Genomic DNA, 110994 nt, shown 5'->3' with positions numbered 1-110994 from the left:
CTCGACGCGAAACGCGCCATCGATCAGGGCACCCGGCTCGCCGCAGCTCTCTGATCACCTTTTCGGCTTGGAAGAAATATCCCGGGGGGCTCGCATCGCGAGCGGGGGCAGAGCCCCCTCCTCGCCCTCAGCTGGAACGCCACGCCCCGCCATCCGCGCCGAAGCGCATCGCCAGATCGGCGACCAGCGCCATGTCGACCGCATCGAGCGGCCCCTCATGGCGCGGGCGAAAGCGCAGGCGGAAGGCGGGTAGGATCGTCGCAAGCGGCGCTTCGGGGTAGCCGAGGCTGGAGGCCAGCGCGAGGAAGCTCTCGGCGTCCACCGCGGGCGCAGCTGCACTCCGCTCAGGCCAGATCGCCAAGCCCTGCCGCGCGAGCCTTTGCCAATCGAAGCGCGGCCCCGGGTCGATCTTGCGCTCGGGCGCGAAATCCGAATGGCCGATGACGTTTTCCGGCGCGATTACCCAGCGGCGCATGATCTGCGGCAGCAGCTCTTCCAGCGCGGCCATCAGCGGCTCGGGAAACGGACGGTCGCCCTCGTTATCCAACTCGATCCCGATGGAGCGCGAATTCACATCGCCCAGACCCTGCCAGCTTCCCAAGCCCGCATGCCAGGCGCGCATCTCCTCGGGGACGAGCTGCTCGACCGAACCGTCACGCCCGATCAGCCAATGCGCGGAGACCTCCGCCTCGGGCAGGCACAGGCGCGTGCGCGCGGCCTTGCAGGACCACATCGCGGTGTAATGGATGATGATAAGCTCCGGCACCGCCCCATCGCGGCGCGGGCCGTAATTGGGCGAGGGCCAGTCGGCGCTCACTGACGCGCTTGCTGGAACGGCGTCGGATCCCAACCGCAGGCGAACCCATCACCATCGGGATCGAGGTTCAGCCGGTCTTTCTGCGGACCGCCTGCCGAGAGGAAGGCGCGCTGCGCCTGATCGGCAGAGACGTATTTCGCGCACGCCTTGCTCGTCGAGGTCAACTTGATGCCCGAGCGCTTATAGACCGACTCGCCGGGCCGGTTCGACACCGACAGCGCATAGGCGGCAAGGTTCGGACCCGAGCTGTCCTGATTGCTGATCGTGTTCTGCGTGACCGGCGCGGTGGCAAGGCTGCTCGACGCGGTGGTGTCGAAGCCCGGCGAGCTGGCCGTGGTGCTCGATCCGGCGGTGCTGTTCGACGCATCGGTCTCCTGCAGCGCGGCCATCGCATCGGCCCCGATCGCAGCGCCGCTATTGTCGCCGCCATTCGAGCTGGAGGCAGAGGTCGACGGGTCGTCGCCGATGGTGCCGCCTGCGTCGATCGTCGGCGCAGATAGCGCATTGGTCGTGCCGGGCATCGCGGTACCGGTCGCGTTCAGCGGTGCGCCGGGCGCGTCGGGGTTCGTCGAGCCATCATTGGTCGGCAGAACGCTCTGCGCCGAGGGCGGCACGATGGGCTGGCCGCGTAGTTCGGCCTCGCGACGGGCCTCGGGGCCACTGTCGGGGATCGAAGAGATACAGCCCGAGAGGGCCAGAACGCCGCCGAGGATCGCGAGTGCCTGTTTCATGTTACCACCATTTCTCCGGTTTGGCCGAGAAGCCTGCGGCCTGTTCGAGGACATGGGCGTGATTCAGCAGATCGCCCTCTTCCCAGGGCCGCCCGATGAGTTGCAGCCCCAGCGGAAGGCCCTTGCTGTCCAGCCCGCACGGCACCGAAACGCCGGGAAGGCCCGCAAGGTTCACCGTCACGGTGAACACATCCTGCATATACATCTCGACCGGATCGGCGCCGTCCATCTCGCCCAGCCCGAAAGCGGCCGACGGGGTGGCGGGCGTCAGGATCGAGTCGATGCCCTGTGCGAAGACCTGCTCGAAGTCGCGCTTGATCAACGCGCGGACCTTGCGGGCGCGGTTGTAATAGGCGTCGTAGAAACCTGCCGAGAGCACATAGGTGCCGATCATCACGCGACGCTGGACCTCGGGGCCGAAGCCTTCGGCGCGGGTCTTCTCGTACATGTCGACGATGCCCTCGCCCGCCGCCAGCTTCGCGCGGTGGCCATAACGCACGCCATCATAGCGCGCGAGGTTGGAGGACGCCTCGGCCGGGGCCACGACGTAATAGGCGGGCAGCGCGTATTTCGTGTGCGGCAGCGAGATATCGACGATCTCGGCGCCCGCGTCTTTCATCATCGCGATGCCGTCGTCCCAGAGCTTCTGGATCTCGGCGGGCATGCCCTCGATGCGGTATTCCTTCGGGATACCGATCTTCTTGCCGCGAATGTCACCGGTCAGCGCCGCCTCGAAATCCGGGACCGGAATATCGGCGGAGGTCGAATCCTTCGGATCGTGCGAGCACATCGTGCCCAGCATGATCGCCGCGTCGCGCACCGATTTGGTCATCGGGCCCGCCTGGTCGAGCGAGGAGGCGAAGGCCACCACGCCCCAGCGCGAGACCCGGCCATAGGTCGGCTTGATGCCGACGATGCCGGTGAAGGCGGCGGGCTGGCGGATCGAGCCGCCGGTATCGGTGCCGGTCGCGGCAAGGCACAGATCGGCGGCGACAGCCGCGGCCGACCCGCCCGAGGAGCCGCCCGGCGTCAGTTGCCGATCGTCGATCTTCCACGGGTTCACGGCGGGACCATAGCAGGCGGTCTCGTTCGACGAGCCCATCGCGAATTCGTCCATCGACAGCTTGCCGAGCATGACCGCGCCCGCATCCCAGAGGTTCTGCGTGACGGTGGATTCGTATTCCGGCTTGAACCCGTCGAGAATGTTCGACGCGGCCTGCGTCGCCACACCCTTGGTCGCGAAAAGATCCTTGATGCCCAGCGGGATACCGCACATCGCGGGCGCGTCGCCCGACTTGATGCGCGCATCGGCGGCCTTGGCCTGCTCCAGCGCGATCTCGGGGGTCTTGTGCACGTAAGCGTTCAGCGCGCCTGCGCCCTCGATCTCGCTCAGGCAGGACTCGGTCAGTTCGACCGCGGTCACATCGCCCTTCTTCAGCGCGTCGCGCGCGTCGGCAATCGTCAGTTTGTTCAGGCTCATTCGACCACCTTCGGCACGGCAAAGAAGCCCTCACGGGCATCGGGGGCGTTCTTGAGGATTTTCTCGGGATAACCGCCATCGGTCACCTCGTCGACGCGGCGCTTGAGGCGCATCGGCGTCACGGAGGTCATCGGCTCGACGCCCTCGACGTCGACCTCGCCCAGCTGCTCCATAAAGGTCAGGATGCTCGACAGCTCCTGTGCGAGCTCGGGCAGATGGTCTTCGGGCACCCGGATCCGGGCCAGATGCGCCACTTTGCGGGCGGTGTCGATATCAATGGACATGTGCTTCTCCGCTTGTCTTGGAAGGCGGTTTAGCCCGAGCCACTGGGGCTTTCAAGCGCCGCGCCCCGCATCAGCGGGCCCCTGCCCTGTCACACGCGAATTTGCGCGCTAATCTTGGAACCTGCACAGTGCTGATACGTCACCCTGTCACAATCGAAGTGCCTAACGGAGGAAACCCATATGAAAGTCATTTGGCTCGGCCATTCCGGCTTCCGCATCGAAACCGGCGATGCCGTGATCCTGCTCGACCCGTTCCTGACCGGCTCGCCGGTCTTTCCGGACGACAAGCGCAGCGAAGCGATCGAAGGCGCGACGCATCTGCTGCTGACCCATGGCCATGGCGATCACGCCTCCGATGCGGTGCCGATCGCGAAGGAACTGGGCATTCCGATCTACTGCATTCACGAATTGTCGATCATCCTTGGCGCCGACGGTGCCGAAACCGTCGGCTTCGGCAAGGGCGGCACAGTCGATCTGGGCGGCGCGAAGGTCACGATGGTGAACGCGACCCATTCGGCCTCGATCGACTACAAGGGCGGCGACCCGGTCTATGCAGGCCAGCCCGCGGGCTTCATGATCGAAGCCGAGGGTCACACGATCTATGTCACCGGCGACACCGACATCATGGCCGACATGGAATGGATGGGCGAACTGCACAATCCCGATATCGGCATCCTCGCCGCGGGCGGCCATTTCACGATGGACATGAAGCGCGCGGCCTGGGCGTCGAAGAAGTATTTCAACTTCAAGACCGTCATCCCCTGCCACTACAAGACTTTCGATGCGCTGGAGCAATCGGCCCAACCGCTCATCGACGGCTTGCCCGGCGTGGATGTGATCGAACCCGAGATACTCAAAGCGATCGAAATCTGAGCTGCTGCCCGCCGGGCCGGGGGCGGCATAGCTTGCAGCCCGCAGCCCGGCGCGCTAGCTTCTCGCCCGGATCGGGAGGCCGAATAGATGTCAGACTTATTGTCCTTCAAGGAGATGTGCGAGCGGTTCGACGTGACCCCGCGCACGCTGCGCTATTACGAGTATATCGAGCTTCTCAATCCCCAGAAGGAAGGCCGCTCACGCTATTACGGCCCGCGCGAAGTTGCGCGGATGACCCTGATCCTGCGCGGGCGTCGATTTGGCTTCTCGCTCGAGGAACTGCGCCAGTGGCTGATGATCTACGATCAGCAAGGCACGGAAGAGCAGAACCGCGTCTGGGTCGAACTGGCCGACCGGCAGCTTGACGTCCTCACGCGACAACGTGAAGAACTGGACGCGGCGATCGACGACCTACGACAATTGCGTGATCAGGTTCAGGACACTCTTGATTCTTGAGCCTGAAATGCATTCCTTAACGTCAGCGGGGACGTAAGAGCGCCTTGTAAGCTTGACGATTATGGCGGGTTTCGAGGAAAGAAACTTGCTTTACCGTACGGTAAAAATTCCCTGACATTACGTCATTGGATTCGTGACGCCACGTTACGGTGACGCGAACGTAAAGAAGTCTTGTAATGTGGCTGCGGGCAGACGATTTGCCGCGTCGCATTACGCAAAGGAAACGCGAGGCAGAGAGTATGACCGACACAGTAATGACGATCCGCGAGATGTGCGACGCCTTCGAGGTGACCCCGCGCACCCTGCGGTTCTACGAAAGCAAGGAGTTGCTGTTTCCCATTCGCGAGGGACAGAAGCGGCTGTTTACGCGACGCGATCGCGCCCGGCTGAAACTGATCCTGCGCGGCAAGCGTTTCGGGTTCTCGCTGGAGGATATCCGCCAGCTGCTGGACCTCTACGAGATGGGCGACAAGCAGAAGACGCAGCTGAACGAGACGATCAAGCTCGCGCAGCAACGTCTGGAGGAAATGACGCGCCAACGCGAGGAACTGGGTCAGGCGATCGACGAACTGGCCGGTCAGATCGAGTGGGCGGAGAAGGAACTGGAGAAGGCGCGCCACGACGACGCGGCCTGATCCGCGAAGACGACTAAAGGGAGCGAACCATGTCGAGCTTTATCGCCAACACCAAGGACATGCAGTTTGTGCTGCATGAGCTGCTCAAGGTCTCGAATTCGGATGTGCCGGGTTACGAGGAAATGGACCCCGACTTCACCGAGGCCGTTCTGGATGCCGCAGGCAAGGTCTCGTCCGAGGTGCTGGCCCCGCTGAACGAGGTGGGCGACAAGGAAGGCTGCGTGCTCGAAAACGGCGTGGTCCGCACGCCCAAAGGGTTCGACAAGGCGTTCGAGGCGATGAAAGAGGGCGGCTGGACCGCGCTCGATTGCGATCCCGAGTTCGGCGGTCAGGGTATGCCCTATCTGCTCAACTGCGCGGTGGGCGAGATGTTCGTCTCGGCCAACATGGCCTTCAACATGTATCAGGGCCTGACCCACGGCGCCTATTCGGCGATCCACACCCATGGCACGGACGAGCAGAAGCAGACCTATCTGCCGAAGATGGTCACCTGCGACTGGACCGGCACGATGAACCTGACGGAGCCCCATTGCGGCACCGATCTGGGTCTGATGCGCACCAAGGCCGAGCCGCAGGACGATGGTTCCTACGCGATCACCGGCACGAAGATCTTCATCTCGGCGGGCGATCACGACCTGTCGGATAACGTGATTCACCTCGTGCTGGCGAAAGCGCCGGGCGGTGGCGAAGGCACCAAGGGCGTGTCGCTCTTCATCGTGCCGAAATTCCTCGTCAACGAGGACGGTAGCCTCGGCGAGCGCAACTCGCTCTCGGTCGGCAAGCTCGAAGAGAAGATGGGCATCCACGGCAACGCGACCTGCGTCATGAACTATGACGGCGCGAAGGGCTGGCTGCTGGGCGATCTCCACAAGGGGATGCGCGCGATGTTCACGATGATGAACGAAGCGCGTCTCGGCGTGGGCCTGCAAGGCTATGCCGTGGCCGAGGCCGCCTATCAGGAAGCCGTGGCTTACGCGAAGGACCGCACGCAGGGTCGCGACGTGACCGGTGTCAAAGCACCCGAGAAAGCCGCCGATCCGATCATCGTGCACCCGGACGTGCGCCGGATGCTGATGGATCAGAAGAGCTTCGTCGAGGGCGCGCGCGCCTTCACCTTCTGGGGCGCGCATCTGATCGACCGCTCCCATGCACTCGACGACGCCGAGGCCGAAGGTCTGATCTCGCTGATGACCCCGGTCATCAAGGGCTTCCTGACCGACAAGGGCTTCGAGACCGCCGTCTCCGCGCAGCAGGTCTTCGGTGGCCACGGCTATACCGAGGACTGGCCGATGTCGCAGCATGTGCGCGACGCGCGCATCGCGATGATCTACGAAGGCGCGAACGGCATTCAGGCGCTCGACCTGGTGGGCCGCAAGCTCGCTCAGGACGGCGGCAAGCACGTCATGGCCTTCTTCGAGATGGTCAAAGCCGAGTGCAAATCGCATGACGATGACGAGCGGATGAAGCCCTTCACCGACGCGCTGAAGAATGCCTCCAAGCAGCTTCAGACGGCGGGCATGTTCTTCATGCAAAACGGCATGAAGAACCCGAACGCAGCGCTCTCGGGCAGCTATGACTTCATGCATCTGATGGGTCATGTCTGCCTCGGCCTGATGTGGACGCGGATGGCGAAAGCCGCCTTCACCGCGCTCGACAACGGGGCGTCGGACACCACCTTCTACGAGGGCAAGATCGCCACGGGCCGCTACTACATGGCGCGCCAGCTTCCGGCCTGCGCGATGCACCTCGCGCGGATCGAGACCGGCGCGGACCCGGTCATGGCGCTCGCCGACGATCAGTTCTAAGGCGACTGGTTCCAACGAAAAAATGAACGGCGGGCCCCGGCCCGCCGTTTCAATTTTCAATCACCGCCATGTCAGGCGAAGTGTAGGGCCGGGCAATTGTTTTGCGGCCGCGCGGGTCTACCCTCGGAGTCTCCAACCAGAGACGATTCCCACCGAGTCCCGCCGTCATGTATCTCGACAATGCAGAAACCAACCGCCGTTACGACGCCGCTCTCGCAGAGCTGCGGGCGCGGGGCGTGTTCCGCTCGACCCGGCCGCCAATGGGTGCGCGGGTGCTGCATTGGCTGGGCTTCGAGCCGCGCCCGATTCCCTATCTCGACTGGAAGCAGAACCTGCTGATCTTCGCAGCCGGGTTCGCGGTGGCGCAGCTTCTGGTGGACCACCTGCTGAGCGCGACCGAAGGCATGTCCTTCGCGCCTCATCTGGTGACGCTGGTGATCTCGGCGCTCGCCTTCGGTGCGCTGATGGCGCTGTGGCAGATCCACCGCAAGAACAAGCTCGGGCTGAGCGATTGGGACGACCTCTAGGGGCGGCCTTGAGGCTCGGAGCCAAAGCACCGGCGGTCTGGCCAGCGCGCAGGTTTCTTCCTAAGCTGCACGCAACCTGACGCGCCTTCCCGCGCTACATTGCCCCGGAGCCTGAATGCCCAAACGCCTGCGCCTGACCCGTCGCTTTCCCGTCGCCATGACCAATGACGCCTATCGCAGACTCAACCGGTTCGCGCAGGAGGCGGAGATCACGCCCGACGAGGCGCTGACCTTCCTGTTCGAGCATTTCAACTCCGTCACCCACGAGGAAAATCTCAACCACCGCCTGCGGCTGTTCAAAGCCGAGCTTGGCGAGCGCAAAGCCTGATTTCGAAAGGACATCCATGACCCGCCTGTCTCTCGTTTTCGCTGTCGCGTCCCTTGCCCTCTCGGCCCTGCCTGCGCTCGCGTTCGACTCCGCCGACCGCAACGCGGTCACGCAGGAGGTTGCGGGCTTCACCAAGGCGGTGGACGAGAAGGATTACTCGGTCTTCTTCGACACGGTGCCGCCGAAGATGATGCAGGCGATCGCGGATCAGACGGGCGTCCCGAAAGAGCAGCTCGAAGACATCATGCGCAAGCAGATCAACGACGCGATGGCCTCGGTGACGATCGACGATTTCGAGATGAACATCGCCGCGATGAAGACCGGAGAGACCTCTTCGGGCCGGGCCTATGCGCAGATCCCGACCTCGACGGTGATGGAGGTGCCCGATATGGGCAAGGTGCGCACGACCAATACCACGTTGGCGCTGCAAGACGGCGAGGAATGGTATCTCGTGCGCATCGACAGCCCCGCGCAGATCGCGGTTCTGCGCAAGGTCTATCCCGATTTCGAAGGCATCGAGTTTCCCAAAGGCACGATGGAAGCCCTGCGCTAACCGCACCGCGCCGCTCGCTTTTTCCGCGCTTTCCGTTCACGTCCGTTCACCTCTCGCGACGGAACGCCGCCCTCTCCCTCGCGTTGAACGCAACGTCGTGCTGGAATGACGTTGCGGCGAAACGCTCATGAGGGGCTTACGTTCGCGTCACTTAGGGGTCAGATTGGCCCCGTGATCAGGGAGGACCGCAGCGAATGGCGGCACAACTTTATTGCTTCGGTGAGTCTGGCAACGCCTATAAGGCGGCGCTGACGATGGAACTGGCGGGCTACGACTGGGAGCCTGTCTATGTCGATTTCTTCAACGGCGAGGCGCGCAGCGCCGAATATCAGGCGCTGAACGAAATGGCCGAGGCGCCCGTCTTCAAAGAGGGCGACCTGACGCTGTCGCAGTCCTGCGTCATCCAGCTTCATATCGCGGAGCAGACCGGCAAATTCCTCGCCGAGGATCGCAACGAAATGATGCGCTGGCTGTTCTGGGACGCGCAAAAAGGGTCGGGCCAGCAGGGCTCGCTGCGCTTCCTGATGAACTTCCTGCCCGAAGAGAAGCGCCCGCAAGAGGCGATCGCCTGGCTCAAGGGCCGCGTGCTGACCGCGATCAAGACGCTCGAGCGGCATATGGACGGCCGCGACTGGGTCGTCGGCGACCAGCCCAGCTTGGCCGATTTCGCCTGCTGCGGCTACCTCTACTACCCCGAGCCCTTCGGGTTCGACCGCAAGGAATTCCCCAATATCGACCGTTGGCTGGACGGCATCGCCGCCCTGCCCGGTTGGAAACACCCCTATGATTTGATGCCCGGCAATCCTTCCGACCGGGCGTGAGGAGGAACCATGACGGAAGCCTATATCTATGACGCAGCCCGCACCCCGCGGGGCAAGGGCCGCAAGGACGGCTCGTTGCACGAGGTCAGCTCGGTCGCGCTGTCGGCGCGGCTGCTGAACGCGGTGGCCGAGCGTAACAACCTCGAAGGCCACGCGGTCGAGGACGTGATCTGGGGCAACGCGACCCAGGTGATGGAGCAGGGCGGCTGCCTTGCACGCTCGGCGGTGCTTCTGTCGGATCTCGACGAGCGCATCCCCGGCCTGTCGATCAACCGCTTCTGCGCGTCCGGCATGGAAGCGGTGAACCTCGCCGCGAACCAGGTGCGCGGCGGCGCGGGCATGGGCTATATCGCAGGCGGCGTCGAAATGATGGGCCGCGTCGCGATGGGCTCGGACGGCGCGGCGATCGCCGTGGACCCGTCGCTAGCGATGAAGACCTATTTCGTCCCGCAGGGCATCTCGGCCGATATCATCGCCACCGAATACGGCTTTAGCCGCGAAGACGTCGACGCGCTCGGCGTGGAATCGCAGCGCCGCGCGGCCGAGGCGATCAAGGAAAACCGTTTCGCGAAATCCATCGTGCCGGTGAAGGACCAGAACGGTCTGACCATCCTCGACCACGACGAATTCCCGCGGGCGGGCACCACGATGGAAAGCCTCGGCGGCCTCAAGCCTTCCTTCAAGGATATGGGTGAGGTGATGCCGGGCTTCGACAAGGTCGCGATGCTGAAATACCCGCATCTCGATCACATCAACCACGTCCACCACGCGGGCAACTCCTCGGGTATCGTTGACGGTGCCGCCGCCGTGCTGATCGGCAACAAGGAATTCGGTGAGGCGCATGGCCTGAAGCCGCGCGCGCGCATCCGCGCCACCGCGAAGATCGGCACCGATCCGACGATCATGCTGACCGGCCCGGTTCCGGTGACCGAGAAGATCCTTGCGGATTCGGGCATGTCGATCTCCGACATCGACCTCTTCGAGGTGAACGAGGCGTTTGCCGCGGTCGTGCTGCGCTTCATGCAGGCCTTCCAGGTCGATGCCGACAAGGTCAACGTCAATGGCGGCGCGATCGCGCTTGGCCACCCGCTCGGCGCCACCGGCGCGATCATCATCGGCACGCTGCTGGACGAGCTGGAACGCCGCGACCTGAATACCGGTCTGGCCACGCTTTGCGTCGCGTCCGGCATGGGCGCCGCGACCATCATCGAGCGCGTGTGAGGGAGGAACAAATGGCTGATTTCAAATACGAACTTGGCAGCGACGGCGTTGCCGTCATCACTTGGGACGTGCCCGAGAAGTCGATGAACGTGATGAGCATGGAGGGCTTCGCGCTTCTCGACAGCTTCATCGACAAGGCGCTGGCGGATGACGCCGTGAAGGGGGTCGTCATCACCTCCGGCAAGCCCGATTTCGCGGGCGGCATGGACCTCAACGTCATTGCGCAGATGCGCGAAGGCGGTGCTCAGGCGATCTTCGACGGCGTGATGCAGATGCACCATGTCCTGCGCAAGATCGAGCGCGCGGGCATGGACCCGAAGACCAACAAGGGCGGCAAGCCGATCGCGACCGCGATCCCGGGCACCGCGCTCGGCATCGGTCTGGAGCTGCCTCTGTCGACGCATCGCACCTTCGTCGCGGACAATCCGAAGGCCAAGATCGGCCTGCCCGAGATCATGGTCGGCATCTTCCCCGGCGGCGGCGGCACTACCCGTGTCTCGCGCAAGCTCGGCGCGATGGCGGCGGCGCCCTTCCTGCTGGAAGGCAAGCTCTCGGACCCCAAGAAGGCGAAAGCCGCGGGCCTGATCGACGAGGTCGTCGAGGATCCGCTGGCCGCCGCGAAGGAATGGGTACTGAACGCCAAAGACGCCGATCTGGTGAAACCGTGGGACGCGAAGGGCTTCAAGATGCCCGGCGGCGCGCCCTATCACCCGGCGGGCTTCATGACTTTCGTCGGGGCTTCCGCGATGGTGCATGGCAAGACCGCGGGCGTCTATCCGGCGGCCAAGGCGCTTCTGTCGGCGGTCTATGAAGGCGCGCTCGTGCCCTTCGATCAAGCAATCAAGATCGAGGCGCGCTGGTTCACCAACGTTCTGCTGAACCCGTCGTCGACCTCGATGATCCGCTCGCTCTTCATCAACAAGGGCGCGCTGGAGAAAGGCGCGAACCGCCCGGACGTGCCGGACCAGAAGGTGAAGAAGGTTGGCATCCTCGGCGCGGGCATGATGGGCGCAGGCATTGCCTATGTCTCGGCCAAAGCCGGTATCGAGGTCGTGCTGATCGACAACAGCCAGGAGGCCGCCGATCGCGGCAAGTCCTATTCCGAGGGCATCCTCGACAAGGGCATCTCGCGCAAGAAGGTCACCGAGGAAGGCAAGGCGAAGACGCTGGGCCTGATCAACGCGACCACGGATTACGCCGCGCTGGAAGGCTGCGACCTGATCGTGGAAGCGGTGTTCGAAGATCCGGGCGTCAAAGCCGAGGTCACCAAGAAGGCCGAAGCCGTGATCCCGCAGGACGCGATCTTCGCGACCAACACCTCGACCCTGCCGATCACCGAACTGGCCAAGGCCAGCGCGCGCCCCGAGCAGTTCATCGGCATCCACTTCTTCTCGCCCGTCGACAAGATGATGCTGGTGGAGATCATCAAGGGGGCCGGGACCGGCCCGGTGGCCGTGGCGAAAGCGCTCGATTTCGTGCGCCAGATCCGCAAGACGCCGATCGTGGTCAACGATGCGCGCTTCTTCTACGCCAACCGTTGCATCATCCCTTACATCAACGAAGGCATCCGCATGGTGGCCGAGGGGGTGAACCCGACGCTGGTCGAACATGCCGCGACGATGGTCGGTATGCCGCTGGGGCCGCTGCAGCTGGTGGACGAGACCTCTATCGACCTCGGCGTGAAGATCGCGAAGGCCACCAAGGCGGCGATGGGCGATGCCTATCCCGATGAGGCGGTCGACGACGTGCTGTTCTGGATGGCCGACGAAGGCCGGATGGGCCGCAAGTCGAACGCGGGCTTCTACGACTATGACGGGAAGGGCAAACGTCAGGGCCTCTGGGAAGGTCTCGACGCCAAGTTCCCGCGCGCCGACGAGCAGCCCGACGTGCATCACGTCCAGCATCGCCTGCTGATGGCGCAGGTGCTGGAAGCGGTCCGTGCCTTCGAGCAGGGCGTGCTGGAAGACATCCGCGAGGGTGACGTGGGCGCGATCCTCGGCTGGGGCTTCGCCCCGTGGTCGGGTGGCCCGTTCTCGTGGCTCGACATCCTCGGCGCAGGCAAGGCCGTCACGATCTGCGAGGCGCTCACCGCGCAATACGGTCCGCGGTTCGAGGCCCCGGCCCTGCTGCGCGACATCGCGGCCAAGGGCGAGACCTTCTACGGTCGCTACGGCGAGGGTCAGGCCGCGAAAGCCGCCTGATCCGACAGCGCCAGAGAAACCAGAACGCCGGGACCGAAAGGCCCCGGCGTTTTTCTATGCCCCGGACGCGCTGCAACGTCCGAGACGCTCACCTTCCTCCAAGGCAAAGGAAAACGCCGCACCTTGGTAAAGGTGCGGCGTTCGGCCTGTCAGTTGATCAGGAGGGAATCAGGCCGGGCTATCACTCTGCCGCGTAAGCGTGCGCGGTCAGATCTTCGTCGATGAGCCCTGCAACGATCGAGCGTGCCATTTCAAGCGACAGCGTCTCGTAGTTCGGGCCTGCATCATCGTCGAAGAGTGCTTCGAGCCGGTGGCTGTTGATCGAACCGCAATGGACCATGCCAGAACCATTCGCGTAGACGATCTCCTCCTCCTCAAACTCCAGCACGATCACGTCGATCGGACGGTGGGGTGTAATCCGATCGATCCCACGATAGCCTTCAAGAGCAGAGGCGGGGATTACGGCGAAGGGGTCACCGTAAATTGCCTCAGCCATGTCGCTTTCCACCATCATGTTCTGTTCAGGCAAAAGCAGCATCGGGGTTTTGTTGCCCAACGCGCCGACCGGCACGGCGAGCGGCTTGCGATGGTCCGGGCAACGCCCGTGACCGAGCCAGAGTTGAGTTCGCTTGACGTCCACGACGGGACGCAGGCCACTGTCGAAGGTCATGACCATGTCGCCAACCGCAATCGCTTCCACCGGGCGCCAGCCCATAGCGGTCGCGATTCGCGTTCCGGCAACGATACCCGAAGCAGCCCCATTATCGAGCACTCGCCCGGAGGTTGCACCCGCCAGAGCGGAATCAAAGGCGCAATCGTCGTTCCAAGTCGTCGTTGCACTGCGGGTCATGTCGGTCTTCCTTCTGAAAGTCGGCGAGGCCATTTCTTCGTCCTACCTAGATCAATTGATTCCTAGGGAGTTTCCGGGGCCGAAAGGTGTCCGAAATGTGGCAAACCTATACTTTCGGACAGTAAGTTGCTCACGGACCCGTGATTGACCTATCTTTTTGGATAGGGGTTCGCTCGTTTGACCTATCTTTTCGGATAGGGGGGCGCTCACAGACCCGTGAGAATCGCCCAAATTGCGTCGCAAATTGCAATTGCGCGAAAATTTAGAATCGGTAACCGAACCGCGCGATGTCCTCGGAACAGAGTTTCGAAACCACTTCAGCGTCGAAATCTGAAAAATACCCGCGCCAGTTGCGCTTCCGCTGGGAAATGTTGGATCGCGCGAGGGGAGTCACGGAAAACCCGAGATGTGACGCGAGGGGGGCGGCATCGGCCTCGACATCTTCGAGGCGAATATAAAGGTCGCAAATCTCCTCCCCGTCCGGCATCCGCATGTAGCTGCCATAGGGGGCCGCCGCGAGCGATGCCTGCGTGTGCGGATGGTTAAGGAAGTCCGAAAAGCTGAGCGACTTTGCTAACGCCACGGCGGGATGCGCCATCCGCTGCTCGCGCAACCAATGGTAGTAGCTCACGACCCGGTCCCACGGGTTCCGCACCAGGGTGAAGGTGAAATAGGCGCGCGCCTCGTCTTCGGTATAGAGGCCCAGCCCGTCGCTCAGCGTGGAATGCTTCCAAAGCCGCCCCCGGGTCTCGCGCCCTTCCAGCCTGCGTTTGCGCCGCCGCGCCTTGGGCGTATCGCCGATCAGCAGGTCATCCGCCATCGCGCGGTTCTCCAGCGCGAGCGTCAGCGCCGTGCCGCCCGTCTTCGGGATATGAACGAAGATGTAGCGGCGGCCATGCGAAACGATCATGCGCGCGACACTAGCCGTGACGAAAGATGATGCAAATCCTCTTTCCTTTCTCGCGATGCCGCCTGAAGATGCTCGGACAATTTACGTGGAGGATTTCATGGGCTGGCTTGCCGACGAGACGGGTCTGGAGAAATGCGCGGCGAATTACGCACCGCTTACACCTTTGTCGCATCTCAACCGCGCGCTGGAGGTCTTCCCCGAGCGACCTGCGGTCATCTATGGCAGCCGCTCTTATAATTACGTTGATTACCACGCGCGCGTGAGTCAGCTGGCCTCCGCCCTCAAGGCGCGCGGCGTGACCCCCGGCGACGTGGTGGCGACGATCCTGCCCAACACCCTGCCCCAGATCGAGGCGCATTTCGGCGTGCCCGCCTGTGGCGCGGTCCTCAACGCGATCAACACCCGGCTCGATGTCGATACCGTCGCCTATATCTTCGAACATGGCGGCGCGAAGATCGTGCTCTGCGACGTGGCCTTCCTGCCGGTGGCCGAAGAGGCCGTGAAGAAGATGAAGGGCCCCGCGCCGCAGATCGTCGAAGTGGCCGACCCCGAGCACGGGTTCGAGCCGACCGGGCATTACCTCGAATACGAGGCGCTGGTGGCCGAGGGCGATCCGATGTTCACCTGGATCATGCCCGAGGACGAATGGGAGAGCATCGCGCTCAACTACACCTCCGGCACGACCGGGAAGCCCAAGGGCGTCGTCTATCACCACCGGGGTGCCTATCTCTCGACTCAGGCCAATGCGATCTCGTGGCGGATGCAGCTCTATCCGGTTCTGCTGACCATCGTGCCGCTGTTCCATTGCAACTCGTGGACCCATAGCTGGATGATCCCGATGATGGGCGGCACGGTCGTCGGCTGCCGCGATGTGACCGCGAAGAATATCTATGACGCGATTGCCGATCATGGTGTGACGCATTTCGGCGGCGCGCCGATCGTGCTGAACACGATCATCAACGCCAAGGACGAGCATCGCCGCGCCTTCGATCACGTGGTCGAGGTCTTCACCGCTGGTGCCCCGCCGCCCGCCTCGACGCTGGCCGCGATCGAGCCTCTGGGTTTCAACGTCACGCAGGTCTACGGGCTGACCGAAACCTATGGCCCGGCCGTGGAATGCACATGGAAGCCCAGCTGGGACGAAACCAAGGGCGAGGCCCGCGCCGATCTGAAAGCGCGCACCGGGGTCTCGATGCCGATGCTCGAGAAGGTCACCGTCTACGATCAGGGCAAGGAGGTCGCGCGCGACGCGCAGCATCTGGGCGAGATCGTCTTCCGCGGCAACATGGTGATGAAGGGCTATTTCAAGAACCCGCAGGCGACGCGCGAGGCCTTCGAGGGCGGCGTGTTCCATTCCGGCGACATCGCCTTCATGCATCCCGACGGCTACATCAAGATCACCGACCGCGCGAAGGACATCATCATCTCGGGCGGCGAGAACGTCTCCTCGGTCGAGGTGGAGGGCGTGATCTGCGCCCATCCGGCGGTATCGCTCGCCTCGGTCGTGGCCAAGCCGGACGAGACCTGGGGCGAGGTGCCTTGCGCCTTTGTCGAGCTGAAGGAGGGCAAGGAGGCGACGGAGGAGGAACTGATCAAGTTCTGCCGCGAGCGGCTCGCAGGCTTCAAGACGCCCAAGCGCGTGGTGTTCTCGGAACTGCCGAAAACCTCGACCGGCAAGATCCAGAAATTCGAGCTGCGGGCGGTCGCCAAGCTGCTCGACGAATAGGTCTACTTACTACGCGCGCGCGCCCGCGCGCGAGGGGCGCGCGTGAAATGCTCAGCTTTCGCTCTCGGCGCAATGCTGGCGGAAGGCGCGCGACAGCATGTCCAGCTCGGCGCGCAGAAGGTCGATCTCGGCGCGCAGATCACCCGCGAGCGGCGCGCCTGCGACCAGCGAGAAGCGGTCGATAACCTCGCCATCCGCCTTGCGGCAGACGAGGAAGGTCAGCACCCCCTCGCTCAGCAACTCCGCCGGGATCGGCTGCGCGATGCGCCAGTCGCCGGGCGCACCGCTGACCGACAGCCCTTCGAGCACCTCGCCCTGATGGCGCACTTCCAGATCGGGCGCCTCTTTCTCATGGCTCACCGCTTCCCAGCGCCCTGCCTTGATCCGCGTGCTGTCCAGCATCCTCGCCTCCGTCACAGTTCGGCGCGCGGGTAGCGCGCGAAGGTGAGATCGCGGATCACCACCTCGTTCATCCGTGGGTTCTCAAAAATCAGATCGACCCACGCCTTTTCCAGTCTCCGCTCGTTCATCCGGGTATAGGCCAGATCGAATTCGACATAGCGCGCGCCGTCGCCATGCGGCAGTTCGCGCACCAGCTGCTCCGAATTGGGGCCGTGCTTGATGTTGAGGCGGCAGAACACTTCCAGCTCCCGCTCGCACTCCAGCTGCATCTCCAGCCGGATGAGATGGTTGAGCTGCAGCCCGCCAAGCGCCGCGTCGGGCAGGTCGAGCACCAGCGACAGGAACGACCCTTCGAACCGCAGCACATCGAGCCGCAGCCCGAACGGGGCGAGCGTCTCGCCCTTCGTATTGCGGATCTGGCGCAGCGTGATCTCGGAGCGCGGGCAGTCATGGAACAGGGTGAGGTCATCGCCGAGCTTGTCGCGGCTTTGCGCCCCCGCGATGCCATGCGGATGCGCCTTCACACGCCACAGCGGCGGACGCCACGCCCAATCGCTACCCGATGGTTTGCGCAGGGAGCTATCGCTGGGAAAGGCCGTCAGCCGCTGTTCGGTCGCACGCAGCACCGTATCGACTTCGTTGCGCAGAGCCCGCGCCCGGGCGCGCAGACCGCGCAGCCCGTCGGGGTCCAATGCAGGGACCTTGGACGCCGCATCGCGCCAGCGCCGCAAGCTGCGTCGCTCGGCAATCCGTTGCAACAGCGATCCGCCGTTCCGTCCTGCCATGTACTGCCCTTCTTTCACGCCTGCCGGTGCCGTCTGCGGCATCACAGCAGTTATTCCTTATCATCGGGTTGCGAGAAAGGGGGAATTTCCGCACGAACTCATTGCGTTCCGGGTTTCGACCGGGAAGGTGACGATGCGTCGGCTTGAGACGTCAATTCGCGGCGCGGATCGCGGCGATGAACCGCTCCAGCAAACGGCGCTGCTGGGCATAGCTCATTTCGCCTTCCTTGAGCGGCATCACCGACAGCGCCGTGATCCGCCCGCCAAGGGCCGTGACGCCTCGCAGATAGGTCTTCGCGATCGGCGGCCCGCCCGTGCCGGAGCGATCCTCGACCCGCAACAGCAAAGCGCCATCCGCGATATCCGTACTCTTGATCGCGACGTCTTCCGCCTCGCCCGAGCGCGACAGCGCCGCGCGCCCGATCTCGGAATGGAAGAACTCGCCGATCTTCGTGAGCCGGTCCTTCGACAGCTTGCCGGAGCCGTCCTCCAAGGCGGGCGGCCCGACCGTGACGCTCAGCAGCGCGGGCTCGGGCGCGTGGGCGTCGTCGGCATTGCCAGAGATCGCCGCACAATTGCCAAAGAGCGCGAAGCCCCCCGCGCCGGAATTGCGCAGACTTTTCGGATCGACGCACCAGCCTTTCGGCGCCGCCACCGTCAACGCGCCATTGGCGAGCGTCGTGCGGGCCTTCGCGACCTGCGCCGTGCCGAAGGCGGTCGGCTGGCAGGCGGCCAGCAAACCGGTCATCCCCAGCGCGAGGGCGAGGGGCTTCAAAAGACGCGACGAGCGGTGTCCGACAGCAGAAATCATGCGCTTGGAGATAGCCTCAGGGCCTTCATCGCGCAAGCCTGCCGGGCCTCGAAGCAAATCGACTGCGCGGGGTTCAGCCCAACGCGATCCGGCGTGCAGCCGCCGCGCCATCTTCCGGATCGTGGCTGACCATCAGGCAGGGGATACGCTCAGCCTCAAGATGCTGCAGCGTGAAGCTGCGAATCTCAGCCCGCAACTCCGCATCCAGCGCGGCGAAGGGTTCGTCGATCAGAACCGCACGCGGCCGCGCCAGCAGCGTACGCATCAGCGCCGCGCGGGTGCGCTGCCCGCCCGATAGCGTCGCCGGATCGCGATCCGCCATGCCTGCAAGCCCGGCCTGTTCCAGCGCGGCCTCCACCGCCGCGCGCCGGGCCACCTTGCCCTTCACCTGCACCGACAGCCCGAAGGCCAGATTGTCGCCGACCGAGAGATGCGGGAAAAGCTGCGCCTGCTGGAACAGCATCCCGATGCCGCGTTTCTCAGCGGGCAGATGCGTGACGCTTTCACCATCGAGCCGCACATCGCCCGAAGCCGTGAACCCCCGCGGCAGATGGCCCCCGATATGGGCGAGCAGGCTCGACTTGCCGATCCCGGACGGCCCCATCAGGCAAACCGTCTCTCCGGGCGCCACGACCAGCGACAGCGGCACGAAGAGCGGGGCGGAGGCGCCGGGCGCGGTCAGGCTCAGATCGATCAACTCAAGGCTCATGCCACTCCTCCGCGCAAGCCGCGCCGGTTGCGATGCCACCATGCCGGCACGGCAAGCGCCAGCGCGAAACCCACCCATGGCAGCGCCGCCTGCATCAGCGCAAGGATCGCGGCCAGCCGCCGATCCGCCCCCGAGGCCAGCGCCACGGCCTCCGTCGCCAGCGCCTGCACGCGCCCCGCCCCGGGCAGCAGAACGGCGAGATATTGCGCGACCGACACCGCGACCCCGATCGCCGCCGCCGCACAGATCGGGCCGAGCAGCATCGGCAGCTTGATCCGCAGCAGGCGGCGCGTCGGCCCGGCCCCGAGGCTCGCCGCACTGGCCAAATGCGCCGGGTCGAGCGCGCGCCACGGTCCGGCCAGCGCGATCATCACATAGGGAAAGACGAAGAGCAGCTCGGCCCATGTCACGGCAACCACTCCCGGCGGTAGGCCGAGCCAGAGAAACCCGGTGGTCAGCCCCTGCAGAAACCCGATCTGCGGCAGCAGAAGCGGCAGGACGATCAGCGCACCGAGCGGCAGGCGCTTGCCGGAGCGGTCCTCGCTTTCCAGCCAGAGCATCGCGAGGATCAGCGCCAGCGCGGTCGAGACAAGCGCAAGGGTCAGGCTGGTCAGTGCAGGCCCCGCCCAGTCGGCGCTCGCCCAGCGTTTGAGGGTGAGGTCTGCGGGCAGCGCATCTGGAAAACGCCAGAAGCTCGCGAGGCTCCACAGGATCAGCGCGCCGAGCGATCCGAGCGCGAGCGTACCGCCCGCCCCGATCAGGCCAGCACCGCTCCAGTTCCGCCGCGATGCGCCGCGCTGTCCGATGCGGATCAGCGCCTTGCCGAGCCGTGCCACCGCGCGCTCGCCGACCATCCAAAGCGCCGCACTCGCCCCCATCACGACCAGCAGGATCACCGCCAGCGCCGAGGCGGGCACCGCCTGCGCCGGATCCGGCGCGCCGTAGAGCCGCAGGATGCGCACCGCCAGCGTCGGCGGGTTCGACGGCCCGAGAATCAGCGCCATGTCGACGACCGACAGCGAGAAGGCCAGCACGATCAGCACCGGCAGCCGCAGCGCTGGGTAAAGCTGCGGCCAGACGATCCGCACCCAGACGCGGCCCGGCGCATAGCCAAGCGCCCGGCCCGCCGCCATCTGCGCCGCCACCGGGCGCTGCGCGGCGGCGACCAGCGTCATCAGCGTCAGGAACGGCACCTCTTTCAGCATCAGCCCGAGGATCAGCGACAGCCCCCACGGATCGCCCACAGTGACGATCTGCGGCGGCAGCTCCCAGCCGGTTGCCCAGGGAGAGATCAACCGCGCCGCCCAACCCGAGGGCGCGATCAGGAAGGCCAGCCCGATCGCCAGCGCCGCATGGGGCACCGCCAGCAGCGGCGTCAGCCAGCGCGACGCCGATTGCCGCGTCACCAGCCAGCGCGCCAGCGGGATCGAGGCCGCGAGCGACATCAGCGCAGCCCCCAGACCGGTCACCAGCGTCAGCCGCAGCGAAGTGAGGATACCGGGCGCGGCCAGCGCCTCGGTGAAGCCCTCCCAGCCCAGCGCGACGCGCCCCAGCCCCGGCTGCCACCCGAAACCGGTGGCCAGCGTCAGCGCCGCGCCGAGCAGCACCGGCGCGCCGATCACCAGCGTCAGGATCGCCCCGGCGAGCCGCATCAAACCCTCACTTCGTGTAGCGCTGCGCCCAGTCCTCGGTGAGCTTCGTCATCCAGCTCGGATGCGGCTCGGGGAGCGTCGGCCCGAGATCATCCAGCGTCGGCAGCGCAGGCGCCGTGGGCAGGTCCGCGAAAGCCTGTTTCGCATCGGCATCCAGCTTTGCCGGATCAAGCACCGAGAAACTGCCCAGCACGCGGATATCCTGCATATGCGCCTGCGTGGCCGGATCGAGCAGGAAATTCGCGACCAGCTCCGCCCCGGCCTGATGCGCCGCGTTATAGGGGATCGCGACGTAAGAGATATTCCCGATCGTGCCGCCTTCGGGCACCCAGACGCGGACCGAGGGCGGCAGCACGCCCTGCTCGATCATCGCAGCCGGTGCCGCCGGATCGAAGAACATCGCGAAATCGACCTCGCCATCGGCCAACAATTGCGCCTGCACGCTCTCATTCTCGGGGAAGGATTTGCCTTCACGCCGCATCAGCGGGCGCAGCGCGTCATACCACGCCCAGAGCGGCGCAGTTTCCTTGGCATAGGCCTCATCCGTCACGGGCTGCGCCAGTGCCGCCGGATCGGGCGCCAGCTCGACCAAAGCCTGCTTGAGGAAGCTCGCCCCCATGAAATTCGACGGGTTGGGATGGGTGAAGCGACCCGGATGCGCCTTCGCCCAGTCCAGAAGCCCCGCCATATCCTTCGGCGGATCGCTCACCCGCTCCGCATCATAGGCGAAGGCGAATTTCGCAAGCCGCCACGGGCTCTCATAGCCCTCGGTCGGCACCGTGAAATCGGTCGTGGCCGCCGAGCCTTCCGACAGGTCGAGATATTTCGCATTGGGCAGATCGGAAACGAACGGCCCATGCAGCAAGCCCGCCTCTTTCATCGCCAGAAAGTTCGGCCCGTTGATCCAGATGAGGTCCACCGCACCGCCCTCATCCTTGCCTGCCGCCTTCTCGGCCTGCACGCGCGAGACCGCCTCGGCGGTGTCGGACAGCTTCACCTGCTCGACCGTGACGCCGTATTTCTCCTGCATCTGGTCGGACACCCAATCGATGAACGCATTGGTGCGCGGATCGCCGCCCCAGGCGTTGAAATAGACCGTCTGGCCCTTCGCCTCGGCCTCGGTCTGCGCCCAATCGGCGAAGGCGGGGGATGCGAGCGGCAGCGCGAAACTCGCGGCAAGAACCGGGGCGGCAAGGAGGTTTCTCATACTCTCTCCGTTCAGGAAAACGCCCGCCAGCCCATCAGCCAGCGGGTCACGGTGGTCACGAAACAGGCGGCGGCGAAGAGGTCTGCGAGGATCGGGAAGGCCTGCGGAAACAGGCAGATCGCCGAGAAGAACAGGATCGTCTCGGCCCCTTCGGTCAGCCCGCCGAGGTAGTAGATGCCCTTGGTCGGATAGGCATCGGTGCTCATCCCGCGCTTGGCGGCGATGGAGGCGAAGGCGAGGAAGCTCGACCCGGTGCCGACGAAGGCCGCGATCAGGATGGTCGCGGCCAGCGCGTTGCGCGCGGGATCGGCAAGCGCGAAGCCCACCGGGATCAGCGCGTAGAACAGAAAATCCAGCGCAATATCGAGGAACGCCCCGCGATCGGTCGGTCCCTTGATCCGCGCGATGGCCCCGTCGAGCCCGTCCGCGATCCGGTTGATAAGGATCAGCGCCAGCGCCAGCCAATAGGCGTGGAACGCCAGCGCCGGGATCGCCAGAAGGCCCAGCGCGAAGCCCGCCACCGTCACCTGATCGGCGCGGATACCGCGCGCGGCCAGCGCCTCGGCGGGGGGCTGCATCATGGCACGTTGCAGCGGCAGGAGAGCAGCGTCGATCATCCGCGCCTCCAGGTCATGAAGCGCTCGGCGATCCGCAGCGTGCGCGGGTTCACATGGGCCTGACGCCAACGCCCGGCGGCGTTCTTCGCGGCTTCGGACCAGCTGGGATAGATATGCGGCGTCGAGAGGATCTTGCCCAAGCCCAACCCGTGCCGCATCGCCAGCGCGAATTCCGCCAGCACCTCGGCCGCATGCGCCCCGCAGACCGTCGCGCCAAGAATCTTGTCGGAGCCTTTCGCGGTGACGATGCGCACGAAGCCTTGCCCCGCCCCTTCGGCCAGCGCGCGGTCGAGATCGCCCAGCGGATAGGTCGTGACCTCGTGATGCACGCCCTCGGCCTCGGCTTCCGCAGCTGTCATCCCCACCCGCGCCAGTTCGGGCGAGGTGAAGACCGCATGCGGGATCGGCGCGGCATGGGCCTTGAACCGCCAGAATGGGGAGGCCAGCGCATTGGCCGCCGCGATCCAGCCCTGATGCCCCGCCGCATTGGTCAGTTGCAACGGCCCCGCCGCATCGCCTGCGGCGTAGATATTGGGCATGAGGGTTTCGAGGTAGTCGTTCGTCTCGATCACCTTGTTCGCCGGAATGCCCAGCTCCTCCAGCCCGAAACCTTCGAGCCGCGCCTTGCGCCCGACCGCCACCAGAAGCGTGTCGAATTCGATCTTCGAGCCGTCCTCCAGCTCCAGCCATTTGCTGTCATCGTGTCCGAAACGGATCGCCTTCGCGCCGAGCTTCAGGTCGACCCCATCGGCGCGCAACGCCTCAGCGATGGCGTCCGAGGCTTCGACATCCTCACGGATCAACAGCCGCTCCGCCGCCTCGACCACGGTGACGCCCGCGCCCAGCCGCGCCAGCGCCTGCGCGATTTCGCAGCCGATCGGACCGCCGCCGAGGATCACCATCCTCTCGGGCGGCGCAGGCATCGCGGCGAGCGTCTCCCACAACGTGTCCGAGGTCAGGGGCTCGACCGATCCGATCCCCTCGATCGGCGGGATCACGGGCGCCGCGCCGGTCGCAAGCACCACTCCGCGCGCGGTCAGGCGCTCATCGCCTACACGCACCGTCCACGGGTCTTCCAGCCGCGCATGGCCCTCGATCACCTCGACGCCGAGACCCTCATAGCGCTCCACGGAATCATTCGGCGCGATCTGCGCGATCACCTCGGAGATCCGCTGCGTGACCACGGGCCAATCGACCGAGACATCCGCGCGCACGCCCAGCGCCTCGGAGCCGCGCGCCACGCCCGCAGCCCGAGCCGAGGCGATCAGCGCCTTCGACGGCACGCAGCCGAAATTCAGGCAATCGCCGCCCATCGGGCCTTCCTGCACCAGCGTCACCTTCGCCTTCGCCTGCGCCGCGACATAGGAGGCCACCAGCCCCGCAGCCCCGGCCCCGATCACGATGAGGTTGCGGTCGAACTTGGCCGGGCGTTCATAGCCGCGATAGGCACGCTTGCGTGCCCAGACCCGCAGCGCCGCGCGCGCCACCCAGGGAAACACCGCCAGCGCCGCGAAGGCTCCGAGCAGCCCCGGCGAGACGATCCCCGACAGGCTGTTCAGATCGCCCAGTTGCGCGCCCGCCGCGACATAGACGGCCGTGCCGGGCAGCATGCCGAGCTGCGAGACCGCGTAGAATTTCCAGGCCTTCATCCGGGTCAGCCCAAAGGCGAGGTTGATGACGAAGAACGGCACGACCGGGATCAGCCGCAGCGAGAAAAGATAGAACTCGCCGTCGCGCGCCGCCCCTTTCTCGATCTTCGCCAGCCGCGGGCCAAGCCGTCCGCGCACCCAGTCGCGCATCAGGTAGCGCGCGACGAGAAAGGCCAGCAGCGCCCCGATGGAGGACGCGAACGAGATAAGCACCAGCCCCTGCCAGAACCCCAAAAGCGCCGCACCCAGCAGCGTCAGCCAGACCGCGAAGGGCAGCGACAGCGCCGTCACCACGACGTAAGTGACGAAGAACCCGATGGGCAGCGCCAGCGGATGCGCCTCGCGCCACGCGGCGAGGCTGTCGCGCAGCGCGCGCAGCCGCTCGGGGTCGGGATCGGCCACCAGAAAGGCCGCGATCACCGCCAAAGCGGTCAGGCCAAGGAATATCAGAGGTTTGCGCATAGCTCTCCCGTGGGTCACGCCCCAGTGATAGAGGCGATGCGATCTTTCCCCAAGTCGTTTCGCGCGCGGATTTCGTTACGCGCTTTCTCTCGGGGCCGCTATTTGGCACTGTTACGCACAAAACGGAGGCGGGGATGCATTTCATTGCGGTCGATGGCGGAGGCAGCGGGTGCCGGGCGGTTTTTGCCGACGGTTCTGGCCGTGTCATCGGGCGTGGCGACTCCGGCCCTGCGAACATCGCCTCGGACTATGACGAGGCGCGTCATCACATCTTCACCGCCATCGAAACCGCGATGGGCACTATCGACGCGCGCGAGATTCGCGCGGTGCTCGGGCTGGCGGGGGCGAACCATGCGCCGGCCGCAGAGGCCTTGGCCGCCGAGCTGCCGTTTCCGGCCCGCGTGGTGCAGGACGTAACGACCTCGGTGCGCGGTGCACTGGGGCCCGAGGACGGGATCGTCGCGGCCATCGGCACTGGTTCGTTTTTCGCGCGGCAGCTGGACGGTCAGCAGCACGCGATCGGTGGCTGGGGTTTGCGGCTGGGCGATGAGGGCTCGGGCGCGTGGATAGGTCGGGCGCTCGGGATGCGGGCCGGACGTGCGCTCGACGGGTTCTGCGCGGTGACGCCGCTCCTGCGCGAGCTGCTCGAAGAGATGGATGGGCGCAACGGGCTGATCGCTTTCAGCCTCGACGCGACCCCTGCCGATTGGGCGCGGTTTGCGCCGCGCATCCTTCAATCGACCGACCCCGCCGCCGTCGCCGTGCGCGATGCGGCGCAGGCCGAGATTCGCGCGGCGATCGCGCTGTTGCAGCCCGAAGAACCGCTTCCGGTGACCTGGCTCGGCGGGCTAGGAGAGGGTCTTGCGCTCGACGACTGGCCGCAACGGGCCGCGAAAGGCAACGCGCTGGACGGCGCCCTGGCATTGGCGATGGAGGATGCGTTTTGGACAAGCTGATCCTGACGGGCGCGCGTGTTTTCGACGGCACAGCCTTCCATGAAAACCATGCGATTGTGCTGGAACAGGGTCGAATTTCGGTGCTCTGCCCGATCGCGGAGATGCCTGAGGGCGAGGTGGTCGAGTTTCCGGGCGGCACGCTCGCGCCCGGTCTCGTCGATCTGCAGGTGAATGGCGGGGGCGGCGTGATGCTCGACGGGCACGCGACGCTCGAGACGATCTCCACCATCTGCGCCGCGCATACCGCTCTCGGCGCGACCACGATCCTGCCGACGCTGATCACCGATACACGCGCCGCGACCCAGACGGTGCTGGCCGCGGGCATCGCCGCCGTCACGCGCGTTCCGGGATTCGGCGGGTTGCATCTGGAGGGCCCGCATCTCGACCCCAAGCGCCCCGGCTGCCATCCGCCCGGCTGCATCCGCCCGCTGGACGAGGAAGACATCGAGACGCTGCTCGAGGCGAAGACCGGGTTGCCCGCGCTGCTCCTGACGCTCTCGCCTGCCAATGCGACGCCCGAGCAGATCGCGCGGCTGTCCGAGGCCGGGATCGTCGTCAGCCTCGGCCATTCGGAGTGCAGCTTCTCGGAGGCTCAGGAGGCCATCGCGGCGGGCGCGCGGATGGTCACGCATCTCTTCAACGCGATGAGCCAGCTGGGCTCGCGCGAGCCGGGCCTTGTCGGCGCGGCGCTGTCGCAACCGGTCTCCGCGGGTCTGATCGCGGATGGCATCCATGTGCATCCCGAGACGATCCGGCTGGCGCTGGCGGCGAAACGGCAGGGCGAGGTCTTCCTCGTCTCCGACGCGATGGCCTGCGCCGGGTCCGATCTGATGGAATTCGATCTCGCCGGTCGCCGCATCCAGCGGCGCGACGGGGCTCTGCGGCTGGAGGATGGCACGCTTGCCGGGGCCGATCTGTCGCTGCCGCAGGCCGTGCGCTTCATGATCGAGACGGTCGGCGTGTCACCGGAACAGGCGCTCGCGATGGCCAGCCGTATCCCGGCAGAGGCAATCGGTGCGCCGGTGGGCCGGATCGCGCCGGGCTTCGCCGGGGATCTGGTGCATTTCGATGATGACTGGCGCCTGACTGAGGTCTGGCAGGGCGGTCAGGCGAAGTCTTCCACCGCGTAGCCCTGAATGTAGAGCAGAGCGCTCAGATCGCCGAAGTTGATCCGGATGTCGCATTCCGCCGCGACCGAGGGTTTGGCATGCAGCGCCACGCCCGCACCGGCGAGCTTCAGCATCCCCAGATCGTTCGCCCCGTCACCCACGGCCATAACCTGCGCATGGTCCAGCTTCAGCTTTTCCGAAATTTCCAGCAAAGCCTGAACTTTGGCTTCACGCCCAAGGATCGGCTGCGAGGGCACGCCCGTCAGCTTGCCTTCCTCGACCAGCAGCAGGTTCGCGCGGTTCTCGTCAAACCCAAGCGTCTCCGCCACATAACCAGTGAACGCCGTGAACCCGCCCGAGACCAGCGCACAGTAAGCGCCGTTGGCCTTCATCGTCGCCACCAGATCGTGCCCGCCCGGCATGAAGCTGATGCGCTTTTCGATGACCTCGGAAATCACGCTCTCGGGCAGCCCCTTCAGCAGCCCCACCCGCTCGGTCAGCGCGCCTTCGAAGTCCAGCTCGCCATTCATCGCCCGCGCGGTGATCTCTTTCACCCGCTCGCCGACGCCCGCGACATCGGCCAGCTCGTCGATGCATTCCTGCTGGATCATCGTCGAGTCCATATCCGCCAGCAGCATCTGCTTGCGTCGCCCCTCGGTGGGCTGCACGACCAGATCGACGCCCAGCCCCTGCAGGCCCTCCCAGGCCTCCCAGCGATTCGACGGCACGCGGTCCACCATGAACTCGGCCGCGACATTCGGGTTGAGCCAACGCGCCGCGCCGCCGCCCCATGCACCGCAAAGCGCATCCAGCGTGCCTTGATCCAGATTGGCCTCTGTCGGGTCAGCGATCAGCGTGGCGGTAAACATGCGCGCTCCTTGGGGAATGTCGGTTCAAATGTCGTATCCGTGACCTGATGCGGCGCATTAGACCAAAAATTCTCCTTGCGCCAGAGCGGGCGCAAGCGTATCTGCGGCGGCGGGACACCCTTCCCCAACGAAGGGCATATATCTGGAAGGATACCAGCAATGGCTATTCAAGCTCCGGCTACGCGGCCGGCTAACCCGCGTTTTTCTTCGGGCCCCTGCACGAAGATTCCCGGTTTCTCCCTCGACATGCTCAATGACGCGCCCCTGGGCCGTTCGCACCGTGCCGCTATCGGCAAGGCGAAGCTGAAAGAGGCGATCGACACCACCCGCGAAATTCTGGGCGTGCCTGCCGATTACCGCATCGGCATCGTGCCCGCCTCCGACACCGGCGCCGTCGAAATGGCGATGTGGTCGCTGTTGGGCGAGCGCAAGGCGACGATGGTCGCTTGGGAAAGCTTCGGCGCGGGCTGGGTGACCGACGTGGTCAAGCAGCTCAAGATCGAGGCCGAGACGAAGACCGCCGACTATGGCGATATCGTCGACTTCTCCACCATCGACTTCAACACCGACGTGGTTTTCACGTGGAACGGCACCACCTCGGGCGTGCGCGTTCCCAATGGCGATGCGATCCCGGCGGACCGCGAAGGCCTGACCATCTGCGACGCCACCTCGGCCGCTTTCGCGATGGACCTGCCCTGGGACAAGCTCGATGTCACCACCTTCTCCTGGCAGAAAGTGCTGGGCGGTGAAGGCGGTCACGGCGTGCTGATCCTGTCGCCCCGCGCGGTCGAGCGTCTGGAAAACTACACCCCCGCCTGGCCGCTGCCGAAGATCTTCCGCATGACCAAGGGCGGCAAGCTGAATGAGGGCATCTTCAAGGGTGAGACGATCAACACCCCCTCGATGCTCTGCGTCGAAGATTACCTCGTGTCGCTCACTTGGGCGAAATCGGTGGGTGGGCTGAAAGGCCTGATCGACCGCGCCGATGCCAACGCGAAAGTCGTGTGGGATTTCTGCGCTGAAAAGCCGTGGATCGCGAACCTCGCCAATGATCCGGCGACCGCGTCGACCACCTCCGTTTGCGTGAAGTTCACCGACGATCGCATCAAGGACGGCGCGGCCTTCGCCAAATCCGTCGCGAAGCGGCTCGAAGCCGAAGGCGTGGGCCTCGATCTCGGCGCCTATCGCGACGCCCCGGCCGGTCTGCGCATCTGGTGCGGCTCCACCGTCGAGACGGCGGATGTCGAGGCGCTGATGCCTTGGGTCGAATACGCCTTCGAGGCCGAGATCGCCGCGCAAGCGTGATCCGTGACAGATTGGCGGGCCTCCGGGCCCGTCCTTTCCCAATATTCTGAAAATTCAAGGAGCCCAGAAAATGGCCCCCAAGGTTCTCGTCTCCGACAAGCTCTCGGAAACCGCCGTCCAGATCTTCCGCGACCGTGGCATCGAGGTCGATTTCGAACCCTCGCTCGGCAAGGACAAGGAAAAGCTCGCTGAGGTGATCGGCAAGTATGACGGTCTCGCCATCCGCTCGGCCACCAAGGTCACGGCGAAACTGCTCGAAAGCGCGACCAACCTGAAAGTCGTCGGCCGCGCCGGTATCGGCACCGACAATGTCGACAAGGAAGCCTCGAGCAAGAAAGGCGTGATCGTGATGAACACGCCCTTCGGCAACATGATCACCACCGCCGAGCACGCCATCGCGATGATGTTCGCCGTTGCGCGCCAGATCCCCGAAGCCGATGCCTCGACGCAGGCCGGCAAATGGGAAAAGTCGAAATTCATGGGGGTCGAACTGACCGCCAAGACGCTCGGCGTGATCGGTGCGGGCAATATCGGTGGTATCGTCTGCGACCGTGCGCGTGGCCTGAAGATGAAGGTCGTGGCCTATGACCCCTTCCTGAGCGAAGAGAAGGCGGCCAACATGGGCGTCGAGAAGGTCGAGCTGGACGAGCTGCTGCGTCGCGCCGATTTCATCACGCTGCACGTGCCGCTGACGGATTCGACCCGCAACATCCTCTCGAAGGAGAACCTGCAGAAAACCAAGCCCGGTGTGCGCATCATCAACTGTGCGCGTGGCGGTCTGGTCGACGAGCAGGCGCTGGCCGATCTCATCAAGTCCGGCCATGTCGCGGGCGCGGCCTTCGACGTCTTCGCCGAGGAACCGGCGACCGATAACGTCCTGTTCGGCCTGCCGAACGTGGTCTGCACGCCGCACCTCGGCGCCTCGACCACCGAAGCGCAGGAAAACGTCGCCCTGCAAGTCGCAGAGCAGATGTCGAACTACCTGCTGGACGGCGCTGTCGAGAACGCGCTCAACATGCCCTCGATGACCGCCGAAGAGGCGAAAGTCATGGGCCCGTGGGTCCGTCTCGCGCAGCACCTCGGCGGCTTCATCGGTCAGATGACCGAAGATGCGATCAAGGCGATCAACATCACCTTCGACGGTGTGGCGTCCGAGATGAACCTCAAGGCGCTCGACGCCGCCGTGGTTTCGGGCATCCTGAAAGCCAGCCAGCCGGACGTGAACATGGTCTCCGCCCCGGTCATCGCAAAAGAGCGCGGCATCCAGATCTCGACCACCTCGCAGGACCAGACCGGTATCTTCGAAGGCTACATCAAGGTCACCGTCGTCTCGGAGAGCAAGGAACGCTCGATCGCGGGCACCGTGTTCTCGGATGGCAAGCCGCGCTTCATCCAGATCAAAGGCATCAACATAGACGCCGAAGTGGGCGAGCACATGCTCTACACCACCAACGACGACGTGCCCGGCATCATCGGCAAACTCGGCACGATCCTCGGCCAGAAGGGCGTGAACCTCGCGAACTTCACCTTGGGTCGTTCGAAGCAGGGCGGCGAGGCGATCGCCATCGCCTATGTCGACGAGGCCGTCGGTCAGGACGTGGTCGACGCGCTGAAAACCTCGGGTGGCTTCAAGCAGGTCAAACCGCTGGAATTCGTTCTCGGCTGATCTAGCTGAACGGTTGAATCCGGGCCCTCCGCCGCGCGCGGGGGGCCTTTTCATTGGAAGGGACAGGCATGCGCACCTATGCGATCGGCGACATTCACGGACATCTCGACAAGCTCAAGCGCGCGCATGAGCTGATCGCAGCGGATCGCGCGGCATGCGGCGAGACCGAGGCCCCGATCGTGCATGTCGGCGATCTGGTCGATCGCGGACCGGACTCTGCCGGGGTGATCGATTACCTGATGAAAGGCCAGCAAAGCGGCGAGAACTGGATCGTGCTGCGTGGCAATCACGACCGGATGTTCCTCGGCTTTCTCGACGATCCCTATACCGAAGACCCGATCCTGAGCGCGGAGGTCTCCTATCTCAATCCACGCGTGGGCGGCGAGGCGACGCTGGAAAGCTACGGCATCGAGAACGCTTTCTCCCGCCCGCTCGACGAGGTCGCGAAGGAACTATCCGCGATCCCGCAGGCCCATCGCGACTGGCTCGCGGGACAGCCCGCCTATTTCCCGCGCGGCGAGGCGATCTTCGTCCATGCGGGTATCCGGCCCGGCGTGGCGATGGAGGATCAGGTGGAGGATGACCTCCTGTGGATTCGCAAACCCTTCCTGACCGACAGCCGCGACCACGGGGCGCTGATCGTGCACGGCCATACAAATATCAAGGCGGCCACCCATTACGGTAACCGCCTCAATCTCGATTCCGGTGCGGGCTATGGCCACCCGCTCTCGACCGCAGTCATAGAAGGCCGCGACGCGTGGCTTCTGACGCCCGAGGGCCGGGCCGAACTGCCGCGCGGCTGAGCGTTACCGCGGCTCGAAATAGTCGAGCGGGATTTTCAGGTAAGACCGCCCGTCCGCCTCGGCCTCGGGCTTGCGCCCGCCGCGGATATTCACCTGCAACGCGGCCAGCATCAGCTTGGGCAGCGGCAGGGTCGCATCACGCGCTTCGCGGGTCTTGATGTACTCCTCGCGGGTGATGCCGTCCTTGACGTGCTTGTTGTGCTTGCGGTGATCGGCGACGGTCGCGCCGGTCTGCGGCTCCTTGCCCTCGCCCGGATAGTCGTGCCCGATGAACAGCCGCGTCTCGGCGGGCAGATCGAGGATCGCCCGGATCGAATCCCACAGCTCGGCCGCAGATCCGCCTGGGAAATCCGCCCGGCTCGTACCGCTTTCGGGCTGCATCAGCGTATCATGCACGAAGGCCGCATCGCCCACGACATAGGTGATCGAGGCCAGCGTATGCCCGGTCGACAGCATCACCTTCACGTCGAGATTACCGATCCTGAACGTCTCGCCCTCGGCGAACAGGTGATCCCATTGCCGCCCGTCCTGCGGCAGCTCGGGCGTGTTGTAGATCTCGGCCCAGAGGCTTTGCACCTTGCGCACGCGCTCGCCGATGCCGCGCTTGGCGCCCAGTTTCTCAGCCAGCCACACGGCGGAGGAAAAGTGGTCGGCATGGGGATGCGTATCGAGCACCCACTCCACGTCGATCCCCTCGGCCTTGACGTAATCAAGAATTTTCTCGGCGTTGCCCAGCGTCGTGGCGCCCGCCTGATGGTCGTAATCCCAGACCGGATCGACCACGGCCCCCTTCATCGTATCGGGGTCGTGAAAGACGTATTGCCAGCTTCCGGTGGGTTTATCCCAGAACCCTTTGACGATCGGGTTGGCAGTCATGTCGGCCTCCTAGTCATATTCGTTTTCTAGAATGTGTCCCCTTGGCCGAGAGTTTCAACCCACCGCCCGGCCAAATGACGTCTCGTCATAACCGCTTGGCCCTGCTGGCGCGGGGTCAGCCCATTCGCTACCCTCTCGCCGACCCAAACATTGGAGGCTACCCATGACCGGTATCGTCATTCTCTCCGGCACCCGCACGCCTATCGGCACGTTCGGCGGCACGCTGTCCGGCTTCGCGCCGATCGACCTCGCCACCCATGTCTCGAAAGAGGCGATCTCGCGGGCGGGCGTGTCGGCGGACAAGATCGGTCAGGTGGTCTTCGGCCATATCATCAACACCGAACCGCGCGACATGTATCTCAGCCGCGTGGCGGCGGTGAATGCAGGCGTCCCGGTCGGCACGCCCGCGATGAACGTGAACCGTCTTTGCGGCTCCGGCGTGCAGGCGGTCATCTCGGCAGCGCAGATGCTGATGATGGGCGATGCCGATTTCGCGCTGGCCGGCGGCGCCGAGGTGATGAGCAAATCGCCCTATATCCTGCCCGCTGCCCGCTTCGGTCAGAAGATGGGCGACGCGAAGATGCTCGACATGATGACCGGCGCGCTGTCGTGCCCCTTCGGCACCGGCCATATGGGCGTGACCGCCGAGAACGTGGCCGCCGAGTGTTCGATCTCGCGCGAAGAGCAGGACGCCTTCGCGATGGAAAGCCAGGAGCGCGCGGCCAAGGCCATCTCCGAGGGGCACTTCAAGGAAGAGATCGCCCCCGTCGAGATCACCACGCGCAAGGGCACGACCGTCTTCGACACCGACGAGCACCCGAAACAGACGAGCCTCGAGAAGCTTGGCTCGCTCAAGCCGGTCTTCCAGAAGGACGGCTCGGTCACGGCGGGCAACGCCTCGGGCATCAATGACGGTGCGGCGGCGCTGGTTCTGGCCCGCGAAGAGGCCGCGAAAGAAGCAGGCCTGACCCCGCGCGCCAAGATCACCGGCTACGCCATCGCGGGCGTGCGCCCCGAAGTGATGGGCCTCGGCCCGATCCCCGCCGTGCGCGCGCTGCTGGAAAAGACCGGCATGCAGGCCTCCGATTTCGACTGGATCGAGAGCAACGAAGCCTTCGCCTCGCAGGCGCTGGCCGTCTCGCGCGAGCTGGGTCTGGATGCGTCGAAGGTGAACCCCGATGGCGGCGCGATCGCGCTCGGCCACCCGGTCGGCGCCACCGGCGCGATCCTGATCGTGAAGGCGCTGCACGCGCTGGAGCGCACCGGCGGCAAGCACGGCCTCGTCACCATGTGCATCGGTGGCGGCCAAGGCATCGCGCTGTCGATCGAGCGTCTCTGAGACTCGACCTTTGAAGGTCAAGCGGGCGGGCAATCCATAGCAATTTAAGGATTTTCCCGCCCGCCCCTCATCGCGGTTAACCCGCCTTTCACGCAGCACTGCAACTCTGCCTCCCGGACCATACGGGGGGCATTGCCGCGTCCATGCACAAGGCGATCGCAGAGAAACTGGCACAGGAACGCCGCGGGCGACTCGCGGCGGAAAAGCTGTTGGAGCAGAAGCGCCAGGAGCTGTTCGCCGCCAACCAGAAGCTGGCCCAGCACGCGCGCATGCTCTCCGATCAGGTGGTGGAGCAGCGCGAGGGCCTCGCCCGTGCGCTGAGCGAACGCGAAACCTTGCTGGGCGAAAACAGCCGCGTGCGCAACGATCTCGAACGGGCCAATTCGCTCGCCCAGATCGCGCAGGCGCGGCTCTGGCATGCGGTCAATTCGATCTCGGACGGCTTCGCGGTCTTCGACAGCGACCTGCGCCTCGTCGCCGCCAACCAACTGTTTCTGGGCTTTTTCGAAGGGGAAATCGCGATCGGCCTCGGCGTTTCCTATGACGAGGTGACGCGCATCGCGGCAGAAAGCGGCTTCTTCGACCTGCAGGGGCGCGATCCGCTCGATTGGCATTTCAAGATGTGCGAACGCATCCGCCGCACCGAAATCCCCCCAATGGAGCTACGCACGCAGGATGGCCGCTGGTTCCGGCTCAACGACACATGGGGCGCGCAGGGCGATCTGGTCACCTTCGCGCAGGATATCACCAGCGCCGTCGCGCGCGAGGTCGAACTGCGAGAGGCCCGCGACCGGGCGGAGGCGGCGAACCGCGCGAAATCCGCCTTCCTCGCCAATATGAGCCACGAGATCCGCACCCCGATGAACGGCGTCGTGGGCATGGCCGACCTGCTGGCCGAGACCGATCTGACCGAGGAACAGCGCCTGTTCGCCGAGACCATCCGGTCTTCGGGCGAGGCGCTTCTGACCATCATCAACGACGTGCTGGATTACTCGAAGATCGAGGCGGAGCGGATGCGGCTTTACCCCGAACCCTTCGATCTCGAACGCTGCCTGCACGAGGTCATGGTGCTGTTGCAGCCCTCCGCCAAGGACCGCGAGGTGAAGCTGCTGGTGGATTACGACCTGTTTCTGCCCACCCGGTTCGAGGCCGATCCCGGGCGGATGCGGCAGATTCTGACCAACCTTCTGGGCAATGCGGTGAAGTTCACCGATGCCGGTCACGTCCTTGCCCGCGTCGTGGGGGTCGAACGCGAGGCCGGTCATTACGAGCTGCATATCACGGTCGAAGACACCGGCATCGGCATCGCGCCCGAACTGCTCGATCACGTCTTCGGCGAGTTCAATCAGGTCGAGGCCGAGAGTAATCGCAAATTCGAAGGCACCGGGCTTGGCCTCGCGATCACCCGCCAACTGGTGGAGCTGATGGGCGGCGAGGTCTGGGTGGACAGCGCGCCCGGCGAAGGCTCGTGTTTCGGCCTCAAACTGGTGCTGCCCCGCGCCGAACCAGTCGAACCGATCGACGCCCCCTCCCCGCCAATCACGCTGCGCGCGGCGCTGGTGGTCGACGATCTTCTGGTCAATCGCGTCATTCTGGAACGGCAATTGCAGACCTACGGGCTGGAGGTGACGCTTTGCCGCTCCGGCGAGGAGGCGTTGCAGGTGATCGAGGATGGCAGCGCCTTCGACGTGATCCTGACCGATCACCAAATGCCCGCACTCGACGGGGTGGCGCTCGCGCAGAGGCTGCGGGCGGATGGCGGTGACGTGCCGATCCTGCTTCTCAGTTCCGACCCGGAGGCGGCGAAGGCCGCGATGGGCGACGGTATCACCGGCTGTCTGCAAAAACCGGTGCTGCGCTCGGAATTGTTCCGCGCATTGCAGGACCTGTCGCGGGCGGCCGATGCCACGCCTGATCCGCCGCCGCCCGGCCCGCCACCAGACCTGACCGAGCGGCGCGCGATGCGCGTCCTCGCCGCCGAGGATAACCGCACCAATCAGCTGGTCTTTTCCAAGATGGTGAAGGATCTCGATATCGATCTGCGCTTCGCCAATAACGGCCACGAGGCGGTCGCGCTGTGGCGTAGTTTCCAGCCCGATCTGATCTTCATGGACATCTCGATGCCCGGCATGGACGGGCGCGAGGCAGCGCGCGAAATCCGGGCCGCGGAAGGCTCCGCGCATGTGCCGATCTGCGCGCTCACCGCCCATGCGATGGAGGGCGACAGCGAGGGCATCCTCGCCGCCGGGATCGACCACTACCTGACCAAGCCTCTGAAAAAGCGTGAGATTACCGAACGCATCCTGTCGGACCGCCCCGCAGATGCGCGCCCACCCGCGATCGACCAGCCCGCTTAGCGGTAGTCGGCCAGCACCGCGAGGAACGCCTCGGCAAAGCGGTCGAGCTTCGCCTCGGGCAGGTTCGAAATCCGGGCGAGGTCATCGCGCGAGCGTGGCTTCGTCTCGGCGATCTTGCGGATCGTCGAGGCCGAACAGGAGAGCGGGCGATCATAGCCATCCGCGCCGCGTTCGAGATTTCGTTGCGCATCGGCCAGACGGTCGTAGATCTCCCCCTCGGTCGAGCCTGCCAGCTTGCGGCGCAGCGGGTGCATCTCTTCCACCGCGCCCGCGATCACCTCCAGAAACTCCGTGCCGTAGCTTTCCAGCTTCTTCGCACCGACACCGCTGATCCCGGCCATCTCGTCGAGCGTTCCGGGACGTTTCTCGGCCATCTCGATCAGGGTGCGGTCGGTGAAGACGACATAGGCGGGCACGCCCTGCGCCTCGGCCAGCGCACGCCGCTTCGCCTTCAGCGCCGAGAGAAGCGGCGCGTCGTCGTCGCTCACCAGCGTCTTGACCACATGCTTGGTCTTCGCCTTCGCCACCAGATCGCGACGCAGGGTGATCGACTGCTCGCCGCGCAGGATCGGATGCGCGGTCTGGGTCATCACCAGCGCGCCGTGCCGCGACGCGTCGGGCCGGATCAGGTCATGCCCCATCATCTGCCGGAACACCGCCTGCCATTGCGGGCGGCTCAGATCGCGCCCGACCCCGTAGGTCGGCAGCTTGTCATGGCCCCATTGCTTGATCTTGTCGGTCTGCGAGCCCAGCAGGATCTCGATCAGATGCCCCGCGCCGAACCGCTCTTCCGAGCGCAGCGCGGCGGACAGAGCCTTGCGCACGGCCTCTGTCCCGTCGAACAGCTCGGGCGGCGTATCGCACAGGTCGCAATGCCCGCAGGGCGCGGCCTCTTCGCCGAAATAGCGCAGCAGCTTCACCCGGCGGCATTCGGTTGCCTCGGCCAGACCCAGCAGCGCGTTCAGACGTCCGTGATCGGCCTCCTTGCGCTCGGGCGGGGCCAGCCCCTCGTCGATCTGGGACCGGCGCAGCTTGATGTCGTCGGGTCCGTAAAGCGTCAGCGTCTCGGCGGCGGCGCCATCGCGTCCCGCGCGACCGATCTCCTGATAGTAAGCCTCGATGCTTTTGGGCAGATCGGCATGGGCGACCCAGCGGATATCGGGCTTGTCGACGCCCATCCCGAAGGCGACCGTCGCCACCACGATCAGCCCGTCTTCGCGCTGAAAGCGGGTCTCCACGGCGCGGCGGTCATCGGCCTCCATCCCGCCGTGATAGTGACAGGCCAGATGCCCGGCCTCGGACAGCGCTTTGGCCAAACTCTCGGTTTTCGCCCGCGTGCCGCAATAGACGATGCCCGACTGCCCTTTACGCGCGGCGGCGAAGCGCAGAATCTGTTGGCGCGGCTGATCCTTGGGCGAAAACGCCAGATGAATATTCGGACGGTCGAAGCCACGCAGGAAGCTTTCCGGCGCCTGCCCGTCGAACAGGCGCGTGACGATTTCGGTCCGGGTTTCCTCATCCGCAGTCGCGGTGAAAGCCGCGAGCGGCACGCCGAGGCTGCGGCGCAGCTCGCCGATGCGCAGGTAATCGGGCCGGAAATCATGGCCCCATTGGCTGACGCAATGCGCCTCGTCCACCGCGATCAGGCTGACGCCCGCGCGTTTGAGCAGATGCTGCGCCCCGCCCGAGGCCAGACGTTCGGGCGCCATGTAGAGAAGCTTCAGCCGCCCCTCATCGATCGCGGTGAAGACCTCCTCGGTCTCCTCCTCGGTATTGCCCGAGGTCAGCGCGCCCGCCTCGACGCCCGCCTGCCGTAGCGCGCGGACCTGATCGCGCATCAGCGCGATCAGCGGCGAGATCACCACCGTCACGCCCTCGCGCGCCAGCGCAGGCAATTGATAACACAGCGATTTACCGCCACCCGTCGGCATGATCGCGAGCACGTTCCGGCCCTCGATCACCGCTCGCACGATCTCTTCCTGACCGGGCCGGAAGGCGTCGAACCCCCAGACCCGCGCCAGTAGCTCTGCGGGGGCTTCGGCTGCCGCAGCCGCTGGCATCAGAAGCTGTTGCCGTAGAAGAAGGCCGCGTTGTTGAACAGCGCCTGACGGATGATGATCAGGATGATGAAGGCCACCAGCGGCGCCAGATCGAGCCCGCCCGTGTCGGGCAGGAAGCGCCGGATGCGCCCGTAGATCGGCTCCAGCAGGTTATTCAGACCGAACCAGATTTGCGCCACCAAGGGTTGGCGCAGGTTCAGCACCTGAAAATTGATCAGCCAGCTCATGATGATATGGGCGATCATGACGAACCAGATGACGTTCAGGATCAGCACCAGGGCCTGAAAGAGCGTGACCATCGAAACCTCCGCTTTGGATCGCAAAGACAGGTAAGCGAGGCGCAGCCCCATTGCAACCGCAGGCTGGCGCGCATTTTCCGTAACGTCTCTCTTGACCGCCCCGCTGCGGCGCAGCACCTCTGGGCGCATGTATCCCGTTATCCGCATGGCCAAAGAGATCGTGAAGTTCCGCAACGCCCCGGCGTTGCCGATCACGGGCACCCATGTCAGCCAGCATATCTGCTGGCCGTGGGACATCGACCTGTGGATGGAGCTCAACAACGGGCGCACGCTGACGCTCTTTGATCTGGGGCGGATTCCGCTCGCGATCCGCACCGGGCTCTGGGATGCGCTCAAGCGCAACAAATGGGGCATCGTGGTCGCCGGGAACACCACGCGCTATCGCCGCCGGGTGCAGGCGTTCCAGAAAATCGAGATGCGCTCGCGTTGCCTCGGCTGGGACGATCGCTGGATCTGGCTCGAACATGCGATGTTCACGAAGGACGGAGACTGCACATCGCATGTGCTGATCCGCGGCGCCGTGACCTCCAAGAAAGGCATGATCCCGCCCGCGCAGGTTCTGGCCGAGATGGGGCAGGATGCGACCTCGCCGCCACTTCCCGAATTTGTGACCGCGTGGGCCGAGGCTGACCACATGCGCCCGTGGCCGCCGCAGATGTAACACTGCCGCCAGCGCGGCATGTCTAAACCGTCGAAACCCTTGCCAGACCGTCGCTTTTCGGGCTTGATCGCCGCAATTACTAGCGCGGCGGGGAGAGGGCGACATGATCACGGCGAAGAAACGCATCTGGGGCTGGTGGTTCTTCGACTGGGCGAGCCAACCCTATAACACGCTGCTGGTCACCTTCATCTTCGCCCCCTTCGTGAAAGACCTGATGGGCTCGGGCACGGCGGCGCAGACCGTCTGGGGCTACGGCGTCGGCATCGCCGGGATCCTGATCGCGCTCGGCTCGCCCTTCCTCGGCGCGGTCGCGGACCGCTCGGGACGGCGAATGCCGTTCATCTGGGTCTTCTCGGTGATGTATGTGCTGGGCGCCTGGGGCCTGTGGTATGCGGTGCCGGGCGATTTCAAGCTGATGGCGATCATGATCAGCTTCGCCATCGGCATGATCGGCATGGAATTCGCGACCACCTTCACCAATGCGATCCTGCCTGACCTCGGTCCTCGCGAAGAGATCGGGCGCATCTCCGGCTCTGGCTGGGCATTCGGCTATATCGGCGGGATGATCACGCTGTTCATCATGCTTCTGCTGCTGCAGGCGAGCCCGACGACCGGCAAGACGATGCTGGGGATCGACCCGCTCTTCGGCCTCGACGTCGCCACGCGCGAGGATACCCGCGCGGTCGGGCCGCTCACCGCGATCTGGTATGCGGTCTTCATGATCCCCTTCTTCCTCTGGGTGCGCGAGCCGCGCAAACCCGACGCGCTGCCCATCGGCACGGCGCTGCGCGGCGCTTGGCCCGAACTGCGCGCGACGCTGAAGGCGCTGCCGCGCCGGCGCTCGCTGACCTCGTTCCTGCTCAGCTCGATGTTCTACCGCGACGCGCTCAACGGCATCTACACTTTCGGCGGGCTCTATGCGGCGGGCGTGTTGAACTGGTCGATCACGCTGATCGGTCTGTTCGGCATCCTCGGCACGATCACCGGGGCGACCTTCGCATGGCTCGGCGGCAAGGCCGATGACCGCTGGGGGCCGCGCACGGTGATCATCACCTCGCTGGTCGTGCTGACGCTTGTGGTGATCGGCATCGTGATGATCTCGCGCGAAAGCGTCTTCGGCATGGCCGTCACCCCCGACAGCAAACTGCCCGACATCGCTTTCATGGTGCTGGGCGGGATGATCGGGGCCTGCGGCGGCGCGCTGCAATCGGCCTCGCGCACGATGATGGTGCGTCAGGCCGACCCCGAAAAGATCACCGAGCATTTTGGCCTCTACGCGCTTTCGGGCAAGGCCACGGCCTTCATCGCCCCGCTCGCGATCGGGATCACGACGCAGATAAGCGGAAATCAGTCGACGGGCATCACGCCGATCATCGTTCTTTTGCTTTTGGGCCTGGTCCTGCTAGGATTCGTGAGAAGTCACGGAGACCCTGCGCCCGAAGGACCCCCCTCATCATGATCGCGAAATTCCTCGTCGCCGCTCTTTCTTTCAGCCTTTTCGCCACACCCGGATTTTCCGAACCGCTCGCCCGCCAACTTTTCGGCTCCAAGGCGAACGCTTCGGCGCAGGCGCCTTCGGCCATCGGGTTTTACTCGCGCGGCTGCGCCGCGGGCCTCCAGCGCATGCCCGAGACCGGGCCGACCTGGCAGGCGATGCGGCTGTCGCGCAATCGCAACTGGGGCCAGCCCGCGATGCTGACCTACCTGCAGGACCTGTCGCGCTACGCGGCCTCGCTGCCGGGCTGGAACGGTCTCTATATCGGCGACATTTCCCAGCCGCGCGGCGGTCCGATGACCGGCGGCCATGCCAGCCACCAGATCGGGCTCGACGCCGATATCTGGATGCTGCCCGCGACGAACCTGCATCTCAGCCGCGCCCAGCGGGAGAAAATCTCCTCGATCTCGGTGCGCACCCGCGACCAGCGCCACACCAATTCCAACTGGACGCCGCAGCATCTCGCGCTGATGCGCCACGCCGCCGCCGATCCGCGCGTCGACCGCATCTTCGTGGCCGCCGCCGTGAAAATCGCGATGTGCAACACGGTGCCGCGCAACGATCGCGCATGGCTACAGAAGATCCGTCCGATGTATGGTCACAACACCCATTTCCACGTCCGCCTGAAATGCCCGCCCGGGGCGCGCTATTGCGAGACGCAGAAGCCGACTGTGGCGCAGCTGTCGAAGGGAGGCGATGGCTGTGACGAGACGCTGAACTGGTGGGTGACCGATTATCTCAACCCGCCGAAGACCGCGGCCAAGCCCAAGCCGAAAGGGCCGCCGAAGAAAAACGCGAAAACCTATGTGATGTCGGACCTCCCCTCCCAATGCCGCGCCGTTCTTACCTCGCGCTGATTGCAGGTGCGGGACTGGCCATTCTCGGAGGGCTCGCGCCCGCCGGGCCGCATCCCCGCGCGCAATTCCTGCAAAGCTTTCACTGGACCATGCCGGGCGTGAGCGTCTTCGGCGGGTTCTCAGGGCTTGAGCTGGGGCCGGACGGGCGCGATTTCGTCACCCAGTCGGACCGCACGACGATCTGGCGCGGGCAGCTGGATCGTGACGCGCAGGGTCGGATCAGCGACGTCGAGATCACCGACGGGCCGAACTGGCTGCACAGTTCCAAGGGGCGCGTGCTGAACCGGCATCAAGGCGACAGCGAGGGGCTGGCGCTGGCGCCGGACGGCTCGGTCTATATCTCCTTCGAGGGTCTGGCGCGGGTGTCGCATTTCCCGACCGACGGCGGTCCGGCCGAATTGCTGCCGCGTCCGGATGCTTTCTCGAAGATGCAGAACAATTCCTCGCTCGAGACGCTGGCGATCGACGATCAGGGCACGCTCTACACGATGCCCGAACGCTCGGGTGCGAAAGACAGGCCCTACCCGGTCTGGCGCTATCGCGACGGCAAATGGGATCAGCCCTTCGCCATCCCGCGCTCCGATAACTGGCTGCCGGTCGGCGCGGATTTCGGCCCCGATGGCCGCTTCTACCTGCTGGAGCGCGACTTCTGGGGGCTTCTGGGCTTCCGCTCGCGCGTTCAGGTCTTCGACATCAACGGCGACTCGATCTCGGGCGGCGAGGTTCTTCTGGAAACCGGCGCCGGGCGTCACGACAATCTCGAAGGCCTCGCGGTCTGGCGCGACGACAGCGGCGCGATCCGCCTGACGATGATTTCCGACGACAATTTCCGGTTTCTGCAGCGCACCGAAATCGTCGAATACGTCCTGCCCGGCACACGCCGCACCGCCAAAAAGGATTGACGCAACGCGTTCGAGCGCGTATCGCGCGCCCTTGCCCGGAGGGTTCCGGGCCATGTCTCCGCTACCATGTAAAAACGGTTGAACATCATGACCCGCTATATTCCTGGCATCATTGCCATGGCCATCATCGTCGTGGCCTCGAACATCCTGGTGCAGTTCCTCGTCGGCGACTGGCTGACCTGGGGCGCCTTCACCTACCCCTTCGCCTTCCTCGTCAATGACGTGATGAACCGCGTCTACGGCCCGGGTGCCGCGCGCCGCGTGGTCGCCGCCGGTTTCGTCGTGGGCGTGATCTGCTCGCTCATCGGCAGCCAGATCATGCTGCAGGGCGACGGCTACACCTATCCGGCCGTCACGCTGCGCATCGCGCTCGGCTCCGGCGCGGCCTTCCTCGTGGCGCAGATGACCGACATCTTCGTCTTCGACAAGCTGCGCAATGGCGTCTGGTGGCGCGCGCCTGCGGTCTCGACCCTGATCGGTGCATCGCTCGATACGCTGATCTTCTTCTCGATCGCCTTCTCGGCCGCGCTGACCTTCCTCGAGCCGTCGAATGACGTGGCCTGGGCCAATGAGTCCCTGCCCCTGTTGGGCGTCGGACCGACGGTGCCGCTCTGGGTGTCGCTGGCCACCGCAGACTGGCTTGTCAAACTTGCCCTGACTTTGATCGCGCTGCTGCCTTTCAAGGCACTTGTTACGAAACTTTCTCCAAGGATTGCGTAATTTTTCTTGCCACACACAAAATCTGTGGCACGCTGTGGATAACGGCAACGCATGAAAGGAGGTGGTCCAGTGTCTAGAGTGATAGTGGAGAGAGGTGTCGGGACAGTGAGGGGGGCCGTGGCCTGAGGGCAAACCCTAGGGCAAAAAACCCTGACTGGGACGGCTGGTTCCTTCGGACCCTAACCGGACCATCTCCGTAGATCTCGGAGGGCCATCTCGAACAGAGATGGCCCTTTTCGTGGGGCGTTCCTTAGCAAAAAGGAGCGCCCTTCGTCATTGACGTCGATCATCGACTCGGTCCTATTTCGCGCTCAACCTTCCCAAGCGTCAACTTGTTTGGGAGGACACCATGCGCTTCACTTATATCATCGCTGCGGCCTGTCTCGCCGCGACCCCGGCCATCGCTCAGGACGGCGATGTCGGCAAAGCTCTCTACGGCCAGTATTGCGCCAGTTGTCATGGCGACGATGGCACGGGCACCGGGCCGATGGCCGAATATCTGAACGTGAAACCCGCCGATCTGACCGGCCTTGCCGCCGCCAATGACGGCGAGTTCCCGATGCTCAAGGCGATCCACATCATCGACGGACGTACGGGCGTGCGGGCGCATGGCGGGCCGATGCCGGTCTTCGGCGATGTGTTCATGGAACAGGGCGGGCATGGTGCGCCATATTACACCGACGTTCTGGCCACCCGCGGGCGCGTCCTTTCACTCGCGACCTATCTCGAGTCGCTTCAGAAATAGGCGATAAGACGTTCACGATAGCACTGGTCTCGCGGGGTGATCTCGACTCCGCGAGCCGGATATGGTTTGCAGGAACCCGGGCGTCAGAGCCTTATTGGACGACATATCACCGGGAATGCAGATTGATGAGCGATATTGACGCGTTGAGCTTCGAAGAGGCGATGAAGGCTCTCGAGGAAGTCGTGGGCAAACTGGAACATGGCGACGTGCCCCTGGACGAGTCGATCAAACTCTACGAGCGCGGTGCCAAGCTCAAAGAGCATTGCGCCAAGCTTCTGAAAGAGGCCGAGGCGCGCGTGGAGAAAATCACGCTCAATGCCGACGGCGCTCCGAAAGGCACGACCCCCGCCGAAGGTCTGTAAATGTTCGCCCCCCGCTTGAAAGAGGTGCAGACGACCGTTCAGGTCGCGCTCGATGCCGCCGTGGCGCGCCAGCCCGAGGGGCCGCTGCGCGCCCCGATGCATTACGCGCTGCAGGGCGGCAAACGCCTGCGCGCCTTCCTCGCGATCGAAAGCGCCGCGATCTTCGGCATCCCGGAGGCGCAGGTGATGCCCGCCGCCGCCGCGGTCGAGGCGCTGCACGCCTATAGCCTCGTGCACGACGACCTGCCCTGCATGGATGACGACGATCTGCGCCGCGGCCAGCCGACAGTGCACGTGAAATGGGACGAAGCGACCGCCGTGCTGACCGGCGACGTGCTGCAGACGCTTGCGTTCGAGCTTTGCGCCGATCCCGTCCTCGGCCCGGCAGAGCGGCGCATCGCGCTCAGCCTCGCGCTTGCGAAAGCCTCCGGCGCGGCTGGCATGGGCCACGGTCAGGCGCTCGACATCGCGGCGGAAAGTGCCACCGATCCGCTCTCGCTGAGCCAGATCACCGCGCTGCAGGCGGGCAAGACCGGGGCGCTGATCTCGTTCGCCTCGCGCACCGGCGCGATCCTCGCGGGCGAGGACGAGGGCCCCCTGAGCGATTTCGCCGATGCGGTCGGTCTGGCCTTTCAAATTCACGATGACATCCTAGATGTGACGGGTTGCGAAAAGGCCGCCGGGAAACGGGTCGGCAAGGATGCCGAGGCCGGAAAAGCCACCTTCGTCTCGCTGCTCGGCCTCGCCGGCGCGCGGCTCCGGGAAGGCGAGCTGATCGAGCAAGCCATCGACGCGCTTTCGCCTTACGGCGAGGAAGCGGAAAACTTGCGGGCCGCTGCGCGTTTCGTTATCTCCCGCGAGATGTAGCGCGCCTAGGGGGCAGCCAATGAGCGATAACCCGAACGACCAAACGGCCACGCCGCTCCTCGACAAGGTGCGACTGCCGTCCGATCTGAAAGGCCTTTCCGATCCCGAGCTGAAAACGCTCGCCACCGAGTTGCGCGCCGAGACGATCTCGGCCGTGTCGCAGACCGGCGGGCATCTGGGCGCGGGTCTGGGCGTGGTCGAGCTGACGGTCGCGCTGCATGCCGTGTTCGATGCGCCGCGCGACAAGATCGTCTGGGATGTCGGCCACCAGTGCTACCCGCACAAGATCCTGACCGGGCGCCGCGACCGCATCCGCACGCTGCGCACCAAGGGCGGGCTGTCGGGTTTCACAAAGCGTTCCGAGTCGCCCTACGATCCGTTCGGCGCGGGCCATAGCTCCACCTCGATCTCGGCCGCGACCGGCTTCACCATGGGCCGCGAGCTGGGCGCCGAGACCGGCGACGCGATTGCCGTGATCGGTGACGGCGCGATGTCGGGCGGCATGGCGTTCGAAGCGATGAACCACGCGGGCCACTTGGGCAAACGCATGTTCGTCGTGCTCAACGATAACGAGATGTCGATCGCCCCGCCCGTCGGTGCGCTGTCGTCCTACCTCACCCGGCTTTACTCCGAAGCTCCGCTGCAGGACCTGAAATCCGCCGCCAAGGGCGCGGTCGGCCTGCTGCCCGTTCCGTTCCAGGAAGGCGCGCGCCGGGCGAAGGAAATGCTCAAGGGCATCGCCATGGGCGGGACGCTGTTCGAAGAGCTGGGCTTCTCCTATGTCGGCCCGGTCGACGGCCACGACCTCGACCAGCTCCTGCCGCTTCTGCGCACGCTCAAGGCCCGCGCGACCGGCCCGGTTCTGATCCATGCGCTGACGAAAAAGGGCAAAGGGTACGGCCCCGCCGAGAGCCGTCCCGATGGCGGCCATGCCACCGCGAAATTCGATCTCAGCACCGGCGAGCAGAAGAAATCGCCCTCCAACGCGCCGAGCTACACCAAGGTCTTCGCCGAAAGCCTGATCAAGGAAGCCGCGAAAGACGAGAAGATCGTCGGCATCACCGCCGCCATGCCCGACGGCACGGGGCTCAAGCAATTCGCGGGCGTCTATCCGCGCCGCTGTTTCGACGTGGGCATCGCCGAGCAGCACGCCGTGACCTTCTCGGCCGGGCTCGCGGCCTCGGGGATGAAACCGTTCTGCGCGATCTACTCGACCTTCCTGCAGCGCGGCTACGACCAGATCGTGCATGACGTGGCGATCCAGCGCCTGCCCGTGCGCTTCGCCATCGACCGCGCCGGTCTGGTGGGCGCGGATGGCGCGACCCATGCGGGCTCGTTCGATGTGGGCTTCATGTCCTCGCTGCCCGGCATGGTCGTGATGGCCGCCGCCGATGAGGCCGAACTGGTCCATATGGTCGCCACCGCCGCTGCATATGACGACGGCCCGATCGCCTTCCGCTATCCGCGCGGTGAAGGCATGGGCGTCGACATGCCCGAAGAAGGCGTTCCGCTGGAAATCGGCAAGGGCCGGATGATCGCGGAAGGCGCGCGCGTCGCAATCCTGTCCTACGGCACCCGTCTCGCCGAAGTGCTGAAAGCGCGCGAGGCGCTGCAGGCCCGCGGCCTTGCGCCGACCGTCGCCGATGCACGTTTCGTCAAACCGCTCGACACCGATCTGATCGACCGGCTCGTGGCCGGACACGAGGCGCTGATCTGCATCGAGGAAGGCGCGATCGGCGGCTTCGGCAGCCATGTCGCGCAATACCTGTCGGATCAGGGCGTCTTCGATCACGGGTTCAAGTTCCGCTCGATGGTCCTGCCCGACACGTTCATCGATCACGCCTCGCCCGAGGATATGTATCACTCCGCGGGCATGGATGCACCGCAGATCGAGGCGAAGGTGCTCGAGCTTCTGGGCGTCGCGGTCGCGAAACGCGCCTGAGATAAGTTTTTCTTATTTCCGAGGCGGCTGCATAAGTTGAACTTATGCGGCCTCCGCCTCCTCCAGCAGCCCTTCTTCGACCAGCCGCCGCGCCCAGCCCTCCGGCCCGTCGAACAGATGCGTCTTCCAGCCAAACGTGTGCGCCGTCGCGATATTGTCGGCGCGGTCGTCGGTGAAGATCAGATCCGAGCCGGACAGCCCCGACGCCTCCTCGACCATCTGATAGATCTTCGGATCGGGCTTCGTGACGCCCATATGGCCCGAGATGAAATCCCGGTCGAAATCGCGCAGGAACGGGTAATGCGTGGCCGCGAAATCGTAGCTTTGAATCCCGAAATTCGTCAGGGAGAAAACCGGCATCCCCTTGGCCTGCAAGGATTTCATCAGGCGCAGCGAATGGGGGATCTCGGGGGCTGCCATCTCGATCCAGTCGTCGTGCCAGCGCCGGATCGCATCGCGCCAGCTCGGGTATTTCTCGGCCCATGCGTAGATCGTCTCGCGGAACGGCGCGCCGCGGTCGATCTCGTCATTCATCCCGTGCAGGTCGACCTCCGCGAACATCTGCTCGCGGGTCTCGCGCGGCATGATCCGGTCGTAATGCCGCTCCGGCTGCCATTCGATCAGCACGTTACCGATATCGAAGATAACTGCCTTAACCATTCTTAACCTCTCTTGCTGCCGCCCGCGCGACCCGGTCGAGCGCATCCGAGAACCGTGCCCGGTCGGCCTTGGAAAACGGTTTGCCGCCGCCCTGCCGGAACGGATCGGCAGAGCGCAGATCCGCCATCAAATCCCGTGTTGCCAGGACGTTACCGATATTGGCGGGCGTCAGCGCCTCGCCATCGGGACGCAGCACCCGCGCGCCGGCCTCGACGCATTTCGCCGCCAGCGGAATGTCGTTCGTGATCACCACATCGCCCACGGTCGCCCGCTCGGCGATATACATATCGGCCACGTCCGGCCCCTGATCGACATAGACCATCTCGACCAGCGGATTGGACGACGGCCGCAGCCCGCCATTGGAGACAAGCATCAGCTTGACCCCGAGACGGGTCGCGACCTTCTCGGCCTCGGCCTTCACCGGGCAGGCATCCGCGTCGACCCAGATCACGCCCAGAGCGCCTCGGCGTGGAACTCGATGTGATCGGGAATGAAGGTCGAGACGAAATAGTAGCTGTGATCGTAACCTTCCTGAATCCGGAAGGTGCCGGGCTGACGGCGCGCGGCCATCGCTTCGGCCAGCGCCTCGGGCTTCAGGAGATCGAGGAACTGGTCCGAGCCGCCCTGGTCGATCAGCACCTCGCCGTCGAACCCGCGTTCGCGCATCAGAAGCGTGGCATCATGCGCGGCCCATGCGGCCTCGTTGTCGCCCAGATAGGCGCTGAACTGCTTGCGACCCCAATCGCTTTGCGTCGGGTTCGCGATCGGCGCGAAGGCCGAGACGGACCTGAAACGCTCGGGCAGCGACATCGCCAGAGTCAGCGCACCATGCCCGCCCATCGAATGGCCGGTGATCGCCTGCCGCTCGGGGTCGATCTCGAACGCGGCGTCGATGGCGTTCGGCAGTTCCTCGGCGATGTAATCCCACATCCGGAAATGCGGCGCCCACGGGTCCTGCGTCGCGTTGACATAGAAGCCCGCGCCTTGGCCCAGATCGTAATCCTCGTGGTTGGCCACGCCCTCGCCGCGCGGCGAGGTGTCGGGGAACACCAGCGCGATCCCGTGCTCGGCCGCGAAAGCCTGCGCGCCCGCCTTGGTCATCGCGTTCTCATGGGTGCAGGTCAGTCCCGAGAGATACCAGAGCACCGGCACCGGACCGTCCTCGGCCTCGCGCGGCAGGAACAGCCCGAAGGTCATTTCGCAATCATTGACCTTCGACGCGTGCGAATAGACGCCTTGGACGCCTCCGAAACAGCGGTTTTCCGAGATCGTTTTCATCAAAGCCTCCTTAGCCGTGAACCCAGTGGATGACCGCCGGAACCGTGAGGATCGAGACGGCGGTCGAGACGAGGATGGCGGCCGAGACGCGCTGCGGTGCCACCCCGAAATGCTGCGCCAGAATATAGACATTGCCCGCGACAGGAAGGGCGGCGGCGGCGATCATCACGCCTGCAGCGAAGGGATCGACATCGAAGATCAGAAGCGAAGTGATCGCGATCGCGGCCGGGTGCAGGAAAAGCTTGCCGAAGGACAGCCAGACCGCCGGCGCGGGCTTCTCGGCCGATTTGCCCGCGAGCGAGGCGCCGATGGCGAACAGCGCGCCGGGCGTCGCGGCGGCGCCCAACAGCGTCACGAATTCCGACAGCGGGCCCGGCATCGGCAGCTTCAGCCCCGCCCAGGCGAGCCCTGCCACCATCGAGACGATCATCGGGTTCTTCACCAGCCCCAGCGCGATCGGCGCGAGCGAGACCTTCCCGTGCCGCGCGGCAGTGATGAAGATCGTGATGATCGAGGAAAACACGATCAGATCGCAGCTCAGCACCATCAAGACCGGCCCGACCGCCGCCGGTCCCAGCAGCACCACCAGCATCGGCACGCCGAGGAAGCCGGTATTGCCGGTCATCGAGGTATGCGCCTCCATCGCCGAGAGCGCGGTGGGCAGCTTGCGCGCCTTGGCGACGGCGAAAGTGATCAGCCAGACCGCGCCCGATCCGGTCAGATAGGCAAGGATGAACTGCGGATCGACAAGCGCGGCCAGATCGAGATTTGCGGAGAATTTGAACAGCATCGCCGAGAGCGCGAAGTAGAAGACGAATTTCGTCAGCCACGCGGTCGCCTCGGCGGTGAAAAAGCGGATCTGTCCGGCGAACCAGCCAAGCCCGATCAGGGCGAAAAACGGCAAGGTCTTCAGAAAGATCTCAAGCATGGCCAAGGGCTAGCATGCGCCTTTGGCAAGTGCCAGCTATGGAATGAGGTCTGCGCGCCCGTGGCGGGGTCGGGAAGCCTCCGGCGGGGAGATTTTTGCCAAGCCGAAAGCGAAGCGCCTGTTTTCGCCTTGGCTCAAATATCCCCCGCGGAGCGTCCCGCATGTGCCGCTGGCGCGCGGGGCGAAGGGAAAGTCAGCGTCAGCCGCCGCCGATCAAGACGCCGGCTGCGAAGACCAGCGCGCCGCCGAGCACGACCTGGAAGGCCGCGCGCAGGAAGGGCGTTTCCATGAAGCGGTTCTGGATCCAGGCGATGGCCCAGAGCTCGATGAACACGACGATGATCGCGATGGTGGTTGCGGTCCAGAAATCGGGGATCAGGTAGGGCAGCGCGTGGCCCAAGCCGCCAAGCATGGTCATCACGCCCGAGGCGATGCCGCGTTTGATCGGCGAGCCGCGGCCCGAGATCACGCCGTCGTCATGGGCGGCTTCGGTGAAGCCCATCGAGATGCCCGCGCCGACCGAGGCCGCGAGACCCACGAGGAAGGTGGTCCAGGGATTTTGGGTCGCGAAGGCGGTGGCGAAGATCGGCGCGAGGGTCGAGACCGAGCCGTCCATCAGCCCGGCGAGACCCGGCTGCACCCAGGTCAGGATGAACTGGCGATGGGCCTGACGGTCTTCCTCTTCCTTTTCGCTCTCGGGCAGATGCGTGCCGGTCAGCTCTTCGGCCTTCTTCTCGTGACCGAGTTCGGCCGCGGCGAGATCGCCCAGCAACTCGCGCGTGCTGGCATCGGAGCTGCGTTGGGCTGCGAGCGTGTAGAACTTGCCCGCCTCGCGCTCCATCGCCTCGGCTTCGCCACGGATCGTGTCGAGCGAGAGGTTCTTCGTGAGCCAGATCGGTTTGCGGTTGTAGAAGCCCGCGACATGTTCGCGGCGGATCAGCGGGATCACATCGCCGAAGCGGTCCGTGTGCCGGGCGATCAGGAGGCGGCGATGCTCGTCTTCCTCTCTTGCCATCTCGTCGAAGATCTTCGCGGAAGCCGGATATTCGGCGCGCAGATGTTCGGCATATTGGCGATAGATGCGTGCGTCGTCCTCCTCGGAGGAGATCGCGAGCGCAAGCACTTCCTGTTCAGTGAGATCGTCGAAACGGCGGCGTGACGCGAAACCGGGAAGCATGGGAGGCCCTCTTTTTTAGAACGGTTCTAAAATATGCAGAGTTGCGTCCAGCGCAAGGCAGTATTTCGAACTAATCAGTTCATTTAGTCTTGATTTCCGAACCGAACGGTTCATATTCAATTCCGAACCAAGTAGTTCAGTTATGGAGAACCGCTATGAAACGTCTCGCTTACGCCCTTGTTCTGTCTGTGTTTGGCGCAACCGCCGCATCGGCTGGCGTCGGGGATTTCTCGCTGCCGCGTCTGGACTTCCCGACCACCGGGGCTCCGACCGTCACGCAAGGCTGCAACGATCTGACGCAGGTCTGCGCGGATAATTAATCGCGTCCGAGATGCGCTTCGCCCCGTTCGGCGGCGAGGCGCATCTGACGTTCGCGCTCGCGGAAGCGGTCGCGATCGGCATCGGAATACTCGCCGATGCAGCGGTGACAGGAGACGCCTTCCTCGTAATCGGGATGGCGTTTGTCTTCCGCAGAGACCGGGCGGCGACAGGCGTGACAGCTGTCGTAATCGCCCTGTTTCAGCCCGTGGCGCAGGCTCACGCGCTGATCGAAGACGAAGCAATCGCCCTGCCAGAGCGAGCCGTCTTCGGGCATGTCTTCGAGATATTTCAGGATGCCGCCCTTGAGGTGATAGACCTCGGGCACCCCTTCCGAGAGCAGGAAATTCGTCGATTTCTCGCAGCGGATGCCGCCGGTGCAGAACATCGCGACGCGCTTGTTGTGGAAGCGATGCGCGTTGTCGCGCCACCATTGCGGAAATTCGCGGAAGGATTTCGTGCCGGGATCGATGGCGCCCTCGAAAGTGCCGATCTCGATCTCGTAATCGTTGCGGGTGTCGATCACGACCGTGTCGGGCGAGGAGATCAGCGCGTTCCAGTCCTGCGGCTCGACGTAATGGCCGACGCGGGCTTTCGGATCGATATCGGGCTCGCCCATCGTGACGATCTCGCGCTTGAGCCGCACCTTCATCTTGCCGAAGGGCATCTCGGCCGCCGCGCTTTCCTTCCATTCCAGATCGGCGCAGCCCGGCAAGCTGCGGATATGCGCCAGCACCGCGTCGATCCCTTCACGGGTCCCCGCGATGGTGCCGTTGATCCCTTCGCGCGCGATCAGGAGCGAGCCTTTCACGCCATGCGCGCAGGCGATCTTCGCCAGCGGGGCCTTGAGGGCCTCGGGAGACTCGAACCGGGTGAAATGGTAAAGGGCGGCAACGGTGAACATAGGCCCCGCATTAGCGCCGTGCGGGGGCGTTAGGCAAGAGCCGTTGACCATGTGGGGCCCGCGCCCTACCCATGGAGAGACCCTGCGGGAGAGACAAAATGACCAAAGCCCTGATCGTGATCGACGTGCAAAACGATTTCTGCCCTGGCGGCGCGCTGGCGGTATCGGGGGGCGACGAGATCGTGGCGCGCGTGAACACGCTGATGACCGAGTTCGACACCGTGGTGCTGACGCAGGATTGGCACCCAGCTGATCACGCCTCTTTCGCGAGCCAGCACGAGGGGGCCGCCCCCTTCACGCAGGTGCATATGGAATACGGGCTGCAGACGCTCTGGCCCGCTCATTGCATGCAAGGTTCCAAAGGGGCGGAGTTCCACCCCGATCTGGCCGTGGACCGCGCGCAGCTGATTATCCGCAAGGGGTTCCGGCGCGGCGTCGACAGCTATTCAGCCTTCTTCGAGAACGACCACAAGACGCCGACCGGGCTTGCGGGCTACCTGCGCGACCGGGGCGTCGAGGACCTGACCTTCGTGGGGCTCGCCACCGATTTCTGCGTCGCGTGGTCGGCGCTGGATGCGGCGAAGCTGGGCTTCCGCGCGACCGTGATCGAAGGCGCCTGCCGGGCGATCGACCTCGACGGCTCGCTGCAGGAGGCGCATAGCGAGATGCGCTCTGCCGGTGTGAAGCTGGAGGCCTGATCCATGGTCGACATCGCGAGCCGCGTCTATAACCACAAGTGGAAGATCGACCCGATCGTGCGATCCCTGATCGACACGGATTTCTACAAGCTGCTGATGTGTCAGTCGATTTTCCGCAATAAGCCGGAGACGCAGGTCAAGTTCAGCCTGATCAACCGCAGCAAGTCGATCCGGCTGGCGGAGTTGATCGACGAGGCGGAACTGCGCGAGCAACTGGATTATGCGCGCTCGCTGAAACTGTCGCGCGGGGAGAGCACCTGGCTGCGCGGCAACACGTTTTACGGCAAGCGGCAGATGTTCCGCTCGGATTTCATGGAGTGGTTCGAGGGCTATCAACTGCCGCCCTACCATCTGGAAAAGCGCGACGGGCAATATGAGCTGACCTTCGAGGGCAAGTGGCACGAGGTTATGCTCTGGGAGATTCCGGCGCTCGCGATCCTGATGGAGTTGCGCGGCCGGGCGGTCCTGAACACGATGGGGCGGTTCGAGCTGCAGGTGCTCTACGCGCGCGCGATGACGAAGGTCTGGGAGAAGATCGAGGCGCTGCGCGAGCTGGACAACCTGCGGATCGCGGATTTCGGCACCCGGCGGCGGCACAGCTTCCTGTGGCAGGACTGGTGCGTGCAGGCGATGCTCGAAGGGCTGGGCGATGTCTCGGAAGGGGGCGCGTTCACCGGCACCTCGAACTGTCTGGTCGCCATGCGCCGCGACATCGAGGCGGTGGGCACCAATGCGCATGAGATGCCGATGGTCTATGCGGCGCTGACCGATAGCGATGCGGAACTGGCAAAGGCGCCTTACAAGGTGCTGGCCGATTGGCACGAAGAGCATGACGGCAACCTGCGCATCATCCTGCCCGACACCTATGGCACGAAGGGGTTCCTCGACCACGCGCCGGATTGGCTGGCGGGCTGGACCGGCATCCGCATCGATTCGGGCGATCCGGCGACGGGCGCGGAGATCGCGATCGACTGGTGGAAAGCGCGCGGCGAGGACCCGCGCCAGAAGCTGGTGATCTTCTCGGACGGGCTGACCGTCGACAAGATCCGCGAGTTGCACGCACAGTTCGCAGGCCGGGTGAAGGTCAGCTTCGGCTGGGGCACGCTGCTGACGAACGATTTCCGCGGGCTCGTGCCGAATGACGCGCTCGCGCCGTTCAGCCTTGTCTGCAAAGCGGTCGAGGCCGACGGGCGCCCGACGGTGAAACTGTCGGACAATCCCGCGAAGGCGATGGGCCCGGAGGAGGAGATCGCCCGCTACAAGCGCGTGTTCGAGGTCGGCCAGCAGCAGGCGATGAAGGTCATGGTCTGAGCGGTCAGGTGATCGCGTTCAGGATCAGGTAGACCACCGCCGAGAGTGCGGCCGAGGCCGGCACCGTGACGATCCACGCCGTGGCGACCGTCATCATATGCGAGCGGCGCACCAGCAGGCGGCGCTTGCGCTCTTCCGGCGGGACGGGCTTGCCCTTGCGGATGCCCAGCTCGCGGGCGCGTTTCTCGGCATGCCATTCGCGATAGAACCCGACGCCGAAGATGCCGCCGACCGCGATATGGGTCGAGGAGACCGGCAGGCCCAGCCAGGAGGCCACGATCACTGTGATCGCCGCCGAGAGCGCCACGCAATAGGCGCGCATCGGGTTGAGCTTGGTGATCTCGTTGCCGACGAGGCGGATCAGCTTGGGTCCGAACAGGAGCAGGCCGAAGGAAATCCCCAGCGCGCCCACGGCCATCACCCAGAACGGGATGCCGACCTGCGCGGCGATATCGCCCTGCTCGACCGTATGCACGATGGCCGCGAGCGGGCCGACCGCATTGGCGACGTCATTCGCGCCATGGGCGAAGCTCAGCAGCGCGGCAGAGACGACGAGCGGCAGGCCGAACAGCGTCTTGAGCGACTTCTTGCGGTTCTCCATCCCCTCGGATTGGCGGCGGATCATCGGGATCGTGACGAGCCATCCAATGGCACCGACGACGAGGCCGATCAGGACCGCTTCGACAATCGTTATCTTGAAGAGGTGCTTGAGACCCTTGAGCGCGAGATAGGCGGCGAAGGCCCCCGACATGATGCCGATCAGGATCGGCACCCATCGGCGCGCGGCGGCGATCTTGTCGTCGACATAGATCACCTTCGTCTTGATCAGTGCGAGGAAGGCCGCCGCGATTACGCCGCCCATGACCGGAGAGATCACCCAGCTTGCCGCGATCTTCGCCATCGAGACCCAATCGACAGCCCCGAAGCCCGCGGCCACGATGCCCGCGCCCACGACGCCGCCGACGATGGAGTGGGTGGTCGAGACCGGCGCGCCGAGCCATGTCGCGAGGTTCAGCCACAGGGCCGCGGCCAGCAGGGCCGCCATCATCGCCCAGACGAAATGCCCGGAATCGGGCAAGGCGGTCGGATCGATGATGCCCTTCGCAACGGTTTTGACGACATCGCCGCCCGCGACGAGCGCGCCCAGGCTTTCGAAGATGGCGGCGACGATCAGCGCCCCGATCAGCGTCATCGCACGCGAGCCCACGGCGGGGCCCATGTTGTTGGCCACGTCATTGGCGCCGATGTTCAGCGCCATATAGGCCCCGATCGCAGCGGCGGCGATCACCACCAGCTGGCCGGGCTGCCCGCCCACCAACACGGCCGCCACCAGACCGACGAGCACGATGAAGGCCAGCGCGATCCCCGGCGCGACCATGCCGCGCGCCACGAATTGCCCGGCACTTTCGACGCGCCCGATCCGCTTGAGATCCTTGTCGAGCGTTTTCCACTGATTGACGCGGGACTCGTTGTCTTGATTGGCCACCGTCACGAACCTGTCATCTAATTGTCAGAAGTCCGCGCGGGCCTAGCGGGTTTGACCCGCTGTGACAAGACATTCGGCCGATCCCGGGGTTCAGAGCTTGCGCAAAAGCTTCTGCAGCCCCTCTTCGTTGACCAGCTTCGCGGCCTGCTTCGGCGCGAACCATTTACGCTTGCGCTGATGCTCTTCGGGAAAGGACTTCATCAGGGTCTCGACCCGCATCGGGAAGACCACGACATCGGTGGGCGTGGCCAAGCCGCTATCGAGGATCTTGTCGTAGCGGAACGCCCCGGTGGGTTCCTTGTCGATCTTGCCGACGGCCCCGGCTTCTTCCCATGCCTCCTGCTTGGCCGCGCCGGACAGCGAGCGGCCCCGCATCGGCCAGCCTTTCGGGATCACCCAGCGCCCGGTGTCGCGCGAGGTGATCAGAAGGACCTGTGTCTTGCCGTCTCGGATTCGCAGACAGAGCGCCCCCACCTGCAAAGAGGCCGGGCGATACCCCAGCAAGCCCTTCGCGACGGATTTCGCCCATTTCATCGACTGGTCTCCCATGGCGGCGTACGGTTCTCCAAATGCTGTGCAAGTTCAAGCGCACGTTCTAAATATAGTCTTTGGCGCGGATCGGAACCCGGTGCCCGGGTCACAATCCAGCCAGCAGACGCGAAGGCTCTCAGCGCCACGAAAAGCGGCAGCAGTGCCTCCTGATCGGGCGGAAGCGGACGCAGGCTGCGATAGCCCTCGACGAGCCCCGCCGCCTGTTCGCCCCAAAGCGGGTCGCCCCAGCCCTGCACCAGCGCCGTCGCGAGGTCGTAAAGCCGGTAGCCCGGCCCGCAATCGTCGAAGTCGATCAGGGCGAGCCCGTCCGGGGTCGATAGCACGTTCTCACGCAGGCAATCTGCGTGGATCGGACCGTAATCCTGCGCCTGCGCCAAGAGCGCACGCGCAAGGTCGCGGCCCGAAGACAGCGTTGCGGCCTCAACTTCCGAAAGCTGAGGATGTTCCCAGAAACGTCCCCAAAGCGGATGCTCCCCCAGAAACCCCTCGCCATCCCACGGGTTCCGGTCGAACCCGTCGGGCGGGGCGGCATCGCTGCTGATGTGAAGCTGCGCGATAAGGCGGCCCAGCGCACGAGCCTCGGCGCGCACCGCCTCGGGCGAGCCGGAAAGCGGCTGATCGCCCGCGCCGATCGGCACGCCATCCAGCCACTCCACGCAGGAGGTCACGCGGTTGCGCACGCTGCCCGTCAGCGCCCCGTTTAGCGCACGCACCGGGCGCGGTACCGGCATCCCCTGATCGGCGAGGCTTTCGCACCAGCGCAACTCGGCCTCGATCCCTTCGCGGCCCTGATAGCCGGGACGGTGCAGCCGCAGCGCGACATGGCGGCCATCCTTCAGATGCGCCTCGAAGACGATATTCTCGCGGTTCTTCACCAGACGCGGCGGCGCGCTCGCCTGCCCCCAGGAATAGAGGGCGGAGTCCGCCATCGCCTGTGCGGTGTCGTCCGAAATCATGCAGGAAGCTCCTCGAAACTTTGCGCAAGTTTCTCCAGCATTTCATCGGCATCGGCCCGATTGAAGACCATCGGTGGGCGGATCTTGAGAATGTGCTGTGCCCGGCCCACCCGGCCCATCAAGACATGGCGCTCGCGCATCGCCTCGACGATCCGGCCCGCGGCTTCGCTGGCGGGTTCGCCGTCCTGTGCCAGCTCGATCCCGAGGAAAAACCCAAAGCCGCGCGCCTCGGCAATCAGCGGATGGGACAGCTCGCGCAGTCCTTGCAGAAGGTAGTCGCCGACCTGCGCCGCGTTCTCCTGCAGGCCTTCGTCTTCGATCACGCGCAGGGTCTCCATCGCCGCGGCAACCGAGACGGGATTGCCGCCGAACGTGTTGAAATAGCCAAAGGCATTGCGGAAGGCGGCCATCACATCGGGCGTCGCGACCAGCCCCGCGACCGGATGACCATTGCCCATCGGTTTGCCCATCGTGACCACGTCGGGCGTGAAGCCCAGCCATTCGTGGCCCCAGAAATGCGAGCCGATGCGGCCGAAGCCCGGCTGCACCTCGTCGCACAGGATCAGCCCGCCCGCGCGGCGGATCACCTCGACGGTCGGGTCGAGGAAACCGGGCGCGATGCCGGGCATCCCTTCATTGGCGAAGATCGGGCAGAGCATGAAACCCGCGAAGCCGTGGCCGCTCTCTTCCAGCTCGGCAATCGCCTGCGCCACGTTGGCGGCAAAAGCCTCGGGCTGCGCCTCGCGCGATCCGCCCAGAGGCGCGAGACTGTCGGGCGCGGGCACCCGGCGGATATGGTCCGGCCAGCCTCCGATCGGCGGGCGGCGGGTCGAGAGATGCGCCACGGCGGTGGTGTTGCCGTGATAGGTGTTGTCGGTCGCGATGAAGCCGCGCTTGCCGGTCACCGCCTGCGCCATCCGCAGCGCGACGTCGTTGGCCTCCGACCCGGTGCAGGTCATCAGAAGCTGACCGTCAAAGCCGAACTTACCCAGCAGCGCCTCGGCATAGTCGAGGATGCCTTCATGCAGATAGCGCGTGTGGGTGTTGAGCGTGGCGGCCTGCTCGCAGATCGCCTTCACGATGCGCGGGTGGCAATGACCGCAATGGGCGACGTTGTTATAGGCGTCGAGGTACCGCTCACCGTCGGCGTCGAAAAGCGAGCTGCCCTGCCCCCGCACGATCTCGACCGGGCGCGCATAGAAGGTCGGCACGTTCGGCCCCAGAAGCCGCTCGCGCCGCGCCAAAAGATCATTCCCCATCCGAGACCTTCCCGCGCAGCGCTTTCTTCTCGCCGTGAATCGCCTTCGCCTTCAGCCGCCGCTTCTTCGAGCCGAGCGTGGGCCGGGTCGGGATGCGTTTCTTGGGCTTTTCGCAGGCCTTGCGGATCATCTCGGCGAGGCGGTCGCGCGCGATCTCGCGGTTGCGCGCCTGACTGCGCGTGTCCTGCACCAGCAGCAGAAGCGCGCCGTCGCTGGTCCATCTGCGCCCCGCGATCCGGCGCAGGCGGTTCTTCACCGGTTGCGGCAGGTGCGGCGAGCGCTCGGCCTCGAAGCGCAACTCGACCGCGGTCGAGACCTTGTTCACATTCTGCCCCCCCGGACCTTGCGCCCGGGTGAAGGTTTCGGTGATTTCCCAATCCTCGATGGTTATCTGATCGTTGATCCGCAGCATGGCCACAAGCTAGCTCACGCTGCGAAAAACGAAAGCCCCCTTTACCCCGCCAGCAACCGCGCCCCGTCATGCCCGGTGACGCGCACGGTCATCAGCGTGCCTTCGGGCTGATCGCTCTCGAATGCCACCTCGGCAAAGCCTTCGGTGCGCGCGACGCGCGGGGTCTCGGTCAGCACGAGCTGTTCGGTGCCGACCTGCGCGTCGAGATGGGCGGCCAGCGCGGCCTCGCCCTTCGCGCGCAGCCGGGCCGCGCGCTCCTTGACGATCGGGCCTTTCACGGCGGGCATCCGCGCGGCGGGCGTGCCCTTGCGCGCGGAATAGGGGAAGACATGCAGGAAGGTCAGCCCACAATCATCGACGAGCCGCAGGGAGTTCTCGAACATCTCCTCGGTCTCGGTCGGGAAGCCCGCGATGATGTCCGCGCCGAAGACGATCCCGGGGCGCAGCTTGCGCGCCTCTTCGGTGAAGGCGATGGCGTCGTCGCGCAGGTGGCGGCGCTTCATCCGCTTGAGGATCATGTCGTCGCCCGCCTGAAGGCTGAGATGCAGATGCGGCATCAGACGCGGCTCACTCGCAATCGCCAGCATAAGGTTCTCATCGGCCTCGATCGAGTCGATGGAAGAGATGCGCAGGCGCGGCAGATCGGGCACGAGGCGCAGGATTCGCATCACCAGATCGCCCAGACGCGGCTCGCCCGGCAGGTCCGCACCCCAGGAGGTCAGATCGACCCCGGTGAGGACGACCTCGTTGAAGCCCCGATCCACGAGGCGCTTGATCTGCTCGACCACGACGCCCGCCGGGACGGAGCGCGAATTGCCGCGCCCGAAGGGGATGATGCAGAAGGTGCAGCGGTGATCGCAGCCGTTTTGCACCTGCACATAGGCGCGATGGCGACCGAACCCGTCGATCAGGTGACCGGCGGTCTCCTTCACCGACATGATGTCGTCGACCATCACGCGCTCGGTCTCACCGATGAAATCGGGGCCTTGCGGGGCGAGCTGCGCCCAGGTGTCGGCCTGCATCTTCTCGTGATTGCCGATGATTTTGGTGACCTCGGGCATCGCGGCGAAGGTTTCGGGCTCGGTCTGCGCGGCGCAGCCGGTCACGATCACCGGCACGTCCGGGTTCTCGCGCGACAGACGGCGGATCTCCTGCTTGGCCTTGCGCACGGCCTCGGCGGTCACGGCGCAGGTATTGACGACCACGGCCCCTTCGAGCCCGGCGCCTGCAGCCAATTCCTTCATCGCCTCCGTCTCATACGCATTGAGACGGCAGCCGAGGGTCGAGAAAACGGGCGGTTTCATATCGCGTCCAGATAATCTTGGGTGAGGGTCGCATCGAAGACATGCGCGGTGGGGCCGGTCATCCAGACGCCATCGTCGCGCCAGTCGATCTCCAGCTGGCCGCCATCGACATCGACGAGGACGCGCTTGCCGGTGAGCCCCCGCAGATGCGCGGCGACGGCGGTGGCACAGGTGCCCGAGCCGCAGGCCAGCGTGATGCCGGTGCCGCGCTCCCAGACGCGCATCCGCAGATGGTCGGGGCCGATCACGCTGGCGAATTCGACATTGGTGCGCTCGGGGAACAGGGGATCATGCTCGATCACCGGGCCTTGGCGATCCACTTCGACTGCCTCGGCGTCGTCTACGAAGAAGACGCAATGCGGGTTGCCCATGCCGACCGCGATCGGGTCACCGCCAAGCGGCAGATGCGCGGGATCGATGCCGGGCAGAATCGGAATTTGCGCCGCTTCGAGAATCGGCGCGCCCATATTGACCGAGACCATCCCGTCCTCGCGCCGCACCGCGGCAAGCTGGCCCCGTTCGGTCAGGAGCGTGACATCGGTCCGGTCGAGCTGGCGCATCATGTAATCGCTCACGCAGCGAGTCGCATTCCCGCAAGCGCCGGCCCGCGTGCCGTCGGAATTCCAGAATTCGAGCGTGAAATCAGCGCCTTGTGCAGGGCGGATCACGGCGAGCTGGTCAAATCCCACGCCGCGATGCCGATCTCCGAGCGCACGCGCGAGCGCAGGCGTAACCGGATCGTCGCCCGCGCGGGCGTCGATCACGACGAAGTCATTGCCGAGCCCATGCATCTTCATGAAGGGCAGTCCGCTCTGTGTGCGCTTTGTATTCATGGCGCGCGATATACGCCCGCGCCAAGGTTTTTTCCAGATGTGCAATTTTTGTGAATTTTATGCCTTGACCCCCCCGGCGGGGGTTTGTAGAGACGCGCCCTGTGATGGGCCGTTAGCTCAGTTGGTAGAGCAACTGACTTTTAATCAGTGGGTCGCAGGTTCGAATCCTGCACGGCTCACCATCACCCTCAGAAACCCGGGCTTCGGCCCGGGTTTTTGCGTTTTCGGGTCAGCGGTTACGCGATGCACCTCCGGCGTCAGAAATAACTGCGCACCAAGGCCCCCGAGAGCAGCACCCAGCCGTCGGCCACCACGAAAAAGGCGAGCTTGAAGGGAAGCGCCACGACCGCGGGCGGCACCATCATCATCCCCATCGACATCAGGACCGCCGAGACGACGAGGTCGATGATCAGAAACGGCAGGTAAACGAGGAAGCCGATCTGGAAGGCGCGGGTGACTTCGGACAGCATGAAGGACGGCACGAGGGTCGAGAGCGGCGCGCCCTGAAGGCTTTCCGGTGCGGGCGTGCCGCTGCGCAGCTCGGCCAAGGCCGCGAACGTGTCGGGGTTCGTGCGCCCGGCCATGAAGGTGCGGAAAGGCTCGATCCCCTTGGTGAAAGCCTCCTGCCAGTCGATGGCACCGTCGATCAGGGGCTCGCCCGCGACGCGCCAGCTCTCGAGGAAGACCGGCTCCATGATGAACCATGTCAGGAATAGCGCGAGGCTGATGATCAGCATATTCGGCGGCGATTGCTGCAACCCGAGGGCTTGGCGCAGAATCGACAGCACCGTGACGATGAACGGAAAGGCCGTAACCATGATCGCGAGCCCGGGCGCGAGGCTGAGCAGCGTGATCGCCGCAATGATCAGCAAGGAGCGGCCCGCGAGGCTGTCGCCCTCCCCCACAGAAAGCGTAATGTCCTGAGCATGCGCGGGTAGCGCTGCGAGCGTTAAGGTTAATGCCGCGAGCGGGACAAGCCAAAGCGCAGGCAGGCACACTTTGGCGGTGCCGGGAGAGATCGGGCGGGGGCGCATCTCACAACCCGTCTTGCAGATCGGCCACCTCGGTAAGCCGCACCGCAAGCTGCCCGTCGCTGCCATCGATCTCGGTCAGTTCGCCGCGCGCGATCAGCTTGTCCCCGACATACAGTTCCACCGGGTCCTCCACTTTCCGGTCGAGCGGCAGCACGGCGTCGCGCTTCAGGCGCAGCAAATCGCGCACCAGCGGGCGGGCCTTGCCAACCGAGATGGTGATCTCGATCGGGACCTGCGTGAAGGGATTGGCGGTCGAAGCGTCCGGCGCGGTCTCATTCATCGGGCTTGTCCTTCGCGGTGGCGGTGAAATAGGTCGTGACCGCGCGCGAAATGGCGGCGATGACGGCGTCGAGATCGACGCGGGTCTCGGTATCGGCGAAGCGCAGATAGACCTGCCCCTCGCCAAGGCTGGGCTCTGCCGCGAAGACGAGCGGCAAGTCTGCACGTGGCGCGAGCGCCTCTTGAACCTGCGGCAATGCGGTCGGATTGCCGACCACCGTGATCGGCGTCGCGCAGAGATCCTCGGCAATCGGCATCAACTGCTCGGCCACGACGGGGCCAAGCGACGCGCGCGCAAGCTCGGGCAACAGCTTGCCGCAGATCTCGATCAGAAGTGGCTCGAGCGCGTCGAGCATGTGCTGGCGCGCTTCGTGATAGGTGAAACCCAGCGCCTGAAGGTTGCGCCCCAGATCGGCGTGAAGTCGCGCGGTTTCGGCATTTTGCGCGGCAACTGCATCGTCCCACCCGGCCTGATATCCGGTCTCGAAGGCGGCCAGTTTGGCCTCTTCCAACTCGGCCGGCGCAAGCGCGATTTCACCCGCCTCTGCCGGGTTCGGCTCAAAGGATTCCAGTTTCAGCCTTTGCCCCATCATGTTTTCTCCGATGGCTCTTCCATCCAGCTACGCAGGATTTCGACGGTTTCCGCCTGCCGCTCCTCGATCATCTTCTTCAATCGGTCGACCGGGTCGGCGGGACGATCGACGTCGAAATCCGCCTGTGTCGCCATCGGCAGGTCACCGAGGTCGAAATCGGACACCAGCTGCATGTTCATATCGGGCATCTCCCCGTCGTCGATCTCACCGGTGAGCGCAGTCGACGCCGTGGTGCCCGCCTCCGAGGCGCTGGGCGCGGGCAGCTCCGCCGCGCCTGCACGCGATTTCTGCAGCAGGATCGGGCGCGCGACGAAAAGACCAAGCACGAGCGCGACGATCGCAAGGACCGCGATCTGGATGATCTGCGTCAGATCGAGCGCCATGCTGTCGATGAAGCCGGGCCCTGCGACGGTTCCCGCCTCTGGCAGCGCCTCGAACTGCATCGACCGCAGGGTGATCACGTCCCCACGCGCCTCATCGAAGCCGACCGCCGAGGCGACGAGTTCGCGCAGGTCGGCCAGCTCGGCATCGCTGCGTGGCTCCCAGCTTGGCGTTCCATCCGGATTGGTCCCGCGCACCCCATCGACGAGCACGGCCACGCTGAGCCGCTTGAGCGCGCCGGGCGCACGCAGCAATTCGCGCCGCGTCTCCGACACCTCGAAATTGGTGCGCGCACGGGTCTCGCTCGTGCGGCTTTGCGATTTTCCGGTCTCGCCGGTGCCGTTATCGGGCAGATTCGAGGCCACGGTCGTTGCCGGCGGCGTGGTCGAGTCGGAGGTCTTCGAGGTCTCCGACGTATCGGTGGAAATCGCCACGCGCCCCTCCGGATCGAAGCGCCTTTCGGTGATCGCCTCGCGCTCTGTCGCGGTGTCCAACGCCACTTCGACGACGACGTTTCCGGGCCCCACACGCGCCTCGAGTAGCCGCTCGACATTCTGCTTCAACGCTTGCGCGCGATCCTCGCCGCTGCCGGGCAGCGCGGGATTGTCGTTAAAGGGGATGAGCCCGCGCGCCGAGTCGATCACCGAGACATCTTCGGGCGTCATGCCGGTCACCGCCGAGGCCACGAGATAGCGCACCGCCTTCGCCTGTGCGCCGCTCAAGCCCCCGAGCGTCGGCGTAATCGTCACCGACGCGGTCGGCTCGGGCGTCCCTCGAAACGGAATATTCGTCGGATGCGCGATATGCACCCGTGCCGATCGGATCGACGGCACGGCGGCGATCGTTCGCGCCAATTCCCCCTCCTTCGCGCGCCAATAGGCCGCGTCGAACATCTGCGAGGTCGTGCCAAAACCCGACAGCGAATCGAGCAGCTCATAGCCCGCCCCGCCGCTTGCGGGCAGACCCTGCGAGGCAAGCGTCATCCGCAATTCGTCGCGCTGCGGTGCGGCCACGAAAATCGAAACGCCACGCACCTCATAGGCCACGCCGCGCTGTTCGAGCGCCGAGATCACCTCCCCCGATTCCGCACTGCCAAGCCCCGCGTAAAGCAGCGCAAACGTCGGCTTCGACGCGATCGACCCGATGGCGAAAACCGTGGCGATCATGGCGATCACCCCAATAACTGCGGCGAGTTTCCTGCGCATATCCAGGCCGGCCCAAGTGTCGATGAGTTGCTGCAAGACGAACCTCCAAAGAGCGGGCGTTCTACCCGAGCGTCGCAGGCACCTTCCCTTAATGCGATTAACAATCGGTTAGTCCGACTCGGGTATTCCAAGTCTCGAACCGCAACAGCGAGGCCCCTATGACGGACGCCACTGCCGAGGCCGAAGAGCCACCGAAGAAAAAGTCCAAGCTGATGCTCGTGATTGGCCTCGTGCTCATGCTTCTTCTGGGCGGCGGGGGCTTCTATGCGGTCTATTCGGGGCTGATTCTCGCGCCTCCAGACACGGCGCCCGGCGCCGCCGGGCCGGAGGCGCCCACGCCCGAGGCCCTTCCCGATATCGCCTATGTCGCACTCGAACCGCTTTCAGTCACGCTAAGCCGGGCATCCGCACGCCATCTGCGCTTCGCGGCCGAGCTTGAGGTGCCCAGCGCCTATCAACACGACGTGGAGCTTTTGAAGCCGCGCGTGATGGATGTGCTGAACGGGTATTTGCGCGCGGTCGATGTCAGCCTTCTGGAGGATCCAAGCGCGATGATGCGCCTGCGCGCGCAGATGTTGCGGCGGGTGCAACTGGTCACCGGAGACGGGCGCGTGCGCGACCTTCTGGTCATCGAATTCGTGCTGAACTGAGGGAGAGAGCAATGCAATTCCTTGCCGAAATCACATCCGGACTCGCGGCCTTGGCGGCGGCGATTTATTGCTTCGTGCTCGCGCGCAGGCTCAAGCGGTTCAATCAGCTGGAGACCGGGATGGGCGGGGCGATCGCCGTGCTGTCCGCACAGGTCGATGACATGACGCGCGCGCTCGAGCGGGCGCAGGCGACCGCAGGCACGTCCGAGCGGCAATTGCGTGCCCTGACGGAACGTGCGGAAGCAGGCGCAGAGAAGCTCGAACTGCTTCTGGCCTCCCTGCACGATCTGCCCGAAGACGGCGAACCGCGCCGCCGTGTGCTGCGCCGACGGCACCGGGAAACGGATATGGAGGCGGCGCAATGAGCCGTCTGCCCAAGCGCAAACCTGGCCGTCGCAAATCCCGCCCGGGCCGCGGTGCACTCTGGATCATCGCCGCGCTTTTCGTCCTGTCCGGCGGATTGCAGCTTGCACAATTCGGAGCCTGGGCGCGCGAGGCGACCGGCCCCGCGCATGAGACCGGAGCGGCGAAATCGGAAGACGATTGCATCGACGACGCGGGGTTCATGGCGATGCTTGCCGATCTCAAGGTGCGAGAGGCGAAACTCGTCGAACAGGAAGGGCTGTTGAGCGACCGCCGAAATGCGCTCGCTCTCGCGGAAACCCGGTTGGAAGCGCGGCTGAATGATCTCGTCGCGGCGGAGGAGGCGCTGTCCAAGACCGTGGCCGTGGCTGACGGCGCGGCCGAGAAAGATGTCGGAAAGCTCGTCGCCCTTTACGAGAACATGAAGCCGAAACAGGCCGCCCCGCTTTTCGCCGAAATGGACCCGAATTTCGCCGCAGGTTTTCTCGCCCGGATGCGCCCCGCCGCGGCCGCGGCAGTAATGGAAAGCCTGGAGCCGAAAACCGCCTATGCGATCAGCGTCCTGATGGCGGGCCGCAACGCGGGCGCGCCCCGCGACTGAGCCAGACGTTAAGGGTCTTGGGCATTTCTTAAACCGAATCATTCAAAGTCGCCCAAGAGAAACGGAAGGGGCTTTCCATGATCGGCATCATCGGCATCGTGATCATCTTCGCGATGGTTTTCGGCGGCTATGTCGCGGCGGGCGGAAAGATGGGGATCATCCTGAAATCCCTGCCCTTCGAGATGATCATGATCGGCGGCGCGGCAGTGGGGGCCTTCGTTCTGTCGAACGACATGGCCTCGATCAAGCACACGCTGAAGGATGTCGGAAAGGTTTTCAAAGGCCCAAAATGGAAGCCCGACGACTACCGCGATCTTCTTTGCCTCTTGTTCGAACTGATCCGGCTTGCCCGTCAGAACCCCGTCGCGATCGAAGAGCATATCGAAGACCCGGAAAATTCGTCGATTTTCGGGAAATATCCGAAGATCCTGCACGATCACGAGGCGATCGACATCATCTGCGATACGATGCGATCGGCCTCGATGAATTACGACGACCCCATGCAGGTGGAAGAGGTGCTCGATAAGCAGCTCGAGGCGAATTACCACCACGCCATGCATTCGAGCCACGCGATGCAGTCGGTTGCCGACGCGATGCCCGCGCTCGGGATCGTCGCGGCGGTGCTCGGGGTCATCAAGACCATGGGGTCGATCGACCAGCCCCCCGAAATTCTCGGCAAGATGATCGGGGGCGCGCTTGTCGGGACCTTTCTCGGCGTGTTCCTCGCCTACGGGTTCATCGCCCCCTTCGCGAGCCGAATGAAGGGGGTGATCGACGAAGACAGCCACTTCTACAAACTGATCCGCGAGGTGTTGATCGCCAACCTGCACAATCACGCAACCAATATCTGCATCGAGGTTGGCCGCCAAAACACGCCCCACCACATTCGCCCAAGCTTCTCCGACCTCGAGGAGGCCTTGAAGTCGGTGAAATCGGAGGCGGCATGAGGTTCTGGATCGCGCTTCTTTTTCTGCTGCCGTTCACCCTGGCTTATGCCACGCCAATTCCGGTCAAATCGGGTGAACATGACGGCTTTTCCCGCCTCGTGGTCTATTTACCCGCATCGGCCAGTCGGGCTCTTGCTCCCGTAGATGGAGGTTTTCGCCTCGCGACCGACGCATCAGATCCGCAATATGCGCTTCAGAACGTGTTCGAGTTGATCCCGCGTGACAGATTGAAAGCACTTATCGCAGAGCCTGATGGCACGCTTCTTCTGAAACTCGCACCCGGAATCGTTCCCGAAACCTTTACTCTCGAGAGCGGCGCATTCGTCGTCGACCTCAAGGATGCCCCCCCAGATCAAGCCGCGCTGCCGCCAGCTGCTGCAGTGCGCGATCGGGGCAACTCTTCGCCAACGAAGGCGCCGCAGCCATCCTCCCCGCCCCGGCAAAGAACCGTTCAGCCTGTCGCGATTGGACGGGACTATCTCGACCTCTTCTGGCAGCCGCCGCATATGCGCGAAACCACCGCTGCGCCGGTGAGGATCTCGGACGGCGCGCCCAAACCGCAAATCCCGCCGAAACCGGATCCGCGACTTGATGGCATTGAAGAGAGTCTCTTACGCCAGATTTCGCGGGCGGCATCGCAGGGGCTCGTCTCGGCTCAGGTAAAGGCTTCAGAGGCCCGGCCCCCAAAAAGCGGACAACAAACAAACTCTCCGGCAGGCGAGACGACCACGGAGAGCGCTGACGATCCGATGGGTCCACCCGCGCCGGCACTGTCGCCGCATCTCGCCGTCGATTCGATGACCGTGATCGATCGCGATCATCTCGTCACGCCTCCCCAGACGCAGCTGGAGGTATCCGAGTGCCCTCCCGATCGATATTTCGACCTCGCGAGTTGGATCGACGAGCGCCCGGCCTTCGCGCAGATCAGCGATGCACGCCGTGATCTTTTGGGCGAATTCGACGTCCCCGACCCGCGTAAGGTGACGGCTTTGGCAAGGCTATACATCGCCTTCGGTTTCGGGACGGAGGCCCGTGCGCTTTTGCGCGACATGGGTAAGGACGGTCCTGGCAAAGATGCTCTGCTCTTTGTCGGTTCGGTTCTCGATCAGGACCCCGCCGCCGCCGCATCGCCGCTCGCGCGGCTCACAGATTGCGATGGTGCGGTCGCGCTTTGGGCTTTTCTTGCATCAGACCCGCCGCCCGAAAAACGAGATGTCGCATTCGCCGCGCTGCGCCGCAATTTCGAAGCACTTCCGGCGGATCTGAGACGGTCGCTGGCGCCAAACCTTGTGGCTAGGCTCACGCAGATTGGGGCCGCAGATGTGGCACGCTCTCTCGAACCCGCGGTCAGCCGAATAACCACGGAGGATCGAACTGCGCTTGATACAGTGGAGGCGGAAATCCAAGCGAAAGAAGCGAATCCACAAGCTTTGGGTAACCTTGAGGCGCTTTCGAAAACGAATTCAGAGCAGGGGCTGCGCGCGTTGATCCTATGGCTCAACGGCCAGATCGATGCGGGCGGAGAGGTCGATCCGGCAGCTCTCGCCAATGCTGAGGCGCTCGCCTTCGAACTCGCCAAAGCGCCGGAGGCACCGGAGTTGCGGCGCATCGCTGCGATCGGGCACGCCGCGAATTCTGAATTCCCTAAAGCTTTTGAGATTTACGCCGATGCGGCCACAATCGCGGACCCAAATGGCACGCTCGCGGCAATATTCACACGGTTAGTCGCTCAAGCCAGCGACGCGGTTTTCCTTCGCACCCTCTACGACGAATTGCCACTTGCCGAGGAAGTCGCACAGATACCGGACCTGCGACAAGAATTGGCCGAACGCGCAATCTCTCTGGGAATGCCGGCAGTCGCCGTGCGCCTCCTCGGCAAGGCCGCGCAATTGACGGAGCAGGACAAAACTCTGCTCGCTCGGGCTGCGCTTCTTGAAATGGACCCTGCAGCTGCCCTCGCCCATCTGAAAGACCTTGGCGGCCAGCAAGTCGAGCAACTCCGGGCGAAGGCTTTATCCCGGCTTGGTCGACACGACGACGCGCGCGCCGCCTATCTGCGCGCGGGCAATCCAGAAGATGCGCGCGCACAATCCTGGCATAAGGGCGACTGGTCAAACCTGGAGACTTCGCCCGATGCGGTGGAGAAGCAGTTTTTGGAAACCTTCGGTGCGGCGCCTTCGCCTGGGACGGATGTCCAAGGCGGCCCGATCACTCAGGCGCGCAGCCTGTTGGAGCGAAGCCAAGCCGAGCGAGAAACGTTGTCGAAAATGCTCGACCGTCTTGCCTTACCGTCCGCACAGGAATGACGCGCAGAAACGGCGCAAACGGTTTCTAAATCTTTGGCCGCTAGGTCTGGGTTTGCAAGAATTGCACTGCAAAGGGAAAATCCCATGCCTTGGTTTCGGCGGGCTCTGTATGTCCTCTGTCTCACCCTCGTCCCGCTATCCGCGGCGGGGCAACCCCAGCTATGCGAGGCAGCCGCGAAGCAAGCCTCGCGCGAAAGCGGCGTTCCTTATGCGGTGCTCATGGCGATCTCGCTAAATGAGACCGGACGCAAAGGCGCGGGTGGCTTCGAGCCGTGGCCGTGGACCGTGAATATGGAAGGCGCTGGGCATTGGTTCGAGAGCCGGGATTTGGCGCTCGCTTACGTTTTCAAGGAATTCAAACGCGGCGCGCGAAGCTTCGACATCGGCTGCTTCCAGATCAATTTCAAATGGCACGGGCAGCATTTCTCATCGATCGAAGACATGTTCGACCCGTTGGAAAACGCTCGGTACGCGGCACAGTTTCTGAAATCGCTCTATGCAGAAAGCGGTGATTGGAAGACAGCGGCGGGCGCCTATCACTCGCGCACGCCCGAGCATGCGAACAGCTATTCGACACGCTTTGCCCGATTTTACGCGAAACTCGCGGGCGGGAGCGGCCCGAAAGACGTGACGACCACTTCCGCCGCCGCGGCCAGTCCATTGCCTGATATTCCCGACATCGTGCTGGCACAAAGCGCGGCCCAAGCACAACGCCGAGAAAACCGCTACCCGCTTCTGCTCAGATCGAAAGACGCAAAGCCGCCCCGGCCGGGCGGTGCCCCCGGCGCCTCACTCTTCGTGCGTGCCGCGCGGAAAGCCCGAGGGATGTGATGGCGACCCCGCTCGTGCAACGCGCGTTTCAGCCAACGATCCTGTTGGCACTCGCGCTGATGGCGGTCATCGCGATGATGATCCTTCCGGTGCCCTCCTGGATCCTCGACATCGGTCTCGCGACCTCTTTCGCCCTCGCGATCCTGATCTTCACAGTCACCCTGTTCATCGAGCGTCCGCTCGATTTCTCCGCCTTTCCGACCATTCTCCTTGCGACGCTCATGCTGCGGCTGTCGCTCAACGTCACCTCGACGAAACTCATTATCGGAAACGGTCATACGGGTACGGGTGCGGCGGGTGGTGTTATCGAAGGGTTCGCGAATTTCATCATGAGCGGCTCGGTCCTGATCGGGCTGGTCGTGTTCTGCGTGATCCTGATCGTGAATTTCATCGTGATCACCAAAGGCGCAGGCCGCATGGCTGAGGTCGGCGCGCGCTTTGCGCTCGACGCGATGCCGGGTAAGCAGCTCGCGATCGACAGCGACATGAATGCGGGCGCCATCGACCATGCCGAAGCGCGAGAGCGGCGCGAACGCGAGCAGGCGGAAACCACCTTTTTCGGCTCGCTCGACGGGGCATCGAAATTCGTCAAAGGGGACGCGGTTGCCGGGCTGTTAATCACGATGCTCAACCTCGTGGTCGGGCTGCTTATCGGCACCGTCGTGCATGGAATGCCGCTCGATCGCGCGCTCGAGACCTATGCGATCCTCACGGTCGGCGACGGCCTCGTCAGTCAGATACCGGCGGTCATCATCTCGATCGCAGCGGCCATCTTGCTCTCGCGCGGCGGGGCGAAAGGCTCCACCGATCTGGAGTTGTTCCGCCAGCTTGGGAAATATCCGGCCGCCCTGACCACCGTTGCGGTCTTGATGGCGCTTTTCGGTCTCGTACCGGGCCTCCCCTTCGTGCCTTTCACCGCAGGGGCCGTCATCCTCGGCACGGCGGCCTATATGCTGCGGCGCGCCGAACGGGCGCGTGCACGGCGCGCGGCGATGAAAATGCCCGCGCCGGAGACCGGGCCGAAGCAGAAATCCATGGGTGACGTGCTCGACATCGACGATATCCATGTCGAATTCGCCCCGGATCTGGTCAAGATGGCGCTCGATCCGGCGACGGGTCTGGACGCGCGCATCTCCAACATGCGCAATCACGTCGCGGCGAATTTCGGATTGATCCTCCCCGAAATTCGGCTGACCGACGACGCCACTTTGCCGCCCGGTCACTATCGCATCCGCGTTCAGGGGGTCGAGCAGGCGCGCGATCGGCTGATGCCGGAGCATGTTCTTGCGTTGATCGCGGACAATCGCGAATTCCTGCCAGACGGCGAGGAGGTCCGCGAACCGGTGTTCCACGCGCCCGCGCTTTGGGTGCCCGCCCATCAGCAGGAAGACGCGGCGCTCGCCGGCTCAACGGTGGTCGGGCCGACGGAGGTGCTCGCGACGCATCTTCTCGAAGTGATCAAAGCGAATTTCTCTCGGCTGATGACGTTGCGGGCGCTGCGGCGGCTGCTCGACGAAGTCGCGAACCTCTCCGATCCGACGCGCGCACAAGCCAATCGACGCGTTCTCGACGAGCTCATTCCCGACAAGGTGCCGGTCGATCTTCTGCTTTCGGTGTTAAGGCTACTGCTCGATGAACGGGTCTCGATCCGCAACCTTCTGCTGATCGTCGAGGCCATCTCCGAGGCGCGCCACCTGCAAAGCCCCGAGCAGATCTGCGAACATGTTCGGCAGCGCCTCGGCTTCCAGCTGGTCGCCGATCTGCGTCGCGAAGACGGCACGATTCCCCTGATCCAGCTGGCGCCCGATTGGGAGGAACGCTTCGGAAAATACACGATCGGGGGCGAGGCGGGCAGCGATGTCGCCTTGCCACCTGACCTGTTCAACAAGCTGGCGGCGAATATCGCAGAGAAACTCGCCGGGGCGGCCCAAGCGGGGACCTTCCCTGCACTGGTCTCTTCAGGGCGCAGGCGGCGGTTCTTGCGCACGGTCATCAACGCGAAAGGGCTGAACGCGCCGGTCTTGAGCTACGAAGAAATCGGCCTGGAGGCGCGGCCCGCGATGGTCGGACAGGTCCCCGCATGAGCCCGTCGCTTCTCGATCTGCTCAGCGAGATTCTGCAACAAGCACGAAGCTTTTTGTTCATAGGTTTCATTGTCTTGCTGCGGGTGGGCGGGATTGTCGCCATGGCTCCTGGCTTTGGCGAGACGAGCCTGCCGGCGCGGATCAAGACGGGGGTCGCACTCGCGATAACCCTGGTGACGGTTCCGGCCCTCGCGCCGACGTTCGCCAGTTTCGACCAGGGGACGGCTTTGCCGCTATGGCTGGCCTCGGAAATCGCGATCGGTCTCTTTCTCGGCTTTGGATTGCGCGCCTTTGTCTTCGCTCTGCAAATCGCAGGCACAATGGCGGCGCAGTCGAGTTCGCTCTCGCAGCTGCTCGGCGGAATGGGCGGGGAGCCGCAACCCGCGATCGGGAACCTCCTGCTGATCGCCGGGATCGCGGTGCTGATGAGCCTCGGGTTTCACGTCCAGCTCATCGAGTTTCTGATCGGCACCTATCAGGTGTTGCCGGTGGGCGAATGGCCCGATCCGGATGCGCTGCGGCGCTGGGGCGTCTCGGGTGTCGCGCATGCGTTTTCGCTCGCCTTCAAGCTCGCCGCCCCCTTCGCGGTCACCGGGCTGATCTACAACATCGCTCTTGGCGCAATTAACCGAGCCATGCCGCAGCTCATGGTCGCGTTCGTCGGCGCCCCGGCGCTCACGGCAGGCGGTCTGATCCTGCTCGCACTGTGTGCGCCCACCGCCATCGCGATCTGGCGCGAGGCGGTCATGAGCTTCCTCGGCAACCCGTTCGGAGCGGTGCGATGAGCGAAGACGAAGCCGGCGAAAAGGAATTCGACCCGACACCGCATAAGCTGGACGCGGCACGGCGCAAGGGCGATCTGGTGCGCTCGACCGAGATTTCCGTGGCCGCCGTCTATGGCAGCTTTCTCGCGACGCTGCTCGGCCTTGGCATCTACAGCGTGACGCGGTTCGGCAGTGGGGCGATGGCGATGCTGGATCGCGCCGATGAGATGGCCGCGCAGTTTCTCGGTGGCGGGACGGCCTTGGGCGGGCGGATTATCGGCACGCTGCTCCTGCCGCTCGCGCCGTTTTTCGTGGTGCCGATGATCGCCGCGCTCGTCGCCTACTGGGCACAACGCGCGATCGTGGTCGCGCCCGACAAGATCCAGCCAAAGCTCAGCCGGATCAATCCGCTGAAGAATGCTGCGCAGAAATTCGGACGCAGCGGGCTGTTCGAATTCGCCAAGAGCGCGACGAAACTCGCCGTGATCGCGACGATTCTTTTCATTTACCTTAGGGCCCGCGCCGATCTGATTTTGCTCACGCAGCGTCTCGAATCGGTGCAGATCGTGGGGCTGCTGTTTCGGATGATCGCCGAGTTTCTGATGATCGTCACCGCCCTCGCCGCCACGATGGGCGCGATCGATTATCTTTGGCAGCGGTCCGAATTCCTGCGCCGCAACCGGATGACGCGCAAGGAATTGACCGACGAAATGAAGCAATCCGAAGGCGATCCTCATCTGAAGGCACAGCGACGTCAGAAGGGGATGGAGCTTGCGATGCGGCAATCGGTTCCCGACACCGCCAAGGCCGATGTGGTGATCGTCAACCCGACCCATTACGCGGTCGCGCTGAAATGGGATCGCGCCTCGGGGCGCGCGCCGGTCTGCCTGTCGAAGGGGGTTGATGCGATCGCTGCGCGGATCCGCGAGATCGCGGCGGAGAACGCGGTGCCCGTGCATTCGGACCCGCCGACCGCGCGCGCGCTGTTCGCGGCGATCGAGATTGGCGAGGAAATCCGGCCGGAGCATTACAAACCCGTCGCCGCCGCGATCCGCTTTGCGGAGAAGATGCGCAAGGCGGCCCGCGGAGGTGTGGCATGGCGCAAATGAGCAAATTGCAGGTAAAGCGGCTGGCGGCGCTCGCCCGATTGACCCGTATGCAGCAGGAGGCGGAGCTTGCAGCGCTCGCGCGGCTGAACGCCCGGGCGCGCGCGCTCGATGCGCGAATTGCCAGCCTGCAGGCGGAGGAGCGGTCGACCCGGGAGACGCTCGCGCAGGAACCAGCCTCCGGGCAGAACACCCTCGCCTATCTGCGCTACCTGTCGTTGGAAGACACGCGGCTACGCGCCGCGCGGAAGGAGCTCGACCCTGCGCTTGCTGCGCAGCATGGCGCAACCGCGCGCGCGGTGGGCCGCCATGACGTTGTCACGAAACTTGGTCATCCGAAACGAGGCGAACCGCGCTGAGGCGTGGGATTTCTCGTCTGTCGCAGATATCGCGGATCGGACCTAGCTGTCCTGACGCACGATATCGGAGACCAGAACCGCAAGGACACCGGGACCCAAGATACTACGCGCGGTCTCGGTCAGGGCCCGGCGCAGGCGCGACATGTTCGCGGAATCCGTGAACAGGCCCTGAAATCCGCCCGTATTCGCGTGATCGAAGAGCACCTGCAGGAACGCATCGCGCAGTTTAGGCTCGGCGCGATAGACGGCCTCGGTCTCACCGACCCTCACCTCGAGGCTGAGCGACAGGATCACCATGCCGGAGATTCGCGACTCGGTGACCAGCGGCACGATGAACTGGTTGTTGAGCTTGACGAATTCGGAGGTGACATCGCCCTCGGCCCCATGATCGTCGGCGGCCGGGTCCCCATGAGCCTCTGATGCGGCGCCGTGATCTCCTTCCGCTGCCCCCTCCGCAGCGGCCGTGTCGCTGGCATGTTCTGCGGGTGGCGGCGCGGGGCGCAGGAAATACCCGGCCGCGCCGCCACCGGCGAGGCCGATCAGACCGAGGAGAAGCGGGAGGAGTTTACCAAGCATTACGGAACCTCAGAAGGGCAGGAGAATATCGGCGATCTGCTGGCCGTAGCGCGGCTGCTGCACATCGGTGATCTGCCCGCGCCCGCCATAGGAAATCCGCGCGCCAGCGATCTTGTCATAGGTGATCTCGTTCTGGCGGCTCACATCGGCGGGGCGCACGAAACCGGTGACGATCAGCTCGCGCACCTCGAAATTCACCCGCACCTCCTGGCTGCCCTGAATGCGCAACACGCCATTCGGCAGCGTCTCGATGATCGTTGCGGCCACGCGCAGGGTCAGTTTCTCGTTGCGCGATACCTGCCCGTCACCGGAATAGGTCGAATTCGAGTTGGTCGAGACAGCGTCGGCCATGCTCGCCCCCTCGGGCAGACGCCTGTCGATGCGCTGGGGAATGCCGAGCATGGAAGTCACCCCCATCGTGTCGGATCCGCTGCGCGAGCGACCCGTCGAATTCGAGATTTCGGCCTTATCGTTAATCTCAATCACGACGGTGAGGATATCGCCCCGCTTGGCGGCGCGTGGGTCGCCCAACAGCGAGTTGCGCGCACCTGACCAAAGAGAGGCTTCCTGTTCGGGGCTGCGCGCCTCTGTCGTGACGGGCAGCGGCGAGGAGGCCATGGCGTAGAACTCGTTCCCGCCTTCGACCGGCGTGAATCCGGGCGCCTTACCGACCTGCTCGAGCCGCCCGCAGGCGACGAGCATGATCGACAACAGCAACAGGGCAGGAGATTTCATCGCGAATTCCTCATGGGGCAACATGGGCGGTTCCGTCAGCGCCAAGCGTCGCGGAGACCACGGTTTTGGAAGCGGCGTTCATCACGCGGATCGTCTCTCCGATGCCGGCCCGATCGAGCGCGCGGCCTTCGGTTCGGATCTCCAGCGATCCGCGGCGGAACAGGAGCGGGATGATCTGATTGCGCTCGACAATGGCGGGCTGCCCCAGATCGCGGGCTCGGATCGGGCGACCGGCATAGATCACCCCGCGCGTCTCGAGGCCGATCGCTTCCTCCGGCGCGGTCAACGCCCCGGCCACCTCGCCCGGTTGCAGCCCGACATCTGCGGGGGTGACGATCGTCCGGGCGCGCATGGTGTGCAGCGCGACGAGCGTGTCGGCCAAGGCGTGGCCCGGCAGAAGACCGGATACCGCAATCAGGATCGCCCGTCCCAGCATCAGCGCACCTGCGTCGTCGCGCCAAGCATCTGATCGGCGGCGGAAATGACCTTCGCGTTCAACTCGTAACCGCGCTGCGCCTTGATCAGCTCGGTGATCTCGCGCACCGGATCGACCGAGCTCTCCTCCAGATAGCCCTGCCGCAGCGTGCCCAACTCATCCGCGCCGGGCGTATTCACATTGGGCGGACCGGAGGCGCCGGTTTCGAGAAACAGGTTCGACCCGATCGCTTCCAGCCCCTTCTGGTTCGAGAAATTCGCCAGGGTGAACTGCCCCAGAAGCTGCGGCGCGACCTGATCGGCGAAATAGGCATAGACCTCGCCCTCCGCGTTGATCGCAACGGCGCGCGCGTCGTTCGGAATGGTCATATCGGGCACGACCGGATAGCCGTCGGAGGTCACGATCTGTCCGGTGCCGTTGCGCTTGAGCCCGCCGTCGCGCGTGTAGGCGGAGATGCCAGAGGGCAGCGTCACTTCGAGATAGCCATTGCCGTCGATCGCGAGGTCCAGATCGCCGCCCGTCGCACTGAGCGAGCCCTGCGCGATGTTGACCGTCACAGCGGTCGGGCGCACGCCGAGTCCAAGCTGCACCCCGGCAGGAATGGTCGTGCCATCGGTCGCGTTGATCGTGCCGGGGCGGGTCGTCTGCTGGTAATGCAGATCGGCGAACTCGGCGCGGCGCGCGTTATAGCCAGTGGTCGACATGTTCGCGAGGTTGTTGGAAATCACCTCGACGCGCGTCTGCTGCGCGCTCATGCCGGTGGCTGCGATCTGAAGAGCTCTCATGTCATGGGCCTCCTGTTAGCGGGCGAGCGTCTGGATGACGCCGCGGATTCGTTCGTCTTCGCGTTCGAGAAAGGCCTGGCCCATCTCATAGGCGCGCTGGACCTCGATCATGCGCGCGATCTCGGTGATCGGATCGACGTTGCTGTCTTCGAGAAACCCCTGCATCAGAACCGCGCCCTCCACCGGTTCGGCCCCGGCCTCCGCGGTGAAGCGAGTGCCGCCGACATGGCGCAATTCATTGGGATCGGTGGGAAGGTAGACGCCGACCTGCGCGATCGGCTGGCCCTTGTCGGAGAGCGTGCCATCGGCGGCGAGCGCGACCGAAGTCGCCCCCGAGGGGATCGCAACCGGGGTGCCACCGGAATCGAGCAACCGGAACCCGTCGGGCGTAAGCAATTCTCCTTCGGCCGACGGGATGAAGCTGCCGGCCCGCGTGAGCTGGTTGCCCTGCGGGGTCTCGATCATGAAGAACCCCTCGCCTTCGATCGCGAAATCGAAGGTGCCGCCTGTCTGGGTCAGCCCGCCTTGGCTTCGATCGATCAGACGACCATGTGCCCGCGCCATAGACAGCGAAGGCTCATTGCCCTCCAGCCCAGCGAGATATTCGGAGAAGATCACACCCTCGCGCCGGAAACCCGTGGTCGAGACATTCGCGATATTGTTCGCAAGCGTCCGCATTTCGTGCATCAGACCGGATTGCCGCGTGAGAGTGGTATAGATTGTGTTGTCCATCTCAGCCCCCGGCGACGATCGGCAGGATGGTGCGGGTGAAGAACTCCACCAGCTTTTCCGACATGAAGCTCATCGACACCCAGAACACGACGAGCATCGCCCCCACCTTGGGCACGAAGGTCAGCGTCATTTCCTGCACCGAGGTCAGCGCCTGAAAGAGGCCGATCGTGACCCCAGCGACCAGCGCGACCGACAGGAGCGGCGCCGCGATCAGCACCGCGATCCACAAGCCCTGCCGGAGCGTGTCGAAGAAGATCGCGTCCTGCATCAGACCGGCATCCTGAGAATTTCCTGATAGGCCTCGACGACCTTGTTGCGGACGGTCACCGCCGTTTCGATCGCGAGTTCCGTCTGGGCGAGCGCCTGCACCAGCGCATGCGGATCGGCCTGCCCCGCCATCGCGGCTTTGGCAGTGTCTTCGCCCGCCTTGACCGCATCGACGAAGGAACTCGCCGCCTGTTCGAAAAGGGAGCCCGGCCCGGAACCGCCCGCTTCCGGCGGGACAGCAGCCCGGGCCTGGGCGTAGCTTTGCGTTGCAAGGGAGGTGTTAAAATCCATTCTAGATCTCCTCTGTCCTTAGCGGCGAAGCAGTTCGAGCAGGGAGGCCGACATTTGCCGGGCCTGATCGAACATGCGCAAATTCGCCTCGTAGCTGCGCTGCGCTTCGCGCGCGTCAGCGATTTCGACCACCAGATCGACATTCGAGCCGTCGTAGTAGCCGTTCTCGTCGGCCATCGGATGGCCAGGTTCGTAGATTTGGGTGAGTTCGGATCGGTCGAGCCGCACTGGGCCAAGGGTGACCTCTCCGGTGGGAGCGCCTTCGGAGACGACCTTCTCGAAGGCAGCGATCTTGCGGTGATAGCCCGGCGTGTCGGCATTCGCGATGTTCTCGGAACTGTGCCGGAGCCGCATCGCCTGCGCCTTCATGCCCGAGGCGGACAGCGCCATGGATTGGGTGAAATCGCTCATCTTCAGCCCCTCCCGAGCGAACTGCGCAGGATGTTGAGCGAAGAGCGGTAGATCGCGAGCGACAGGTCATGCTCGCGTTTCACCGCGACCGAGCGGACCATCTCTTCTTCGAGCGAGACCGAATTGCCGTCGGGCGAGGTGACACCGGGGGAGGCGATCACCTCGGGCGCGGTCGAGATCGTCGCCGAGGCGTCGATATGACCCGACCGCGTCGCCCGCAGAGCGCCGCGACCCTCGCTACGATAGAGGTCTTCGAAAGCCGGCAGGTCACGCGCCGCATACCCGGGCGTGTCCGCATTGGCGATATTCTCCGCAACCGCGTTCTGGCGGGCTGCGGCGTGGGTGGCCATCGCACTGGCCATTTTCATGATCTCAATCTTCTCGAACATCGGGGCTTCTCCTCCGAGCTATCAACCAAGCTTTAAGAGCGAATCGTTTAGAAAACGTTTCGAGAACATCGGAGGCCAGAATGGCATTTGCGGGATTCGACCTGTTGCGCGCCGAAATGCGCGGTATCGCCAGCGCCCATGCAGTCGGGCGCGTGCGCGAGGTGCGGCGCGGGATGATCGAGGTCAGCGGTCTGGCCCGTTCGGCGGCCCTTGGCGACCGCGCGACGATTCGCTGCCAAAGCGGGCGCGAAATCGGCGCGGAAGTTCTGTCGCTGACGCGCGGGGCGGTCACGGTGCTGCCCGACGGAGCCGCCGATGGCGTGGCGATCGACGACGAGGTGGAGCTGCTCGGTCAGGGCGGGATCGCCCCGCATGACAGCTGGGTCGGGCGGATTATCGACCCGTTCGGAAAGCCGCTCGACGGGCAACCGCTGATCCACGGCGCGCGCGAGCGCGAATTGCGCGCAAGCCCTCCGCCTGCCGCCCAGCGCAAGCGGTTGGGCGGCCGGTTGGAGACGTCACTCGCCGCCTTCGACACGATGCTGCCGCTGGTCCAAGGCCAAAGGGTCGGCCTTTTCGCTGGCTCGGGCGTCGGGAAATCCTCGCTATTGGCGAGCTTCGCGCGCGGGGTCTCTGCCGATATCGTCGTCATCGCGTTGATCGGCGAACGCGGCCGGGAATTGCGGGAATTCGTGGAGAAAACGCTTGGCCCGGAGGGGATGGCCCGCGCGGTGATCGTCGCCGCAACCTCGGATCAATCGCCGCTGGTGCGCCGCCGCTGCGCCTGGACCGCGATGGCCGTGGCCGAGCATTTCCGCGATGCGGGCCAGCACGTGCTGTTCCTCGCCGACTCGATCACGCGCTTTGCCGAAGCCCATCGTGAGGTCGCTTTGGCGGGGGGCGAGCCCGCCTCGCTGCGCGGCTATCCGCCCTCGACCTCATATCAGATCATGGCCTTGGGAGAGCGCGCGGGCCCCGGCGCCGAAGGGCAGGGTGACATCACCGGCGTGTTCTCGGTTCTGGTGGCCGGTTCCGATATGGACGAGCCGATCGCCGATATCCTGCGCGGCGTGCTCGACGGGCATGTCGTGCTGGAGCGCGAGATCGCCGAGCGTGGGCGCTTCCCGGCGATCAACATGCTGCGTTCGGTCTCGCGCTCGCTGCCCGACGCGGCGGATCCCGAGGAAAACCGGCTGATCGGCAAGGCGCGCAGCCTGCTTGGCGCCTATGACCGGGCCGAGATGATGATTCAGGCGGGGCTCTATGCGGAAGGCTCGGACCCGCGCATCGACGCGGCGATCAAGGTCTGGCCCGAGCTGGATGCCTTCATCGCCGAACCCGCCCCCAACGGCATCGCGGGCAGTTTCGCGCAGCTGCGCACGATCCTGTCGCAGGTGCCGGGATAGAGCCTAGATCAGATCCCAAAGCAGCTTCGCGGCCAGCAGCGTCGAGGTCGTCACCAGCAGCGGCTTGATCAGCCGCGCGCCCACCCGCATCGCAAGCCGCGAGCCCAGCCGCGCCCCGGCGATCTGCGCAAGTCCCATCGCGATGCCGAGCACCCAGAGCGGCGAGCCGACCAGCAGGAACCCCGTCAGCCCCCCGATATTCGACGAGAAGTTCAGCAGTTTCGTATGCGCCGTCGCCTTCAGCACACCGTAGCCTGCCAGCGTCACGAAACCGATCATGAAGAACGACCCCGTCCCCGGCCCGATCAGCCCGTCGTAAAAACCGATCACCGGCACGAAGGCGGCGGTGAACAGGCCGGGCCGAATACGCTGCACCCGATCCGTGTCGTCCAAACCGGGCCGCAACGCGAAAAACGCGGCGATCGCGACGAGGATGAACGGCAGGGCGATCTCGATCTTGTCGGTCGGAATGCGCGACACGAGAAGCGCCCCCGCGAGCCCGCCAAGGAACCCGATCACCGCGGCCAATAGCTGTTTTCGCAGCACCACATGGCCCGAGGCCGCATAGGAAATCGCAGCCGTCGCCGCCCCGAACGTGCCCTGAATCTTGTTCGTCGCGAGCGACTGAACCGGCGGCACGCCCGCCAGCAAAAGCGCCGGCACCGTGATCAGCCCGCCGCCGCCCGCGATGGAATCGACCACCCCCGCCGCGAAGGCCGCGCCGATCAGCATGATCACCAGATCGAGAGGAAGCTCAAACATTTGCACCCCGGTCAGAAGACAGCCGCCTCTTGTCCTGCCCGCGCCGCGAAAAGTAAAGCCGTTGCCTCACCGGGGCTGCAGCCGCTATCACCGAAGCTCAGCCTTGCGGAAGACCCAGATGACCCAATCGCCCCTTGCAGCCGCCCCGCTACTTGCGAGCCCCACCCGGTGATCGCGCGCTCGAACCGATATGCGCCGCTCGAGGCGTTCGCGGCCCCCGCGAAGCCCTATGCGCAGATCTGGCGCGGGATGCTGGGTCTGAGCGTGATCGTCGCCTTCTACCTGCTCAGCGGCTGGGCGATGATCCTGTTCTTCTCTTCGATGCTCGACGATTTCTCGATGCTTCGGCTGTTTCAGGAAATCGCCCATGGCTCGACGCCGCGCGGCCTCGCCATTCTGCTGGCGAGTTTCGCGCCGCTTCTGATCGCGACTTTCGTCGTCAGCCGCCACCTGCATCACCGCGCGCCCGCGACGCTGTTCGGACGGCGGAGCCTCGCCACCTTCACGAAGGTGCTGCCGGTTCTGCTGCTCTTCGCTCTTTTCGCCTTCGGGCTAACCCAGCTCAGCGAGGCCGCGGCGCGCTCCAACCCGCTGCTGCATGTGCTGAGCTGGGCGCCGATCGCGCTGCCGCTTCTGGGGGTGCAGATCGCGACCGAGGAGGTGCTGTTTCGCGGCTATCTCCTGCAGCAGCTCGCGGCGCGCTGGTGCAGCCCCCTGATCTGGATGGTTCTGCCCTCGGCGCTCTTCGGGGCGCTGCATTATTCGCCCGGCGCCTACGGCAGCAACGCGCTCTGGCCCGCGCTCTGGGCTTTCGGCTTCGGCTGCCTCGCGAGCGACCTGACCGCGCGGACCGGCAATCTCGGCGCCGCCCTTGCGCTGCATTTCGCCAATAACTTCGGCTCGCTTTTCCTCGTCGGCTTCTACGGCCAGCTCGACGGGCTGGCGCTCTACACGATCGTGATCAACACACGCGACCTGTGGGACCTCTTGCCGTGGCTTCTGCTGGACATGCTGCACCTGCTGATCGCGTGGTTGTTGATCCGCCTCACCCTCCGCGTCTGATTGCAATTCGTGCAGGGGCGGCGTATTTCAAGCCAAACCGACCCGCCCCAGCGAGAGGCTCATACGATGAACTGGATCACCAATTACGTCCGTCCTCGGATTAACTCGCTGTTTTCGCGCCGCGAAGTGCCCGAGAACCTTTGGACGAAATGTCCCGAATGCGGGACGATGCTGTTCCACCGGGAGCTGTCGGACAATCTCAACGTCTGCACCAATTGCGACCATCACCTCGCGATCACGCCCCGCGTGCGCTTCGAGGCGCTGTTCGATGGCGGTATCTTCTCCGAAGTGAAAGTGCCCGAACCGATCACCGATCCGCTGCATTTCAAGGATCAGAAGCGCTATCCGGACCGGATGAAGGCGGCGCAGAAATCGACCGGCGAGAAAGAGGCGATGCTGGTGGCCGAGGGCGAGATCGGCCGCACCCCGATCGTCGCGGCCGCGCAGGACTTCACCTTCATGGGCGGCTCGATGGGCATGTATGTCGGCAACGCGATCATCGCGGCGGCCGAGCGTGCGGTGAAGCTCAAGCGCCCGCTGGTGCTGTTCTCGGCGGCTGGTGGCGCACGGATGCAGGAAGGTATCCTGTCGCTGATGCAGATGCCGCGCACCACCGTCGCCGTGCAGATGCTCAAGGAAGCGGGCCTTCCCTATATCGTCGTGCTGACCCATCCGACGACCGGCGGCGTGACCGCCTCCTATGCGATGCTGGGCGACGTGCATATCGCAGAGCCCAATGCGCTGATCTGTTTCGCGGGCCCGCGCGTGATCGAACAGACGATCCGCGAGAAACTGCCCGAGGGCTTCCAGCGCGCCGAATATCTGCTGGATCACGGGATGCTCGACCGCGTGACGCATCGCATGAAGATGCGCGACGAGCTGATCACCATCCTGCGCATGCTGATGAACCTGCCGCCGGCGGTGAAGGGCGATCTGCCCGCGCCGGAGAAGGCGCTCGAGGAAGCGGTCGCCGAGGCGGCTCCCGAGGCCGAGGCGAAGCCCAAGACCTGATCTTCGTATTGGCTGAAATATCCCGGGGGGCGGCATCAGCCGCGGGGGCAGCGCCCCCTCCCCGGTCCGCCATCCAAGGCCGGAGGGGCCAATGACGCAAAGCTCCGATGATATTCTCGACCGCCTGATGGCGCTGCACCCCAAGGTCATCGACCTGTCGCTCGACCGGATGGAGCGGCTGCTGGGGGATCTCGATCATCCCGAGCGCGACCTGCCGCCGGTGATCCATATCGCGGGCACCAATGGCAAGGGCTCGACCCAGGCGATGATCCGGGCCGGGCTGGAGGCTGCGGGCAAGCGCGTCCACGCCTATACCTCGCCGCATCTCGCGCGCTTTCACGAACGCATCCGCATCGCTGGAGAGCTGATCTCCGAGGCCGATCTGGCCGCGTTGCTCGACGAGGTCGAGGCGGCGAATGGCGGCAAGCCGATCACCTTCTTCGAGGTGACGACGGCGGCGGCGCTTCTGGCCTTCGCGCGCACCCCTGCGGATTACACGCTGCTGGAAGTGGGTCTCGGCGGACGGCTCGACGCGACCAATGTGGTCGCCACACCCGCGCTGAGCATCATCACGCCGGTCTCGATCGACCATCAGCAATTCCTCGGCGAGACGCTGGCCGAGATCGCGGGCGAGAAGGCCGGGATCATCAAGCGCGGCGTGGCCTGCGTGGTCGGTCCCCAGCAAGAGGCCGCACTCGACGTGATCGAGGCGCGGGCGGAAAAGCTGGGCGCGCCGCTTCTGGTGCATGGCCAGCATTGGCAGGTCTGGGAAGAGCGCGACCGGCTGATCTTCCAGGACGAGAACGGGCTTCTCGATCTGCCGCTGCCGAACCTGCCCGGCCCGCATCAGATCGCCAATGCCGGGGCGGCGCTCGCGGCGCTGCGGCATCTGGGCTTTGACGAGGCCGCCTGCGAGGCGGCGGTGACGAAAGCCGAATGGCCCGCGCGGATGCAACGGCTGCGCCACGGACCGCTGGTGGACGGTGCGCCCGAGGCCGAGGTCTGGCTCGATGGCGGGCATAACCCGGCGGCGGGCGACATGATCGCCAAGACGCTCGGTGCGCTTCCGAAACGCCCGACCCATCTGATCTGCGGCATGCTCAACACCAAGGATGTGACCGGCTATCTGCGCCCGCTGGCGGATCACGCGGCGAGCCTGCTGGCCGTCTCGATCCCCGGTGAGGCGAACACGCTGCCCGCCGAAGACACCGCCGCAGCCGCGCGCGTGGTCGGCATCGAGGCACGCCCTGCGGCCTCGGTCGGCTCGGCCATCGCGGGGATCGTCGCGATCCACCCCCATGCCCGCATCCTGATCTGCGGCTCGCTCTACCTCGCGGGCCGGGTGCTGCGCGACAACGCCTGAGGCTGCGGTCTCGCACGAGGTCTGTGCGAGGATACCGGTGGCTGACCTGCGCCTGCGCGCCTATCTTCGCGTGAACAGGAAAGGAGACCACCATGCAGCTTGAGCTTGGGATCGACACGTTCGGCGATGTGACGCGCGGGGAGGACGGCCTGCTGCGCAGCCATGCCGAGGTGATCCGCGACACGTTGGCCGAAGGCGAGCTCGCCGATCAGGTCGGGCTCGACTATATCGGTCTGGGCGAACATCACCGCCCGGATTTCGCGATCTCCTCGACCGAGCCGATCCTCTCGGCGATCCTTGCGCGCACCGAGAAGATCAAGGCGGGCACCTCCGTGACGGTGCTGTCCTCGGACGATCCGATCCGCGTTTTCCAGCGTTTCGCGACGCTGAACGCGCTGGCGCCGGGGCGGGCCGAGATCACCATCGGGCGCGGCTCTTTCACCGAGAGCTTCCCGCTCTTCGGGCTCGACCTGAACGATTACGAGGCGCTGTTCACCGAGAAGTCGCAGATCCTGCATCTGCTGGCGACGCAGGAGAAGGTCAGCTTCGACGCGCACATGCGCCCGCCGCTGAAGAACGTCACCGTCTATCCGCGCCCCGAGGCGCCGCTGCAGATCTGGCGCGGGGTCGGCGGGTCGCCGCAATCGGTGGTCGAGACCGCCGCGATGCAGATGGATCTGATGCTGGCGATCATCGGCGGGGATTCGACCCGGTTCAAACCGCATGTCGACCTTTACCATCGCGCGCATGACCAGATGGGCACCAAGCCCGGCAAGATCGGCGTCCATTCGCCCGGCCATATCGCCGAGACCGACGAGATCGCGCAGGAAGAGTTCTACGAAGGCTATGCGCGGATGCATGACATGATCGGGCGCTCGCGCGGTTGGCCGCCGTTCCGGCGCGAGGCCTACCTGTCCGAGATCGAGCATGGCTCGCTCTATGTCGGAAGCCCGGAAACCGTGGCGCGCAAGATCGCGCGGACGGTGACGGCTCTGGGCCTGTCGCGGTTCACGCTGAAATATAGCGGCGGGCCGCAGAACCCCGCGCATCTGCGCAAGACGATCGAGCTTTACGGCACCAAGGTGCGCCCGCTTCTGGCGGAGATGCTGGCTTAAGCCTCAGCCGCCCAGCCGTCTGCCTGCATCTCGCGCAGGCGGCTGGCGGTGCGCTCGAATTCGAACGTGCCTTCGCCTTCGACGTAAAGCCGTTCGGGCTCGTCCGCGGCCGAGCAGATCAGCCGGACCTTGCCCTCGTAGAGCGAGTCGATCAGCGTGACGAAGCGCTTCGCCTCGTTGAAGTTCGAGGCCGAGAGCAGCGGAATATCGTCGAGCAGCAGCACCTTCACCGCATCCGCGATGGCGAGGTAATCCGCCGGACCGAGCGGCTGCGCGCAGAGATCCCAGAAGCTCGCGCGACCGACCCCGTTGTGGAAATGCGGGATTTCGACCACACGGCCCTTCACCGGGATGTCGAGCTTGCCGTGATGATCGCCCCCGGTCAGCTCATCCCAAAGCGCATCCATCTTCGCGCGCGCCTCGCGGCCCGCAGGCGTGAAATAGACCTGTTGGCCTGCCAGACGGTGCTGGCGGTAATCGGTCTCGGAGGCCAGCTCGTAGACGTCGAGCTTCTCGCGGATCAGCCCGATGAAGGGCAGGAAGAGCTGGCGGTTGAGCCCGTTCTTGTAGAGGTCCTCGGGCACCCGGTTCGAGGTGGTGACGATGGTCACGCCGCGCTCGAACAGGGCCTCGAACAGGCGGCCCACGATCATCGCATCGGCAATGTCCGTGATCTGCATCTCATCAAAACACAGCAGCCGCAGCGAGCCGGCCACCTCTTCGGCCACGGGGCGCATCGCATCCACCGTGTTGGCGCGGCGCGCATCGTCGAGCTTGCCTTGGACTTCCTGCATGAAAGCGTGGAAATGCACCCGGCGTTTCGGCACGTCGGTCTGGCCGAAGAACAGGTCCATCAGCATGGATTTCCCGCGCCCGACACCGCCCCAGATATAGAGGCCGCGCACGCCTTCGACCGGCTTGATCTTGCGCTTGAAGAGCCCGCGTCTCACCGGCTCGGGCGCGGGCGCCTCTTCCAGCGAGCGGCGCACGCGCTCCAGTTCGGGCAGAATGGCGCGTTGGGCGGGATCGGGGTTGAGGTCCCCGTTCTCCACCATGCTCTCGTAAAACTCGGGCAGACTGCGTTTCATGACGTTCCGATATAGCGCGCTCACGGGATTGAAAAGCCCCGCGGCTTGCGCGAGCATCCGATCCGGAGGAGGACCCCATGGCCAAGGAATTACCGCTGCTCGGCGCTGCGCTGAGCCTCGATATGCTCGCGCATCATCGCGACTGGATTCTGAACGACCAGCGCGATCTGGAATTGCAGAGCTTCTGCTGGCCGAACGCCACGGATGCGGACCTGCGCAAGATGGTCGCGCGAACGAAGGAGTTGCTCGACGGCTATACCGGGCGGCTTGGGCTGCACGGGCCCTTCACCTCGTTCAATATCGACTGCGCCGATTCCGAGATCATCGAGGTCATCCGCGCCCGGATGCTGCGGGTGCTGGAGATCACGGCGGAGCTGGGCGGCGATCAGATGGTGATCCACTCGCCCTACACGCTCTGGAAGGAAGCCGATCTGGAGCAGAACCCGGCAAACGGATTCATTCAGGTCGAGCGCGTGCGCTATGTCCTGACCCCGGTGATCGAACGCGCCGAGGAGCTGGGTGTGACGCTGGTCATCGAGAATTGCGAGGACATCACGCCGAGCCTGCGTGTCGAACTGGCCGCGAAGATGAAGAGCAAAGCGGTAAAGGTCTCGCTCGATACGGGCCATGCGCAGTTCATGCATCGCCGCTGCGGCGCGCCGCCCGTCGATGTGTTCGTCCATGCGGCGGGCGCGGCGCTGGAGCATGTCCACCTGCAGGATATCGACGGCTATGGCGACCGGCACTGGCATCCCGGCGAGGGGACGATCGCGTGGCATTCGGTATTCAAGGCGCTCGGCAAGCTGCCGAAGATGCCGCGTCTGATTTTGGAAGTGAATGACGAGATTGGCGTGAGAAAAGGCGCGGACTATCTGGAATCGCTGGGCCTCGCGCGGTAACGGCTACGTGCGCCCCCGCCCCTCGCCTTGTGAAGCGTGGGGGCAAAGCGTAATCTCTGCGCCGCAGAAAAGCCGACAGGAGTTCTTATGGCCAAACCGACCCCGCAACGTCTTCACCTCGTCTTCGGCGGCGAGCTGGTGACCCCGAGCCGCACCGAGTTCAAGAATGTCGACGATATCCATATCGTCGGGATGTATCCGAACTACGCCTCCGCCTACGCCGCGTGGAAGGCCGAGGCGCAGCGCACCGTCGACGACGCCCATACCCGTTACTTCATCGCGCACCTGCATCGCCTGCGTGACGAAGAGCTCGAGGTGTCGACCACCGAAGAGCTCGGCAACTAAGGCTGGCATGGCGCGCTCTCTTCCTCTCTGGCTCAGACTGCAACTCTCTGCCTTGCGTCCCGCGGGACCCAAGGCGAAAGCCGCGGTCGAGGCCGGTCAGGAGGAGGATCGCGCCGACGCCCCGCTGCTGTGGATCTGGGCTGCGGGGACATGCGCGGAGGCCGCCGGGCTGGTCGCGCGCAGGGTGGCCGCGCGGATGCCCGACATCCGCATCGCGATGACGGTGCGCGGCGCGGAAGATCCGCCGGACGGCCTGCCCGAAGAGGTCTATTTCCGGCCCACCCCCGAGGATCGTCCCGCGTCCGTCCGTCTGGTGCTGGATGCGTGGCGCCCCGATCTCGTGCTCATCATGGACGACACGCTGCCCGCCGCGCTGATCGCGGAGACGCAGAAACGCGGTATCGCCAGCGTTCTGGCCGATGCGAAACTCGGCGGTCAGGATGGGCTGCGCCTCGATGACGTCTCGCTCACGCTGCTGGGCCGGATCGACCGCATCTACCTGCGCGACGAGGCGAGCCTCGAACGGGTGGGCGACCGGCTGAACGGGCCGGTCATCGTGGTCAATGACGGCGCGCTCGGCGAGCCGCCGCAGCCGCTTTACGGCTCCGAGGCAGAGCGCGCCTCTATGGCCGAGTCGATGGGCGCGCGACCGGTCTGGCTGGCCGCTGCCGTGCCCGAGGCCGAGGTCGGCCCGGTGACGGCCGCGCATCGCTACGCCCAGCGCCACACGCATCGGCTGCTGCTTCTGCTTGCCCCGGATGACGAATCCCAAGGCGAGGCCCTTGCCGCGCAGCTGACCGCCGAGGGCTGGTCTGTCGCGCGCCGCTCGCTCGAGGGCGAACCGGAACTGACGACCGAGATTTTCATTGCCGACGACGCGATGGAATACGGGCTTTGGTATCGGCTGGCCGCGCTCAGCTATATGGGCGGCACCTTGTCGGGGACGGCGCAGGCGCCACGCTCCCCGGTCGAGGCGGCGGCGCTTGGCTCTGCGATCCTGCATGGCCCGAAACTTGCGCCTTTCCGCGAAGATTACCTGCGGCTCGAGGCTGCGAAAGCCTGCCGCGGCGTCGTGGTGCCCGAAGATCTGCCCGAAGTAGTCGCGGATCTGATCGCGCCGGAACGCTCTGCGCAGCTGGCCCATAACGCCTGGGCAGTGACCTCGGGCGGCGCGGGCGCGGTGGAGACCATCGCCCGCGATCTGGCCGAGATCCTGTCGGGCACCCAGCCCGCACGGGTGGCGTGATGGGCGCGCCCGGCTTCTGGTTCAACGCCCCCGCCGCGCCGGGACTGCGGGCGCGGCTTCTGTCGCCGCTCGGCGCGATTTACGCGGCAATGACGAAGCGGCGTGTGGCGCAGCCGGGACTGCGGCTCGACGTGCCGGTGATCTCGGTCGGCAATATCAACGCGGGCGGGACCGGCAAGACGCCGACGGTGATCTGGCTGGTGCAACGGCTGGCCGCACGCGGTGTGACCGCCCATGTGGTCACGCGCGGCTATGGCGGATCGCTCGAAGGGCCGGTGCAGGTCGATGAGCGCAGCCACCGCGCCGAGGAGACCGGAGACGAGCCGCTGCTGCTCTCGGCCTTCGCGCCGGTCTGGGTCGCGCGCGACCGGGCTGCAGGGGCGCAGGCGGCGGTCGCGGCCGGAGCGCAGGTGATCGTGCTTGACGACGCCCATCAGAACCCTGCCTTGCACAAAGACCTCTCCATCGTGGTGGTCGACGCGCATAAGGGCTTCGGCAACGGGCGCTGCCTGCCTGCCGGACCGCTGCGCGAACCGATCGAGGCCGGAATGACCCGCGCAGACTTTCTGCTGTCGATCGGGCCGGAAGCTGCACAGGTTGAATTCGCTAATTTCTGGAGTTCCAGAATTTCGAAACCACACCTGACGGGACAGCTCGCCCCGCTACAGACGGGCATGGATTGGGAGGGCCTTCCCGTCCTCGCCTTCGCAGGCATCGGCCATCCCGAGAAGTTCTTCGCCACCCTGCGCGATCTCGGCGCGGAGCTGCTGCGCGGCGAGGCGCTGGAAGATCACCAGCCTTTCACGGCCCGCCTGTTGCAGCGCATCGAGGCGGAGGCCGACACGCTCGGCGCGCAGATGGTGACGACCGAGAAAGACGCAGTCCGGCTGCCGGAAAGCTTCCGCCCGAAGGTGCTCGCCCTGCCGGTGCGGCTCGAGATCGACGACCCCACAGCGCTCGACGCAGCGCTCGACCGGCTCGGGATATGAAAAAGGCCGGCCCCGCAGGACCGGCCTTCCCAACATCTGCCGCCGAGATCAGTTGGCTTTCTGCGCCAGCTCGTCGTCGAGGATTTTCTTGAAGTCGTCCCAAACCATGTTGGAATGCTTCTCGCCGTCGATGATGAAGGTCGGCGTCGCGTCGATCTTGTCGTCGCCCGCGTTCTTCTGGAAGGTCGCGACCATCCGCTCGGCGCGCTTCTCGTCGTTCATGCAGGCGGTGACCTGATCGTTGCTCAGCCCGGCCTGCAGGCCGATCTTGCGCAGGTTGTCCGCGATGGTCTGCGGCTTGCCGTCGCCGATCCAGTCCTTCTGCTTGTTATAGATCATGTCCGCGATCGCGTAATATTTCGGATCGCCACCGCATTGCGCGATCAGACCGGCCCAGACGCCGTATTTGTCGAAATAGACTTCGCGCTGGATGAACTTCACCTTGCCGGTGTCGATGTAGTTCTTCTTCAGCTGCGGGTACTCGACCTTGTGCCATTCGGCGCAGTGCGGGCAGGTGTAGGAGGCATATTCGATCACGGTGACCGGCGCGTCTTCCTGCCCCAGAATCACGTCGGGCAGAGTCTCGACGTCTTTGTTCGCCGTGGCTTCCTGCGCTTGGGCCGCAGTGATCAGGCTCGCCTCGCTATGTTGGCTGGCATACCAGCCGCCCGTCGCGAGGAGCCCCATGACAGCCGCGCCGCCGAGGATCGAAAGAGTTTTGCTCATCTATCTGCCTTTCTTGTGTGCAGCCCGCTCTGCGGACTTCGATAGAACGTTTCTTGCCAGTTCTTCCAGCGCCGATTTGAGATCGGCATCGCCACAATCGGCCACCTGCGCTTTCGCCTCTTCGGCGACGTGGGGGTCCGGTTTGCGGGGTTCGGGTTTCGGTTTCGGTGCGAATTGCGCCTGACCTTCGGCAAAGCCGGTCGGCGCGGTCTGCGTCAGCGAGATGCGCGAGATCGCGTTATAGCCGTAGCAGGCATTCACCTTGTCGCGGATTTGCGGCAACTGCATCTGCAGCATCGGCGCCGCCGCTCCGGTCGTCAGCAGGGTAAGGGTCGCGCCGAAGCCGCCTTTGGTGTAGCCGATCTTCACCGGGCGGCATTGCGCGGCGGTTTCAGGGCCCACTACTTCCGCCCAATGGGTCAGCAGGCGCGAGACCGCAAAACCACGCGCTTCACCCGCGGCGCGGATACGGTTGCGCAGCAGCCCGCCCGCGGCTTCAAAGCCACGCATCCGCCGGGCAGGCGTTTTTTGCGGGTCGCTTTTCTTCATTCGTGGGCGGTTCCTCTTGATCCATCCCATTCTAGGAAGCACATCGGGCCGGGCCAACCGGTCGGCAAGAGGGGAGCATAAACATTGCGTGACGGTAAAGGGGCAATCGGCGAAACCCTGCTCACTTGGTACGACAGCCATGCCCGCGTCATGCCGTGGCGCGTGTCGCCTATGGATCGTGCAGAGGGAGAACGGCCCGATCCCTATCGGGTCTGGCTCTCCGAGGTGATGCTGCAGCAGACCACGGTCGCCGCAGTGCGCGACTATTTCCGCCGCTTCACCGAGCGCTGGCCCGATGTCGGCGCATTGGCAGCGGCCGAGGATGCCGATGTGATGGCCGAGTGGGCCGGGCTCGGCTACTACGCCCGCGCCCGCAACCTGCTGAAATGCGCGCGAGTCGTGGCGGGTGAGATGAACGGGCGCTTCCCCGAAACGGCTGCGGAACTGCAAAAGCTGCCCGGCATCGGCCCCTACACCTCCGCCGCGATCGCCGCCATCGCCTATGACGAGCCGGTCGCCGTGGTCGACGGCAACGTCGAGCGTGTCGTCTCGCGCCTCTTCTCGGTCGACACGCCGCTTCCCGGTGCGAAGGCAGAGCTGACCGAATTGACGGCGCAGATCACGCCCGAGGACCGACCCGGAGATTTCGCGCAGGCGATGATGGATCTGGGCGCGACGATCTGCACGCCGCGCAATCCGGCCTGTGGCATCTGCCCGCTGCTCGACACCTGCACCGCCCGCGCCGCCGGGATCGCCGAGACGCTGCCACGCAAGGCTCCGAAAAAGGAAAAGCCCACCCGCCGTGGCTTCGCCTATGTCGTGATGAACGGTCAGGGCGACGTGCTGCTGGAGCGCCGCCCCGACAAGGGTCTTCTGGGCGGCACGCTGGGCTTTCCCGGCTCGGACTGGTCCGACGCGCCGACACCCGCCCCGCCGATGCAGGCCGACTGGGCGCTCTCCCCGATCGAGGTGCGCCACACCTTCACCCATTTCCATCTGATCCTGCAGGTTCACGTCACCCGCACGGAAGCCCGCGCCATGACCCCGCGCGCCGATTTCCGGCCCGGCGATCTGCCCACCCTGATGCGCAAGGTCTGGGATGCCGCCCAAAGCGCCGAATGGCCGCAACCCGAGTGATTGTATCGGGTTAGCGTTCGGCTAGTATGACCGCGCCCGCATCGCTCACGAGGCCCCGATGTCCAGCCGCGACGAAATCCGCCGCCCCTCTCACGCCCTGCCCTTCTGGTTGTCGCTCGGCACAGTGCCGCTGGCGGGGATCGAGGTGTGGTTCGGCGGTTGGACCCTGATCCTGCTGCCCGCCTATGCGTGGTGGCTGACGACCGTGCTCGACCAGCTGCTGGGGCGCAACGAGGATCAGCCCGACACCGAGACGCCCGAAGCCGACCTGTTCTGGTATCGCGCGATCACGCTGATCTGGTTCCCGATTCAGGCGGCCGTGATCTTCGGCACGATATGGTGGGTGACGCATACGACCCATCTGAACGGCTTCGAGATCGTCGCCCTGATGTTCGGCGTGGGCGTAATCTCGGGCACGATCGGCATCGTCTATGCCCACGAATTGCTGCATCAGAAGAGCAAGCTGGAACGCTGGCTGGGCGATCTGTTGCTGGCGAGCGTCCTCTATTCCCATTTCCGGACAGAGCATCTCTTGGTCCATCACCTCTGGGTCGGCACGCCGCGCGATGCGGTCTCGGCGCGCTATAACGAGGGGTTTCACCGCTTCTTCTGGCGAGTGATTTTCGAGTGCCCCCGCTCGGCCTGGAAAGCCGAGAAACTGAAACTGAGCCGCGCGGGCCGTCCGGTCTGGCACCGTTCCAACCCGTTCTGGCGCTATGGCGCATTGCAGGCGCTGGCTCTGATCGTGGCGGCGCTACTGGGTGGCTGGATGGGGCTCGGCCTGTTCCTGCTGCAGGCGCTCTTTGCGGTCTGGCAGCTGGAGTTGACCAACTATGTCGAGCATTACGGCCTGACCCGGCAATACAAGGGCGAGGGGCGCTATGAACATGTCCTGCCGCGCCATAGCTGGAACGCCGATCACACCGCCTCGAACTGGCTGCTGATCAATCTGCAGCGCCATTCGGATCACCATTACAAACCCGACCGACGCTTCCCGCTTCTGCAGACCTACGACGCCGAGGACGCCCCGCAGCTGCCCTTCGGTTATCCCGGCATGACGGCGCTGGCGATGATCCCGCCGCTCTGGCGGCGCCGGATGAACCCGCGCGTGCGGGCGTGGCGGCGGAAATACTACCCGGATGTCGAGGACTGGGGACCTTATAACAAGGGCACGACGCCGCTGCCGCGCGGCTCTTTCTGAGAGGCACGGGGGCTTCGCGCCCCCGGACCCCCGCGGGATATTTGGATCGAGAAGAAGAGGCTCCTTCTTCTTGATGAAAATATCCCCGCCGGAGGCTCCCGCAGATTCCGCCAGCACAGGCGTCAGGTCACGACGCGCATCGTCAGGTTGATCCGCCCGCCCTTCGGCATCAGCGGCGAGGTGCCGGGCTTCACGCGGTCGATCCCGTGATAGAGCAGCCGCGCCTCGCCCCCCATCACCATCACATCGCCCGAACGCAGCCAGAGGCTCTCGGTCTTGCCCCCACGGGTGCGGTTGCCGATCCGAAACAGCCCGTCATCGCCCAGCGAGACCGAGACCACGGGCTGATCGAAATCCTGCTCGTCGCGGTCCTGATGCATCCCCATCTTCGCGCCTTCGCCGTAGAAGTTGATGAGACAGCATTCGGGGGCGCGGGGCGTGCCCGCGACCGCCTCCCAGATATCGAGGATCGGCTGCGGGATTTCGGGCCAGGGCTGACCGTCGGGATGGGTCTCGGAATAGCGGTAGCCGCGCCGGTCGGAGATCCAGCCGAAGCGCCCGGCCGACGTCATGCGCACCGACATCGGCTTGCCGTAGGGTGTCATCGGCGAGAACAGCGGCGCCTGCGCCACGACACCGCGCAGCGTCTCGATCAGCGCCTTCTGCTCGTCGAGGTCCAGCCAGCCGGGATAATGCCGGAAGCCGCGAATCTCCTGCGGATCGGGCCGAGATGTTGCGTGTTTCCGGTTTTCTGTCATTTTCTCACCCTCTTCCTCGGGGGAGCCTTCTTGCAGCCCGATTTTCCCCTCCTTATATACGCTTCGAAGCCGACGGCGGCTCACACCGCTGGATAGCAGAGCATGAAACCGAAACCCAAGGGATAGGGGCCGGGGGCCTGAATGGACCCGTTCCCCGTCATATCGCCAAGAGAGGTAACATCATGGGTAAAGTCATTGGTATCGACCTCGGGACTACGAACTCCTGCGTCGCCATCATGGATGGCGCACAGCCCCGAGTGATTGAAAACTCCGAAGGGGCGCGCACCACCCCCTCGATCGTCGCCTATACGGACGACGAACGTCTGGTCGGCCAGCCGGCGAAACGTCAGGCGGTCACCAACCCCTCGAACACCGTTTTCGCTGTTAAGCGTCTGATCGGTCGCCGCACCACCGATGCGGAAGTCGAGAAGGACAAGAAACTCGTTCCCTATTCCATCGTCGACGGCGGCAATGGCGACGCATGGGTCGAAGTGAAGGGCGACAAGTACTCCCCCGCACAGGTTTCGGCCGTGATCCTTCAGAAGATGAAGGAAACCGCCGAGAGCTATCTGGGTGAGGAAGTCACGCAGGCCGTCATTACCGTGCCCGCCTACTTCAACGACGCTCAGCGTCAGGCCACGAAAGACGCCGGCAAGATCGCTGGCCTCGAAGTGCTGCGCATCATCAACGAGCCGACTGCGGCTGCGCTGGCCTATGGCCTCGACAAGAAAGAATCGAAAACCATCGCGGTCTATGACCTTGGCGGCGGTACCTTCGACATCACCATCCTCGAGATCGACGACGGCCTCTTCGAAGTGAAATCGACCAACGGCGACACGTTCCTCGGCGGTGAAGACTTCGACATGCGCATCGTCAACTACCTCGCTGACGAGTTCAAAAAAGAGCATGGCGTCGACCTGACCAAGGACAAGATGGCGCTGCAGCGTCTGAAGGAAGCTGCCGAGAAAGCGAAAATCGAGCTGTCGAGCTCGAGCCAGACCGAGATCAACCAGCCTTTCATCTCGATGGGTAAGGACGGCACGCCGCTGCACATGGTCATGAAGCTGACCCGTGCGAAGCTGGAAAGCCTCGTGAGCGACCTGATCAAGGCCTCGCTGAAGCCCTGCGCCGCCGCGCTCAAGGATGCGGGCGTCTCCAAGGACGAGATCGACGAAGTCGTGCTCGTCGGCGGTATGACCCGTATGCCGAAAGTCGTGGAAGAAGTGACCGGCTTCTTCGGCAAAGAGCCCCATAAAGGTGTGAACCCGGATGAGGTCGTGGCACTCGGTGCGGCCATTCAGGCCGGCGTTCTGCAAGGTGACGTGAAAGACGTCGTCCTGCTCGACGTGACCCCGCTGTCGCTCGGCATCGAGACGCTGGGTGGCGTGTTCACCCGCCTGATCGATCGCAACACGACGATCCCGACGAAGAAGAGCCAGGTGTTCTCCACCGCGGAAGACAACCAGAACGCAGTGACGATCCGGGTCTTCCAGGGTGAGCGCGAGATGGCTGCCGACAACAAGATGCTCGGCATGTTCAACCTCGAGGACATCCCGCCGGCCCCGCGCGGCATGCCGCAGATCGAAGTGACCTTCGACATCGACGCCAACGGCATCGTGTCCGTCTCGGCGAAGGACAAGGGCACCGGCAAGGAGCAGAAGATCACGATCCAGGCGTCCGGCGGTCTGACCGACGACGAGATCGAGAAAATGGTTCAGGACGCCGAGGCGAATGCCGACGCGGACAAGTCCCGCAAGGAACTGGTCGAAACCAAGAACCAGGGCGAATCGCTCCTGCACTCGACCCGTAAGTCGCTCGAAGATCACGGCGACAAGGTCGATGCCTCGACCGTCGAAGCGATCGAACTGGCGGCCAACGCGCTTGAGGAAGCCCTCAAGACCGAGGAAGCCGGCAAGATCAAAGGCGCGATCCAGAACCTGACGGATGCGGCGATGAAACTCGGCGAGGCCATCTACAAGGCCGAGCAGGAGAAAGCCGGTCAGGGCGAGAGCTCCAACGACGAAGACAGCCCGCGCGATGTCGATGAAGATATCGTCGACGCTGACTTCGAAGATCTGGGCGAGGACGAGCGCAAGTAATTGCGCATGGAATGTCGGGCGGGCCTGCCTTTTCTAAGGGCGGGCCCGCCTGCGTTCCGCCAAGGGGGTAACCAATGGCAAAACGCGACTATTACGACGTTCTGGGAACTGCCAAAGGCGCCTCGGCCGAAGAGATCAAGAAAGCCTATCGCAAGAAGGCGAAAGAGCTTCATCCCGATCGCAATTCCGACAATCCCGATGCCGAGGCCCAGTTCAAGGAAGTGAACGAGGCTTATGACGTCCTCAAGGACGCCGAGAAGAAAGCCGCTTATGACCGGTTCGGTCATGCGGCGTTCGAAGGCGGCATGGGCGGCGGGCGTCCGGGCGGCGGCTATGGCGGCGCGGGCGGTCAGGGCGACTTCGCCTCGGCCTTCTCCGACGTCTTCGAAGACCTGTTCGGTGATTTCATGGGCGGCGGCAGAGCCGGTCCCGGCGGTGGGCGTTCGCGCGCACAGCGGGGCTCCGATCTGCGCTACAACATGCGCGTCACGCTCGAAGAGGCGTATCGCGGCACCCACAAGACGATCAACGTGCCAAGCTCGGCCGCCTGTACCGAGTGTAACGGCTCCGGTGCGGAAGGCGGCTCCGAGCCGCAGACCTGTCCGACCTGTTCGGGTCTGGGCAAGGTGCGCGCGCAGAATGGCTTCTTCACGGTCGAGCGGACCTGCCCGACCTGCGGTGGCCAGGGTCAGGTGGTGAAGAACCCCTGCAAGGTCTGCCATGGTGCAGGCCGCGTGGAGGTCGATCGCCAGCTTCAGGTCAACATCCCTCCGGGGGTCGAGACCGGCACCCGCATCCGTCACGCCGGCGAAGGCGAGGCGGGGCTGCGCGGTGGTCCGTCGGGCGATCTCTACATCTTCATCGAGGTCCAGCCGCACGCGATCTTCGAACGCGAAGGCACCGATCTGCATTGCCGCGTGCCGGTGAGCATGGCGACCGCAGCCCTTGGCGGCGAGGTCGAGGTCCCGACGATAGATGGCGGCCGAAGCCGTGTGAAAATCCCGGCCGGCAGCCAATCGGGGCGGCAGATGCGCCTGCGTGGCAAGGGTATGCCCGCGCTGCGCGGCGGCGGGTCCGGCGACATGTTCATCGAACTGGCCGTCGAAACCCCGGTGAACCTGACCGCACGGCAGAAGGAAATCCTCAAGGAGTTCCAGGGGATCGAGGCCGAGAACAACCCGGAAGGCGCGAGTTTCTTCAAGAAAGTCAAAAGCTTCTGGGATGGCATGACCCAGTGATCATTTCGAAAAGGCGCCTTCGGGCGCCTTTTTTCTTGTCCGGCTCGCAACCGATTAAGGCTTTCTTCAATCCGAATCGTTCATGGTCTGTTTCATGGACCAGATGCCCCGTCATATGCAGGAGCCTCCGCTGCCGTTGTTCAACGGCGGCACCGCGATCCGTCCGCCGCCGGGCGCGTCCAAACCGTCCTATCTGTTCGATCATCGGCAACGGCTGCGCACGCGGTTCATGGAAGGCGGCGCGCAGGCCCTGCCCGATTACGAACTGCTCGAACTGGTGCTGTTTCGCGCGATCCCCCGGCAGGACGTCAAACCCCTCGCCCGTCGCCTGATCGAAACCTTCGGCGATTTCGGGCGGGTGGTCTCTGCCCCGCCTCACCGCCTGCGCCAAGTGACCGGCGTGGGCGAGGCCGTGGTGATCGAGCTGAAGCTGGTGGAGGCCTCGGCGCAAAGGCTCGCACGCTCGAAGGTGATGCATCGCCCGGTGCTCAGCTCGTGGCAGGCGCTCGTCGACTACTGTCACATGGCGATGTCCCATGCCGAGACGGAGCAGTTTCGCCTGCTGCTACTGGACCGGAAGAACGCGCTGATTGCGGATGAGGAACAGGGCCGTGGCACGGTGGACCATGTTCCCGTCTATCCGCGCGAGGTGATGAAGCGCGCGCTGGAGGCCAATGCCTCGGCGCTGATTCTGGTGCACAACCACCCCTCGGGCGACCCGACCCCGTCGGAGGCGGATATCGCCCTCACACGGCAGATCGACGAGGCGTCGAAGCTCTTCGGCATCGTGCTGCACGATCACCTGATCCTCGGTAAGGACTGCGAGATCAGCCTTCGGTCGGAGGGTTACTTCTGAGCGGTCAGGCCCTGGGACTCGAACCCATCAAGCGGAAGAACCACTGTGCCGCCATCGGAGGGGCAAGCGGGCAGGTCGAGGGTGATCGGCATCGCCGCAGTCCCGGTGCCATGCATCCGCATCAGCCGGCCGCCGACCGGTTTACCGCAATCTTCGGAGGACAGCGTCGCCTCGAGTTGCAGCTTGAGCGCGGTAAGCGTCTTGGGTGCGGTATAGATTTCGATGCGCTTGCCATCTGCGGAGGTGAAGCTTTGCATATAGCCGCCCAGCGAGGTGTCCGGCGTGCGCGGCTTGGTCACGTCGAGATGGCCCGCATCGTCGAACTGCGCGCCGTTCTCATAGGCGTTCAGATGCAACGGGCTTTGTCCATCGGTCACCCAGATCGCGCGGTTGATCTTATCGAGCCCCGACGCCGCGGCCTCGACCTGCGCGATCGTCGATCCACCGGCGGTGACTTCCAGCGAGGTCATGGGCGCGAGCAACGGCAGGATAGCCGAGAAAGCCCCCGATTTGTCGGTCTGCCCGGCAATCGAGAGCGACGCATCGCGGATCGCCAGTTTCGTATCGGGGTGGCACGGCGCGCTCAGCTCCAGCTTGCTCAGCCCATCGCCTGCGGGGGTGACCGACAGGACGGCATGCCCGCAATCGGCCGCGCCGGTTTTCAGCGGCATCGGTTGCGGAAGCGAAGAGGTGAACCGGTCGCCCGATGTGCGCACCGTCGCAGGCACGATGCCGACGCCGGGATCCGTCGCGAAATGATAGACCGGCGGATTGCGAAGAACGGTTTTCGAAATGAGCTGAACCCGCGGTTCCTCGCGCGGCTCGACCCGGTTTCCCCAACTGTCGCGAGCGACCGAGCTCGCGACCAAAGACGCGCCAAGTTGCGGACGCGGACCCACGCTTTGCATCACATGACCCGTCGCGGCAGCGAGCAGGAACGTCGCTCCGATCATGGATATCTTGCGAATGGTGCGCATCGCCGCCTCGGACTGGGGTCTGTGTTAGAAAACTGCTTAAGCAATTCCTAATGACCGAAAGCGGCGAAGCTGCGGCGCGATTTGGGAAATCATGCACCCCATGCATGCTTGGGGTGGGGTGGACCTGCCAAGAGAGTCAATGACTCCAACAAGATATGGAAAAGGCGGCCGAAGCCGCCTCACCTTTGCCACATTCGCGTCAGAGTTGTGTCAAACTAATTGCCCGTGGCAATGCTTGAACTTCTTGCCCGACCCGCAGGGGCAAGGATCGTTGCGCGACGGATCGCCCCAAGTCGCCGGGTTGGTCTCATCGAATCCCGGCAGCGGTTCGCCCGCCACCTCGACCTCGGGCACCGCCTCGGTCGGGGCTTCCGCCGACGCCTCGGCGGGCGCGGGCTGCTGCTGTTGCGCCTGCATCATCTGCGCCTGCTCTTCTTCGGTGAGCGGACGGATGCGGGCCAGCTGCTGCGTCACTTCCGAGCGCAGGCTATCGAGCATGATCTCGAACAGCTGGAAGCCCTCGGTCTTGAATTCCGACAGCGGATCGCGCTGCGCATAGCCGCGGAAACCGATGGTCTGGCGCAGCTGATCGAGCGTGACCAGATGCTCACGCCATTTCGCGTCGATGATCTGCAGCAGCACCTGCTTTTCGATCATCTGCATCGTGTCGGCGCCGAACGCCTCGGCCTTCTCGGCAATCAGCGTATCGGTCGCCTCTTCGAGACGCTCGGTGACGACTTCCTGATCGACACCCTCTTCCTCGGCCCATTCCGCAAGCGGCACGTCGAGGTTCAGCTGTTCGATCACCTCTTGGTGCATGCCTTCGACATCCCATTGATCGGCATAGGATTTCGGCGGCATGAAGCGGTCCACGAGATCCTCGATCACCTGCACGCGCATGTCGCGGGTGATTTCGCCGACCTCTTCGGTTTCCATGATTTCGCGACGCTGCGAGAAGACCGCTTTCCGCTGGTCGTTCATCACGTCATCGAATTTCAGAAGCTGCTTACGGATGTCGAAGTTGCGGCCCTCGACCTTCGCCTGCGCGCGCTCGAGCGACTTGTTCACCCACGGGTGGACGATCGCCTCGCCCTCTTTCATGCCCAGCTTGGAGAGGACCGAATCGAGCTTGTCGGAGCCGAAGATCCGCATCAGATCGTCTTCCAGCGAGAGGAAGAACAGCGAGCGGCCCGGGTCGCCCTGACGGCCCGAACGGCCGCGAAGCTGGTTGTCGATGCGGCGGCTTTCGTGGCGCTCGGTCGCGAGAACGAACAGGCCGCCCGCCTCCAGAACCTTCGCCTTTTCCTCGGCGGTCGCCGCGTCGATCCGCTTGCGGACCTCTTCGGGATCGGCGTCGGGATTCGCGGCGAGTTCTTCCTGAACGCGCATCTCGATATTGCCGCCCAGCTGAATGTCGGTGCCGCGGCCTGCCATGTTGGTCGCGATGGTCACGGCGCCCAGACGGCCGGCCTCGGCGACGATGGTCGCTTCCTGCTCGTGCTGGCGGGCGTTCAGGACGTTGTGCTTGATGCCGGCCTTCTTGAGCATGTCCGAGAGCATCTCGGACTTCTCGATCGAGGTGGTGCCGACGAGCATCGGCTGACCCTTCTCGTTGGCTTTCTTGATCGCCTCGACCACGGCGTCGTATTTTTCCTGCGCCGTGCGGTAGACGCGGTCATGCTCGTCTTTCCGCGCGATCGGGCGGTTGGTCGGGATCTCGACCACGCCGAGCGAATAGATCTCGGCGAATTCCTCGGCCTCGGTGGCCGCGGTGCCGGTCATGCCGCCGAGCTTGTCGTAGAGGCGGAAGTAGTTCTGGAAGGTGACCGAGGCCAGCGTCACGTTCTCGGGCTGAATATCGACGCCTTCCTTGGCTTCGATCGCCTGGTGCAGGCCTTCCGAGAGGCGGCGGCCCTTCATCATGCGGCCGGTGAATTCGTCGATCAGCACGACCTCGCCCGATTGCACGACGTAGTTCTGATCCTTGAAGAACAGCTTATGGGCGCGCAGGGCCTGATTGACGTGGTGCACGATGGTCGTGCTCTCCGGATCGTAGAGCGACTGGCCCTCGGGGAGCACGCCCGCCTCCAGCAGGAGGTTCTCGAGGAAGTCGTTGCCCTCTTCGGTGAAGGTCGCGGTGCGGGCCTTCTCGTCGATGGTGTAATGCTCTTCGCTCAGGCTCGGGATGAACTTGTCGAGCGTGATATACAGCTCCGAGCGGTCGTCGGACGGGCCCGAGATGATCAGCGGCGTGCGCGCCTCGTCGATCAGGATCGAGTCGACCTCGTCGATGATCGCGTAGAAATGGCCGCGCTGCATCATCTGGTCGACCGACGTCTTCATGTTGTCGCGCAGATAGTCGAAGCCAAGCTCGTTATTCGTCGAATAGGTGATGTCGGCGGCGTAGGCCTGCTTCTTCTCGGGCTCGGCCTGGAAGGGCACGACGACGCCGGTGGTCAGACCCAGCGCGCCATAGACCTTGCTCATCCATTCCGCGTCACGCCGTGCGAGATAGTCGTTCACGGTGACGACATGCACGCCCTTGCCGGCGAGCGCATTCAGATAGGCCGGGAAGGTCGCGACGAGGGTTTTCCCTTCGCCCGTCTTCATCTCGGCGATATTACCCTGATGCAGGAAGATGCCGCCGACGAGCTGCACGTCGAAGGCCCGCAGGCCGAGTGCGCGCTTCGCGGCTTCGCGACAGTTGGCGAAGGCTTCCGGCAGGATCTTGTCGAGGCTTTCGCCGTCTTCCTGGACGCGGCGCTGGAAGTCGCGCGTCTTCTCGATGATCTGTTCGTCGGAGAGGGCTGCGAACTGCTCCTCCAGCGCGTTGATCTTGGCCACCAGCGGGCGCACCGATTTCACCTTACGATCATTCGACGTGCCGAAGACCTTCTTCGCGAGTGTTCCGATGCCGAGCATGTAATCTCCGAGCGTAGCTGACCAGATCGTTATTCCCTGTGCCTTGTCGCATAGGGTTTGCTTGCCTAGAAGAGCTAGCGAAACAAGGCCGAAATGGCTCTTACAGGCCCTAGGCGATGTAAGGGGCGGCTGCCAGACTGTCAACGCCGCCTAAAGACGCGGCAGAAAGGAAGTGGCAAGGATGCCGAATCTGACGAAACTGTTCGCGAGCGTCGCGATCTGCGCAATGACTGCCGGGATCGCACAGGCCGATGACGCGAAAGCGCCTGCCGCCGCTGCGGATGCCGCGAAATCGGAAGCCGCCGCCAAGCCGCGCACCGACCTGAGCGCCGACACCGTGGTCGCCACCGTGAACGGTCAGGATATCACGCTGGGCATGATGCAAACGGTACGCGACGGCCTGCCCGCGCAATACCAGCAGCTGCCCGATGACAAGCTGTTCCAAGGCGTCCTGGAGCAACTGATTCAGCAGACCGCGCTCGCCCAGCTGGAAGAAAAGCGCATCACCCAGCGCGACAAGATCGCTCTCGAAGTGCAGAAGCGCGCGTATCTCTCGGGTGCGATGCTGAACTACACCGCTGACAAGGCCGTGACCGACGACGCCGTGCAGAAGGCCTATGACGCGAAATACGCCAAGGCCAAGCCGACCAAGGAATATCACGCGGCCCATATCATCGTGAAAACCAAGGAAGAGGCCGAGAAGATCAAGAAAGAGATCGACAACGGCGGCGACTTCGCGGAACTGGCGAAGAAGAACTCGACCGACGGTGCCGCGGCGAATGGCGGCGATCTGGGCTGGTTCAAGCTCGACGCGATGGTCAAGCCCTTCGCGGATGAGGTTGCAGGCATGAAGGACGGCGAAGTCGCCGGTCCGATCCAGACCCAGTACGGCTGGCATGTCGTGAAGCTGCTCGGCACCAAGATGGTCGACGCGCCGAAACTGGCCGATGTGCGCAAGAAGCTGGTTGGCGATATTCGCCAAGAGGCTGTCCAAAAACGCGTAAAGGCTGTTGTGGGCGAAGCCAAAATCGACAAGATGACCAACGGGATTGATCCGAGCGTTCTGAAAGATCAGTCCATCTTGGGTAGCAACTGATCGATCAAAAGGCGGGCGCGATGGCGAAGAAAAAGTTGAAGGACACCAAGGAGCTGAAGGCCAAGGTCAAGAAGCTCCGCGCCAAGGTCAAGGCGCTGAAGTCCGACCTTTCCGCCGCGCCCGCCCCTGCCGCTTCTGCGGCGCAGACAGAGGCGAAATCGGTGACGATTTCGCCGCTCGCCCCCGCGAAATTTCCCGATCTTCCGGAAATCGCGGGGGTCGAATTCGCCTCCGCCGCGGCGGGGGTCAAATATGCCGGCCGCACCGATGTGATGCTGGCGCGTGTCGCGCCGGGATCGTCGATCGCGGGCGTTTTCACCACCTCGTCCACCCGCGCGGCCTGCGTTCTCGACTGTCAGGACAAGCTCGCGATGCGCGCGCCTGCCGAGACGGGTGCCGCGATCATCGTCAACTCCGGCAACGCCAACGCCTTCACCGGGAAAAGCGGTCAGGAGAGCGTCGACAAGGTGACCGGTGCGGTCGCTCAGGCGCTCGACATGCCGATCAGCCGCGTGTTCTCGTCCTCCACCGGCGTCATTGGCGAGCCGCTTCCCCATGACAAGATCGTCGCGGTGATCGACGGCCTGACGCAGCGCCTCTCCCCTGCCGGGATCGAGGATGCCGCGCGCGCGATCATGACGACCGATACCTATCCCAAAGGCGCCTTTGCCGAAGTTCAGGGCGAAGGCGGCAAGATCAAGATCGCCGGGATCGCGAAAGGCTCGGGGATGATCGCGCCGAATATGGCGACGATGCTGGTCTATATCTTCACCGATGCGAAAATAACGCCGGCGCGGTTGCAGAAGATGCTGTCGCGGCAGGTGGAGGATACGTTCAACGCGATCACCGTGGACAGCGACACCTCGACCTCGGATGCGCTGATCGTCGCGGCGACCGGGAAATCCGACGCCGCCGAGATCGCCGATCTGCGCTCGGAGCCTGCGAAGGCGTTCGAGGCCGGGCTGCGCGAGGTGATGATGGATCTCGCGCATCAGGTCGTCAAAGACGGTGAAGGGGCCACGAAGTTCGTCGAGATCCGCGTGACGCGGGCGCGCTCGAACGAGGACGCGCATAAGATCGCGATGTCGATTGCGAACTCGCCGCTGGTGAAGACCGCGATTGCGGGCGAGGACGCGAATTGGGGCCGCGTAGTCGCGGCTGTCGGCAAGTCCGGGGCCGAGGCCGATCGCGACAAGCTGAAGATTTCCTTCGGCGACATGGTCGTGGCCGAGAAGGGCTGGCGCGTGCCGGATTACTCCGAGGAGGCCGCGAGCGCCTATATGAAGAATGATGAACTCGTGATCGGCGTCGATCTCGGGCTCGGTCGCGCCTCGAAATCGGTCTGGACCTGCGATCTGACCCACCGCTACATCGACATTAACGCGGATTATCGTTCGTGAAGATGGTTCTGGTCTCCGCCGTCGCCCTGATCGACGCCGACGGGCGCGTGCTTCTGGCACAGCGCCCCGAGGGCAAGTCGATGGCAGGTCTGTGGGAGTTTCCCGGCGGCAAGGTAGAGGCGGGCGAGACGCCCGAGGCCGCACTGATCCGCGAGCTGGACGAGGAGCTGGGCATCCAGACCCATCAGAGCTGCCTCGCACCTCTGACCTTCGCCAGCCACGCCTATGACGACTTCCACCTGCTGATGCCGCTGTTCGCCTGCCGGAAGTGGGAGGGGATCGTCAGCCCGCAAGAGGGGCAGACCCTCGCCTGGGCGCGGGCGCGCGATCTGCGCGACTACGAGATGCCGCCGGCGGATATCCCCCTGATCCCGATCCTGCGCGATTGGCTCTGACTGGGGTTAATCTCTGATCGAGGTTACCGCGCGATTAACCTTCGTGACCTTTTCTCCCAACTCTCGCGTCTAACGCGGCGGGCTCCCCGTATCCATTTGCCGTTCCTTAACGCCTTGCGCTTCTAATGAGCGCTCAAGGGAGGAACCTCATGCTCAGAACCATTCAGATCGGCAGCAGCGTCTTCGTTCAGGGAGTTTACGAACGGACGCTGGATTGCGGGCGCATCCTCGTGCGTGTCGGCGATGCGCTCTTTGCCGGGCATCCCGTCAATCGCTGACGCAGCCGAATGACAGCCACAGATGCAAAACGGGGGCCCGAAGGCCCCCGTTTCTATATTCGTAACTCGGTCCCGAAGGATCAGAGCGTCCGCTCGACCTCTTCGCGCTCGAAGATCTCGATGACATCGCCGGGGCGGATATCGTCGTATCTTTCGAAGGCCATGCCGCACTCCTGACCGGAGGGCACTTCCTTGACCTCGTCCTTGAAGCGCTTGAGCGTCTTCAGCGTGCCTTCGTGGATCACCACGTTGTCGCGCAGCAGGCGGACGCCAGCCGAACGACGGGCCACGCCCTCGGTGACGATACAACCCGCGACCTTGCCGACGCCGGTGACCTTGAACACTTCCTTGATCTCGGCATAGCCGATGAAGTGCTCGCGGATCTCGGCCGACAGGAGGCCCGAAGCGGCGGCTTTGATGTCGTCCACCAGATCGTAGATGATCGAGTAGTAGCGGATCTCGACGCCCTTCTGGTTCGCGGCGTTGCGCGCAGGCGCATTGGCACGAACGTTGAAGCCGATGACCGGCGCGTTGGACGCCTCGGCCAGCGTGATGTCGGATTCGGTGATTGCACCGACGCCCGAATGCAGCACGCGCACGCGCACCTCTTCGTTGCCGACCTTCTCGAGCGCCTGAACGATCGCTTCCGCCGAACCCTGCACGTCGGCCTTCACCAGCACGGGCAGTTCGGTGACGCTTTCGTCGGCCTTGGCTTTCGCCATCAGCTGTTCCAGCGTCGTCGCGGCACCGGCAGCGGCGCGTTTGTCCTTGGCGGCCTGCTCGCGGTATTCGGCGATCTCGCGGGCCTGCGCCTCGGTCTCGACGACGTTGAGAACGTCGCCCGCCTCGGGCGTGCCGTTGATGCCGAGCACCTCGACCGGAACCGACGGACCGGCCTCATCGACGCGGTCGCCCTTGTCGTTGATCAGCGCGCGGACCTTACCCCACTGCTCGCCGACGACGAAGATGTCGCCTTTGCGCAGCGTGCCGTTCTGCACCAGAACCGTCGCGACCGGGCCACGGCCCACGTCGAGCTTGGCTTCGATCACCGCACCTTGCGCGGCGCGATCGGGGTTGGCCTTGAGTTCGAGCAGTTCGGCCTGAAGCGCGATGGCTTCGAGCAGCTGATCGAGACCCTTGCCGGTCTTGGCCGACACTTCCACGTCCTGCACGTCACCCGACATCTCTTCGACGACGACTTCGTGCTGCAGAAGCTCGGTGCGGACCTTCTGGGCGTTCGCATCTGGCTTGTCGCACTTGTTGATCGCAACGATCATCGGAACGCCAGCGGCCTTCGAGTGATTGATCGCTTCGATGGTCTGCGGCATCACCGAGTCATCGGCCGCCACGACGAGCACCACGATATCGGTGACATTGGCACCGCGTGCGCGCATCGAGGTAAAGGCCGCGTGGCCGGGCGTGTCCAGGAAGGACAGGGTTGCCCCGCTCTCGGTCTGCACCTGATAGGCGCCGATATGCTGCGTGATCCCGCCAGCCTCGCCGGAGACGACGTTCGCCTTGCGGATCGCGTCGAGCAGCGAGGTCTTGCCGTGGTCGACGTGACCCATGATCGTGACGATCGGCGGACGCGGCTGAAGATCTTCTTCCTTGTCGTCGACCTGATCGATGACCTGTTCGACATCCGCATCCGAGACGCGCACGGAGCGGTGACCGAATTCCTCAATCACGAGTTCCGCGGTGTCGGCGTCGAGCGTCTGGTTCGCGGTGACCATCATGCCCATCTTCATGAGCGTTTTGACCACGTCGGCCGCGCGCTCCGCCATACGGTTGGCGAGTTCCGACACGATGATCGTCTCGGGAAGCTGCACTTCGCGCGACTGCTTTTCAGCACGCTGCGAGCCGCCCATCGCCTTCTGACGGGCCTTCTCCTGCTTGCGCTTCATCGCAGCAAGCGAACGCTGGCGGCCTTCGCCACCCGAAAGCGCATCGCTCAGCGAGAGCTTGCCCGAACGGCGGTTGCCGCGGTCGTTGCCCTTGTTGTTGCGATCGTTGCGCGTATCACGCTCACGATCCGTCTTGCGCGGACCCGAAGCGGACACACCCTTGGTCTCGGCGCGGGCGGCAGCAACCTCCACGGCAGCCTGATCGACCGGCGCATCTTTCTTCGGTCCGCCCTTGCGGATCTCTTCTTTCTTCTTGTCGCGAAGTTCGGCCTCGCGCTTCTTGCGCTCGTCCTCTTCAGCCTTGGCCTTCAGGGCCGCTTCGCGTTCACGCTCCTCGCGCTCCTTGGCCTCAGCCTCGGCGCGACGACGCTCGCGCTCTTCTTCGCGGGCTTTTTCCTCGGCCTCGCGGGCGGCGGCCTCTTCGACCTCACGCGCCTTCGCGGCCTGAAGCGCCTTCAGGCGACGCTCCATTTCGGCGTCGGAAATCCCGGCGGGGCGCTTCGACGGATCGCCAAGGGAAGGCTTGTTGCCCCCTCCCTTACCAGCGCCTGCCGCCGGTTTGTTCAGCACCCGCTTCTTGCCTTTCGTCTCGACCACGACGTTCTTCGTGCGCCCGTGCGAGAAGCTTTGCTTCACCTGCCCGGGGCGCCCGCCGCCCAGTCCGAGAGTCTTTTTGCCGTCCGTATCGCTCATGCCGTCTTCGTATCCTTCATGGCGGTCTTGCCGCCGTCCTGCTTGCGTACGCCCGCAAGCCTCGATGCGTCTTCAATTACGCGCCGGGTGAGGCCACCGGCTGCAAGCGCGCCGTGTATCGCACGATCGCGGCCGAATGCCAAACCCAATTCCTGAGAGGTGAGGCAGCCGAACCAGCGCCCGCCTTCGGGCGTCCAAAGCTTACCCTTGCCCCTGTCCGAGCCGTCGCTTGCCTGTAGCAGCACTTTCGCGCGCCCCTCGGCCAGCCAGCCCTTGACCTTTTCGAAGCCGACAACCGCTTTGCCGGCCTTCCGCTCCAGAGAAATAAGCTCCACAACGCGAGAGGCAAGGGCCTGTTCCACCAATTCCACCAGATTTTCTGGGGTTTTGGCTGCCTGCTTCGCTGCGCGGGCGAACAATCCCTTTTTCATCGCCGTCTCGATGACGCCGCGTTCGGAGGTGACCCAGATTCCGCGGCCGGGCAGTTTGCCTGCCACGTCCGGGTAGATCATCCCATCGGGTCCGAGCACGAAGCGGACAAGCCCCGCCTTCGGCTGAACATCGCCGGTGACGATGCAGCGCCGTTCGGGGTCGTCGTTGGTTTTCGGCTTTCCGCCGCGACTCATCTAAGCTCCTCTCCGGTCGGGACCGAGGCTTACGCCTCGGCCTCCTCCTCGGTTTCCTCTTCGCCTTCGTCTTCCGCGTCGCTTTCCAGCTCGGACGGGTCGACCCAGCCCAGCTGAATACGCGCGGTCATGATCAGGTTCTGCGCCTCTTCAAGGCTCACGTCGAATTTCTCGAGCAGACCGTCATCCTTCACGCGCTGACCGTCGACCGTGGTCCAGCCACCGGCCAGCTCCCAGTCGGCGCAGGTCGCGAAATCTTCCAGCGTCTTGACGTCGTCTTTCGCGAGCGCCTCGATCATCTGCGGGGTCAGGCCTTCGAAGTCGAACAGCGACTGCTCGACGCCCATTTCCTTCGCCGCTTCCAGCGCCTTGCGGTTCTGCTCTTCGATCACGTCGCGGGCACGGGCCTGCAGTTCGCCTGCGGTGTCCTCGTCCACGCCTTCGATCGACAGCAGTTCGTCCATCTCGACATAGGCCACTTCCTCGAGCGAGGTGAAGCCCTCCGCCACGAGGAGCTGCGCGAAGAACTCGTCGAGGTCCAGCGCGTCGACGAACAGCTTGGTGCGCTCGGCGAACTCGGCCTGACGGCGTGCCGATTCCTCGGCTTCGGTCAGGATGTCGATGTCGAGACCGGTCAGCTGCGAGGCCAGACGCACGTTCTGACCGCGACGGCCGATGGCGAGCGACAGTTGCTCGTCCGGGACCACGACTTCGATCTTCTGCGCTTCCTCGTCGATCACCACTTTCGACACTTCGGCCGGCTGCAGCGCGTTCACGAGGAAGGTCGCCTGATCTTCGTTCCACGGGATGATGTCGATCTTCTCGCCCTGAAGCTCGCCGACGACAGCCTGCACGCGCGAACCGCGCATACCGACACAGGCACCGACCGGGTCGATCGAGTTGTCATAGGAGATGACGCCGATCTTCGCGCGCGAACCGGGATCGCGGGCCACGGCCTTGATCTCGATGATGCCGTCGTAGATTTCCGGCACTTCCATCTTGAACAGTTCGGCCATGAATTCCGGCGCGGTGCGGCTGAGGAAGATCTGCGGGCCACGGGTCTCGCGGCGCACGTCTTTCACATAGGCACGGATGCGGTCATTCGGGCGATAGCTCTCGCGGCCGATCTTTTCGTTGCGGCGCAGGATCGCTTCGCCACGGCCCACATCGACGATGATGTTGCCGTATTCCTCGCGCTTGACGGTGCCGTTGATGATCGTGCCGACGCGGTCCTTGAACTCTTCGTACTGGCGATCACGCTCGGCTTCGCGGACCTTCTGCAGGATGACCTGCTTGGCCGATTGCGCGGCGATACGGCCCAGATCGACCGGCGGCACCTCGTCGACGATCTGATCGCCGACCGAGGGGTTTTCGAGATACTGCTTCGCCTGCTCAACGGTCAGCTCGGCCTGATAGTTCTCCAGCTCTTCGTCTTCGACGACGGTACGCACACGGGTGAAGGTCGCCTTGCCGGTCTTGCGATCGATCGAGACACGGATGTCCATCTCCGCGCCGTAACGCGACTTCGCTGCGCGCGCGAGGCTCTCTTCCATCGCCTGGATCACCAGATCAGGGTCGATCATCTTTTCGCGCGCCACCGCCTCGGCGGTCTGCAGAAGCTCAAGCTGGTTGGCTGCCGTGATGGCCATCTCAGTTCTCCTCCTCGGGGGAATCGTCAATCTCGTCAAATTCAGCTTCGTCGACGCTTTCGGTCGCCTTCTTCTGGCGCAGCATCTCGTCGATCAGCTCATCGGTCAGCACCAGCTTCGCATCCGCGAGCCAGTCGAACTGGAGGCCGATCACGACGTCTTCGCCGTTCTCGTCCAGCTCGATCAGGACTTCCGACCCTTCGGTGCCGCGCAGGATACCCTTGAAGCGCTTGCGCCCGTCGATCTGCTCGGAAGTCTCGATCTTCGCCTCGTAGCCTTCCCAGATGTCGAAATCCTTGAA

Annotated in this window: 114 protein-coding genes and 1 tRNA gene (2 of these 115 only partly in view); 60 read left to right on the top strand and 55 right to left on the bottom strand. The window is 64.6% G+C overall.

Going from position 1 to position 110994, the window contains the following annotated elements:
• Positions 1-54, top strand: partial view of an NADPH-dependent 2,4-dienoyl-CoA reductase gene (locus AXZ77_RS01145; RefSeq protein WP_098409714.1) — the end only. The gene continues 1962 nt to the left of window position 1, outside the view; only the last 54 of its 2016 coding nucleotides appear in the window; the start codon falls outside the window, past its left edge; the stop codon is at positions 52-54.
• A 73-nt stretch (positions 55-127) separates the two neighbouring features.
• Here the strand turns inward: AXZ77_RS01145 and AXZ77_RS01140 are convergent, their stop codons facing one another.
• The 4 genes from AXZ77_RS01140 to gatC are packed head-to-tail and all read right to left on the bottom strand — an operon-like array spanning position 128 to position 3312.
• Positions 128-817, bottom strand: a complete 690-nt coding sequence (locus AXZ77_RS01140; protein ID WP_255266382.1) for an N-acetylmuramoyl-L-alanine amidase — start codon at positions 815-817, stop codon at positions 128-130.
• A complete protein-coding gene (locus AXZ77_RS01135; protein WP_098409713.1) occupies positions 814-1548 on the bottom strand; it encodes a hypothetical protein in 735 nt (244 codons plus the stop codon). Before AXZ77_RS01135 ends, AXZ77_RS01140 begins: the two co-directional genes overlap by 4 nt.
• A 1-nt stretch (position 1549) precedes the next feature.
• The gene (gene gatA, locus AXZ77_RS01130; protein WP_078541684.1) at positions 1550-3028 is read right to left on the bottom strand and encodes an Asp-tRNA(Asn)/Glu-tRNA(Gln) amidotransferase subunit GatA; all 1479 of its coding nucleotides are present in this window, start codon (positions 3026-3028) and stop codon (positions 1550-1552) included.
• Positions 3025-3312 carry an Asp-tRNA(Asn)/Glu-tRNA(Gln) amidotransferase subunit GatC gene (gatC, locus tag AXZ77_RS01125; protein WP_078570776.1) on the bottom strand — a complete coding sequence of 96 codons (288 nt, stop codon included), beginning with the start codon at positions 3310-3312 and terminating at the stop codon, positions 3025-3027. Before gatC ends, gatA begins: the two co-directional genes overlap by 4 nt.
• Before the next feature lie 180 nt (positions 3313-3492).
• Here gatC and AXZ77_RS01120 point away from each other — a divergent pair, with 180 nt between their 5' ends.
• The 10 genes from AXZ77_RS01120 to AXZ77_RS01075 all read left to right on the top strand — a co-directional run bounded on the left by AXZ77_RS01120 (position 3493) and on the right by AXZ77_RS01075 (position 12732).
• Positions 3493-4185: a metal-dependent hydrolase gene (locus AXZ77_RS01120; RefSeq protein ID WP_098409712.1), complete on the top strand. Its 693-nt coding sequence runs from the start codon at positions 3493-3495 to the stop codon at positions 4183-4185.
• A gap of 87 nt (positions 4186-4272) precedes the next feature.
• Positions 4273-4641 carry a MerR family DNA-binding transcriptional regulator gene (locus AXZ77_RS01115; protein ID WP_078541681.1) on the top strand — a complete coding sequence of 123 codons (369 nt, stop codon included), beginning with the start codon at positions 4273-4275 and terminating at the stop codon, positions 4639-4641.
• Between the two features lie 239 nt (positions 4642-4880).
• On the top strand, positions 4881-5276 hold the full coding sequence (locus AXZ77_RS01110; protein WP_078522328.1) for a MerR family DNA-binding transcriptional regulator: 396 nt from the start codon (positions 4881-4883) through the stop codon (positions 5274-5276).
• A 29-nt stretch (positions 5277-5305) separates the two neighbouring features.
• Entirely contained in the window at positions 5306-7081 is a 1776-nt protein-coding gene (locus tag AXZ77_RS01105) for an acyl-CoA dehydrogenase C-terminal domain-containing protein (protein ID WP_098409711.1), read from the top strand.
• 167 nt (positions 7082-7248) lie between these two features.
• On the top strand, positions 7249-7608 hold the full coding sequence (locus AXZ77_RS01100) for a DUF6404 family protein (RefSeq protein WP_078522326.1): 360 nt from the start codon (positions 7249-7251) through the stop codon (positions 7606-7608).
• 115 nt (positions 7609-7723) lie between these two features.
• The gene (locus AXZ77_RS01095) at positions 7724-7936 is read left to right on the top strand and encodes a hypothetical protein (protein WP_078522325.1); all 213 of its coding nucleotides are present in this window, start codon (positions 7724-7726) and stop codon (positions 7934-7936) included.
• Between the two features lie 16 nt (positions 7937-7952).
• A complete protein-coding gene (locus AXZ77_RS01090) occupies positions 7953-8489 on the top strand; it encodes a hypothetical protein (protein WP_098409710.1) in 537 nt (178 codons plus the stop codon).
• Between the two features lie 194 nt (positions 8490-8683).
• A complete protein-coding gene (locus AXZ77_RS01085) occupies positions 8684-9310 on the top strand; it encodes a glutathione S-transferase family protein (RefSeq protein WP_098409709.1) in 627 nt (208 codons plus the stop codon).
• A 9-nt stretch (positions 9311-9319) separates the two neighbouring features.
• Positions 9320-10531, top strand: a complete 1212-nt coding sequence (locus AXZ77_RS01080; RefSeq protein WP_098409708.1) for an acetyl-CoA C-acetyltransferase — start codon at positions 9320-9322, stop codon at positions 10529-10531.
• Between the two features lie 11 nt (positions 10532-10542).
• Positions 10543-12732 carry a 3-hydroxyacyl-CoA dehydrogenase NAD-binding domain-containing protein gene (locus AXZ77_RS01075; RefSeq protein ID WP_098409707.1) on the top strand — a complete coding sequence of 730 codons (2190 nt, stop codon included), beginning with the start codon at positions 10543-10545 and terminating at the stop codon, positions 12730-12732.
• A 181-nt stretch (positions 12733-12913) separates the two neighbouring features.
• Here the strand turns inward: AXZ77_RS01075 and AXZ77_RS01070 are convergent, their stop codons facing one another.
• Positions 12914-13582: a Hint domain-containing protein gene (locus AXZ77_RS01070; protein ID WP_168174816.1), complete on the bottom strand. Its 669-nt coding sequence runs from the start codon at positions 13580-13582 to the stop codon at positions 12914-12916.
• A gap of 262 nt (positions 13583-13844) precedes the next feature.
• A complete protein-coding gene (locus tag AXZ77_RS01065; RefSeq protein ID WP_098409706.1) occupies positions 13845-14492 on the bottom strand; it encodes a sulfotransferase family 2 domain-containing protein in 648 nt (215 codons plus the stop codon).
• A gap of 97 nt (positions 14493-14589) precedes the next feature.
• On the opposite strand from AXZ77_RS01065, the gene AXZ77_RS01060 reads away from it, so the two are divergent.
• A complete protein-coding gene (locus AXZ77_RS01060; protein ID WP_098409705.1) occupies positions 14590-16218 on the top strand; it encodes an AMP-binding protein in 1629 nt (542 codons plus the stop codon).
• A 51-nt stretch (positions 16219-16269) separates the two neighbouring features.
• On the opposite strand, the gene AXZ77_RS01055 is transcribed toward AXZ77_RS01060, so the two are convergent.
• From AXZ77_RS01055 to AXZ77_RS01020, 8 genes are all read right to left on the bottom strand, one after another.
• The gene (locus tag AXZ77_RS01055) at positions 16270-16620 is read right to left on the bottom strand and encodes a hypothetical protein (protein WP_078606023.1); all 351 of its coding nucleotides are present in this window, start codon (positions 16618-16620) and stop codon (positions 16270-16272) included.
• Positions 16621-16631: 11 nt separating this feature from the next.
• A complete protein-coding gene (locus tag AXZ77_RS01050) occupies positions 16632-17405 on the bottom strand; it encodes a DUF6478 family protein (RefSeq protein ID WP_098412392.1) in 774 nt (257 codons plus the stop codon).
• Between the two features lie 151 nt (positions 17406-17556).
• Complete coding sequence (locus AXZ77_RS01045) at positions 17557-18153, bottom strand: hypothetical protein (protein ID WP_141536200.1); 597 nt, start codon at positions 18151-18153, stop codon at positions 17557-17559.
• Positions 18154-18289: 136 nt separating this feature from the next.
• Positions 18290-18925, bottom strand: coding sequence for an ATP-binding cassette domain-containing protein (locus tag AXZ77_RS01040; RefSeq protein ID WP_098409703.1), 636 nt, complete (start codon positions 18923-18925; stop codon positions 18290-18292).
• Positions 18922-20577, bottom strand: coding sequence for an ABC transporter permease (locus tag AXZ77_RS01035; RefSeq protein ID WP_098409702.1), 1656 nt, complete (start codon positions 20575-20577; stop codon positions 18922-18924). The genes AXZ77_RS01040 and AXZ77_RS01035 overlap by 4 nt, the downstream gene beginning before the upstream one ends.
• A gap of 7 nt (positions 20578-20584) precedes the next feature.
• A complete protein-coding gene (locus AXZ77_RS01030; protein WP_098409701.1) occupies positions 20585-21784 on the bottom strand; it encodes an ABC transporter substrate-binding protein in 1200 nt (399 codons plus the stop codon).
• Positions 21785-21795: 11 nt separating this feature from the next.
• A complete protein-coding gene (locus AXZ77_RS01025) occupies positions 21796-22401 on the bottom strand; it encodes a CDP-alcohol phosphatidyltransferase family protein (RefSeq protein ID WP_098409700.1) in 606 nt (201 codons plus the stop codon).
• A complete protein-coding gene (locus tag AXZ77_RS01020) occupies positions 22398-24512 on the bottom strand; it encodes an FAD-dependent oxidoreductase (protein WP_098409699.1) in 2115 nt (704 codons plus the stop codon). The genes AXZ77_RS01025 and AXZ77_RS01020 overlap by 4 nt, the downstream gene beginning before the upstream one ends.
• A 134-nt stretch (positions 24513-24646) precedes the next feature.
• Between AXZ77_RS01020 and AXZ77_RS01015 the strand changes: the two genes are divergently transcribed.
• Both AXZ77_RS01015 and nagA read left to right on the top strand, forming a co-directional pair.
• On the top strand, positions 24647-25468 hold the full coding sequence (locus AXZ77_RS01015; protein WP_098409698.1) for a BadF/BadG/BcrA/BcrD ATPase family protein: 822 nt from the start codon (positions 24647-24649) through the stop codon (positions 25466-25468).
• Complete coding sequence (gene nagA, locus AXZ77_RS01010) at positions 25456-26598, top strand: N-acetylglucosamine-6-phosphate deacetylase (protein WP_098409697.1); 1143 nt, start codon at positions 25456-25458, stop codon at positions 26596-26598. The genes AXZ77_RS01015 and nagA overlap by 13 nt, the downstream gene beginning before the upstream one ends.
• Here the strand turns inward: nagA and serB are convergent.
• Positions 26574-27446 (bottom strand): phosphoserine phosphatase SerB, encoded by an 873-nt coding sequence (gene serB, locus AXZ77_RS01005; protein WP_098409696.1) that lies wholly within the window; start codon positions 27444-27446, stop codon positions 26574-26576. The genes nagA and serB overlap by 25 nt on opposite strands.
• A 159-nt stretch (positions 27447-27605) precedes the next feature.
• Here serB and AXZ77_RS01000 point away from each other — a divergent pair, with 159 nt between their 5' ends.
• The 3 genes from AXZ77_RS01000 to AXZ77_RS00990 all read left to right on the top strand — a co-directional run bounded on the left by AXZ77_RS01000 (position 27606) and on the right by AXZ77_RS00990 (position 31220).
• Positions 27606-28751, top strand: coding sequence for a phosphoserine transaminase (locus AXZ77_RS01000; RefSeq protein WP_098409695.1), 1146 nt, complete (start codon positions 27606-27608; stop codon positions 28749-28751).
• 70 nt (positions 28752-28821) lie between these two features.
• Positions 28822-30417 (top strand): phosphoglycerate dehydrogenase, encoded by a 1596-nt coding sequence (serA, locus tag AXZ77_RS00995; protein ID WP_098409694.1) that lies wholly within the window; start codon positions 28822-28824, stop codon positions 30415-30417.
• A gap of 68 nt (positions 30418-30485) precedes the next feature.
• On the top strand, positions 30486-31220 hold the full coding sequence (locus tag AXZ77_RS00990) for a metallophosphoesterase family protein (protein ID WP_098409693.1): 735 nt from the start codon (positions 30486-30488) through the stop codon (positions 31218-31220).
• 3 nt (positions 31221-31223) lie between these two features.
• On the opposite strand, the gene AXZ77_RS00985 is transcribed toward AXZ77_RS00990, so the two are convergent.
• Positions 31224-32096 carry an MBL fold metallo-hydrolase gene (locus AXZ77_RS00985; RefSeq protein WP_098409692.1) on the bottom strand — a complete coding sequence of 291 codons (873 nt, stop codon included), beginning with the start codon at positions 32094-32096 and terminating at the stop codon, positions 31224-31226.
• Between the two features lie 163 nt (positions 32097-32259).
• Between AXZ77_RS00985 and AXZ77_RS00980 the strand changes: the two genes are divergently transcribed.
• Positions 32260-33435: an acetyl-CoA C-acyltransferase family protein gene (locus AXZ77_RS00980; protein ID WP_078550877.1), complete on the top strand. Its 1176-nt coding sequence runs from the start codon at positions 32260-32262 to the stop codon at positions 33433-33435.
• 143 nt (positions 33436-33578) lie between these two features.
• Positions 33579-35792, top strand: coding sequence for a response regulator (locus AXZ77_RS00975; RefSeq protein WP_098409691.1), 2214 nt, complete (start codon positions 33579-33581; stop codon positions 35790-35792).
• Here the strand turns inward: AXZ77_RS00975 and recQ are convergent.
• Positions 35789-37852 (bottom strand): DNA helicase RecQ, encoded by a 2064-nt coding sequence (gene recQ / locus AXZ77_RS00970; protein WP_098409690.1) that lies wholly within the window; start codon positions 37850-37852, stop codon positions 35789-35791. The genes AXZ77_RS00975 and recQ overlap by 4 nt on opposite strands.
• Positions 37852-38151: a YggT family protein gene (locus AXZ77_RS00965; protein ID WP_075775346.1), complete on the bottom strand. Its 300-nt coding sequence runs from the start codon at positions 38149-38151 to the stop codon at positions 37852-37854. The genes recQ and AXZ77_RS00965 overlap by 1 nt, the downstream gene beginning before the upstream one ends.
• 127 nt (positions 38152-38278) lie before the next feature.
• Here AXZ77_RS00965 and AXZ77_RS00960 point away from each other — a divergent pair, with 127 nt between their 5' ends.
• From AXZ77_RS00960 to dxs, 9 genes are all read left to right on the top strand, one after another.
• Positions 38279-38812, top strand: coding sequence for an acyl-CoA thioesterase (locus AXZ77_RS00960; RefSeq protein ID WP_098409689.1), 534 nt, complete (start codon positions 38279-38281; stop codon positions 38810-38812).
• Between the two features lie 103 nt (positions 38813-38915).
• The gene (locus AXZ77_RS00955; RefSeq protein WP_098409688.1) at positions 38916-40271 is read left to right on the top strand and encodes an MFS transporter; all 1356 of its coding nucleotides are present in this window, start codon (positions 38916-38918) and stop codon (positions 40269-40271) included.
• Positions 40268-41164, top strand: coding sequence for a penicillin-insensitive murein endopeptidase (mepA, locus tag AXZ77_RS00950; protein ID WP_098409687.1), 897 nt, complete (start codon positions 40268-40270; stop codon positions 41162-41164). Before AXZ77_RS00955 ends, mepA begins: the two co-directional genes overlap by 4 nt.
• The gene (locus AXZ77_RS00945) at positions 41137-42066 is read left to right on the top strand and encodes an esterase-like activity of phytase family protein (RefSeq protein WP_098409686.1); all 930 of its coding nucleotides are present in this window, start codon (positions 41137-41139) and stop codon (positions 42064-42066) included. Before mepA ends, AXZ77_RS00945 begins: the two co-directional genes overlap by 28 nt.
• Before the next feature lie 87 nt (positions 42067-42153).
• The gene (locus tag AXZ77_RS00940) at positions 42154-42786 is read left to right on the top strand and encodes a queuosine precursor transporter (protein WP_098409685.1); all 633 of its coding nucleotides are present in this window, start codon (positions 42154-42156) and stop codon (positions 42784-42786) included.
• A gap of 349 nt (positions 42787-43135) precedes the next feature.
• A complete protein-coding gene (locus AXZ77_RS00935; protein ID WP_098409684.1) occupies positions 43136-43531 on the top strand; it encodes a c-type cytochrome in 396 nt (131 codons plus the stop codon).
• Positions 43532-43656: 125 nt separating this feature from the next.
• Positions 43657-43893 (top strand): exodeoxyribonuclease VII small subunit, encoded by a 237-nt coding sequence (locus AXZ77_RS00930; RefSeq protein ID WP_078522293.1) that lies wholly within the window; start codon positions 43657-43659, stop codon positions 43891-43893.
• Positions 43894-44760 (top strand): polyprenyl synthetase family protein, encoded by an 867-nt coding sequence (locus AXZ77_RS00925; protein WP_098409683.1) that lies wholly within the window; start codon positions 43894-43896, stop codon positions 44758-44760.
• Positions 44761-44779: 19 nt separating this feature from the next.
• Positions 44780-46702, top strand: coding sequence for a 1-deoxy-D-xylulose-5-phosphate synthase (dxs, locus tag AXZ77_RS00920; protein WP_098409682.1), 1923 nt, complete (start codon positions 44780-44782; stop codon positions 46700-46702).
• 42 nt (positions 46703-46744) lie between these two features.
• Here dxs and AXZ77_RS00915 read toward each other — a convergent pair whose 3' ends face one another.
• The 5 genes from AXZ77_RS00915 to mbfA all read right to left on the bottom strand — a co-directional run bounded on the left by AXZ77_RS00915 (position 46745) and on the right by mbfA (position 50745).
• Positions 46745-47362, bottom strand: coding sequence for an HAD family phosphatase (locus tag AXZ77_RS00915; protein ID WP_098409681.1), 618 nt, complete (start codon positions 47360-47362; stop codon positions 46745-46747).
• Positions 47355-47813, bottom strand: coding sequence for a YaiI/YqxD family protein (locus AXZ77_RS00910; protein WP_098409680.1), 459 nt, complete (start codon positions 47811-47813; stop codon positions 47355-47357). The genes AXZ77_RS00915 and AXZ77_RS00910 overlap by 8 nt, the downstream gene beginning before the upstream one ends.
• Entirely contained in the window at positions 47810-48640 is an 831-nt protein-coding gene (gene fghA, locus AXZ77_RS00905; RefSeq protein ID WP_098409679.1) for an S-formylglutathione hydrolase, read from the bottom strand. The genes AXZ77_RS00910 and fghA overlap by 4 nt, the downstream gene beginning before the upstream one ends.
• Positions 48641-48650: 10 nt before the next feature.
• Positions 48651-49568 (bottom strand): AEC family transporter, encoded by a 918-nt coding sequence (locus tag AXZ77_RS00900; RefSeq protein ID WP_083076389.1) that lies wholly within the window; start codon positions 49566-49568, stop codon positions 48651-48653.
• Positions 49569-49767: 199 nt separating this feature from the next.
• Entirely contained in the window at positions 49768-50745 is a 978-nt protein-coding gene (mbfA, locus tag AXZ77_RS00895) for an iron exporter MbfA (protein ID WP_098409678.1), read from the bottom strand.
• 155 nt (positions 50746-50900) lie between these two features.
• Here mbfA and AXZ77_RS19440 point away from each other — a divergent pair, with 155 nt between their 5' ends.
• A complete protein-coding gene (locus AXZ77_RS19440) occupies positions 50901-51065 on the top strand; it encodes a hypothetical protein (RefSeq protein ID WP_157771528.1) in 165 nt (54 codons plus the stop codon).
• Here AXZ77_RS19440 and AXZ77_RS00890 read toward each other — a convergent pair.
• Positions 51062-51967 carry a rhodanese-related sulfurtransferase gene (locus AXZ77_RS00890; RefSeq protein WP_098409677.1) on the bottom strand — a complete coding sequence of 302 codons (906 nt, stop codon included), beginning with the start codon at positions 51965-51967 and terminating at the stop codon, positions 51062-51064. The genes AXZ77_RS19440 and AXZ77_RS00890 overlap by 4 nt on opposite strands.
• A gap of 98 nt (positions 51968-52065) precedes the next feature.
• Here AXZ77_RS00890 and pncA point away from each other — a divergent pair, with 98 nt between their 5' ends.
• Together pncA and pncB are read left to right on the top strand one after the other, a co-directional pair.
• Positions 52066-52665: a bifunctional nicotinamidase/pyrazinamidase gene (gene pncA, locus AXZ77_RS00885; protein ID WP_098409676.1), complete on the top strand. Its 600-nt coding sequence runs from the start codon at positions 52066-52068 to the stop codon at positions 52663-52665.
• 3 nt (positions 52666-52668) lie between these two features.
• Positions 52669-53976, top strand: coding sequence for a nicotinate phosphoribosyltransferase (pncB, locus tag AXZ77_RS00880; RefSeq protein WP_098409675.1), 1308 nt, complete (start codon positions 52669-52671; stop codon positions 53974-53976).
• A gap of 4 nt (positions 53977-53980) precedes the next feature.
• Here the strand turns inward: pncB and AXZ77_RS00875 are convergent, their stop codons facing one another.
• From AXZ77_RS00875 to dapF, 7 genes are all read right to left on the bottom strand, one after another.
• On the bottom strand, positions 53981-55462 hold the full coding sequence (locus AXZ77_RS00875) for an inorganic phosphate transporter (protein WP_255266381.1): 1482 nt from the start codon (positions 55460-55462) through the stop codon (positions 53981-53983).
• Positions 55463-55552: 90 nt separating this feature from the next.
• Positions 55553-55996, bottom strand: a complete 444-nt coding sequence (locus tag AXZ77_RS00870) for an NUDIX hydrolase (protein WP_098409674.1) — start codon at positions 55994-55996, stop codon at positions 55553-55555.
• Entirely contained in the window at positions 55993-56970 is a 978-nt protein-coding gene (locus AXZ77_RS00865; protein ID WP_098409673.1) for a phosphotransferase enzyme family protein, read from the bottom strand. The genes AXZ77_RS00870 and AXZ77_RS00865 overlap by 4 nt, the downstream gene beginning before the upstream one ends.
• Positions 56967-58229: an aspartate aminotransferase family protein gene (locus AXZ77_RS00860; protein ID WP_098409672.1), complete on the bottom strand. Its 1263-nt coding sequence runs from the start codon at positions 58227-58229 to the stop codon at positions 56967-56969. The genes AXZ77_RS00865 and AXZ77_RS00860 overlap by 4 nt, the downstream gene beginning before the upstream one ends.
• Entirely contained in the window at positions 58219-58641 is a 423-nt protein-coding gene (arfB, locus tag AXZ77_RS00855) for an alternative ribosome rescue aminoacyl-tRNA hydrolase ArfB (RefSeq protein WP_075775325.1), read from the bottom strand. Before arfB ends, AXZ77_RS00860 begins: the two co-directional genes overlap by 11 nt.
• Before the next feature lie 41 nt (positions 58642-58682).
• Positions 58683-59945 carry a tRNA (N(6)-L-threonylcarbamoyladenosine(37)-C(2))-methylthiotransferase MtaB gene (gene mtaB / locus AXZ77_RS00850; RefSeq protein ID WP_098409671.1) on the bottom strand — a complete coding sequence of 421 codons (1263 nt, stop codon included), beginning with the start codon at positions 59943-59945 and terminating at the stop codon, positions 58683-58685.
• Positions 59942-60742 (bottom strand): diaminopimelate epimerase, encoded by an 801-nt coding sequence (gene dapF / locus AXZ77_RS00845; RefSeq protein WP_255266380.1) that lies wholly within the window; start codon positions 60740-60742, stop codon positions 59942-59944. The genes mtaB and dapF overlap by 4 nt, the downstream gene beginning before the upstream one ends.
• 142 nt (positions 60743-60884) lie before the next feature.
• On the opposite strand from dapF, the gene AXZ77_RS00840 reads away from it, so the two are divergent.
• Positions 60885-60960 (top strand) — tRNA-Lys (locus AXZ77_RS00840).
• 75 nt (positions 60961-61035) lie between these two features.
• Here the strand turns inward: AXZ77_RS00840 and fliP are convergent.
• From fliP to fliF, 4 genes are all read right to left on the bottom strand, one after another.
• Positions 61036-61683 carry a flagellar type III secretion system pore protein FliP gene (gene fliP, locus AXZ77_RS00835; protein ID WP_255266379.1) on the bottom strand — a complete coding sequence of 216 codons (648 nt, stop codon included), beginning with the start codon at positions 61681-61683 and terminating at the stop codon, positions 61036-61038.
• Positions 61684-61813: 130 nt separating this feature from the next.
• Complete coding sequence (locus tag AXZ77_RS00830) at positions 61814-62092, bottom strand: FliM/FliN family flagellar motor C-terminal domain-containing protein (RefSeq protein WP_098409668.1); 279 nt, start codon at positions 62090-62092, stop codon at positions 61814-61816.
• Positions 62085-62684 carry a flagellar biosynthesis protein gene (locus AXZ77_RS00825; RefSeq protein WP_141536199.1) on the bottom strand — a complete coding sequence of 200 codons (600 nt, stop codon included), beginning with the start codon at positions 62682-62684 and terminating at the stop codon, positions 62085-62087. The genes AXZ77_RS00830 and AXZ77_RS00825 overlap by 8 nt, the downstream gene beginning before the upstream one ends.
• Positions 62681-64306, bottom strand: coding sequence for a flagellar basal-body MS-ring/collar protein FliF (gene fliF / locus AXZ77_RS00820; protein ID WP_098409666.1), 1626 nt, complete (start codon positions 64304-64306; stop codon positions 62681-62683). The genes AXZ77_RS00825 and fliF overlap by 4 nt, the downstream gene beginning before the upstream one ends.
• Positions 64307-64428: 122 nt before the next feature.
• Here fliF and fliL point away from each other — a divergent pair, with 122 nt between their 5' ends.
• From fliL to AXZ77_RS00770, 10 genes are all read left to right on the top strand, one after another.
• Complete coding sequence (gene fliL / locus AXZ77_RS00815) at positions 64429-64920, top strand: flagellar basal body-associated protein FliL (protein ID WP_098409665.1); 492 nt, start codon at positions 64429-64431, stop codon at positions 64918-64920.
• A gap of 11 nt (positions 64921-64931) precedes the next feature.
• Complete coding sequence (locus tag AXZ77_RS00810) at positions 64932-65285, top strand: hypothetical protein (protein ID WP_083076450.1); 354 nt, start codon at positions 64932-64934, stop codon at positions 65283-65285.
• Positions 65282-65884 carry a MotE family protein gene (locus AXZ77_RS00805; RefSeq protein ID WP_098409664.1) on the top strand — a complete coding sequence of 201 codons (603 nt, stop codon included), beginning with the start codon at positions 65282-65284 and terminating at the stop codon, positions 65882-65884. The genes AXZ77_RS00810 and AXZ77_RS00805 overlap by 4 nt, the downstream gene beginning before the upstream one ends.
• Before the next feature lie 77 nt (positions 65885-65961).
• Positions 65962-66831 carry a flagellar motor stator protein MotA gene (gene motA / locus AXZ77_RS00800; protein WP_098409663.1) on the top strand — a complete coding sequence of 290 codons (870 nt, stop codon included), beginning with the start codon at positions 65962-65964 and terminating at the stop codon, positions 66829-66831.
• On the top strand, positions 66828-69137 hold the full coding sequence (locus AXZ77_RS00795) for a hypothetical protein (RefSeq protein WP_098409662.1): 2310 nt from the start codon (positions 66828-66830) through the stop codon (positions 69135-69137). The genes motA and AXZ77_RS00795 overlap by 4 nt, the downstream gene beginning before the upstream one ends.
• A 219-nt stretch (positions 69138-69356) precedes the next feature.
• Positions 69357-69968 carry a transglycosylase SLT domain-containing protein gene (locus AXZ77_RS00790; RefSeq protein ID WP_255266378.1) on the top strand — a complete coding sequence of 204 codons (612 nt, stop codon included), beginning with the start codon at positions 69357-69359 and terminating at the stop codon, positions 69966-69968.
• On the top strand, positions 69968-72052 hold the full coding sequence (flhA, locus tag AXZ77_RS00785) for a flagellar biosynthesis protein FlhA (protein ID WP_098409660.1): 2085 nt from the start codon (positions 69968-69970) through the stop codon (positions 72050-72052). The genes AXZ77_RS00790 and flhA overlap by 1 nt, the downstream gene beginning before the upstream one ends.
• On the top strand, positions 72049-72837 hold the full coding sequence (locus AXZ77_RS00780) for a flagellar biosynthetic protein FliR (RefSeq protein WP_098409659.1): 789 nt from the start codon (positions 72049-72051) through the stop codon (positions 72835-72837). The genes flhA and AXZ77_RS00780 overlap by 4 nt, the downstream gene beginning before the upstream one ends.
• Positions 72834-73925: a flagellar biosynthesis protein FlhB gene (locus AXZ77_RS00775; RefSeq protein ID WP_098409658.1), complete on the top strand. Its 1092-nt coding sequence runs from the start codon at positions 72834-72836 to the stop codon at positions 73923-73925. Before AXZ77_RS00780 ends, AXZ77_RS00775 begins: the two co-directional genes overlap by 4 nt.
• The gene (locus AXZ77_RS00770) at positions 73913-74281 is read left to right on the top strand and encodes a hypothetical protein (RefSeq protein WP_098409657.1); all 369 of its coding nucleotides are present in this window, start codon (positions 73913-73915) and stop codon (positions 74279-74281) included. Before AXZ77_RS00775 ends, AXZ77_RS00770 begins: the two co-directional genes overlap by 13 nt.
• Positions 74282-74323: 42 nt before the next feature.
• Here AXZ77_RS00770 and AXZ77_RS00765 read toward each other — a convergent pair whose 3' ends face one another.
• From AXZ77_RS00765 to AXZ77_RS00725, 9 genes are read right to left on the bottom strand one after another with little or no spacing between them, the layout of a single operon-like run.
• Positions 74324-74857: a flagellar basal body-associated FliL family protein gene (locus AXZ77_RS00765; RefSeq protein ID WP_098409656.1), complete on the bottom strand. Its 534-nt coding sequence runs from the start codon at positions 74855-74857 to the stop codon at positions 74324-74326.
• Positions 74858-74866: 9 nt separating this feature from the next.
• On the bottom strand, positions 74867-75592 hold the full coding sequence (gene flgH, locus AXZ77_RS00760; protein WP_098412390.1) for a flagellar basal body L-ring protein FlgH: 726 nt from the start codon (positions 75590-75592) through the stop codon (positions 74867-74869).
• Positions 75593-75602: 10 nt separating this feature from the next.
• Complete coding sequence (flgA, locus tag AXZ77_RS00755; RefSeq protein WP_098409655.1) at positions 75603-76028, bottom strand: flagellar basal body P-ring formation chaperone FlgA; 426 nt, start codon at positions 76026-76028, stop codon at positions 75603-75605.
• Entirely contained in the window at positions 76028-76813 is a 786-nt protein-coding gene (flgG, locus tag AXZ77_RS00750) for a flagellar basal-body rod protein FlgG (protein WP_098409654.1), read from the bottom strand. Before flgG ends, flgA begins: the two co-directional genes overlap by 1 nt.
• Before the next feature lie 15 nt (positions 76814-76828).
• Positions 76829-77545 carry a flagellar hook-basal body complex protein gene (locus tag AXZ77_RS00745; RefSeq protein ID WP_098409653.1) on the bottom strand — a complete coding sequence of 239 codons (717 nt, stop codon included), beginning with the start codon at positions 77543-77545 and terminating at the stop codon, positions 76829-76831.
• 1 nt (position 77546) lies between these two features.
• Positions 77547-77813 carry a flagellar biosynthetic protein FliQ gene (locus AXZ77_RS00740; protein ID WP_078522260.1) on the bottom strand — a complete coding sequence of 89 codons (267 nt, stop codon included), beginning with the start codon at positions 77811-77813 and terminating at the stop codon, positions 77547-77549.
• A complete protein-coding gene (gene fliE, locus AXZ77_RS00735) occupies positions 77813-78103 on the bottom strand; it encodes a flagellar hook-basal body complex protein FliE (protein WP_078605963.1) in 291 nt (96 codons plus the stop codon). Before fliE ends, AXZ77_RS00740 begins: the two co-directional genes overlap by 1 nt.
• A gap of 18 nt (positions 78104-78121) precedes the next feature.
• On the bottom strand, positions 78122-78514 hold the full coding sequence (gene flgC / locus AXZ77_RS00730; protein WP_098409652.1) for a flagellar basal body rod protein FlgC: 393 nt from the start codon (positions 78512-78514) through the stop codon (positions 78122-78124).
• Between the two features lie 2 nt (positions 78515-78516).
• A complete protein-coding gene (locus AXZ77_RS00725; RefSeq protein WP_098409651.1) occupies positions 78517-78903 on the bottom strand; it encodes a FlgB family protein in 387 nt (128 codons plus the stop codon).
• Positions 78904-78983: 80 nt separating this feature from the next.
• Here AXZ77_RS00725 and AXZ77_RS00720 point away from each other — a divergent pair, with 80 nt between their 5' ends.
• The gene (locus AXZ77_RS00720; protein ID WP_098409650.1) at positions 78984-80309 is read left to right on the top strand and encodes a FliI/YscN family ATPase; all 1326 of its coding nucleotides are present in this window, start codon (positions 78984-78986) and stop codon (positions 80307-80309) included.
• A 3-nt stretch (positions 80310-80312) separates the two neighbouring features.
• On the opposite strand, the gene AXZ77_RS00715 is transcribed toward AXZ77_RS00720, so the two are convergent.
• Positions 80313-81071 carry a TSUP family transporter gene (locus tag AXZ77_RS00715; protein ID WP_098409649.1) on the bottom strand — a complete coding sequence of 253 codons (759 nt, stop codon included), beginning with the start codon at positions 81069-81071 and terminating at the stop codon, positions 80313-80315.
• 168 nt (positions 81072-81239) lie between these two features.
• Between AXZ77_RS00715 and AXZ77_RS00710 the strand changes: the two genes are divergently transcribed.
• The 4 genes from AXZ77_RS00710 (at position 81240) to AXZ77_RS00695 (ending at position 85622) form a co-directional block, all read left to right on the top strand.
• Positions 81240-82133: a CPBP family intramembrane glutamic endopeptidase gene (locus tag AXZ77_RS00710; RefSeq protein WP_098409648.1), complete on the top strand. Its 894-nt coding sequence runs from the start codon at positions 81240-81242 to the stop codon at positions 82131-82133.
• A 66-nt stretch (positions 82134-82199) separates the two neighbouring features.
• Positions 82200-83144: an acetyl-CoA carboxylase, carboxyltransferase subunit beta gene (gene accD, locus AXZ77_RS00705; protein WP_098409647.1), complete on the top strand. Its 945-nt coding sequence runs from the start codon at positions 82200-82202 to the stop codon at positions 83142-83144.
• A 91-nt stretch (positions 83145-83235) separates the two neighbouring features.
• The gene (locus tag AXZ77_RS00700) at positions 83236-84507 is read left to right on the top strand and encodes a folylpolyglutamate synthase/dihydrofolate synthase family protein (protein ID WP_098409646.1); all 1272 of its coding nucleotides are present in this window, start codon (positions 83236-83238) and stop codon (positions 84505-84507) included.
• Positions 84508-84599: 92 nt separating this feature from the next.
• On the top strand, positions 84600-85622 hold the full coding sequence (locus AXZ77_RS00695) for an LLM class flavin-dependent oxidoreductase (RefSeq protein WP_098409645.1): 1023 nt from the start codon (positions 84600-84602) through the stop codon (positions 85620-85622).
• Here the strand turns inward: AXZ77_RS00695 and zapE are convergent.
• Positions 85619-86710 carry a cell division protein ZapE gene (gene zapE / locus AXZ77_RS00690; RefSeq protein ID WP_098412389.1) on the bottom strand — a complete coding sequence of 364 codons (1092 nt, stop codon included), beginning with the start codon at positions 86708-86710 and terminating at the stop codon, positions 85619-85621. The two genes, AXZ77_RS00695 and zapE, sit on opposite strands and share 4 nt — an antisense overlap.
• Positions 86711-86787: 77 nt before the next feature.
• Here zapE and AXZ77_RS00685 point away from each other — a divergent pair, with 77 nt between their 5' ends.
• From AXZ77_RS00685 to lpxK, 4 genes are all read left to right on the top strand, one after another.
• Positions 86788-87609, top strand: a complete 822-nt coding sequence (locus AXZ77_RS00685; protein WP_098409644.1) for a sugar phosphate isomerase/epimerase — start codon at positions 86788-86790, stop codon at positions 87607-87609.
• Between the two features lie 87 nt (positions 87610-87696).
• Positions 87697-87954, top strand: coding sequence for a DUF4170 domain-containing protein (locus AXZ77_RS00680; RefSeq protein WP_078522252.1), 258 nt, complete (start codon positions 87697-87699; stop codon positions 87952-87954).
• Between the two features lie 7 nt (positions 87955-87961).
• The gene (locus tag AXZ77_RS00675) at positions 87962-89200 is read left to right on the top strand and encodes a 3-deoxy-D-manno-octulosonic acid transferase (protein WP_098409643.1); all 1239 of its coding nucleotides are present in this window, start codon (positions 87962-87964) and stop codon (positions 89198-89200) included.
• Positions 89200-90189 carry a tetraacyldisaccharide 4'-kinase gene (gene lpxK, locus AXZ77_RS00670; RefSeq protein ID WP_098409642.1) on the top strand — a complete coding sequence of 330 codons (990 nt, stop codon included), beginning with the start codon at positions 89200-89202 and terminating at the stop codon, positions 90187-90189. Before AXZ77_RS00675 ends, lpxK begins: the two co-directional genes overlap by 1 nt.
• A gap of 48 nt (positions 90190-90237) precedes the next feature.
• Here the strand turns inward: lpxK and AXZ77_RS00665 are convergent, their stop codons facing one another.
• Both AXZ77_RS00665 and AXZ77_RS00660 read right to left on the bottom strand, forming a co-directional pair.
• Complete coding sequence (locus tag AXZ77_RS00665; RefSeq protein ID WP_098409641.1) at positions 90238-90915, bottom strand: DsbA family protein; 678 nt, start codon at positions 90913-90915, stop codon at positions 90238-90240.
• Positions 90916-91464, bottom strand: a complete 549-nt coding sequence (locus tag AXZ77_RS00660) for a DUF721 domain-containing protein (protein ID WP_098409640.1) — start codon at positions 91462-91464, stop codon at positions 90916-90918.
• 84 nt (positions 91465-91548) lie between these two features.
• Between AXZ77_RS00660 and mutY the strand changes: the two genes are divergently transcribed.
• Both mutY and AXZ77_RS00650 read left to right on the top strand, forming a co-directional pair.
• Positions 91549-92601: an A/G-specific adenine glycosylase gene (mutY, locus tag AXZ77_RS00655; protein ID WP_098409639.1), complete on the top strand. Its 1053-nt coding sequence runs from the start codon at positions 91549-91551 to the stop codon at positions 92599-92601.
• A gap of 58 nt (positions 92602-92659) precedes the next feature.
• A complete protein-coding gene (locus tag AXZ77_RS00650) occupies positions 92660-93802 on the top strand; it encodes an alkane 1-monooxygenase (protein ID WP_098409638.1) in 1143 nt (380 codons plus the stop codon).
• Positions 93803-93924: 122 nt separating this feature from the next.
• Here the strand turns inward: AXZ77_RS00650 and AXZ77_RS00645 are convergent, their stop codons facing one another.
• Positions 93925-94560, bottom strand: coding sequence for an alpha-ketoglutarate-dependent dioxygenase AlkB (locus tag AXZ77_RS00645; protein ID WP_098409637.1), 636 nt, complete (start codon positions 94558-94560; stop codon positions 93925-93927).
• A gap of 182 nt (positions 94561-94742) precedes the next feature.
• On the opposite strand from AXZ77_RS00645, the gene dnaK reads away from it, so the two are divergent.
• The 3 genes from dnaK (at position 94743) to radC (ending at position 98753) form a co-directional block, all read left to right on the top strand.
• A complete protein-coding gene (gene dnaK / locus AXZ77_RS00640; RefSeq protein WP_098409636.1) occupies positions 94743-96659 on the top strand; it encodes a molecular chaperone DnaK in 1917 nt (638 codons plus the stop codon).
• 74 nt (positions 96660-96733) lie between these two features.
• On the top strand, positions 96734-97897 hold the full coding sequence (gene dnaJ / locus AXZ77_RS00635; RefSeq protein ID WP_078541605.1) for a molecular chaperone DnaJ: 1164 nt from the start codon (positions 96734-96736) through the stop codon (positions 97895-97897).
• 94 nt (positions 97898-97991) lie between these two features.
• Positions 97992-98753, top strand: coding sequence for a DNA repair protein RadC (radC, locus tag AXZ77_RS00630; protein ID WP_098412388.1), 762 nt, complete (start codon positions 97992-97994; stop codon positions 98751-98753).
• Here radC and AXZ77_RS00625 read toward each other — a convergent pair.
• Both AXZ77_RS00625 and secA read right to left on the bottom strand, forming a co-directional pair.
• A complete protein-coding gene (locus AXZ77_RS00625) occupies positions 98744-99706 on the bottom strand; it encodes a hypothetical protein (protein ID WP_141536198.1) in 963 nt (320 codons plus the stop codon). The genes radC and AXZ77_RS00625 overlap by 10 nt on opposite strands.
• 234 nt (positions 99707-99940) lie before the next feature.
• Positions 99941-102652, bottom strand: a complete 2712-nt coding sequence (secA, locus tag AXZ77_RS00620) for a preprotein translocase subunit SecA (protein WP_098409634.1) — start codon at positions 102650-102652, stop codon at positions 99941-99943.
• 181 nt (positions 102653-102833) lie between these two features.
• On the opposite strand from secA, the gene AXZ77_RS00615 reads away from it, so the two are divergent.
• The 4 genes from AXZ77_RS00615 (at position 102834) to AXZ77_RS19695 (ending at position 105821) form a co-directional block, all read left to right on the top strand.
• Complete coding sequence (locus AXZ77_RS00615) at positions 102834-103748, top strand: peptidylprolyl isomerase (RefSeq protein WP_098409633.1); 915 nt, start codon at positions 102834-102836, stop codon at positions 103746-103748.
• A 20-nt stretch (positions 103749-103768) separates the two neighbouring features.
• Positions 103769-105148 (top strand): bifunctional glutamate N-acetyltransferase/amino-acid acetyltransferase ArgJ, encoded by a 1380-nt coding sequence (argJ, locus tag AXZ77_RS00610; RefSeq protein WP_098409632.1) that lies wholly within the window; start codon positions 103769-103771, stop codon positions 105146-105148.
• The gene (gene mutT / locus AXZ77_RS00605; protein WP_078522238.1) at positions 105145-105543 is read left to right on the top strand and encodes an 8-oxo-dGTP diphosphatase MutT; all 399 of its coding nucleotides are present in this window, start codon (positions 105145-105147) and stop codon (positions 105541-105543) included. The genes argJ and mutT overlap by 4 nt, the downstream gene beginning before the upstream one ends.
• A 149-nt stretch (positions 105544-105692) precedes the next feature.
• Entirely contained in the window at positions 105693-105821 is a 129-nt protein-coding gene (locus tag AXZ77_RS19695) for a hypothetical protein (protein ID WP_093477229.1), read from the top strand.
• 80 nt (positions 105822-105901) lie between these two features.
• On the opposite strand, the gene infB is transcribed toward AXZ77_RS19695, so the two are convergent.
• The 4 genes in view from infB to rimP are tightly spaced (at most 29 nt apart) and all read right to left on the bottom strand, a layout consistent with a single transcriptional unit that may run on beyond the window.
• On the bottom strand, positions 105902-108418 hold the full coding sequence (gene infB / locus AXZ77_RS00595) for a translation initiation factor IF-2 (RefSeq protein WP_098409631.1): 2517 nt from the start codon (positions 108416-108418) through the stop codon (positions 105902-105904).
• Positions 108415-109044 (bottom strand): RNA-binding protein, encoded by a 630-nt coding sequence (locus AXZ77_RS00590; RefSeq protein ID WP_098409630.1) that lies wholly within the window; start codon positions 109042-109044, stop codon positions 108415-108417. Before AXZ77_RS00590 ends, infB begins: the two co-directional genes overlap by 4 nt.
• Before the next feature lie 29 nt (positions 109045-109073).
• A complete protein-coding gene (gene nusA, locus AXZ77_RS00585) occupies positions 109074-110693 on the bottom strand; it encodes a transcription termination factor NusA (protein WP_098409629.1) in 1620 nt (539 codons plus the stop codon).
• Between the two features lies 1 nt (position 110694).
• Positions 110695-110994, bottom strand: the 3' portion of a protein-coding gene (rimP, locus tag AXZ77_RS00580; RefSeq protein WP_098409628.1) for a ribosome maturation factor RimP. Its footprint extends 282 nt past the window's final position; only the last 300 of its 582 coding nucleotides appear in the window; its start codon lies beyond the right edge, outside the window — the gene reads right to left on this strand; the stop codon is at positions 110695-110697.

It is taken from the genome of Thioclava sp. ES.031 (assembly GCF_002563775.1).
GTDB lineage: Bacteria > Pseudomonadota > Alphaproteobacteria > Rhodobacterales > Rhodobacteraceae > Thioclava.
Note: the sequence above shows the minus strand (reverse complement) of the source record. Positions and strands in the feature narration are given on the sequence as shown.

Excerpts from the sequence above, each read along its gene's own strand:
- AXZ77_RS01135 (WP_098409713.1), bottom strand. The coding sequence starts at position 1,548 with ATGAAACAGGCACTCGCGATCCTCGGCGGCGTTCTGGCCCTCTCGGGC.
- gatA (WP_078541684.1), bottom strand. The coding sequence starts at position 3,028 with ATGAGCCTGAACAAACTGACGATTGCCGACGCGCGCGACGCGCTGAAG.
- gatC (WP_078570776.1), bottom strand. The coding sequence starts at position 3,312 with ATGTCCATTGATATCGACACCGCCCGCAAAGTGGCGCATCTGGCCCGG.
- AXZ77_RS01120 (WP_098409712.1), top strand. The coding sequence starts at position 3,493 with ATGAAAGTCATTTGGCTCGGCCATTCCGGCTTCCGCATCGAAACCGGC.
- AXZ77_RS01115 (WP_078541681.1), top strand. The coding sequence starts at position 4,273 with ATGTCAGACTTATTGTCCTTCAAGGAGATGTGCGAGCGGTTCGACGTG.
- AXZ77_RS01110 (WP_078522328.1), top strand. The coding sequence starts at position 4,881 with ATGACCGACACAGTAATGACGATCCGCGAGATGTGCGACGCCTTCGAG.
- AXZ77_RS01105 (WP_098409711.1), top strand. The coding sequence starts at position 5,306 with ATGTCGAGCTTTATCGCCAACACCAAGGACATGCAGTTTGTGCTGCAT.
- AXZ77_RS01100 (WP_078522326.1), top strand. The coding sequence starts at position 7,249 with ATGTATCTCGACAATGCAGAAACCAACCGCCGTTACGACGCCGCTCTC.
- AXZ77_RS01095 (WP_078522325.1), top strand. The coding sequence starts at position 7,724 with ATGCCCAAACGCCTGCGCCTGACCCGTCGCTTTCCCGTCGCCATGACC.
- AXZ77_RS01090 (WP_098409710.1), top strand. The coding sequence starts at position 7,953 with ATGACCCGCCTGTCTCTCGTTTTCGCTGTCGCGTCCCTTGCCCTCTCG.
- AXZ77_RS01085 (WP_098409709.1), top strand. The coding sequence starts at position 8,684 with ATGGCGGCACAACTTTATTGCTTCGGTGAGTCTGGCAACGCCTATAAG.
- AXZ77_RS01080 (WP_098409708.1), top strand. The coding sequence starts at position 9,320 with ATGACGGAAGCCTATATCTATGACGCAGCCCGCACCCCGCGGGGCAAG.
- AXZ77_RS01075 (WP_098409707.1), top strand. The coding sequence starts at position 10,543 with ATGGCTGATTTCAAATACGAACTTGGCAGCGACGGCGTTGCCGTCATC.
- AXZ77_RS01070 (WP_168174816.1), bottom strand. The coding sequence starts at position 13,582 with ATGACCCGCAGTGCAACGACGACTTGGAACGACGATTGCGCCTTTGAT.
- AXZ77_RS01065 (WP_098409706.1), bottom strand. The coding sequence starts at position 14,492 with ATGATCGTTTCGCATGGCCGCCGCTACATCTTCGTTCATATCCCGAAG.
- AXZ77_RS01060 (WP_098409705.1), top strand. The coding sequence starts at position 14,590 with ATGGGCTGGCTTGCCGACGAGACGGGTCTGGAGAAATGCGCGGCGAAT.
- AXZ77_RS01055 (WP_078606023.1), bottom strand. The coding sequence starts at position 16,620 with ATGCTGGACAGCACGCGGATCAAGGCAGGGCGCTGGGAAGCGGTGAGC.
- AXZ77_RS01050 (WP_098412392.1), bottom strand. The coding sequence starts at position 17,405 with ATGGCAGGACGGAACGGCGGATCGCTGTTGCAACGGATTGCCGAGCGA.
- AXZ77_RS01045 (WP_141536200.1), bottom strand. The coding sequence starts at position 18,153 with ATGACCGGTTTGCTGGCCGCCTGCCAGCCGACCGCCTTCGGCACGGCG.
- AXZ77_RS01040 (WP_098409703.1), bottom strand. The coding sequence starts at position 18,925 with ATGAGCCTTGAGTTGATCGATCTGAGCCTGACCGCGCCCGGCGCCTCC.
- AXZ77_RS01035 (WP_098409702.1), bottom strand. The coding sequence starts at position 20,577 with ATGCGGCTCGCCGGGGCGATCCTGACGCTGGTGATCGGCGCGCCGGTG.
- AXZ77_RS01030 (WP_098409701.1), bottom strand. The coding sequence starts at position 21,784 with ATGAGAAACCTCCTTGCCGCCCCGGTTCTTGCCGCGAGTTTCGCGCTG.
- AXZ77_RS01025 (WP_098409700.1), bottom strand. The coding sequence starts at position 22,401 with ATGATCGACGCTGCTCTCCTGCCGCTGCAACGTGCCATGATGCAGCCC.
- AXZ77_RS01020 (WP_098409699.1), bottom strand. The coding sequence starts at position 24,512 with ATGCGCAAACCTCTGATATTCCTTGGCCTGACCGCTTTGGCGGTGATC.
- AXZ77_RS01015 (WP_098409698.1), top strand. The coding sequence starts at position 24,647 with ATGCATTTCATTGCGGTCGATGGCGGAGGCAGCGGGTGCCGGGCGGTT.
- serB (WP_098409696.1), bottom strand. The coding sequence starts at position 27,446 with ATGTTTACCGCCACGCTGATCGCTGACCCGACAGAGGCCAATCTGGAT.
- AXZ77_RS01000 (WP_098409695.1), top strand. The coding sequence starts at position 27,606 with ATGGCTATTCAAGCTCCGGCTACGCGGCCGGCTAACCCGCGTTTTTCT.
- serA (WP_098409694.1), top strand. The coding sequence starts at position 28,822 with ATGGCCCCCAAGGTTCTCGTCTCCGACAAGCTCTCGGAAACCGCCGTC.
- AXZ77_RS00990 (WP_098409693.1), top strand. The coding sequence starts at position 30,486 with ATGCGCACCTATGCGATCGGCGACATTCACGGACATCTCGACAAGCTC.
- AXZ77_RS00985 (WP_098409692.1), bottom strand. The coding sequence starts at position 32,096 with ATGACTGCCAACCCGATCGTCAAAGGGTTCTGGGATAAACCCACCGGA.
- AXZ77_RS00980 (WP_078550877.1), top strand. The coding sequence starts at position 32,260 with ATGACCGGTATCGTCATTCTCTCCGGCACCCGCACGCCTATCGGCACG.
- AXZ77_RS00975 (WP_098409691.1), top strand. The coding sequence starts at position 33,579 with ATGCACAAGGCGATCGCAGAGAAACTGGCACAGGAACGCCGCGGGCGA.
- recQ (WP_098409690.1), bottom strand. The coding sequence starts at position 37,852 with ATGCCAGCGGCTGCGGCAGCCGAAGCCCCCGCAGAGCTACTGGCGCGG.
- AXZ77_RS00965 (WP_075775346.1), bottom strand. The coding sequence starts at position 38,151 with ATGGTCACGCTCTTTCAGGCCCTGGTGCTGATCCTGAACGTCATCTGG.
- AXZ77_RS00960 (WP_098409689.1), top strand. The coding sequence starts at position 38,279 with ATGTATCCCGTTATCCGCATGGCCAAAGAGATCGTGAAGTTCCGCAAC.
- AXZ77_RS00955 (WP_098409688.1), top strand. The coding sequence starts at position 38,916 with ATGATCACGGCGAAGAAACGCATCTGGGGCTGGTGGTTCTTCGACTGG.
- mepA (WP_098409687.1), top strand. The coding sequence starts at position 40,268 with ATGATCGCGAAATTCCTCGTCGCCGCTCTTTCTTTCAGCCTTTTCGCC.
- AXZ77_RS00945 (WP_098409686.1), top strand. The coding sequence starts at position 41,137 with ATGCCGCGCCGTTCTTACCTCGCGCTGATTGCAGGTGCGGGACTGGCC.
- AXZ77_RS00940 (WP_098409685.1), top strand. The coding sequence starts at position 42,154 with ATGACCCGCTATATTCCTGGCATCATTGCCATGGCCATCATCGTCGTG.
- AXZ77_RS00935 (WP_098409684.1), top strand. The coding sequence starts at position 43,136 with ATGCGCTTCACTTATATCATCGCTGCGGCCTGTCTCGCCGCGACCCCG.
- AXZ77_RS00930 (WP_078522293.1), top strand. The coding sequence starts at position 43,657 with ATGAGCGATATTGACGCGTTGAGCTTCGAAGAGGCGATGAAGGCTCTC.
- AXZ77_RS00925 (WP_098409683.1), top strand. The coding sequence starts at position 43,894 with ATGTTCGCCCCCCGCTTGAAAGAGGTGCAGACGACCGTTCAGGTCGCG.
- dxs (WP_098409682.1), top strand. The coding sequence starts at position 44,780 with ATGAGCGATAACCCGAACGACCAAACGGCCACGCCGCTCCTCGACAAG.
- AXZ77_RS00915 (WP_098409681.1), bottom strand. The coding sequence starts at position 47,362 with ATGGTTAAGGCAGTTATCTTCGATATCGGTAACGTGCTGATCGAATGG.
- fghA (WP_098409679.1), bottom strand. The coding sequence starts at position 48,640 with ATGAAAACGATCTCGGAAAACCGCTGTTTCGGAGGCGTCCAAGGCGTC.
- AXZ77_RS00900 (WP_083076389.1), bottom strand. The coding sequence starts at position 49,568 with ATGCTTGAGATCTTTCTGAAGACCTTGCCGTTTTTCGCCCTGATCGGG.
- mbfA (WP_098409678.1), bottom strand. The coding sequence starts at position 50,745 with ATGCTTCCCGGTTTCGCGTCACGCCGCCGTTTCGACGATCTCACTGAA.
- AXZ77_RS19440 (WP_157771528.1), top strand. The coding sequence starts at position 50,901 with ATGAAACGTCTCGCTTACGCCCTTGTTCTGTCTGTGTTTGGCGCAACC.
- AXZ77_RS00890 (WP_098409677.1), bottom strand. The coding sequence starts at position 51,967 with ATGTTCACCGTTGCCGCCCTTTACCATTTCACCCGGTTCGAGTCTCCC.
- pncA (WP_098409676.1), top strand. The coding sequence starts at position 52,066 with ATGACCAAAGCCCTGATCGTGATCGACGTGCAAAACGATTTCTGCCCT.
- pncB (WP_098409675.1), top strand. The coding sequence starts at position 52,669 with ATGGTCGACATCGCGAGCCGCGTCTATAACCACAAGTGGAAGATCGAC.
- AXZ77_RS00870 (WP_098409674.1), bottom strand. The coding sequence starts at position 55,996 with ATGAAATGGGCGAAATCCGTCGCGAAGGGCTTGCTGGGGTATCGCCCG.
- AXZ77_RS00865 (WP_098409673.1), bottom strand. The coding sequence starts at position 56,970 with ATGATTTCGGACGACACCGCACAGGCGATGGCGGACTCCGCCCTCTAT.
- AXZ77_RS00860 (WP_098409672.1), bottom strand. The coding sequence starts at position 58,229 with ATGGGGAATGATCTTTTGGCGCGGCGCGAGCGGCTTCTGGGGCCGAAC.
- arfB (WP_075775325.1), bottom strand. The coding sequence starts at position 58,641 with ATGCTGCGGATCAACGATCAGATAACCATCGAGGATTGGGAAATCACC.
- mtaB (WP_098409671.1), bottom strand. The coding sequence starts at position 59,945 with ATGAAACCGCCCGTTTTCTCGACCCTCGGCTGCCGTCTCAATGCGTAT.
- dapF (WP_255266380.1), bottom strand. The coding sequence starts at position 60,742 with ATGAAGATGCATGGGCTCGGCAATGACTTCGTCGTGATCGACGCCCGC.
- AXZ77_RS00830 (WP_098409668.1), bottom strand. The coding sequence starts at position 62,092 with ATGAATGAGACCGCGCCGGACGCTTCGACCGCCAATCCCTTCACGCAG.
- AXZ77_RS00825 (WP_141536199.1), bottom strand. The coding sequence starts at position 62,684 with ATGATGGGGCAAAGGCTGAAACTGGAATCCTTTGAGCCGAACCCGGCA.
- fliL (WP_098409665.1), top strand. The coding sequence starts at position 64,429 with ATGACGGACGCCACTGCCGAGGCCGAAGAGCCACCGAAGAAAAAGTCC.
- AXZ77_RS00810 (WP_083076450.1), top strand. The coding sequence starts at position 64,932 with ATGCAATTCCTTGCCGAAATCACATCCGGACTCGCGGCCTTGGCGGCG.
- AXZ77_RS00805 (WP_098409664.1), top strand. The coding sequence starts at position 65,282 with ATGAGCCGTCTGCCCAAGCGCAAACCTGGCCGTCGCAAATCCCGCCCG.
- motA (WP_098409663.1), top strand. The coding sequence starts at position 65,962 with ATGATCGGCATCATCGGCATCGTGATCATCTTCGCGATGGTTTTCGGC.
- AXZ77_RS00795 (WP_098409662.1), top strand. The coding sequence starts at position 66,828 with ATGAGGTTCTGGATCGCGCTTCTTTTTCTGCTGCCGTTCACCCTGGCT.
- AXZ77_RS00790 (WP_255266378.1), top strand. The coding sequence starts at position 69,357 with ATGGCGATCTCGCTAAATGAGACCGGACGCAAAGGCGCGGGTGGCTTC.
- flhA (WP_098409660.1), top strand. The coding sequence starts at position 69,968 with ATGGCGACCCCGCTCGTGCAACGCGCGTTTCAGCCAACGATCCTGTTG.
- AXZ77_RS00780 (WP_098409659.1), top strand. The coding sequence starts at position 72,049 with ATGAGCCCGTCGCTTCTCGATCTGCTCAGCGAGATTCTGCAACAAGCA.
- AXZ77_RS00775 (WP_098409658.1), top strand. The coding sequence starts at position 72,834 with ATGAGCGAAGACGAAGCCGGCGAAAAGGAATTCGACCCGACACCGCAT.
- AXZ77_RS00770 (WP_098409657.1), top strand. The coding sequence starts at position 73,913 with ATGGCGCAAATGAGCAAATTGCAGGTAAAGCGGCTGGCGGCGCTCGCC.
- AXZ77_RS00765 (WP_098409656.1), bottom strand. The coding sequence starts at position 74,857 with ATGCTTGGTAAACTCCTCCCGCTTCTCCTCGGTCTGATCGGCCTCGCC.
- flgH (WP_098412390.1), bottom strand. The coding sequence starts at position 75,592 with ATGAAATCTCCTGCCCTGTTGCTGTTGTCGATCATGCTCGTCGCCTGC.
- flgA (WP_098409655.1), bottom strand. The coding sequence starts at position 76,028 with ATGCTGGGACGGGCGATCCTGATTGCGGTATCCGGTCTTCTGCCGGGC.
- flgG (WP_098409654.1), bottom strand. The coding sequence starts at position 76,813 with ATGAGAGCTCTTCAGATCGCAGCCACCGGCATGAGCGCGCAGCAGACG.
- AXZ77_RS00745 (WP_098409653.1), bottom strand. The coding sequence starts at position 77,545 with ATGGACAACACAATCTATACCACTCTCACGCGGCAATCCGGTCTGATG.
- AXZ77_RS00740 (WP_078522260.1), bottom strand. The coding sequence starts at position 77,813 with ATGCAGGACGCGATCTTCTTCGACACGCTCCGGCAGGGCTTGTGGATC.
- fliE (WP_078605963.1), bottom strand. The coding sequence starts at position 78,103 with ATGGATTTTAACACCTCCCTTGCAACGCAAAGCTACGCCCAGGCCCGG.
- flgC (WP_098409652.1), bottom strand. The coding sequence starts at position 78,514 with ATGAGCGATTTCACCCAATCCATGGCGCTGTCCGCCTCGGGCATGAAG.
- AXZ77_RS00725 (WP_098409651.1), bottom strand. The coding sequence starts at position 78,903 with ATGTTCGAGAAGATTGAGATCATGAAAATGGCCAGTGCGATGGCCACC.
- AXZ77_RS00720 (WP_098409650.1), top strand. The coding sequence starts at position 78,984 with ATGGCATTTGCGGGATTCGACCTGTTGCGCGCCGAAATGCGCGGTATC.
- AXZ77_RS00715 (WP_098409649.1), bottom strand. The coding sequence starts at position 81,071 with ATGTTTGAGCTTCCTCTCGATCTGGTGATCATGCTGATCGGCGCGGCC.
- accD (WP_098409647.1), top strand. The coding sequence starts at position 82,200 with ATGAACTGGATCACCAATTACGTCCGTCCTCGGATTAACTCGCTGTTT.
- AXZ77_RS00700 (WP_098409646.1), top strand. The coding sequence starts at position 83,236 with ATGACGCAAAGCTCCGATGATATTCTCGACCGCCTGATGGCGCTGCAC.
- AXZ77_RS00695 (WP_098409645.1), top strand. The coding sequence starts at position 84,600 with ATGCAGCTTGAGCTTGGGATCGACACGTTCGGCGATGTGACGCGCGGG.
- zapE (WP_098412389.1), bottom strand. The coding sequence starts at position 86,710 with ATGAAACGCAGTCTGCCCGAGTTTTACGAGAGCATGGTGGAGAACGGG.
- AXZ77_RS00685 (WP_098409644.1), top strand. The coding sequence starts at position 86,788 with ATGGCCAAGGAATTACCGCTGCTCGGCGCTGCGCTGAGCCTCGATATG.
- AXZ77_RS00680 (WP_078522252.1), top strand. The coding sequence starts at position 87,697 with ATGGCCAAACCGACCCCGCAACGTCTTCACCTCGTCTTCGGCGGCGAG.
- AXZ77_RS00675 (WP_098409643.1), top strand. The coding sequence starts at position 87,962 with ATGGCGCGCTCTCTTCCTCTCTGGCTCAGACTGCAACTCTCTGCCTTG.
- lpxK (WP_098409642.1), top strand. The coding sequence starts at position 89,200 with ATGGGCGCGCCCGGCTTCTGGTTCAACGCCCCCGCCGCGCCGGGACTG.
- AXZ77_RS00665 (WP_098409641.1), bottom strand. The coding sequence starts at position 90,915 with ATGAGCAAAACTCTTTCGATCCTCGGCGGCGCGGCTGTCATGGGGCTC.
- AXZ77_RS00660 (WP_098409640.1), bottom strand. The coding sequence starts at position 91,464 with ATGAAGAAAAGCGACCCGCAAAAAACGCCTGCCCGGCGGATGCGTGGC.
- AXZ77_RS00650 (WP_098409638.1), top strand. The coding sequence starts at position 92,660 with ATGTCCAGCCGCGACGAAATCCGCCGCCCCTCTCACGCCCTGCCCTTC.
- AXZ77_RS00645 (WP_098409637.1), bottom strand. The coding sequence starts at position 94,560 with ATGACAGAAAACCGGAAACACGCAACATCTCGGCCCGATCCGCAGGAG.
- dnaK (WP_098409636.1), top strand. The coding sequence starts at position 94,743 with ATGGGTAAAGTCATTGGTATCGACCTCGGGACTACGAACTCCTGCGTC.
- dnaJ (WP_078541605.1), top strand. The coding sequence starts at position 96,734 with ATGGCAAAACGCGACTATTACGACGTTCTGGGAACTGCCAAAGGCGCC.
- radC (WP_098412388.1), top strand. The coding sequence starts at position 97,992 with ATGGACCAGATGCCCCGTCATATGCAGGAGCCTCCGCTGCCGTTGTTC.
- AXZ77_RS00625 (WP_141536198.1), bottom strand. The coding sequence starts at position 99,706 with ATGATCGGAGCGACGTTCCTGCTCGCTGCCGCGACGGGTCATGTGATG.
- secA (WP_098409634.1), bottom strand. The coding sequence starts at position 102,652 with ATGCTCGGCATCGGAACACTCGCGAAGAAGGTCTTCGGCACGTCGAAT.
- AXZ77_RS00615 (WP_098409633.1), top strand. The coding sequence starts at position 102,834 with ATGCCGAATCTGACGAAACTGTTCGCGAGCGTCGCGATCTGCGCAATG.
- argJ (WP_098409632.1), top strand. The coding sequence starts at position 103,769 with ATGGCGAAGAAAAAGTTGAAGGACACCAAGGAGCTGAAGGCCAAGGTC.
- AXZ77_RS19695 (WP_093477229.1), top strand. The coding sequence starts at position 105,693 with ATGCTCAGAACCATTCAGATCGGCAGCAGCGTCTTCGTTCAGGGAGTT.
- infB (WP_098409631.1), bottom strand. The coding sequence starts at position 108,418 with ATGAGCGATACGGACGGCAAAAAGACTCTCGGACTGGGCGGCGGGCGC.
- AXZ77_RS00590 (WP_098409630.1), bottom strand. The coding sequence starts at position 109,044 with ATGAGTCGCGGCGGAAAGCCGAAAACCAACGACGACCCCGAACGGCGC.
- nusA (WP_098409629.1), bottom strand. The coding sequence starts at position 110,693 with ATGGCCATCACGGCAGCCAACCAGCTTGAGCTTCTGCAGACCGCCGAG.